The sequence below is a fragment of the Humibacillus sp. DSM 29435 genome, from assembly GCF_001758225.1.
Lineage (GTDB): Bacteria > Actinomycetota > Actinomycetes > Actinomycetales > Dermatophilaceae > DSM-29435.
Window position 1 is genome coordinate 340,949 of sequence record NZ_MAST01000012.1, and the last position, 115,343, is coordinate 456,291.

Here is a 115,343-nt window from a genome sequence, read left to right on the forward strand (position 1 = left end):
AGTAGATCGCACCGGGCGCCACTCCCAGCTCACGGGCCAGTCGGCGCATCGACAGGTCGCCCAGACCATAGCGGCGCAGCAGGTCGACCGCGGTCTCGACCACCTGCTCGCGGGTCAGGGCCATGCCACCTCCTTCCCCGTACCGCGCGGCCACGTTGACAGCGAAGGGCGGGCACTCGGCATACTGAACGCGGATGCAGTTGAACACCGTTCAGTGGTCGCGCGCAAGGAGCCCCATGACCCGCCGTTTCGATGACCTCGCCAGCGCCGTGCTGGCCGGCACCTCCGCCTCCCCCGCCGACGCGCTCGAGGTGCTGCGCGCGACCGACGACGAGCTGCTCGACCTGGTGACGGCGGCAGCCCGTCTGCGGCGCCGCTACTTCGGCAACACGGTGAAGGTCAACTATCTCGTCAACCTCAAGTCGGGTCTGTGTCCCGAGAACTGCAGCTACTGCTCGCAGCGTCTCGGCTCGCAGGCCGACATCCTCAAGTACACCTGGTTGAAGACCGACGAGGCGATCGCCCAGGCCACCGCCGGGCTGCGCGGCGGCGCCACGCGCGTCTGCATGGTCTCGAGCGGTCGGGGCCCCACCGACCGTGATGTCGAGCGGGTGGCCGGCATGGTCGGAGCCCTCAAGCAGGAGCACCCGCAGGTCGAGGTGTGTGCCTGTCTCGGACTGCTCAAGGACGGCCAGGCCGAACGGCTGCGCGAAGCCGGCGTCGACGCCTACAACCACAACCTCAACACGGCCGAGAGCCACCACGGCGAGATCGTCACCAGCCACACCTACGCCGACCGGGTCGATACGGTGACCAAGGCCAAGGGCGCCGGGCTATCCCCCTGCTCGGGCCTCATCGCCGGCCTGGGTGAGAGCGACGAGCAGCTCGTCGAGGCGCTCTTCGCCCTGGAGGCGCTCGGCTCCGACTCCATCCCGATCAACTTCCTCATGCCGTTCGACGGCACGCCCCTCGAGGGCACCTGGGACCTGACTCCCACCCGCTGCCTCAAGATCCTGGCCATGGCCCGGTTCGTGTGCCCCGACAAGGAGATCCGCATCGCGGGCGGCCGCGAGATGCACCTGAGGTCGCTGCAGGGCCAGGCCCTCCACGTGGCCAACTCGATCTTCCTGGGCGACTACCTCACGTCTGAGGGGCAGGCCGCCGAGACCGACCTTGAGATGATCCGTGACAACGGCTTCGTGGTGCTCGGGTCAGACGACGACACCAGTGGCCTTGGCAGAGCCCGCGTTCCGGCCGGCGCACTGGTCGGCGCCGATGTCGGCCTCGCGTCGCACGACCCGGCCAAACGCCGCCGCGGAGCAGGTACAGACGCCTCACCCAATGCGTGAGCATGCCTGACCTGCAAGCAGTCTCAGCGTCGTCGCTCAGCGAGCGTGACCGAGGGCTGGTCTGGCACCCCTACGCCCCCCTCGACGGGCCACCGCCGTATGCCGTGACGTCGGCGTCTGGGGTTCGGCTCGGTCTGACCGCTGCCGACGGTTCGACCTACGAGGCGATCGACGCGATGGCCTCGTGGTGGTGCGCCGTGCACGGCTACCGCCACCCGGCCCTCGACGCCGCCGCCCACGACCAGATCGACCGGTTCAGCCACGTCATGTTCGGGGGTCTCACCCACGAGCCGGCGGTGGCCCTCGCCGAACGGCTGACGGCCATCGCACCTGGTCCGATGGCGCACGTGTTCTTCGCCGACTCGGGGTCGGTATCGGTCGAGGTGGCCCTCAAGCTGGCCCTGCAGTACCAAGCGGCGCAGGCTCGCCCCCAGCGGCAGCGCTTCCTCACCGTGCGGGGCGGCTACCACGGCGACACGTTCGCCGCGATGAGCGTGTGCGACCCGGTCGACGGCATGCACTCGGCCTTTCCCGGCATCCTCGCGAACCACGTCTTCGCCCCCCGACCCCCACCCGCCCGCTTCACCCCCCCGCCACCCCCGCCTCCCCTACCTCCCGCGAACGACTCGTTCGAGGTCGAACGCACCGGCACACCAGCACGTTCGCTCACCAGCAGCGCGTTCGACGCGGGCTGGGAGGTCGACCAGGCTGCCCTGGCCGAGTGGACGGCATCCTTCCGACGTCTGGCGGCCGAGCACTCCCACGAGCTCGCAGCGGTCGTCGTCGAGCCGGTGCTCCAAGGGGCCGGAGGTATGTACGTCTACCACCCCGCCTGCCTTCGCACGATGCGCGAGGTCGCCGACGAGCACGGCCTGCTGCTGGTCGTCGACGAGATCGCCACCGGCTTCGGTCGCACCGGCCGGCTCTTCGCCACCGAGTGGGCCGATGTGTCACCCGACGTGATCTGCGTGGGCAAAGCTCTGACCGGCGGATACCTCACTCTCGCAGCGGTACTCACCACTCGGGCTGTGGGTGAGGCGATCACCCGCTCGCAGTTCCGCACGCTGTTGCACGGGCCGACGTTCATGGCCAACCCGCTGGCCTGTGCAGTGGCGGGGGCATCGCTCGGCCTGCTCGACCTGCACTGGGCCCACGACGTGCAACGCGTCGGCGCCGCCCTGGCAGCAGGGCTGGCCGGCGCCCGTCACCTACCGGTGGTGCGCGACGTGCGCACGCTGGGCGCGGTCGGCGTCGTACAGCTCAGCGAGCCCGTCGACGTGGTGGCACTCACCCGTGCCGCGCTCGACCGAGGGGTCTGGGTGCGCCCGTTCCGAGACCTCGTCTACACGATGCCGCCCTACCTGTGCACCGACGCCGAGATCGCCACCATCACCGCCGGCATCGTCGGCGCCGTCGAGCAGGTGCACGGCCGATGAGCACGAGCGGGTGGGACGCCTGGCTCACAGAGCGGGCCGAGCTGCGCTGCGCGCGCGGCACCGTGCGCACCGATCCGGTGCTGCGGTCGGGTGGCCTCCCCCTGCTCGACCTTGCCTCCAACGACTACCTGGGCCTCGCGTGCGACCCCCGGGTCGTCGCAGCGGCCCACGAGGCGCTCGACCGCTACGGCGCCTCCGCCAGCGCTTCTCGGCTCGTGACGGGCACCCTCCCCGTGCACCACGACCTCGAGGCGGCCCTGTGCGCCCTGACCGGTCAGCCGAGCGCCCTCGTGTTCTCGACCGGGTACGCGGCCAATCTCGGCGCCCTGACCGCGCTCAGCGGCCAGGGGGCACAGATCCTGCTCGACGCGCACGCCCATGCGTCACTGCACGACGCCGCTCGAATGTCGCGGATGCCGAACGACACCTTTGCGCACAACGACATTGCCGCCCTCGAGGTCGCGCTTCGTGAGCGGCGGGGTTACCGGGTGGTCGTGGGGGTGGAGTCGATCTACTCGGTGCTCGGTGACCATGCTCCGCTCGCCGACCTCGTCGAGGTCTGCGCACGCCATGGCGCGATGCTCGTCGTCGACGAGGCGCACGGCATCGGTGTGGCGGGCGGCGGGCGCGGCCTGCTGTTCGAGCTCGGCCTGGTAGGCGCGCCCGATGTCGTCGTGACAGCCACCTTGTCGAAGTCGCTCGGCTCGCAGGGCGGGGCGGTCTTGGGCGCCGAGCCGATCCGTGAGCATCTGCTCAACACGGCCCGGCCCTTCATCTTCGACACGGGGCTCGCTCCTGCGTCTGCCGGCGCCGCCCGCGCCGCCGCCGAGATCGTCTCTGCCGATGCTTCGCTCGCGGCCTCGGTGCGATCCAACGCCGCCACGATCAGTGAGGTCTGCGGCATCCGCGCGTCGGCCGGTGCCGTGCAGTCGATCCCGATGTCCACCCCGGATGCCGCTGTCGCCGCCTGTCTCGACCTGCGCGCCCGCGGTGTGCTCGTCGGCTGCTTCCGCCCGCCCAGCGTGCCCGACGGGGTGTCCCGCCTCCGGGTCACCGCCCGGGCCGACCTGTCTCCAGTCGAGGTGGCCGAGGCCGCCCACCTCGTGGCCGAGGTTTCCCGCCACTACCGCGGCGCCGCCGCATGACCACCGGGTGTACGAAAGTGGCCACTCGACTGGGCTTTCGGTCGAGTGGCCACTTACGCACGGCCCAGCCACCGCCTTCGTCGGCCCCTCGCACCGAACTGAACACGTGATGGGCGACCGTCTACCGCGCGTGATCGTCGTGTCCGGCACCGACACCGACGTCGGCAAGACGGTCGTGACCGCAGCCATCGTCGCCGTGCTTCTCCAGGCGGGGCGGCGCGTCGCCGCCTACAAGCCGACCCAGACCGGGGTAGGCCCCGACGAACCGGGTGACATGGCCGAGGTGACCCGACTGACGGGCGTGATCGGCCGGGACGGGGTGCGGCTGCGCGCTCCCATGGCGCCCCGCCCAGCGGCATCCCTTGAAGGCGCGGTGCTCCCCAGCCTCACCGCTCACCTCAGTGTGATCGGGGCGCTGGCCGAGCACCACGACCACGTCGTCGTCGAAGGTGCCGGCGGCCTGCTGGTCGAGCTGACCGAGGCTGGTGAGACCCTGGCCGACCTGGCCGCCGCCCGGCCCAGGTCGGGCGTTGTCGTCGTGGCCCGAAGCGGGCTGGGCACGCTCAACCACACGATGCTGACCCGAGAAGCCCTGGCACGACGGCAGATCCGCTCGCTCGGCATCGTCATCGGCGCCTGGCCCGAGCAGCCCACCGTGATCGAGCAGACCAACCGCGACTACCTCGGCGCACTCCCCGAGGGGCTGCTCGGCGCGGTGCCGTGGGGAGCGCCCGCCCTGGCCCCCGCCGTCTTCGCCGACGAGTCAGCAGCCTGGCTGCCGGGACTGCTTCAGCGCCTTGGCACGCCCTGACGGCGCAGGCCGTACACGATGCCGTCGGTGAGGGCCCGCCACGAGGCCGCCAGGATCGAGCCGGCCACCCCGATGGTGTTCCACGAGGTCTCGCCGTCGGAGGTCTCGATGAGCACGCGGGTGATGGCATCGGTGCCGTGCGAGGCGTCGAGGATGCGCACCCGGAAGTCGATGAGCTCGACCTTCTCAATCTCGGGGTAGGCCCGGGTCAGGGCTTCGCGCAGGGCATGGTCGAGGGCGTTGACGGGGCCGTTGCCCTCGCCGGTGGCGATGAGCCGAGAACCATTGGCTCGCAACTTGACCGTCGCCTCCGACGTGGCATCGCCCGCGCCGGACGAGTCGGTGATGACCCGCCACGACTCGACCTCGAAGTAGTCGGTGCAGCCGGGCTCGAGCGCCTCGTGCAGCATCAGCTCGACGGTCGCGTCGGCCGCGTCGAAGGTCCACCCCCGCATCTCGAGGGCCTTGACCTCGGCAAGCACGCTGGCCACGATGTCGGGTCGGTCAGACAGATCGAGGCCGGCCTCGCGCGCCTTGAGCTCGATGCTCGCCCGACCAGCCATGTCAGAGACGAGGGTGCGCATGCCGTTGCCGACTCGGGCGGGGTCCATGTGCTGGTAGAGGTCGGGGTCGACCTTGAGGGCGCTGGCGTGCAGGCCGGCCTTGTGCGCGAAGGCGCTGGCGCCGACGTAGGGCTGACGGCTGTAGGCCGGCACGTTCGTCACCTCGCTGATGGCGTGGGCGACGTGCATCGAGCGGGCCAGCGACTCCTCCGACATCGCGTCGAGGCCGAGCTTGAACTGCAGGTTGGCGGCGACCGTGAGCAGGTCGGCGTTGCCGGTGCGTTCGCCGTAGCCGTTGACCGTGCCCTGCACATGGGTCGCGCCCGCCCGTACCGCCGCCACGGTGTTCGCTGCGGCGCAGCCGGTGTCGTTGTGGCAGTGCGCGCCGATGCGGGCGCCGGTCGAGGCGATCACGTCGGCGACGATGGTCTCGACCTGGTGCGGCAGCATGCCGCCGTTGGTGTCGCAGAGCACCACGACCTCGGCGCCGGCGTCATGGGCGGTGCGCACGACCGAGAGCGCGTAGTCACGGTCGAGGTGCCATCCGTCGAAGAAGTGCTCGGCGTCGAGGAAGACCCGCCGACCGTGCCCGACGAGGTGGCTCACGGTGTCGTTCACCATGGCCAGGTTCTCGTCGAGCGTGGTCCGCAGGGCTTCCTCGACGTGCCGCACGTGTGACTTCGCCACCAGACACACGACCGATGCCCCGGAGTCGACCAGCGCCCGCACGAGCGGGTCGCTCTCGGCCGCGCCGCCGGCCCTGCGGGTCGCCCCGAAGGCGGCCAGCGTGGCCTGTCGGAGCGGCAGCTCGGTCTTGGCCCGCTCGAAGAACTCCGTGTCCTTCGGGTTGGCCCCGGGCCAGCCGCCCTCGATGAAGTCGACCCCCAGGTCGTCGAGCAGACCGGCAATGGCCAGCTTGTCAGACACCGAGAGGTTGAGCCCCTCCTGCTGGGCGCCGTCGCGCAGGGTGGTGTCGTAGACGTGCAGGGCTTCCATGGCCGTCCTTGTCGTGGAACTGGTTCGTGCGCGTCTCGCCGCGCTCGCTGCTCATTCTCTTGGATGCCGCTGGGCCGGGGGTGGTGGCTCCGTGGCGGTCTCCCGAAGGGGTGTCTCGGGAAACAAAAAGACCCCCCAGGGTTCGGGAGGTCTGCGCGACGAGTGGTACTCGTCGCGCTAGCTGATAATGAGCGTGGCGGTAGCCACGAGGTGCTTGATCACAGCCTCACCGTAGGGCTCGTGGAACGGCCGCGAAACCCGGGGTCCGAATGGTGGACCTGCCGTCTCACCTCCTACCGCCGGTTCGAGGTACTTCGGCGCGGTGGGTCGGGGCGGATCACCGCGAATGACGGGCTTCCTCCACCAAGGCGTCGAAGAGCCGGCCGTCGGTGTCGACCTCGGGGTGCCACTGCACGGCGACCCGGAACCGCGCGTCAGCGTCCTCCATGGCCTCCAGCGTGCCGTCCGGCGCCCACGCCGATGCAACGTAGCCCGGGTGAGTCAGCACCGACTGGTGGTGGTGGCTCGGCACCTCGGGCAGCGTCGCGCCGAGGATCGCGGCGATGCGGCTGCGCGGCACCGTCGACACCGGATGGTGCGAGTACTCCGGCCCGAGCGGCGAGTGCACGTCGTCGCCCGTGCGCTCCGGCACGTGCTGCTCGAGCCGTCCCCCGGCCGCGACGGCCATCACCTGCATCCCTCGGCAGATGCCCAGCACCGGCACGTCGAGCTCGCGCGTCACGGCGGCCAGGGCACCCTCGGTCGCGTCGCGGTCGGACCGCGACGCCTGCACGCTCGGATGCGGTGCCTCGCCGTAGAGCAGAGGGTCGACGTCGACTCCCCCGGCGATCACGACCCCGTCGAGGCGCTTGACGAGCTCGCGAGCCAGGGCCTGGTCGCCGTCGACTCGCGGAGGGATGAGCACGGCGATGCCACCGGCATCCTCAACGTGGCGCACGTAGGCGTGCGGCACCAGGGCGGCGGGCACGTCGGCCCACGACCCCCAGCTCGCGCGCTCGAGGTAGGCGGTGATGCCGATGACAGGCCGGTTCACGATCGGGGTCCTCTTGCTCAGGGTGGGTCAGAGCGGCGTCACGTAGGCACCGGAGATGCCGCCGTCGACGAGGAAGGTCGAGGCGGTGATGAAGCTCGACTCGTCGGAGGCCAGGAACAGCACGGCGTTGGCCATCTCCTCCGGCTCACCGAACCGCCCCATCGGCACGTGCACCAGACGACGGGCGGCACGCTCCTCGTCGGAGGCGAACAGCTCGCGCAGCAGTGGCGTGTTGACCGGCCCGGGGCAGAGGGCGTTGACCCGCACGCCCTGGCGGGCGAACTGCACCCCCAGCTCGCGTGACATCGAGAGCACCCCACCCTTGCTCGCGCTGTAGGAGATCTGCGAGGTGGCCGCCCCCATCACGGCGACGAACGAAGCCGTGTTGATGATCGAGCCCTTGCCCTGTTCGAGCATGTAGGGCAGGGCCGCCTTGCAGCACAGGTAGACCGAGGTGAGGTTGACCTCCTGTACCCGGCGCCACGCCTCGAGCTCGGTGTCGAGGATGGAGTCGTCGTCGGGCGGGCTGATGCCCGCGTTGTTGAACGCGATGTCAACCGAGCCGAACTCGGTCTTGGCGGTCTGGAACAAGGCGTCGACGTCAGCCTTGCTGACGACGTCGCAGCGCACGAAACGGCCTCCGACCTCCTCGGCGACGGTCGGCCCGTTCACCTCGTCGAGGTCACCGATGACGACCTTGGCCCCCTCCTGCGCGAAGCGCCGAACGGTGGCCAGACCGATGCCCGAGCATCCTCCGGTGACCACCGCCACCTTGCCCTCGAGCCTGCCCTCACGGTTACCTGCCATGCGAATCCCCTTTCAGGTCTGCGGAGCCCACCATCATTCGGTGGCGATGAACACGTTCTTGACGTCGGTGAACGAGTCGAGGGCATCGGGCCCCAGCTCGCGCCCGAGCCCGCTCTGCTTGAAGCCACCGAACGGGGTGGAGTAGCGCACGCTGCTGTGGCTGTTCACCGAGAGGTTGCCGGCCTCGACGCCACGCGCGACGCGCAGTGCGCGTCCGATGTCGCGCGTCCAGATCGATCCCGACAGACCGTACGCCGTGTCGTTGGCCTTCTCGATCGCGTCGGCCTCGTCGTCGAACGGCAGCACGGCGACCACTGGCCCGAACACCTCCTCGCGCCAGACGCGGTCGTTCGTCGACCGTGGTGTGACCACGGTCGCCGGGTACCAGTAGCCGGCCCCCTCCGGCGCCTCGCCGCGAAACGCCACCTCGACCGGTTCGTCGGCGTTCTCGACGAACGAGCGAACGGTCTCACGCTGACCCGCGCTGATGAGCGGACCCATCTGCGCGGCATCCTCGCTCGGGTCGGTCACGACGACCCCTCGCACGGCAGTCTCGAAGTGCTCCATGAACGTGTCGTAGGCGCTGCGCTCGACGAGGATGCGGCTGCGTGCGCAGCAGTCCTGGCCGGCGTTGTCGAAGACGGCGTAGGGCGCCTGCGCGGCCGCGAGCTCGAGGTCGCTGTCGGCGAAGATGATGTTCGCGCTCTTGCCTCCCAGCTCGAGCGTGACCCGCTTGACCTGGTCGGCCGCCCCACGCATGATCTGCTGGCCCACGGCTGTCGAGCCGGTGAAGCAGACCTTGCGCACTGCCGGATGGGTGACGAACCGCTCCCCCACGACCGTTCCTTTGCCCGGCACGACCGTGAAGACTCCATCGGGCAGGCCGGCCTCGAGCGCCAGCTCACCGAGCCGCATCGCGGTCAGCGGCGTGAGCTCGGCGGGCTTGAGCACGACGGTGTTGCCGGCCGCCAGCGCAGGAGCGAAACCCCAGCCGGCGATCGGCATCGGGAAGTTCCAGGGCACGATGATCCCGACGACTCCGAGCGGCTCCTTGAAGGTGACGTCGATGCCCCCGGCGACCGGGATCTGGCGGCCGAAGTTGCGCTCGGGCGCAGCGGAGAAGTAGCCGAGCACGTCGCGCACGTTGCCCGCCTCCCAGCGGGCGTTGCCGATCGTGTGGCCCGAGTTCTCGACCTCGAGCCGAGCCAGCTCTTCCTGGTGGTCACCGACGAGGTCGGAGAAACGGCGCAGCAGCAACCCTCGATCGGCCGGAGACACCGCCCTCCACCCGGATGCCGCTGTGCTGGCCCGCGCGATGGCCTCGTCGGTCTGTTCCACCGTCGCGAGCTCGACCGTGCGCACGACCTGCTCGGTCGCCGGGTTGACGACCTCGTGCACCATGCTCATCGTGCTCATCGCTCGCCCTGCCTATCCGTCCGCGGTTCGAGGTATTCCACCGCGGTGGGCCGGCGCGGAACACCTCGAACCCGGCAGGGAGGGGCGGGGGTGAGGTCAGAGGCGTTCGAAGCCACGGCGGCGCTCCCAGTCGGTGACGAAGGCGTCGAAGGCCGCGATCTCGACGTCGGCGGCGTTGACGTAGTGGTCGATCACCTCGTCACCCAGCAGGCGCCGGGCGAGGGTCGAGGCGTCGAGCAGGTCGCGCGCCTCGTGCAGGGTCTTGGGCACCCGCACCTTGTCGGAGGTGTAGGCGTTGCCCTCGAACGGGGGCTCGAGCTCGAGCTGTTCCTCGATGCCGTGCATGCCGCCGGCCATCATGGCCGCGACCGCCAGGTAGGGGTTCACGTCGCCACCACCGAGCCGGTTCTCGACGCGGATCCCGGCCCCATGGCCCACGACACGCAAGGCACAGGTGCGGTTGTCATGGCCCCAGGAGACCGCCGTCGGCGCGAACGAGCCATTCGCGAACCGCTTGTAGGAGTTGATGTTCGGTGCGTAGAAGTAGGTGAACTCACGCATCGTGGCCAGAATGCCCGCGATGAAGTGGTCGAACATCTCGCTGTGCCCGTGCTCTCGTGACGCGTCGGCGAACGAGGTCGACCCGTCGGCGCCCCGTAGCGAGAGATGGATGTGGCACGAGCTGCCCTCGCGCTCGTCGAACTTGGCCATGAAGGTGATGGACTGGCCGCGCCGGGCCGCGATCTCCTTGGCTGCGTTGCGGTAGACCACGTGGTTGTCGCAGGTGGGCACCACCTCGTCGAAGAGAAACCCGATCTCGTGCTGACCGAAGTTGCACTCGCCCTTGGCGCTCTCGACCACCATTCCGGCGGTGTACATCTCGTTGCGGATCTCACGCAGCAGCGGCTCCACCCGGTCGCCGCCCAGGATCGAGTAGTCGACGTTGTAGCGGTTGGCCGGCGTCAGCCCGACGTAGCCCCGGTCCCAGGCCGCGTCGAAGGAGTCCTCGAACACCATGAACTCCAGCTCGGTGCCGCAGTAGGCCACCTGACCCAGCTCGGCCGCCTTGGCCACCTGGGCCTTGAGCACCGCCCGGGGCGACTGCACGACCGGCCCCTTGTCGTCGGGCCAGATGAGGTCGCACTGGACGGTCGCCGAGTGCGCCGCCCCCGGTGTGCGCCGCAGCGTCGCCAGGTCCATCTCGAAGACCATGTCGCCGTAGCCGCGCTCCCAGGAGGTCATGGCGTAGCCGTCGACCGTGTTCATCTCGACGTCCACCGTGAGCAGGTAGTTGCAGCCCTCGGTGCCCTGACCGAGCGCGTGGTCGAGGAAGTAGTGGCCGTGCAGGCGTTTGCCCTGCAACCGGCCCTGCATGTCGGTGAAGGCGACGACGACGGTGTCGACCACGCCCGACTCGATGTCGGCGCGCAGCTGCTCGATGGTCAACCGTGGTGGTGGGGCCATGGTGGTCCTTTCCTAACCGATGAGTCCGCGAAGCAGGGCGGAGGTTGCGTCACAGTGCTCCTCCATGACGGTGCGAGCCCGTTCGGCGTCGCCGCCGAGGATCGCGGTGACGATCTGCTGGTGCTGCAGATCGGAGTGGTCGATGTTGGGCCGCAGCACCGGGATCGCCGTCAGCATGTCGTGCAGCGCGGCCTGCGACCGCGTCACCGCGTCGATGAGCATGGGTGATCCGGCGAGCGTGGCGATGGCGAGGTGGAGGCGTGAGTCGGCCACGCGGTGCGCGGCCGGGTCGGGCGCCCGGTCTACCTCCCGCAGGCTGTCGGAGAGCCAGGCCCGCTGGTCACCCGCCAGCGGCTGGGTGGCCGCCTGCCAGGCCGCCCCCGGCTCCACCACCCGGCGGAAGATGAGGGCATCGCTCAGCGAAGCCCCGCTGCGCGCCGTCGAACCGGCTGCCGGCGTCTGGCCGGTGTAGGTCACCCGGGTGCCACCACCGCGGCCGCGACGGGTAGACACCAGTCCGCTCTCACGCAGGGCCGCGATGGCCTCGCGGAGGGTGTTGCGGCTGACGCCGACCCGTTCGGCCAGCTCGCGTTCGGGCGGTAGCAGCTCACCGTCGGCCAACACCCCGAGCCGGACCGCCGTAGCGAGCTGTTCGACGGTGTTCTCGAAAGCGTTGCCCGGGGCGGGTCTGAGCACGGCCTCAGGCAGCGAGGTCACCCGGTTGACGGCTAGCACCCCTTGATCCAATACCCCGCCCGACGCCACGTCAATGGTACGTCTTTGAACCATTGTCAGCCCATGTCCTGGAGTCGGAGACGGAGCCCCGAGGGGTCGTACGGGGGCCGGGTCCCGACCGAGATCGCGTACCGTACGCCGGCCACGTCGATCGCCCAGGACCCCGAACGGGCCCACCCGAGGGAGGCGAGACCGGCCTCTCGGTCGCCGACGAGGGCCAGACCCACGACCGCACCGACGGTGGCTCCCCACGAGGCGCTCGTCACCTGCCCCACCGGTCGACCGTCGCGCAGCACCAGCTCGCCGCCCCAGGCGAAGTCGAGCGCGTCGTCGGCCACGAAGGAGAGGACGCGTCGAGCCGGCCCTGACGCCCGTACCCGTTCGACGGCATCCCGACCGAGAAAGTCAAGGCCGGAGTCGAGCTTGCACGCGAACGTCAGGCCCGCGGTGACGGGGTCGACATCGCTGGTCAGCTCGCGGCCGAAGGCCCGGTAGCCCTTCTCGAGTCGCAGCGCCTCGATCGTGTAGTAGCCGGCCGGCCGCACCCCGAGATCCTGTCCCGCCTCGAAGAGCAGGTCGTAGACCCCGCCGGCCAGCTCGGTGGGCACGTAGAGCTCCCAGCCGAGCTCGCCGACGTAGGTGATCCGGGTGGCCCGCACGCGCGCCTGCCCGAGCCGCACCTCGCGACTGGTCGCGAAGGGGAACGACACGTCGTCGAACGCATCGGGCGAGAGCCGGGTCAGCAGCTCCCGTGAACGCGGCCCCATCACCCCGAACACGGCGTACGAGCTCGTGAGGTCGACGACGCTGACCTGGTCTCGCGACGGCACGTGACGGCGAATCCAGTCGAGGTCACGCACCGTGGTCGCCGCGCCGCTGACGACCAGAAACTCATCGGCGCCCACCCGCGTCACCGTCACGTCGGCCTCGTAGGTGCCGCGCCGGTTCAGGATGCCGGTGTAGACGCAGGTGCCGACCGGCCCACCGACGTCGGCCGAACAGATCCACTGCAGGGCGTCTTCTGCTCCCGCCCCGACGACGAGGTACTTCGAGAACGAGGTCTGGTCGAAGACGGTGACCTCGTGTCGCGTCGCCCGCTGTTCGTCAGCCGACCAGGTGAGCCACCCGGGCCTCCCCCAGGTGTAGTCGATCCTGGGCGTAACACCCACGGGCGCAAAGACGTTCGCGCGCTCCCAGTGGTTGCGACTGCCCAGGCAGGCTCCCTGGGCCACGAGGCGGTCGTGCACCGGGGAGAGGCGCGACGGCCGGCCGGTCACGAGCTCACGGTTCGGATACGGCACCGCGTAGTGCTGCCCGAGCACCTCGCCGACCCTGGCCCGAAGCCAGGCGTGGTTGCCCGATAGCGGCGAGAAGCGCCGGATGTCAGCGCTCGCAAGGTCGGTGGTCGCCGCACCCTCCACGATCCACTCGGCCAGGGCGAGGCCGGCGCCCCCTGCCGAGGCGATCCCCACCGAGTTGAAACCCGCTCCCACGAAGAAGCCCGGCAGCTCGGGCGCCTCACCCACGATGAACTGGTTGTCGGGTGTGAAGCTCTCGGGGCCGTTGTAGAACTTTCGGATGCCGGTCTCACCGAGCACCGGGAGCCGGTGCACGGCGTTGTCCATGATGACCGAGAAGTGCTCCCAGTCCTCGTCCAACAGTGCGAACTCGAAGGGGTAGGGAATCGCGTCGGGTGACACCCACGGCTTGGCCTCCGGCTCGAACCCGCCGACAAGCAGGCCGCCCACCTCCTCCTTGACGTACGTGTAGCCGTCGGGGTCGCGCAGGATCGGCAGGTCGCGGTGGACGCCCTCGATCTGGTCGGTCACTACGTAGAAGTGCTCCGCCGAGTGCAGGGGCACGGTGACGCCCGCCATGGCCCCCACGGCATTGGCCCACTGCCCGGCACAGTTGACCACCACCTCGGCCTCGACGTCACCGGCATCCGTGCGCACTCCAGCTGCCCGGCCGTCGCGCACGAGCACGTCGGTCACTCGTACCCGCTCGAGCAGCCGCGCGCCGAGCTGACGGGCGCCGCGGGCCAACGACTGGGTGAGGTCGGTCGGGTTCGCCCGTCCGTCGCCCGGCAGCCAGATCGCGCCGAGAACATCGTCGACCTGCATCAGCGGAAAGCGTTCGTGGGCCTCGTCGGCGGTGAGCAGGCTGCACTCGAGGTCGTACGCGGCGGCGTTGGCCACGGTGCGCCGCAGCTGGGTCATCCGTTCCGGGGTGCGGGCCACGGTCAGACCGCCACAGACGCGGTAGCCCGTCGACAGCCCGGTCTCGGCCTCGAGCCTCGTGTAGAGATCGGTGGAGTACTGCACGAGACGCGTGCTGGCCTCGGTGGCCCGCAGCTGGCCGACGAGCCCCGCCGCGTGCCAGGTGGTGCCTCCCGAGAGCGAACCCTGCTCGAGCAGCAGCACATCGCGCTCGCCCAGGTGCATCAGGTGGTAGGCGACGCTGGCACCGATGACACCGCCACCGATGATGACGATGCGCGCTCGGTCGGGAAGAGCCCCTGTCTCGGTCACGGCCGGCACGGCCGCCCCGTCATGCCGGGTCCGCCGTCACGGCGCTCAAGAGCGCGTCGAGACGAGGGCTGGTCAGCAGGGCCGCGGCGGGTTCGAAACGCTCCATGGCGAAGGCCCAGAAGTCGTGCTCGACGTCGGAGACCGAGTGTTGGATGACGCCCCACAGCGTCCAGGCGTAGCGACCGACCATGCCCCACAGCTCGGCCCGCGCCACCAGCGCCGCTAACGCCTCGGTGTCCTCGGTGCCCTCGGTGGCCCGTCCGCTGTAGCTCGCGACGAGCTGGGTCAGCGCCCCGCGGTCGAGGTGGCTCTCACAGGCCAGGTTGCCCAGCTCGAACGACGGCTCGTTCATGCCGGAGTACTCGTAGTCGATGATGCGCAGGTCGCCACCGTCGTCGAGGATGTTGGCGGCCAGCAGGTCGTTGTGGCACGGCACCAAGGTCTCTGGTCGCAGCCGAAGGGCCTGCTCGACGCGGGCCACCGTCGAAGCGAGATCGTCGTAGCCGGCCGGCAACGGCATCCTGCGCGCGGCGACCACCTCGGCGTACCGGCGCTGCACGCCGAACATGTCGAAGCGGGAGGCGAAGGGCGGGCCCCCGTGCAGTCTCCTGAGCGTTGCCGCGAGTCGGGGCAGGTTGGCCTCGACGTCGTCGGCCGTGTAGGTGATGCCCGGCAGGAAGCCCACGACGAGTACGCCTTGGCCCGGCAGGTAGTCGACCACGGGGGCGCCCACCCCCGCGGTCGCCGCGGCGCGTGAGTTGACCCATTCGTGATCCCGGTCGACGCTCAGCAGGTCGGTCGTCGTCGACGACAGCCGCACCACGACGTCGTGGGACGCCGTTCGCACCCGGAAGTTGTGGTTGGTCAGTCCGCCGGGTAGCTCACGGATCTCGAGCGGCCGGCCCAGGTGGGGCAGCTGGGCGAGCGCGTCGTCGAGACGCCCCGTCGAGGACGAGATGGCGTCACTCGCCGAACGTCTCGACCACCACGGGGTCGATGGTGCTCTTCGGGCCCTTGAACCAGTGCCGCGCCGAGACCTGCCACCAGATGCCGAGCACGATCAGTGAGCCGATGGTGAGGATGGGTGCGTAGTTGACGAACTTCCAGTCGAAGTCCTCCGTGAACGGCACGCCCCCGGGAACGAAGGGGAGGATGAAGTAGACCGAGATGATGGCGATCTCGATGACCGCGACGAGGTTCATCCACTTGTACTTCTGGCCGTTGTTCCACGAGCCGGGCTCGAACGCGTCGCCCATCCTCCATCGCAGCCAGATCGGGATGAGGAACGCGAGGTAGAGCCCGATGACAGCCACCGACACCACTGCGTAGAAGGCGGTGGGAACGATGAGGGGTTCCGCCTCGGTGCCGATGTTGACCTCCACGAGCGCGGGCAGGGTGATGATGGCCGAGACGACGGCGACGAGCATCACGGCGTTGGCCGGCACCCGGGCCGGGGTGAGGGTGGCCCACAGCCGCGAACCGGGGATCGCACCGTCGCGACTGAAGGCGAACGTCATCCGCGACGAGCTGGTCATGCACGCGGTCGTGCAGAAGAACTGCCCCACAGCAGAGATGAGCAGGATGAGCGTGGCCCACTTGGTGTCCATGGCGTGAACGAAGATGTACGCGACGCCACCACCTCCGACACCGGCGTTGTCGGGCTTGCCGTCAGCACCGTTGGGCACTGCGAAGAGGAAGCACAGCAGCAGGATCCAACCGCCGATGGCCGAGTAGAAGATCGAGCGCCAGATGCCTTGTGCCGCAGCCTTGGAGGCGGTTGCGGTCTCTTCCGACAGGTGGGCTGAGGCGTCGTAGCCGGTGATCGTGTACTGCGTCAGCAGCAGCCCGAAGGGAACGATGAGCAGCCAGTACGTGATCGAGCTCGTCGACCCGTCGGCGTAGCCGGAGTTGTTGAACCGCTCTGTGAACACGTAGGAGAAGGTCTGGTGCTGGGCCGGAACGATGATGAGGATCGCGATGATGAGCGCGGCACCCACCACGTGCCACCAGACCGACACGTTGTTCATCACGGCCATCAGGTGACCGCTGAAGATGTTGAGCGCGGCGGCCAGCACGAGCACGACGACGAAGATCAGGAAGACGCGGGTCAGGGAGTACCCCGACGCGTACGACTCCGACCACGTGCTCAGGGTCAGGTCGATGAAGGTGGCGCAGCCGTAGGCGACTGATGCGGTGACGGCGATCAACCCGATCAGGTTGAGCCAGCCGGTGAAGAAGCCAGCCCGCGGGCCACCCATCTTGTTTGCCCACCAGTAGATTCCACCGGACGTCGGATAGGCGGAGACCAGCTCGCTCATGGTCAGACCGATGACGAGGATGAGAGCCGCCACGATCGGCCACCCCCACGAGATCGCGATCGGGCCGCCGTTGTTGAAGCCCTGACCGAACGTGGTGAAGCAGCCGGCCAGAATCGAGATGATCGAGAAGGAGATCGCGAAGTTGGAGAACCCCGACCACGACCGGTCGAGCTCTTGCTTGTAGCCCAGCTCTGCCAGGCGGCGTTCGTCGTCGGTGAGGTCGGTCTGCTCAGCCATGCGGGCTCCTCTTCGGTCTGAAGTTGAGCCAAATGGAACACCCGCACGACCAGCCCTGTCAATGGTTCGATCTTGCACCTATGGCGGTCAGTACCGTTCGGTCCGTACTGTCCGAGTCGTGCTGCGGTCAGCAGCCGTGCATTCGGCTCTGACTTCGACCGCTGTCGGTCCAAGCACCACCCACCAACACCAACCGCGCGACGCGCCGCGCGACGCGCAAACAGAGTCGGTTTCACGACACCAACCGCGCGACGCGCCGCGCGACGCGCAAACAGAGTCGGTTTCACGACACCAACCGCGCGACGCGCCGCGCGACGCGCAAACAGAGTCGGTTTCACGACACCAACCGCGCGACGCGCCGCGCGACGCGCAAACAGAGTCGGTTTCACGACACCAACCGCGCGACGCGCCGCGCGACGCGCAAGGTGGGGTGGTGGGGGGGCTCAGCAGAGCTGCTCGAGCACCTCGGCGACACCGTCATCGTCGTTGGATCGACACACCCGGTCGGCAGCGGCCAGTACGTCGGGATGGGCGTTCGCCACCGCGAAACCGACCCCCGCCCAGGCCAGCATCGGCAGGTCGTTGGGCATGTCGCCGAAGGCCCAGATCTCTCCGGGCCCGATGCCGTGGGCAGCACACCATCGCTGCAGCCCGGAGGCCTTCGTGACGCCGGCCGCCGAGATCTCGGCCAGGCCGCCGGTTCCGGAGTGCTGCACCAGGCCGCGGCCGCCGACGATCTCGGCGACCCGCGGGATCACCTCGTCGGTGGGTAGCGCCTCCGTGCGGGCGAGCAGCTTGCCCACGACCGCATCGCGCGGCAAGGACTCCATCGGCGAAGGCACGAGTCCCTCCGGCACCCACCGCGGATGCAGCTCGGGGTAGTTGGGCTCGATGTGCACCCCGTCGGCCAGCTCGGCCGAGAAGCCGATCCCCGGCAGCGCGGCCCGCAGGTCGGCCACCAGCTCGTCGACCAGGTCGCGACCCAGCGGGTACGACGCCGTGACCCGGCGTGTCACCACGTCGTAGTCGAAGGCCCCGTTCGCGGCGATGATGGTCCCGTGGCCGCCGACGGCATCCGCCAACGGGTAGAGCCACCGCGGCGGCCGGGCCGTGACGAACACGACGTGGATGCCGTCCTGCTCGGCTGCGACGAGAGCCGCTTGGGTGCGCTCCGACAGGGAACCGTCGGTGCGCAGCAGGGTGCCGTCGAGGTCGGTCGCGACCAGGCGTGGCCGCGAGAACCCGGCGAGCGGCATCCGGGAGCGGTCGAAGGTTGGGCGTGGCACGGTCGCGTCAGACGAGCCGCGTCATCCAGCCGTGCGCGTCGTCGGTTCGGCCGTACTGGATGTCGAGCAGCCTGGACCGGATCGCCTCGGCATAGCGGTCTGCGTGACCCTCACCGCGGTGGTCGACCGAGCCGCCCTCCCAGCGCAGCTCGCCGACCGGCGTGACCACGGCCGCCGTTCCGCAGGCGAAGATCTCGACGATCTCGCCGCTCGCTGCGCCGCTCTTCCACTCGTCGATCGGGATGCGCCGCTCCTCGGGTTCGAGGTCGAGCTCTTTGGCCAGCTCGAGAATCGACCGCCGCGTGACGCCCTCGAGAATGGTGCCGGTCAGCTCAGGTGTGACGATCTTGCCGTCCTTCGTCACGAAGAAGAGGTTCATGCCACCGAGCTCTTCGATGTAGGTGTGGGTCGAGCTGTCGAGGAAGACCGCCTGGTCGCACCCGTGCTCGATGCCCTCCAGCTGCCCGGCGAGAGAGCTGGCGTAGTTGCCACCGCACTTGGCCGCTCCGGTGCCACCCTCGCCGGCGCGCGCGTAGTCGGTGGAGATCCACAGGTTCACCGGCTTGAGCCCGCCCGTGAAGTAGGCGCCGGCGGGCGAGGCGATCACCGAGTAGGTGATGCGGCGCGCGGGGCGCACTCCGAGGAAGGCCTCGGAGGCGAACATGAACGGGCGCAGGTACAGGCTCTTCTCCCCCTCGTCACCGGCCGGGACCCACTGCTGGTCGACGCTGACGAGCTGGCGAAGGGACTCGATGAAGTCGCCCTCACTCATCTCGGGCAGCGCCAGCCGACGGGCCGATCGGGCGAAGCGGGCGGCGTTGACCTCGGGGCGGAAGGTCCAGATCGAACCGTCGGCGTGGCGGTACGCCTTCATGCCCTCGAAGATCTCCTGGGCGTAGTGCAGCACGGCCGCGGCGGGGTCGAGCGAGAACGGGCCGTAGGGCCGCACGCGCGCATCGTGCCAGCCGTTCTCGGGGGTCCACGTGGCAACGACCATGTGGTCGGTGAACGTCGAGCCGAAGCCGGGGTCGGCCAGCACCGACGCGATCTGCTCTGGCGGGGTCGGGTCGTCGCGACGGGCGACCTCGAACGACAGCGGTCCCGGCGAGGCCGAGGTGACGTCGGAACTCATGACACTCCTCCAAAGCGGTCAACAGTGTGCTTCAGGCTATCTCCCACATGCTGAGACGGCGAAGTCGGGAGGGACACCCGACGAGTCGACAGGATGCCGCCCGGCCCGCTCACCGGCATCCCACCGCAGGACGGTGGGCCGAGCACCGACCGTCGTGAGCGCGTCAGAGCCGCGCGGCGACGGCGTCACCGACGGCGCTGGTGCTGCGGACGGTACCGGCACGCTCGGCGAGGTCGGCCGCCACGGCCGTCTCGACGCGCGCAGCGTCGGTGGGTCGGCCCAGGTGCTCGAGCAGCATCGCGACCGACAGGATGGCGGCGGTCGGGTCGGCCTTGCCCTGGCCGGCGATGTCGGGCGCCGACCCGTGCACCGGCTCGAACATGCTCGGAGTCGTGCGGGCCGGGTTGATGTTGCCGGATGCCGCGAGCCCGATGCCGCCCGCGATGGCAGCAGCGATGTCGGTGATGATGTCGCCGAACAGGTTGTCGGTGACGATCACGTCGAAACGACCGGGGTCGGTGACCATGAAGATCGTCGCAGCGTCGACGTGCTGGTAGGCGGTCTCGACGTCGGGGAACTCAGCGCTGACCTCCTCGACGGTGCGACGCCAGAGGTGGCCGGCGTAGGTCAGCACGTTGTGCTTGTGCACCAGGGTCAGGTGCCGGCGGGGGCGGGCCTGCGCGCGGGCGAACGCGTCGCGCACGACGCGCTCGACCCCGTAGCGGGTGTTGACGCTGACCTCCGTGGCCACCTCGGCGGGGGTGCCCACGCGCAGGGCACCGCCGTTGCCGGTGTAGGGGCCCTCGGTGCCTTCGCGCACCACGACGAAGTCGATGCCGTCGGGCGCCACGCGGGCGACGTCGAGCGGGCTCGTGACGCCGGGAAACAGCTTGGCCGGGCGCAGGTTGACGTAGTGGTCAAGGGCGAAGCGCAGCGGCAGCAGCACGCCGCGTTCCAGCACCCCGCTCGGCACGCTCGGGTCACCGATGGCCCCCAGCAGGATGGCGTCGTGGGCACGGAGCTCGTCCAGCACGGAGGCGGGCAGGGTCTCCCCCGTCGCGTGCCAACGCCGTGCGCCGAGGTCGTAGCTGGTGGTGGTGAACGTGGGGCCGCCGTGACCCATGACGGCCTCGAGCACCTTCAGGCCCTCGCCCACGACCTCCGGACCGATGCCGTCGCCGCCGATGACCGCGACCGAGTAGGCGTCCTTGACCGGCTGATCTCCCATGGTCCCACCCTATGAACCGTCTTGTGATGCGGAATCCACGTCTCACGGTGCGAACGCAAAGGCCCCCACCGGCGTCCGATGGGGGCCTTGCACGTCGACCTCAGTCGTCGGTGTGGCCCTGGTCACGCAGGTCCATCGACTCCTGCAGGGCCTGTCGTGCGGCCTGGGCGTCTTCGCTCATCGTCATCAAATCCTTCATGCGTCATTGCCAGAAGAGGTCTCGGGCGGCTCGAGCCCGGGTGGGCGAACCAGTCAGCGGGTAGCGCGGGGTCTCCGCGGCGAGTTCGCTGACTAGAGAGACTCGCCGCGGCAAGGAATGAGGAGTACCAGACGCCGCGACATGTTCTTGACGGTACGCCTCGGAAATCGGGGGTAAAGGGGGTTCTCACACGCTGAGACGCGAGTCTCACGAAGCACCGGCCTGCGCAGCAGCACGGCACGGCACGCCCCGTCCCACAGACCCGTCCCACAGACCCGTCGAACCGACCCGGCCCCGCCGCTGGACCGGGGAGCCGATGTCGGTGATGCTCAGCAGGTGAGCAACGTTCGTGCCGGCGCCGAGAGCGGCGGCGCCGCCCTCGCGCTCGGCGCCCTCGGCGTCGTCTTCGGCGACATCGGCACCTCTCCCCTGTACGCCCTGCAGACCGTCTTCTCGATCGACGACGGGGTGGTGGCCCCGACCCATGACGACGTGCACAGCGTGATCTCGCTCGTCTTCTGGTCGGTCACCGTCGTCGTGTCGGTCAAGTACGTGGCGTTCGTGCTGCGCGCCGACAACGACGGGGAGGGCGGCATCATGGCGCTCGCCGCCCTCGCGCGCAGGATGGTGCGTCCTGGCGGTCGGCGCGCCGTGCTCGTGATGCTGCTGGGGGTGCTCGGAGCTTCGCTCTTCTACGGCGACAGCGTCATCACGCCCGCCATCTCGGTCATGTCGGCCATCGAGGGTCTCTCGGTGCCGGAACCGTCGTTGCGTCAGTTCGAGGTGCCGCTCGGTGCCGCCGTCATCACCGGCCTGTTTCTCGTGCAGCGGGCCGGAACCGCCCGGGTCGGTCGGCTCTTCGGGCCGGTCATGGTGGTCTGGTTCGTCGTGCTGGCCCTGCTCGGCCTACGTGGCATCGCCGCCGACCCCGAGATCCTCACCGCCCTGTCGCCGCACTGGGGCGTGCTGTTCATCGTGGAGCACCCCGGCATCGCCTTCGTGGCCATGGGTGCGGTCGTACTCTCCATCACCGGGGCGGAAGCGCTGTACGCCGACATGGGCCATTTCGGTCGTGACCCGATCCGGCGGGCCTGGTTCTTCCTGGTCTTCCCCTGCCTCACCCTGAACTACCTGGGCCAGGGTGGGCTGGTGGTGTCTGACCCCTCGAAGGTGTCGAACCCGTTCTATCTGCTGGCCCCCTCGTGGGCCGTCTTTCCCCTCGTGGTGCTCGCCACCGCTGCGACCGTCATCGCCTCTCAGGCCGTGATCTCGGGAGCCTTCTCGGTGTCGCGGCAGGCCGAGCGGCTCGGTTACCTACCGCGCCTCACCGTGCGGCACACGTCGCAGGTCGAGAGCGGCCAGATCTACGTGCCGGCCATCAACTGGATCCTCTACGCGGCGGTGCTGCTGCTGCTGCTCACCTTCCAGTCGTCAGAGAAGCTCGCTACGGCGTACGGTCTCGCGGTCACGGGAACGTTCCTGCTGACCACGACCCTCTTCCTCGTGCTCGCCGAGGCCGCGTGGGGCTGGTCGCGGCGCAGGCTGGTGGTCGTGGGGCTGCTCTTCGGGGGCCTCGAGCTCGTGTTCTTCGCCGCGAACCTCACGAAGATCGTGCACGGCGGGTGGCTGCCCGTTCTCATCGCGGTCAGCGTCGCCACCATCATGCTCACCTGGCAGCGGGGCGGAACGATCGTCACCGCCGAGCGCCGGCACAAAGAGGGCCCGATCCAGGGGTTCGTCCGCTGGGTTCGGCTGGAGCACCCCACCCGCGTTCCCGGCACGGCCGTGTTCGTGCACCCGAGCGACCAGACCACTCCGCTGGCCCTGCGCGAGAACACCCGCCTCAACCACGTCCTCCACGAGCACGTCGTCATCGTCTCGACCATCTCCGAGAACGTGCCGCACATGCCTGACGACGACAGCATCACCTGGCACGAGCTCGGCGAGGCCGGTGAGAACATCATCCACATCGCGCTGCACTACGGCTTCCAGGACGACCAGAACGTGCCGCTGGCCCTGACCAGAGCCCGCGACTCGGGGGTGCCGGTCGACCCCGACGGCGCCACCTACTTCCTCTCGCGCATCACCTTGCAACGAGGGCCCGACCGGTCGATGCCGGCCTGGCGCAAGCGACTCTTCATCGGGCTCGCGCACAACGCTGCATCACCGATCGACTACTTCCGGCTGCCGAACGACCGCACCGTCTCGATGGGGTCGGCCGTCCAGCTCTGAGGATGCCGCTGCGCCCGGGCCGAGTCCTGGGTCACTCGTGCTCAGTCCCGGGTCACTCCTGGAGGTCGACAGCAGTGAACGTGGTGGCGCTGACGAGGGTCGCGATCTCGGTGCCGAGGGCCGGCGGAAGCGAGCTGTCGACGTTGAGCACCCCGATGGCCTGGTCGCCCCGACGTGAGACCTGCATCGCGCCGATGTTGATGTTCGCCTCACCGAGGATCCGCCCGATGGAGCCGATGACGCCAGGGCGGTCGGAGTACTCGAAGACGAGCATGTGGTCGGTGAGCGGCACCTCGATGTCGTAGCCGTTGATGCCCACGAGCTTCTCGACCATCTTCGGGCCGGTCAGGGTGCCGGAGACGCTGACCACCGTGCCATCGCTGAGCGTTCCGCGCAGGGTGGTGACGTTGCGGAAGTCGCCAGCGTCGGGGTCGGTGACCAGGCGAACCACACAACCGTGCTGCTCGGCGAACACCGGTGCGTTCACGTACGTCACGGCATCCGAGACGACGTCGGTGAAGACGCCCTTGAGGGCCACGAGCTTCCAGACGCTGACGTCGTGCTGGGTGATCTCGCCGCGCACATCGACGTCGAGCTGGGCCGGCACCGTGCCGGCGACGGCGGTGAACACGCGACCGAGCTTCTCCACCAACGAGATCCCGGGCCGCACCTCTTCGGCGATGAAGCCACTGCTGACGTTGACGGCATCCGGCACGAGCTCACCGCCAAGCGCCAGCCGCACCGACTTCGCCACGGCGACTCCGGCCTTCTCCTGCGCCTCGTCGGTCGAGGCGCCCAGGTGGGGAGTGACCACGACCGACTCGTGCTCGAAGAGAGGTGACTCCGTGGTCGGTTCGGTGACGAACACGTCGATGCCGGCTCCGGCAACCCGGCCCTCGCTGATGGCCTTGGCGAGCGCCGCCTCGTCGACGATGCCTCCGCGGGCGGCGTTGATGATGCGCACCGACGGCTTGACCTTGCTCAGGGCGTCCTCGCCGATCAGGCCGAGGGTCTCCGGGGTCTTGGGCAGGTGCACGGTGATGAAGTCGGACTGGGCGAGCAGCTCGTCGAGACCCACCAGCTGGGCCCCGACCAACCCGGCCTTGGCGGGCGAGGCATAGGGGTCGTAGGCGATGACCTTCATGCCGAAGCCCTTGAGCCGCTCGGCGACGAGGCCGCCGATGCGTCCGAGACCCACGACACCGACCGTCTTGTCGAGCAGCTCCACACCCGAGTACTTGCTGCGCTTCCACGCCCCGGCCTTGAGGGCCTGGTTGGCGGGCGCGATGTTTCGGGCGGTCGCGAGCAGCAGGCCGATGGCGAGCTCGGCGGCCGAGGTGATGTTCGACGTGGGTGCGTTGACGACCATGACTCCCGCCTGGGTGGCCGACTGCACGTCGACGTTGTCGAGGCCGACGCCGGCGCGGGCGATCACCTTCAGCTGTTTGGCGGCCGCGATCGCCTCAGCGTTCATCTTCGTCGCCGACCGGATCAGCACGGCGTCGACGTCGGCGAGCGCCAGCAGCAGCTCGCTGCGGTTTGCCCCGTCGCACGAACGAACCTCGAAGTCGGGACCGAGGGCCTCGATGGTGGCGGGTGACAGCTCTTCGGCGATCAGGACGACGGGCTTGCTCACAGGGTTCCCTTCCGGAACGGGTGCACGACCCTGATCCGCAATGGACGCGGGGCCGTCGGGACGGCACCGCGGTGTGCCGCAGCCACTCTAGGCGTATCGCCGGGTGGTTGGCGGCAGTGCCGCCAACATGTGAGAGGCGCCACGGGCAACCGGGAGCCCTCGGCCCGGTTGTCAACCGGGCGGGATGCCGCCAAGGTGAGCAGGTGCGCATCATCGTCACAGGTGGGTTCGGTGACCTGGGCTCGCGGGTGGCCCGTGAGGCCGACCGGCGCGGGCACGACGTCGAGCCCGTCAGCAGACGAACCGGGGTCGACCTGGCCACTGGCGAGGGGCTCGTGGGCGCGCTCCGAGGGGCTGAGGTGGTGGTCAACTGCGCCGACGACCCCCGACGGGGTGATGTCGTGACCGTGGCCGGCACCCGTCGCCTGGCCGAGGCCGTTCAAGCCGTCGAAGCCGCCCAGGCCCCGATGCACCTCGTGCATATCTCCATCGTCGGCATCGATAACTTCCCGATGGCCTACTACCGCCGCAAGCTGGCTGCGGAAGCGGCCCTCGCGGCTTCCGGAGCCGCGGTGACCGTGCTGCGCGCCACGCAGTTCCACTCGCTGGCTGCCACCTTCGCCCGCAGCCTCACCCGCGGAGGTGTCACGTTCCAGGTCGCGGGCATGGCGTTCCAGCCCGTCGACATCGACTGGGTCGCCACGCAGCTGCTCGACCTCGCCGAAGCGCCCCGCCCGACGGGCTACCGCCGCGCACCCGACGTCGCTGGGCCCGAGGTGCTCACCGTGGCTCAGCTGGCCGACTGCCTTCGGCAGCACGACGGGCGAAAGGCCGCTCGCGTGGTGCGCTTGCCGGCACCGTTCGGTGCGCTGCGGGCCTTCGGGCGGCGGCAGAACATCCCCGCGGCCGGGCAGGGCCGCACCGGGGGTCGAACATTCGCTGACTGGCTGGCCGAGCAGCCCCGGGCTCACGACGGGCGCTGACCGGCTCTTCCGAGCGGCCTCGTCCACCAGCCGGCACCGCCGACAGGAAGATGCCGCCGGGCACGAACCCGGCGGCATCCACTGGTCGGACGACTCGGAGCGGGAGTCAGCGGGCTGCTGATCCTTCGACATAGTCGCTGTCGGTGTCCTTGACCCACGCCATCAGCTTGCGCAGCTCCTTGCCGGTGCCCTCGATGGGGTGCTGGGCCCCCTTCTCGCGCAGGGCGGTGAACTCCGGCCCGCCGGCGTCCTGGTCGTCGATGAACCGCTTGGCGAAGGCGCCGTTCTGGATGTCGGTGAGCACCGCCGCCATGTTCTCCTTGACGCGCTCGTCGATGACCCGTGGGCCCGACACGTAGTCGCCGTACTCGGCCGTGTCGCTGACCGACCAGCGCTGCTTGGCGATGCCGCCCTCGATCATGAGGTCGACGATGAGCTTCAGCTCGTGGAGGCACTCGAAGTAGGCGACCTCGGGCTGGTACCCCGCCTCGACGAGGGTCTCGAAGCCGTACATGACCAGCTGGGAGGCGCCGCCACAGAGCACCGCCTGCTCGCCGAACAGGTCGGTCTCGGTCTCCTCGGTGAAGGTCGTCTTGATGCCACCGGCCCGCAGGCCACCGATCGCCTTGGCGTAGCTCTTGGCCACGTCCCAAGCCGATCCGCTGGCGTCCTGCTCCACCGCCAGGAGCACCGGCACCCCACGGCCGTCGGCGAACTCGCGCCGAACGATGTGGCCCGGGCCCTTCGGGGCGACCATGATGACGTCCGAACCCGCCTCGGGCTTGATATAGCCGTAGCGGATGTTGAAGCCGTGCCCGAAGAGCAGACCGGCGCCCTGCTTGAGGTTGGGCGCGATGTGCTCGCTGTAGACCCCACGCTGCACCTGGTCGGGCGTGAGGATGACCACGAGGTCGGCCTGCTTGACCGCGTCGGCCACCGAGAGCACGGTCAGCCCCTCGGCCTCCGCCTTGGCCCGGCTCTTGCTGCCCTCAGCGAGACCGATACGAACATCGACCCCCGAGTCACGCAGGTTGAGCGCGTGGGCGTGGCCCTGGCTGCCGTATCCGATGACAGCGACCTTGCGCCCCTGGATGATCGACAGATCAGCGTCGTCGTCGTAGAACATCTCGGCCATCGTGGCCTCTCCTTCGGTTGGGTGTCGCGGCGGGTGTGCCGCTGTGCTTGAGCGGTTGTGGGGAGCGGGGAGCTGATTCGGGACTGATGCGGCGCAGGGCTCAGGCGCTGCGCAGGCTGCGGTCGGTGATCGAACGCGAACCACGTCCGACCGCGACCATGCCCGACTGCACGAGCTCTCTGACCCCGAAGGGGGCCAGCACGTCGAGCAACGCGTGCAGCTTCTCGCTGTCACCCGTGGCCTCGATCGTCAGGGCGTCGGTCGACACGTCGACGACCTTGGCCTTGAACAACGCGATGGTGTCGATCACTTGGCTGCGGGTGACCGCGTCGGCCCGCACCTTCACGAGCAGCAGCTCCCGCTGCACCGATGCGTGCTTGTCGAGCTCGACGACCTTGAGCACCTCGATCAGCTTGTTGAGCTGCTTGGTCACCTGCTCGAGGGCGCTGCCCTCGACCTCGACGACCACGGTCATCCGAGAGATCTCGGGGATCTCGGTCGGGCCGACCGCGAGGGAGTCGATGTTGAAGCCCCGGCGGGAGAAGAGGGCAGCGACGCGCGTCAGCACGCCGGGCTTGTTCTCGACGAGCACCGAAAGGGTGTGCTTGCTCATGTGTTCACTCCTCGCGTTCCCAGACCGGCGCTTCGTGACGCGCCGCCAGAATCATGTCGTTGCTCACGCCGGACGGCACCATCGGCCACACCATGGCGTCACGATGAACGATGAAGTCGATCACGACGGGCCGGTCGTTGATCTCGAGCGCGGTCTTGATCACCGCGTCGACCTCTTCCACCGTCTCGGCCCGCAACCCGACGCAGCCGTAGGCGTCGGCGAGCTTGACGAAGTCGGGCACGCGCGAGGCGGTCGGCTGGAGGTCGGTGTTGGAGTAGCGCTCGCCGTAGAACAGGGTCTGCCACTGCCGCACCATGCCCAGTGAGCTGTTGTTGATGATCGCCACCTTGATCGGGATGTGGTTGATGACGCAGGTCGCGAGCTCCTGGTTGGTCATCTGGAAGCAGCCGTCGCCGTCGATGGCCCACACCGTGCGCTCGGGCTCGGCGACCTTCGCTCCCATGGCCGCCGGCACCGAGAAGCCCATCGTGCCGAGCCCGCCGGAGTTGATCCAGGAGTTGGGCCGCTCGTAGCGCACGAACTGGGCCGCCCACATCTGGTGCTGACCGACCCCCGCCACGTAGGTCGCCTCCGGACCGCTCAGGGCACCGATCCGCTCGATGACGTACTGCGGTGACAGGGTTCCGTCGTCACTGGTCGTGTAGCCGAGCGGAAAGGTCTGCTTCCAGCCCGCGACCCGCTCACGCCACTCCGCGAAGTCCCACTCGCCCGAGTCAGCCGGTGCCGCAGCGCGATCCGCGGTGATCTGCTCAATCAGGTCGACGATCACCTCACCGACGTCACCGACGATCGGCACCTGGGCGGCGCGGTTCTTCGAGATCTCGGCCGGATCGATGTCGGCGTGGATCACCTTGGCGTCGGGCGCGAAGCTCGACAGCTGCCCCGTGACCCGGTCGTCGAAACGGGCGCCGAGAGCGATGATGAGGTCAGACTTCTGCAACCCGGTCACAGCAGCCACGGTGCCGTGCATGCCGGGCATGCCGAGGTTGAGCGGGTTGCTGTCGGGCACGGTGCCGCGCGCCATGAGGGTCGTGACGACGGGGATCTGCGTCAGCTCGACGAGCCGACGCAGCGCGTCGCTGGCGTGGCCCCGCACGACGCCCCCACCCACGTAGAGAACCGGGCGGGACGACGTCGCCATGAGCCGAGCAGCCTCACGGATCTGTTTGCCGTGCGGCCGGGTCACCGGTCGGTAGCCCGGCAGGTCGAACACCGGGGGCCAGCTGAAGGTGGTCTTGGCCTGCAGCGCGTCCTTGCTGATGTCGACCAGCACCGGGCCGGGGCGACCCGTGCTCGCGACGTGGAAGGCTTCGGCGATCGCCTGCGCGATCTTGCCGGCATCCGTCACCAGGTAGTTGTGCTTCGTGATCGGCATCGTGATGCCGCGGATGTCGGCCTCCTGGAAGGCGTCGGTGCCGATGGAGGCACTGGCCACCTGACCGGTGATGGCGACCATCGGCACGGAGTCCATGTAGGCGTTGGCGATCGGGGTGACGAGGTTGGTGGCTCCGGGGCCGGAGGTCGCGAGGCACACACCGACCTTGCCGGTGGCCGAGGCGTACCCCTCGGCCGCATGGCCGGCCCCCTGCTCGTGACGGACGAGGATGTGCCGCAGCTTCGTCGAGTCGAGCAACGGGTCGTAGGCGGGCAGGATCGCCCCGCCGGGGATGCCGAAGATGTTCTCGGCGCCGACCGCCTCGAGGGCGAGCACGAGCGCCTGGGCCCCGGTGACCTCCACCGCGACCGCTACCTCGGCCGGGCCGTCGGTCGCGACATTTGCCGCAGATGAGGCCGTTCGCGGCCGGGGCCGCGAGGCAACGTCTGCCGGCGATGGTGCCTGCTTCGTCGTGTCGGTCACGATCTCTTCCTTCGTCATCGATGGTGTCGTCGGCCGCACACCGGCCCTCCCCACTCACAAAAAAACCCTTCTGTCCGCAAGGGACGGAAGGGAGCGCGCTGACCGGTCGAATGGTCTGCGCGCTAGGGAAGTACGAGGAGCTGTGCCACGTCCCTACCGTCCTACGCCACCTCACCGGTGTCAATCACCCTCGTTGCGAGTCTCAGGATGTGGCCAAGCGGTCTCACCCATTGTCACGAGGTCGGGTCGGCCGGAAAGTGGGTTGTCGGCGGCAGGCTCGCTCGGGAGACTGCCTCCATGGCTCAGACCACCCGTCAAGCAGCAACCGAGCTTGCTCCGGCCGACGACGCCGTCAACGCGCTGGGCCTGACCGGCTATGCCGCCCGGCCGCTGACGACGGGCGACGCGCACGCCGTGTTCGAGCTGATGGCCGAGAGCGAGGTGGAGGCGGTCGGGGAGGTCATCATCGAGGAGGCCGACATCGTCGGCGACTGGCAACGGCCGAGCTTCGAGATCGCCCGCCACAGCATCGGCGTCTTCGACGGTAAGCGCCTCGTCGGTTACGCCGAGGTCTACCGAGGCCGCTGGGCCGATGCCGCGGTGGCGATCGGCCATCGCGGCCGGGGCATCGGCACGGCCCTGGCGCAGTGGACCCAGCGGTTGAGTCGCCGCGACGGCTCGGGGCTCGTCGGGATGCCGGTACCCGAGGGGTCGGTTGGCGAGCAGCTGCTCCAAGCCCTCGGCTACGAGGTGCTGTGGACCTCGTGGGTGCTCGCGATGCCGGCGGGCAAGCACATCGAGCCCCACCCGGTCACCGCGGGGTACTCGATCCGCGCGGCTGACGGAGACGCCGACCACCGGGCCGCGCACCACGTGATCGACGAGGCGTTTCTGGAGTGGTCGGAGCGCGAGCCGGAGAGCTTCGACGACTTTGCGGCCGGCAGTGTGCTGCGGCCCGGCTTCGAGCCGTGGCACCTGCGCCTGATGGTCGACCCGGGCGGGGCGGTCGTCGCGGTCTCCCTGCTCATGACGAACGGCGAGCTCGCTTACGTCGCCAAGCTGGCCGTACACCGTGACCAGCGCGGACGCGGGCTCGCCCGGGCCCTGCTCGTGGACTCCTTCGCGGTCGCGCGCGAGCACGGGGCGAGCCGGTCAGAGCTGTCGACCGACTCGCGCACCGGTGCCCTCGGGCTCTACCAGAAGGTCGGCATGGAGGTCACCTCGCTCTGGCGTCACTGGGCCATCGACACCTCCGGCCAGGCGTGACGACAGCAGCTGGACGACACGGGCCTCGCACCACGGGTCAGTCGCAGACGGCGCCGCGGCTCGCGCTCCCGACCAGCTTGCGGTACTTGGAGAGGACGCCCCGGGTGTACTTCGGCTCCGGGTGGGTGACGCCAGCGGTTCGACGACGCTCCATCTCGTCGTCGTCGACGAGCAGGTCGAGCAGGCCGTTCGCAACATCGAGGCGGATGCCGTCACCATCGTGCACGAACGCAATCGGACCGTCGTCGACGGCCTCGGGGGCGACGTGCCCGACGCAGAGCCCCGTGGTGCCACCGGAGAACCGGCCGTCGGTGAGCAGCAGCACCTCCTTGCCGAGGCCGGCGCCCTTGATGGCACCGGTGACGGCCAGCATCTCGCGCATCCCCGGCCCGCCCTTGGGGCCCTCGTAACGGATGACGACGACGTCGTTCGGCTTCAGCTCACCGTTCTCGACGGCATCCATCGCGGCGCGCTCGCCGTCGAAGACCCGCGCCGTGCCCTCGAACACGGAGTCGTCGAAGCCGGCCGACTTCACCACGGCGCCGTCGGGGGCGAGCGAGCCCTTGAGGATCGTCAGGCCACCGCTCTTGTGGATGGGCGCGCTCATGGCGCGCAGCACCTTGCCGTCGAGGTCGGGGGGCGCGATGTCGGCGAGGTTCTCGGCCATCGTCTTGCCGGTCACCGTGAGGCAGTCGCCGTGCAGCAGGCCGGCATCGAGCAGCGCGCGCATGACGACCGGCACCCCGCCGACCCGGTCGATGTCGGTCATGACGTACTCACCGAACGGCTTGACGTCGGCCAGGTGCGGCACCTTCGCGCCGACCCGGGAGAAGTCGTCGATGGTCAGGTCGACGTCGGCCTCGTGGGCCATGGCGAGCAGGTGCAGCACGGCGTTCGTCGACCCACCGAAGGCCATCACGACCGCGATGGCGTTCTCGAACGCCTCCTTCGTCATGATGTCGCGGGCGCGGATCCCCAGGCGCAGCAGGTTGACCACGGCCTCGCCCGACTTGCGGGCGTAGCCGTCACGGCGACGGTCGGTGGCCGGTGGCGCCGCCGAACCGGGCAGGGACATGCCGATGGCTTCGGCCACCGACGCCATGGTGTTGGCGGTGTACATGCCGCCGCAGGCCCCCTCACCGGGGCAGATGGCCCGCTCGATGGCGTCGACGTCGGCGCGTGACATCCGCCCCGCAGCGCACGCGCCCACCGCCTCGAAGGCATCGATGATCGTGACCGTCCGCTCACTGCCGTCGGACAGCTTCGCGATGCCCGGCAGGATCGAGCCGGCGTAGAGGAACACCGACGACAGGTTGAGCCGGGCCGCGGCCATGAGCATTCCCGGCAGCGACTTGTCGCAGCCGGCGAGCAGCACCGACCCGTCGAGCCGTTCGGCGTTCATGACGGTCTCGACGGAGTCTGCGATGACCTCTCGTGAGACGAGCGAGAAGTGCATGCCCTCGTGCCCCATCGAGATACCGTCGGACACCGAGATGGTGCCGAACTCCAACGGGTACCCACCGCCGGCGTGCACTCCCTCCTTCACCGCCTTCGCGAGCCGGTCGAGCGAGAGGTTGCACGGCGTGATCTCGTTCCACGAGCTGGCGACGCCGATCTGCGGCTTGGCGAAGTCGTCGTCGCCCATCCCCACGGCCCGCAGCATCCCCCGCGCGGCGGTCTTCTCCAGACCGTCGGTGACGTCGCGGCTGCGGGGCTTGATGTCAGGGGTCTGAGTCATGCTCGCCAGCATAGAACCGGCCCCGCCGACCCGACACGGCATCTCAGCCGACGATCAGGTGACGGGCCTGGATGCCGGTCAGCCCCTGCTCACGTGAAAGCGGAGCAACGAGCACGCGCCGAGGTCAAGGTCAGCCCACTCCCCGGCGTACTGCAGCACCGCCATCCCGCTCGTGACGAACCCGGCGGCAAGGGCGTCGTGGGCCTCGCGGGAGCCGTCGCCATCGCAAAGCAGGCTGGTCAGGTTGGCCATCGTCGGATTGTGCCCGACCACGAGCACCCCGACCATGTCACCGGCATCCTCGCGAATCGTCTCGAGGGTCTGCTCGACTCCCCCGAGGTACACGCTGCGGCGAAACTCGACGAACTCGGCGTTGGCCCCGCCATGACACGCCTGCTCCCACGTCTGGCGCGTGCGCACCGCCGTAGAGCAGATGACGAGGTCGGGAACGAGCCCCTCGTCTCGCAGCCAACGGCCGGCGGCCGACGCGTCGCGCCGACCCCGGGCGGCCAGCTCACGGTCGTGGTCGGGCTTGCCGAGCCCTTCCTCGGCCTTGGCGTGGCGCATCAGAACGAGGGTCTTCTCCCGCGCGGCGTTGCTCATGCTCAGAGCATGCTCCCTCGACCGATGCTTGTCAGCCTGGCGGCCGGCGAGCGGGAGTCTGCCGTGCTGACGGTGCTGCTGCGCCCCGCCCCCTGAAGGCGGGGCGGCTCAGCCCCCCGAGACCGCGTTGACGATGTGCACCCGGGCCCCGCTCGGCACCACGGTCTCCACTCCGCCGCTGCGAGTGGCGTCCTCGCCGTTGACGAACACCTTGACGTGGCGGCGGATCTCGCCCCGCTCGTCGCGCACCTTCCCGTCGAGGATGCGGTGCTCCGAGAAGGCGCGGTCGAGCAGCTCACGAACGGTCTGTGACTCTCCACCCCCGTCGACCTCGATCTCGGACACGCCACCCGCAAGGTCGCGCAGCATGCCCGGCAGGATGAGTCGAACAGGTGTGAGCGGCATCCGAGATCCTCGGTGTCTCAGGCTGTCTCGCGACAAGGGACCCGCGCCGCCCGCACCACGAGCACGTCAGGCAGCTGGGTGACGATGCGCTCGAACGACTCGCCCTCGTCGACCGAGGCGAAGACGTCGCCGTTGCGGGTACCGAGGTAGACCCCCACCGGCTCGTCGTCGTCGCCGGCATCGGTGCAGGCGGCGTCGCGCAGCACGCAGGTGAAGCTGTCGGTGGGCAGGCCATCGGCTTGCATCCGCCAGCTGCGGCCCGAGTCGTCGGAGCGCTGAACCTGCAGGTGCGCATCGGGTGGGATGCGCTCGCCGTCATCGGCAACCGGAACGTTCCAGACGACGCCCGGCCGACGGGGGTGGGCCAGGATCGTGAAGCCGAAGTCGGTGGGCAGCCCGTCGGCGATCGACTGCCAGCTCTGGCCGCGGTCACCAGAGCGGTAGACCCCCTTGTGGTTCTGGGCGAAGAGCTCGCCGTCGACGCCGCGAGCGACCTTGTGCACGCACTGGCCGAACTCGGGATACTCGTCGTCGGGCAGGAAGTACGCCCGGATACCAGGGTTGCTCGCCGACCAAGACGCCCCTGAATCGCTCGAGCGGTAGACCCCGCCGGCACTCATGGCCACGAGCAGCGCCTCCGGGTGCCCGGGCTCCGCCACGATGGTGTGCACCGCCCCGCCACCGAACCCCGGCTCCCAGCGAGGCCGGTGGGGATGGTTCCACAGACCCCTCACCAGGTCGTAGTGACGACCGCCGTCGGCGCTGCGGAACAAGGCGTGCGGCTCGACGCCGGCCCACACGACGTCATCGTCGTTGGGATCCGGCGTCAGCTGCCAGATGCGTTCGAGCGCGGTCTCGGTGTCGCTCGGAAACGCCACGGCACGGTCGGCGCTCTCGGTGAACGTGCGTCCGCCGTCGTCGCTCGTCTGCACCGTCGGGCCCCAGTGCCACGACTTGACGCCCGCGAGAACCGTCGAGCGCCCCGCCCGGGTGTCGATCGCCACGGAGGCGACCTCGCTCATGAGAAAGTGCGGGCCCTCGACCGACCACGTGCGGCGGTCGTCGCTGCGGGCGATCCACAGGCCCTTGCGAGTGCCGATGGCCACGATGGACTCCGTCGATCCGCTCATGTTCACAGTGTCCACTATCGCTCTGACACTGACAAGGGTCGAGCTACCGGTTCACGATGTTGACCAGCGGCTCACCGTCTCGCAGCGCCTCGGCCTGGCGTCGGATCAGGGCCAGCGCCCGTGGCCGCATGGCCGTCGTCGCTCCCCCCACGTGCGGCGTGACGAGCACCCCCGGAGTGGTCCAGGCCGGGTGGTCGGCGGGAAGCGGCTCGGGGTCGGTCACATCGAGAGCGGCGCGCAGTCGTCCCGAGGCGCACTCGGCCAGCAGGTCGGCCGTGACCACCACCGGCCCGCGCGCGACGTTCACCACCAGGGCCCGGTCGGGCAGGCGAGCCAGCAGCCCGGCATCCACGAGCCCCCGGGTCGCCTCGTTCAGCGGCACGATGACGACCAGCACGTCGGCGGCGGCGGCCAGCTCGGGCAGCTCGTCGATGCCGTGCACCCGGTCGACGAGGTCGTCTCCCGCTCGAGCCCGCGACGCCACGACGGTGATCTCGACCTCGAACGGCAGGAACCGTCTGACGATGGCGCGGCCGATGTGTCCGTAGCCGATGACGACCACCCGCTTGTCGGCCAGGGCCGGCCGAATCGAGGTGGGTAGCCATTCCGAGCGAGACTGCGCCTCGACCAGCTCCGGGATGCCGCGCAGCGAGGCGAGCGACAGGGTGAGCACGAGCTCGGCCGTGCTCGCGTCGTGCACGCCGGCGGCGTTGCACAGGGCGACGCCCGGCGGCACGTCGGCCACGTAGTGGTCGTAGCCGGCGCTCTGCAGCTGCAGCACCTCAAGGGCGGGCACCTGTGGCGTCAGATCGCGTAGAGAGACGCTGCCCAGGTAGGGCGTCACCGCCAGACGCACCTCGGCGGCCCGCGCGTGAGGGGAGGCCAGGTTCCAGACGACCACCTCGACGCCCTCGATGTCTGAGAGCGGCGCCAGGTAGGTGGGGTCGGGAACGGAGACGACGAGCGGCTGGCCGGCGTGCGCGGTGGTCATGTGGAGCACGCTAGCGGCCGGCCGTCGGCCGGACGCCAGAGGTGGGCCGCCGAGCTCGGAGTAATCTCCCCCTCGTGAACACGCACCCGCGAGTGCTCTCGCTCAACGTCGGTCGCGGTCAGCCCACGGGTCTCCCCGCCGCCCCGACCTCCGGTATCGACAAGCGCCCGGTGGCCCGCATCGAGATCCGCGACCCCGGGCCCAAGAGGGGCGGGCTGGGCAGCGGCGTGGTGGGCGACACCATCGGCGACCAGCGCCACCACGGCGGGGTGACCCAGGCCGTCTACGCCTACCCGCGGGAGGACCAGCAGTGGTGGGCCGAGCAGCTGCGACGGCCCATCGCCCCAGGCGGTTTCGGAGAGAACGTCACCACCGTCGGAGTCGACGCCACCCACGCGCTCGTAGGCGAGAGGTGGCGCATCGGCCCGGTCGTGCTGCGGGTCGAGGTGCCGCGCATCCCGTGTGCCACCTTCGCTCGACACATGAACGAGCGAGGCTGGGTCAAGCGGTTCGCCGCCCCGGGACGCACCGGCGCCTACCTCTCGGTCGTCAGCCCCGGGACGATCTCGACAGACGACGCTATCGACATCGAGCGCCCTGACCACGACATCGACCTGCTCAGTGTCTTCCGGGCCATCATGGGCGACCTGGAGGCGGCCCGTCGTGTGCTGTCGTCGGGCGTGCTCAGCCCGACCGAACACGACTATCTGGCAGGCACCTTCGCCCGACGCACCCACTGACCCTCACCCCGCCACCTGAACGCGGTGCCGGTCGTCGCACCGTCATGGGCGACAATGGGGCATGTCGAACGCCCGTCGCCCTCCGCGCCGTGCCATCGCCGCGGTCATCGTTCTTCCCGTCGTGCTGGTCGCCGGCTGCACCTCCTCGCCGCCGGCAGGGCCGCCACAGGGCGAGGCCGTGCCCCCGACGGTCAGCACGTCAACCTCCGGAAAGCCGACAGCGACGAGCACTGCCGGTTCAGGCTCAGGCACCTCGTCAGGACCCGCGAGCACCACGGCCACGACGTCGGCACCCGCCGTCACCACCCTCCTCGGCGGACTCGACCGCCCGTGGTCGATCGCCATGCTCCCCGACGGTTCCGGCCTCATCAGCGCGCGCAACACGGGCGAGGTTCACCACGTCGCGGCCCCAGGGGCCTCCAGCCCACCGGTGGTGGTCGGCCGGCTGCCCATCGGCCGCACCTCCGGCGAAGGCGGCCTGCTCGGGCTCGCCGTGCGGGCCGACTTCGAGACCGACCCGGTGGTCTATGCGTACTACTCCACCGAGAACGACAACCGCATCGCTGCCCTGCCCTGGGCCGACGGACGGCTCGGAGCGCCGAAGGTCATCTTCAGCGGCATCCCCCGTGGCACCAACCACAACGGGGGCCGCATCGCGTTCGGGCCCGACGGCTACCTCTACGTCGGCACCGGCGAGGCGGGCGACACCTCTCTGGCGCAGAACCTCGGCTCGCTCGGCGGCAAGATCCTGCGCCTCACCCCCGCCGGTGAGCCGGCACCCGGCAACCCGTTCGGCGGATCGCCCATCTGGTCGTACGGGCACCGCAACGTGCAGGGGCTGGCGTGGGACAGCCAGAAGCGGCTCTGGGCCAGCGAGTTCGGCGCTGACACGCACGACGAGCTCAACCTCATAGAGCCCGGCCGCAACTACGGCTGGCCCGAGGTCGAGGGCCGGGCCACAGACAAGAACTTCGTCGACCCCGTCGCGCAGTGGTCACCGTCAGAGATGTCTCCGAGCGGTATCACGATCGGGCCTGACGGTGCGGTCTACATCGCCGCGCTCCGGGGGCAGTCGGTCTGGCGGGTGCCGATCAACGACGACGGAACGGCCGGAACCCCCAGTCGCCACCTCGAGGGCACCTACGGCCGTCTCCGTGACCTGCATTTCGTCAGCGCCGACCGGGTGTGGATCCTCACGAACAACGGCACCGACGACCGGCTCCTGTCGCTGCCCGCCGCTTCGCTGGGCGTCAGCTGAGCGCAGCTGGCCACAGCTAAGGTGTGACGAGGTCGCACGGCGCGGCCGCCCCGACGAGGAGGCAACCATGTCCGAGCTCGACGAGATCCTCCGCCAGGTGCCGATCAGCCAGCTCGCGAGCCAGTGGGGGGTCGACGAGAGCGAGATCACCGCCGCCACCCAGCACGCCCTACCGGCGCTGCTCGGGGGCCTGCAGGCGAACGCCCAGGACCCGAAGGCGGCCGACTCCATCGTCTCGGCTCTGTCGAACCACGGCGGCGCGGTGCGAGGCCTCGACGACATCGACGAGCACGACGGCCAGAAGATCGTCGGAAACATCTTCGGTGGGAACCAGGACCAGGTCGTGAGCCAGCTCGGTGGTCTCGGCGGTTCATCGGGCTTGATCGTCTCCAAGCTCATGCCGATCCTCGCGCCCATCGTCATGTCGTGGCTGGCCAACAAGATGAGCGGGTCAGGGGGCCTCGGCGGCGTGCTCGGGGGGATGCTCGGAGGCGGCACCGCAGCGCCGACCACCACTGACGCTGCCGCCACCACCGACGCCGACTCCGGCGCGCTCTTCCCCGGTGGCGCGGGCAGCACGAGCGCCCCGACCCAGAGCCCGACAGACAGCGCTCCAGCCGCCGGTGCGACCGGTGCGACCAGTTCGCTTCAGGACATCCTCGGCTCCGTGCTCGGCGGCGGGGCCTCGTCAGGCGGCGGCAGCGACATCCTCGGCGGGCTGCTGGGCGGCCTGCTCGGCGGCGGCAAGCGCTGAGCCCGCCGCGGTCAGCCGGCTACTGCAGCTTGGCGAGGATCAGCTCGCGGGCCTTGCCGGCGTCGGCCTGACCCTTCATGGCCTTCATGACCTGACCGATGAGCGCCCCGGCGGCCGCGACCTTGCCGTCGCTGATCTTGGCCGCCACGTCGGGGTTGGCGGCGATCACGACGTCGACCGCGGCCTCGAGAGCGCCGTCGTCCTGCTTCAGCTCGAGCCCCTTGGCGTCGGCGACGGCGGTAGGCCCGCCTTCGCCGGCCAGCACGCCGCTCAGCACCTCGCGCGCCATCGAGTCGTTGAGCCGGCCGGATCTGACGAGTGAGTCGAGCTCAGCCACGGTCGCCGGAGTGAAGCCGATACCGGCCGCGTACGACACGAGGTCGGTGGCCTCTTCGTTGGCGCGCCGAGAGGGCTCGCCGAGCCACCACTTGCGCGCCGCAGCCGGGCTCGCGCCCGCTGCCACCGTCTGCTCGATCAGCTCGGCAGCACCGGCGTTGTAGACGTCGCGCATCTCGAGATCGCTGTAGCCCCAGTCGTTCTGGAGGCGCTTGCGGCGCTCGGCCGGCGGCTCGGGCAGGGTGGCAGCCAGAGCCTCGACCAGCTCTCGCGACGGGGCGACCGGCACGAGGTCGGGCTCGGGGAAGTAGCGGTAGTCGTCGGCGTCCGACTTCACGCGGCCCGACGTGGTGACCCCGGTGTCCTCGTGCCAGTGCCTGGTCTCCTGCAGGATCGAGCGGCCGGAGTCGAGCACGGCGGCGTGCCGCGAGATCTCGTAGCGGATGGCCCGCTCGACCGATCGCAGCGAGTTGACGTTCTTCGTCTCGGTGCGGGTGCCGAGCGGCACCGCCAGCTGTTCGGCGCTGGTCGGCTCCCCTGTCTTGGCGCGCAACGAGACGTTCGCGTCGCAGCGCATCGAGCCCTGCTCCATCTTGACGTCGCTGACGTCGAGGGCGCGCAGCAGCTCGCGCAGGGCCGCCACGTAGGCCTTCGCCACCTCCGGCGCCCGCGCCCCAGCGCCGACCAGCGGCTTGGTCACGATCTCGATCAGCGGGATGCCGGCCCGGTTGTAGTCGACGAGCGAGTGGTCAGCCCCGTGTATCCGACCGGTGGCGCCGCCGATGTGCAGGGACTTGCCGGTGTCCTCCTCCATGTGGGCCCGCTCGATCTCGACGCGGAAGACCTCTGTGCCGCCGGACCCATCGTCAACGTCGACATCGAGGTAGCCCTCGAAGGCGATCGGCTCGTCGTACTGCGAGGTCTGGAAGTTCTTCGGCATGTCGGGGTAGAAGTAGTTCTTCCGCGCGAACCGGCACCACGACGCGATCTCGCAGTTGAGGGCCAGCCCGATGCGGATGGCCGACTCGACGGCCTTCTCGTTGACCACGGGCAGGGCGCCCGGCAGGCCGAGGCAGACCGGGCACACCTGCGAGTTGGGCTCGGCGCCGAACTCGGTGGGGCACCCGCAGAACATCTTCGTGTTGGTGTGCAGCTCGACGTGCACCTCGAGGCCCATGACCGGGTCGAACCGCGAGAGGGCCTCGTCATAGTCCACAACGGCATCCGCCTGGTGGGTGGTGGTCATGTCACGCTCCCTTGGCGTTGGAGGAACCGGCCGCACCGGCAGAGGGCAGGTCGGGGATGCCGTCGAGGATCGGGCCGCCCCACCGGTCGGTGAGCGCGCCCTCGAGGGCCGCGCCCACGGCGTACAGGCGGTCGTCCTGCATGGCCGGAGCGAGGATCTGGAAGCCGACGGGCAGCCCGTCCTCCTCCGCGAGACCGGAGGGCAGTGACATGCCCGGCACACCGGCGAGGTTGGCCGGGATCGTCGCGATGTCGTTGAGGTACATGGCCATCGGGTCGTCGAGCTTGTCGCCGAGCTTGAACGCCGTGGTCGGTGCCGTGGGGCTGACGAGCACGTCGACCTGGCCGAAGGCGGCGTCGAAGTCCTGGGCGATGAGCGTGCGAACCTTCTGGGCCGAGCCGTAGTAGGCGTCGTAGTAGCCCGAGCTGAGGGCGTAGGTGCCCAGGATGATGCGGCGCTTGACCTCGGGACCGAACCCGGCGTCGCGGGTGGCACTCATGACCTGCTCGGCCGACGGGGCGTCGACGCCCTCGGGCAGCACCCTCATGCCGTAGCGCATGGCATCGAACTTGGCCAGGTTGCTGCTCGCCTCGCTCGGCAGGATCAGGTAGTACGCCGCGAGGGCGTACTCGAAGTTCGGGCAGCTCACCTCGACGACCTCGGCGCCGAGGTCGACGAGCAGCTGCACCGACTCCTCGAACCGGGAACGCACGCCGGCCTGGTAGCCCTCGCCGCCCAGCTCCTTGACGACACCGATGCGCAGACCCTTGACGTCGGCCCGCCGGGCGGCCTCCACGACCGCCGGCACGGGGGCGTCGATCGAGGTCGAGTCCATCGGGTCGTGCCCGCCCATCACGGCGTGGAGCAGGGCCGTGTCGAGCACGGTTCGCCCACAGGGCCCGGCCTGGTCGAGTGAGCTCGCGAGAGCCACCAGGCCGTAGCGCGACACCCCTCCATAGGTCGGCTTGGTGCCGACGGTCGCGGTGACGGCGGCCGGCTGGCGGATCGAGCCGCCGGTGTCGGTCCCGGTGGCGAGCGGAGACTGGAAGGAGGCGAGCACCGAGCTCGACCCGCCGCCGGACCCGCCGGGGATCCGCTCGAGGTCCCACGGGTTGTGCGACGGGCCGTAGGCCGAGTGCTCGGTCGAGCTGCCCATCGCGAACTCGTCCATGTTGGTCTTGCCGAGGATCGGCAGGCCGGCCTCGCGCAGCTTGGTGACCACCGTGGCGTCGTACGGCGGGATCCAGCCCTCGAGCATCTTGCTGCCGCAGGTGGTGGGCAGTCCGCGGGTGGCCATGACGTCCTTGACGGCGATGGGCACCCCGGCCAGCACCCCGAGCGCCTCCCTGCTCGACCGGCGGTCGTCGATGCCGCGGGCCGCCGCAAGGGCCCCTTCGTGGTCGACGTGCAGATAGGCGTGCACTGCGCCGTCGACCGCCTCGATGCGGTCGAGGTGGGCCTGGGTCAGCTCGACCGAGCTGATCGTCTTGCTGGCGAGCGCCTCGGCGAGCACGGCAGCAGTCGCGCGGGTGAGGTCAGTGGGGAGGTCTGTCACCTGAGTACCTTCGGTTCGGTTGTGCACTGGCGAAGCTCGTCAAGCACGGGTGGATGCCGCTGGGCCCGCTGAGCGGCATCCGCCCAGGTGCTGGCAGTGGGCGCGGCGCCGCATCGGGCTACTCCTCGTCGAGGATGCGCGGCACCGAGAAGCGTTGCTGGTCACTCGCGGGGGCGCCCGAGAGGGCCTGCGCCGGGGTGAGGCTCGGACGCACCACGTCGGGCCGGGTGACGTTGGTCAGGGGCAGCGGGTGCGACATCGGCGCCACCTCGCCGATAGGCGCCTGCTGCACCTTGGCCACCGACTCGATGATCACGCCCAGCTCGCCGACCATCTGGTCGAGCTCGGCGTCGGACAGCTCGATGCGCGCGAGGCCCGCGAGGTGGGACACATCGGCGCGAGTGAGGGAGGACATGACGGCCAGTCTATGGCTCCCCTGCGAACGACTCGTTCGAGGTCGAACACGTCGGTACACCCCGTCGTTCGACCTCGAACGAGTCGTTCGCGGGGGGCAGCCCCGCTCAGGCGCGCTCTTCGCCCTCTCGCACACCTTCCCGCTCGAACACCACGTCGACCTCGATCTCGAGGTACCGCCCGACGATGAACGACGGCACGCGCATCCCCAGCCCCGACCGGTCGAGGGTGCCCGCGACCGTGGCGCGCACCCTGGTGGCGCTGACCTCGGTGGGCAGCGCGAGCAGGGTCACCGGCGCGCTCCTGCCGCGGGCCGACAGGGTCGCCTCGATCGACCAGCCGGCGGTCGAGCGCAGGGCGGGGCCTCCCTCGACCACCACGAGGGGGTGATCGACCGCGTCGAGGAACGGCCGGCCGAGCAGGCTCTGGTCCCGTCGGCGGTTACCGGTGGCGACCCCCGCCGCGTCAAGCTCGATGTGGGCCCGCTCGAGGCCCCCGTCTGCCGACGCGTGCACCGAGCCGCCCACGACCGGAAGGCTGCCGTGCACGGTGGTGACGAGCTTGTCGCGAACGCTGAAGTGAGCCGTGCAGTCGGAGGCGACGAGCCGCCACTCCCCCGCGGCGATGGCCGGCGTTTGGCTGCCGGCGACCTGATTCGGCGTCATGACGACACCCCCGGCCCCATCACGTCGAACACGGTGTACCGCTCCACCTGGGTGGGCCCCGGCAGCAGTATCGGATCCTCGCCCGGCAGCAGCTCCGAGGTCATCACGAGCTCGGTGGCGAGATCCAGGGTGGCTTCGTGCCCCACCACGACGAGCACCGCCTCACCACCGTCGGGCTGCCGAAGGATGTAGCGGGCAACGAGGTCGTCCTTGATCGCAGGGTGCGACATCATCAGCGGTTCGATCCGTTCGGATCCTGCTCGTTCGCCGGCGGCGACGAGCTCGGGCGAACGGGGCCCGGAGAAGACGGTGAGCTGCGCGTACATGGGTAGACCTCCTGGTCGGCGGTTCTGCACCGTCACGACGCTCGTGACGCGATGGGTCAACGGTCCGCCGGTCGTAGCCTCGGCGCCTCAGTACGTCCACTGCACCGGGCACTGACTTCGGGCACTGACTTCGGGCACTGACTTCGGGCACTGACTCCGCCCGCGCCCGTACTGCGCGCGCGCCATACTGGGCTGGTGGTCGCCGTCCATGGCCGGGAGAGGCAGCTCGCCGTCGTCGAGAGAGCCCTCGGCGAGGTGACCGCTGAGCGTGGTCAGCTGCTGCTGATCACCGGCGAGGCGGGGATCGGCAAGAGCCGGGTTGCGCAGGTCGCCCTCGACCGCGCCGAGTCGGCCGGACTCACGGCCGCGCGTGGCTACGCCGTCGACGAGCCCGGCGCCCCCGCTCTGTGGCCGTGGCTGCGGCTGGGCCGCGACGTGCCCACGCTCGCAGCGGCGCTCGCCGACGTCGCCTCGGCCTCTGGCGCGAGCGCCGCCGACGCTGGTGACGCCGCCGCTGGTGACGCCGCCGCTCGCTTCGCCCTGTGCGACACCGCGTGCGTGGCGCTGGCCCGCGGTGCGCCGCCCGGTGGGCTGGCCGTGCTGCTGGAGGACTTCCACTGGGCAGATGCCCTCTCGGTCGCGGTGCTCCGACATCTTGTGCATGACCTCGCGACGACCCGGCTGCTCGTCGTCGTCACCGCGAGGGACGCTCCTGGTTCACCCTTCGGGCGGACCGTTCCCGACCTCGTACGCAGTCCGGTCACCCACCAGCTGCGCCTCGCCGGTCTGGACGCCGAGGCGGTCGCCCGGTGGTTGGGGGCCGATGCCGACACCGAGGCCTGGGCGCCGTTCGCCGGCGAGCTGGTGCGGCGCACGAGCGGCAACCCGCTCTACATCGCGACTCTCACGAGTGGGTCACCACCCGCCCCTACGGTCACCAGCCGCCAGACCGAGGCGCTCGAAGGAGTGCTGGCCGACCGGGTCGACCTCAGGGCGGTGCTGGTCGCTCCCTTTCACGGCCTGTCGACCCCGCCCCGCCGCACCGTCGCCGTCGCGGCCCTGCTGGCGGAGCGGCTCACCCCGAGCCTCATCGCCGACGCCGCCACCCTCCCGACCTCGGAGGTGAGCGACCACCTCGCCGGCGCCGTGTCGGCGGGCCTGCTGCGCTTCGGCCCGACCGGCCTGGCCTTCAGCCACGCCCTCGTGCGCGACGCCGTCGTGGCCGACCTGGGTGACGCCGAACGGATCTCGCTCCACACCGACATCGCCCTGGCCATGGAGCGTTCGGGTGACGACCTGCTCGTCGGGCCGAGTGCAGTTCATTGGGATCACGCGAGCGGCCCGGAGGCGGCCCGGCACTGTCGCGACCAGGCCCGTCGCGCCGCTGCGCTCGCAGCGAGGTCGTTGGCGCCCGAGCTCGCGGCGGCCTTCGCACGGCTGGCTCTGCGCCAGGCTCGTGAGCTGAACGGACCGAGCGCTGACCTCACCGAGCTGCTCGTCGAGGTCGCCCGCCACCAGTGGGCAGCGGGCGAGCTGCACGACACCCTGAGCTTGTGCGCCGAAGCCGTCGGCCTCGCCGAGGCCTGCGAGCGGCCCGACCTGATGGCCCAGGCCGCGCTCGTGCCGCAGGGTGTCGGCTCGATCGACGTGTCGAGGATCGTCGACGAGCTCTGCGGGCGGGCCCTGACACGCCTGCCCCCGGCGTCGACGGCGCTACGCGCCCGGTTGCTCGGCCTGCGGGCGATCGCCGCCTCCGAAGAAGGCGTCGACGGCTCGGCTGACCTGCTCTCGGCCGAGGCGCTCGCGTTGGCCGTGCGTTCGGGCGACGTCGATGCCGAGCTGGAGACGGTGGCGGCCCGGCACTTCGTGCTCTCCTACCCGCAGGCCATCGAGCAGCGCACCGCCCTGGCCCAGAGAGCGGTCGAGCTCGCTCGGCCCGCTCGCACGCCGATGGGCCACCTCTGGGGGCTGCTGTGGTGGGCCGACATCGCGTTGCAGGTCGGAGACCTCGACCGTCTCCAGCGAGTGGTCGGTGACATCGAGCGGGTGGAGCGGGGGCGGTCGTCGACCGTGGCTCGGTGGCACCGGCTCCGCCTCCTGGCCCTGCGCGACGCGCTGCTCGGAGACTACGACGCCGCCCGTGGTCACGCCGAGCAGGGCCGCGACATGGCTGAGCGGGTCGGTGACGTGTCGATGCTGGGGATGTATTTCGCCTTCCGCGTCCAGCTGGCCTACGTGCGCGGCGATCCCAGTGACCTGCCCGACGGCGCCGACCAAGTACTGGCGAACGCCCCGAAGATTGCGTTGGTGCAGGTGGCTCGGCCGGTGTTGCTCGCGCTGCGCGGCGACCGCGAGGCGGCCGTCGACGCCTTTGCGCCTCTTCGCGACGTGCCCGACCGGATGCCGCTCGGGCCCCGCTGGTACGCCACCGTGGCTCAGGTCGGGCAGGTCGCGGTTTCGCTGTGCGACATAGAGGTCGCGGCCGCCTGCCACCGGCTGCTGCTGCCGACGGCACGCTGGTACGGCGCCGACGGAGGCGGCTCGCCGTTCAGCTCCGGGTCGAACGAGCACCTGCTCGGCCTGCTGGCGCAGTGCACCGGCGACCTCGAGTCGGCGGCTCGGCACTTCGAGCGCGCGGTCGTCGCGAACGAGCTCATCGGAGCCCGGCCCTACGTGGCCCTCTCGCGCCTGGGTTGGGCGCAGTGCCTGGCGACGGACCCGAAGGCGACGGGGGCATCCCGGGCCCTGGCCGAGTCGGCCGCCGCCGAGCTGAGGCGGCTGGACCTGCCCGGTCCGAGCCGACGCGCGAGCGATCTGCTCGCCGCGCTCCCAGGGCCGACGACCGGCTCGGGGCTCACGGCCCGGGAGGTCGAGGTGGCCGGGCTCGTCGCCCAGGGGCTCACCAACCAGCAGATCGCGGCGCAGCTGTTTCTCTCGGTGCGCACGGTGGAGTCACACGTGCGCGCGGCACTGGCCAAGGCAGGGCGAACGAGCCGCACCGAGCTGGCCGTATGGATGGTGCACGGCTCGCCCGGTCGCCGGGGCTGAGCGGAGGGCCGAACACGGACGAGCGGTGTCAGCGTGCGGCTTCTGGGTCTGACACGAGCTGGAGACCGGCGGGCTCGGCCAGCAGCGGCCGCAGTTCGGGGCGAGACGCCAGCAGGGCGATGGCCGCGGCTACCTGCTCGGGGTCGACGCCCAGCGTGTTCGCGTCGCAGAGGGTCAGGCCCCGCTTGGGCAGCTTGGCGGACAGGGCTGCGGCGAAACGGCTCTCGGTGATCTCGGTGACGTCGGCGTCGTTGCGCAGCGTGACTCCGAGATAGTGCGACGAACGCGGGCGGATGCGGCTCGGGTACTGAACACTGCGTCGCCTCACGGTCACGATGTCGTCCCAACGCACGGTGAGGTTGGTGGTGATGAGGGCATCGGGCGTGAGCAGCCACCGGCGACCGGGCTGCATCGACCTCACCGTCGCCGGGATGGCACCGACCATGAACGCCCCCAGGGCCCCGAACAGTGACAGCGGAAGCAGCCCCAGCCAGGCCCACGGGCGCGCGTGGCCGGTGACGACGGCGACAGCCGCCGCCACGAAGCCCCCGACCAGGGCCAGCCCCACGACGGCGAGCAACGGCACGGCGTACCAGGCCGCTTGTCGCAGGGGAACCACGACCCCGTGGGCGCCGTCGTCGTTGCTGGTGCTCGGCTCTCCCTTGGCGAAGCGGCGAGCGCCCTTCCACTCCCCCACGACCGGCACCGAGCCGGGCGCCGCCTCACTCACCCCGTTCACCGTCAGGCGTTTCGTCGGCTTCGTCGTCGGGCCCCGTCTCTTCTGTTTCTGGCCCGGTCTCGAGCAGTCGGCGAAAGCCGTCTTCGTCGAGGATGGTCAGACCCAGCTCCTCGGCCTTGGCGGCCTTCGTGCCGGCGTTGGCGCCGACGACGACGTAGTCGGTCTTCTTCGACACCGAGCCCGATGCCTTGCCGCCGCGACTGAGGATGGCCTCTTTCGCCTCATCGCGCGAGTACCCCTCGAGGGAACCGGTGACGACCACCGTCAGGCCTTCGAGCGTTCGGGTGACCGACGTGTCCACCTCGTCCGCCATCCGCACACCCGCCTCGGTCCACTTGGCCACGATGTCCTGGTGCCAGTCGACGTCGAACCAGGCCGTCACCGCCTCGGCGATGATGCCGCCGACCCCTCCGGCCTCGGCCAGCTGCTCGGTGCTGGCCTCGCGGATCGCTGTCATCGACCCGAAGTGGCCCGCGAGAGCCCTCGCGGCCGTGGGGCCGACGTGCCGGATCGACAGCGCGACCAGCACCCGCCACAGCGGCTGGGTCTTGGCCTTCTCGAGCTCGGCGACGAGCTTCTCGCCCCCCGCCGACAGCACGCGACCGTCGACGATGTCGGCGGCGGCATCCGCCTTCTTGGCGGTTCGGGTGTAGAGCGGTACCCGCGCAAGGGCCTCACGGGTCACGGCGAACAGGTCGCCCTCGTCGGTGATCACGCCCGACTCCAGCAGGGCGGAGGAGCCCTCCCAGCCGAGCGCCTCGATGTCGAGGCCGCTGCGGGAGGCCAGGGCGAAGACCCGCTCGCGCAGCTGGCTCGGGCAGGTGCGGGTGTTCGGGCAGCGGATGTCCTTGTCGCCCTCCTTCTCGGGGCCGAGCGTCGTGCCGCACGAGGGGCACTCGGTCGGCATGACGAAGGCACGCTCACTGCCGTCGCGCAGGTCGACGACCGGCCCGACGATCTCGGGGATGACGTCGCCGGCCTTGCGAAGCACGACCGTGTCGCCGATCAGTACGCCCTTGCGCTCGACCTCGGTGGCGTTGTGCAGCGTGGCCTGCTCGACGGTCGAGCCGGCCACCACCACCGGCTCCATCACGCCATAGGGGGTGACCCGCCCGGTGCGACCGACGTTGACGCGGATGTCGAGCAGCTTGGTGTTGACCTCCTCTGGCGGGTACTTGAACGCGATCGCCCACCGCGGTGCGCGCGAGGTGTTGCCGAGCTGACGTTGGGCGGCCACCTCGTCGACCTTCACCACGATGCCGTCGATGTCGTGCGCGCGGTCGTGGCGGTGCCGACCGTGGTGCTCGACGAACGCCTCGACCGCCGCGATGTCTCCCAACACCCGAAACTCGTCGGAGGTGGGCAGACCCCAGGCGTGCAGGGCGGCATACGCCTCGCTCTGCCTCGCCATCTCGAACCCGCGCCGCGCACCGATACCGTGCACGAGCATGCGCAGGGGCCGGGATGCCGTGACGCGGGGGTCCTTCTGTCGCAGCGACCCGGCCGCGGCGTTGCGCGGGTTCGCGAACGGCGCCTTGCCCGCCTCGACCAGACCCGCGTTGAGGTCGGCGAAGGCCGCCGTGGGAAAGAAGATCTCGCCGCGCACCTCGATCAGCTCGGGCACGTCGCCGCCGGCGAGCCGAGACGGGATGCCGCTGATGGTGCGCACGTTGTGGGTGACGTCCTCACCGGTGCGGCCGTCACCCCGGGTCAGCGCGCGCACGAGCCGGCCCTGCTCGTACAGCAGGTTGATGGCGAGGCCGTCGATCTTCAGCTCGGTCAGGAAGTGCGTGTCGGTGCCGACCTCGCGCTCGACCCGAGCCGCCCAGGTCGCTAGCTCCTCGAACGAGAAGCAGTTGTCGAGGCTCAGCATCCTCTCGAGGTGGTCGACCGTCTCGAAACCGGTCGCGAAGGAGGCGCCGCCGACGTTCTGAGTGGGGCTCTGGGGCGTGCGGAGCGACGGGTAGGCGCCCTCCATCTCGTTGAGAGACCGGATCAGGGCGTCGTAGTCGCCGTCGCTGATCGTCGGTGCGTCCTTGACGTGGTAGGCGAACTGGGCGGCCCCGGCCCGCTCGGCCAGCTCGTTCCACTCGTGGTGAACGGTGGCGGGCACCTCGTCGACACGAGGCTCGGCGAGAGGCTCGACGAGTGGTTCGACGAGTGGCTCGACGACAGGATCGACGCTGGAGGAGGCTGCGACATCCGACGTCTGGGGACTGCTCGCGGTCTGCTTGCTCACCGGTTCATCCTGCCAGCCACCCCCGACGTCGAGCGCCGCCACGCTGCGTCGTACGGTCAGCCTGACCGTAAACCGGTGCAGGGGCCGACCGACGGGTAACAATGAAGCGCCACGCCCCGCTGCAAAGGAGCAGAGATGACCAACCTCGCCGCCACCCTCGTCGACACCGCCGCCCGGATCCCCGACAAGGTCGGGATCAAGCTCGACCAGGCCGAGGTGTCGTGGTCGGCGCTGCACCGTGCGGCTGCCAAGGTGGCCGGGCAGCTGAAGGCGGCCGGGCTGCAGACCGGAGACCGGGTCTCGCTCATCCTGCCGAACGTGCCGGCCTACCCGACGGTCTTCTACGGCGTGCTGCTCGCCGGGGGCATCGTGGTGCCGATGAACCCATTGCTCAAGTCGGGCGAGATCTCCTACTTCTTCAGCGACTCCGGTGCCACCTTCAGCTTCGTGTGGCCCGACTTCGCCGACGAGGCGCGCAAGGGCGCCGAAGAGACCGGCACGAGGATCGTGCTCTGCGGGCCGATGGGCCCTGCCGATGGCCAGCTGCCCGACGGGACAGACGGCGGCGAGCCCGTCGTGCCAGTCACCGAGCCCGTCGAGCGCGACGACGACGACACGGCGGTGATCCTCTACACGAGCGGCACGACCGGCAAGCCGAAGGGCGCCGAGCTGACCCACTTCAACCTGCGCCGCAACGCCGAACGCTCGGCCACCGACATCATGGAGATCACCGAGAACGACGTGATCATGGGCTGCCTGCCGCTGTTCCACGTCTTCGGCCTCACGTGTGGCCTCAGCACCTCGGTGATGCGGGGTTCCACCCTGACCCTGATCCCTCGCTTCGACCCCGCCAAGGCCATCGAGGTCTTCGGCCGCGACGGCGTGACGATCTTCCAGGGCGTCCCGACGATGTACGCAGCGATCCTCAACCACCCGAACGCCGGGCAGGCCGACACGAGTACCCTGCGCACGTGCGCCTCCGGTGGGTCGGCCATGCCCGCCCAGGTGATGACCGAGTTCGAGGCGAAGTTCGGTTGTCAGATCCTGGAGGGTTACGGCCTGTCGGAGACCTCACCGGTCGCGTCCTTCAACATGCCGGACGCGCCCACGAAGCCGGGCACCATCGGCCGGGCCATCCCTGGCTGTGAGATGAAGCTCGTCGACCTCGAAGGCAACGACACGCCCGCCGGAGAGATCGGCGAGATCGCGATTCGCGGCGAGAACATCATGAAGGGCTACTGGAACCGGCCGGAGGCCACGGCCGAGGCAATTCCCGACGGCTGGTTCCGCTCGGGCGACCTCGCCACGGTCGACGACGACGGTTACTACACGATCGTCGACCGCAAGAAGGACATGATCCTGCGGGGCGGCCTCAACGTGTATCCCCGCGAGGTCGAGGAGGTGCTCTACACCCACCCCGACGTGCTGGAGGCTGCGGTGGTGGGCGTGCCCGACGACCTGTTGGGTGAGGAGGTCGCGGCGGCCGTGGCCCTGCGACCGGGGTCGACGGCCACCCTCGAGGAGGTCCAGCAGTTCGTCAAGGACCGGATCGCCGCGTACAAGTACCCGCGTCACATCTGGCAGGTGAACGAGCTCCCCAAGGGACCCACCGGCAAGATCCTGCGGCGTGAGGTGCGTCCCCAGGCCTAAGACGTCTGGGCCGTCGACGACGCCGTCGACCGAGCCGACCCGCCCACCGGGCCGAACTTCGGGCCGAACTTCGGTCGGATGTGCTCTCGCGCGTCGTTTTGGACTATGGCAGGTCATCGGTGACACTGGAAACACGGGCCACCGCGGTGACCCGTGTGCGCTTCGTCCCGACCCGGGGCCCGGCGCTACCGGGTTTCGAGGGGATTGCACGTGAAGTTCAGCAGTCGTAAAGCCGTTGTCGCAGCACTGGCCTCCATGTCTGTGCTGGCCGCTTCGGCCTGCACCTCGCAGGCCACCGCCGACAACGGCAAGCCCAGCGCGAGTGCGAGTGCGTCACAGACCGGCTCGCCGTCCGAGTCCCCCTCGCCCTCCCCCACGGTCGACCCCGTGGTGTGGAAGTCGAACGTCTCCGAGGACGCCACCGGTGTCGCCGTCAACACCCGGGTCACCGCGGCTGCCGACGCGGGCGACCTCACCCAGGCCGCCCTGTCCTACGTCAGCAAGAAGGGCAACACGGTCGAGGTGAAGGGCAAGCTCGAGGCCGGCACCTGGACCGCCGGCGACCTGCTCGAGCCGGGCGTGAAGTACGCCTTGGCCCTGTCGGCGAAGAACTCGAGCGGTGAGACCGAGAAGGTCACCCGCACGTTCCGCACCGCGAACCTGACTCTCGACGACCAGATCTACGTCGCGGTCTCACCCGGCGACGGCGCCGACGTGGGCATCGGCATGCCGGTGATCGTTCGCTTCGACCTCCCCGTCACCGACAAGGCCGCGTTCGAGAAGCACATGGCGGTCACCTCGAGTCCTGCCCAGGCCGGATCCTGGTACTGGCTCAGCTCACGCGAGGCCCACTGGCGACCGAAGTCGTACTGGAAGCCCGGCACCAAGGTCAACGTCACGGCTGAGCTGAACGGCGTGCAGTCGGGAAGGCTCTACGGCGAGATGAGCCGCACGAGCAGCTTCACGATCGGTCGCTCGGTCATCGCCAAGGTCAACCTCAAGACGCACGAGATGAACGTCGCCATCAACGGCAAGAACGTCAAGACCATCCCGGTCACCGGCGGCATGCCCGGCTTCACGACTCGCTCGGGCGTCAAGGTCATCACCGACAAGGTCACGAACATCACGATGAAGGCTGAGACGATCGGTCTCAAGAAGGGCGAGAAGGGCTACTACCCAGACACGCCCGTCAAGTGGGCCCTGCGACTGACCAACTCGGGAGAGTTCCTGCACTCCGCTCCATGGTCGGTGGGCGACCAGGGCCGGCGCAACGTGAGCCACGGCTGCACCGGTATCAGCAACACCAACGGCGCCTGGGTCTACGAGAACTTCAAGATCGGCGACATCGTCGACACCACCGGTACCGACCGTCCGATGACCATGGGCAACGGCATCGCCGACTGGAACCTCAGCTGGGCGGCGTGGCAGAAGGGCTCTGCCCTCTGATCTGGCTCTGATCCGCACGAGTCGCTGAGCTCGTGCGGGCGCCGTCAGTCCTGGCTGCGCTCGTCGAGCTCGGACGCGGTCTCCCGTGCCGACCGCTGGATCGCAGCCGCCTGTTGCGGGCTCGCCCCCGACAGACCGCAGGCCGGCGTCACCACGACGTCGGCCAAGCGCGACAGCGGCATCCCGATGCGTCGCCACTGGTCGACGAGCCGACCGGCGACGTCCTGCGCCCGGGTGAGCGAGCCGTCGGTGGGCACCGCACCCGCGTAGAGGCGGATGCCGTCCTCGACCGCCACGGCCATGCCCTCCCACGCGCGAGGGCGCAAGAGCGAGGTGTCGACCGACAGGCCACCCGGGCCGGCCGCCCTCAGCAGCGGCAGAGGCGGGTCGGCGGCGCAGCAGTGCACCACCGTCTCACCGTCGTGAGCCCCCAGCACCGTCGCCAGCCCGGCCGCTGCGACCTGAGGGTCGAGGGACGGCAGCCGCCCGAAGCCCGATGCCGTCGGCAGGCGGCCCGCGAGCACCGTGGGCAGCGACGGCTCGTCGACCTGCAACACGATCTCGGCTCCGGGCACCAGGGAGCGCACCGCAGCGACGTGGGTGCGAACCCCCTCCGCGAGCGACTCGACGAGGTCGCGGCAGGCGCCCTCGTCGACGATGACCCGCTCGCCCCGGTTCAGCCAGACGCTGGCCGCGAGGCTCCACGGCCCGACAATCTGCAGCTTCAGCCGGCCCGTGTGGCCGTCGAAGGCCTCGGCGAGCTCGTCGAGATCCTCGCGGAGCAGGGCGGCGGTGCGACCGGCATCCTTGCCCGGCCGGTCGACGAACCGCCAACCGACGGGTTGGAGGTCGACGTGCAGGTCGACGAGCAGCCCCGCCGTTCGGCCGATCATGTCGGCGCCGGGTCCCCGGTCGGGCAGCTCGGGCAGGTAGGGCAGGTGGTCACCGAGCAGATCCCGCACCACGTGGAGCGCTGATCGCACCGACGTGCCGGGCCACGATCCGATACCGCTGGCGAGAGTCACCCGCTCAGCCTATGCGCGGCCGCGAGCCCACTAACCTGTGGCCGGTGAGGCGACATTCGTTCAGCGGCCCCGACGATCTGCGGGCGATGCAGTCGATGGCCACCCGACTCTGGGAGCCGTCGAGCCGGTTCCATCCGGGACAGCTCGCCTGGAACCGCCATCACCACGAGGTGCCCTCTGATCGAGCGCACCAGGGCGAGGCCGTCTCGCTCTGGTCTGACGACTCGCGCGTCGTCGGGTTCGGCTGGGCCGAGGCCCCCGACTGGCTCGAGCTGCAGGTCGACCCCGGCTACCCCGAGGTCGCCGACGAGGTCATCGAGTGGTTCGAAGAGTGGAGCGACGCCGAGACGCAATCGGCCCTGGTGATGGAAGGTGACGTCGCCGAACCTGCTCTGGCGGCTGCCGGTTTCGCGCCCGAGGTCGACCAGCCCTTCTTTTGCCACCACCTGCTCGACCTCACCCTGCTCAACATCTCACCGAGCCGGTCGGGCTACACCTTTCGTCACGTGGAGCTCTCAGAGGCCGCGGCGCGGTCGGCCTGCCACCGAGCGGCCTGGTCACAGTTCGGGCCGTCGCCGGTATCGGCCGGCGCCTATGCCGCGCTGATGGCGGCCTGGCCCTACCGTGCCGACCTCGACTGGGTCGCCGTCGACGGTGACGGCGCGATGGTGGCATCGTGCCTCGTGTGGTTCGACCCGGGCACGGGGGTGGGGCTCGTGGAGCCGGTCGGCTGCGTGCCCGACCACCGCGGCAGGGGCCTCGCCGCGGCCGTGACCGTGGCCGCGTTGACACACCTGCGCGAGCTCGGTGCCGGCTGGGCCCAGGTCACCTCGCGCGGTGACGAGGCCTACCCGGCGCCGCAGCGGCTCTTCCGGTCGTTGGGCTTTCGCCCGACCGCCCGCACCGTGACCTGGACCCGGTCGCTCACCTGAGCCTGGCCATCGCCGACTGATCCGCCGCTTGATCCGACGCGAGTAGGCCCCGTGCGATCAAGCGACAGATCAGACTGCACCTGAGGCTGTTGGGACAGCACCAAACGCCGACTGATCCGCAGTCAGATCGACGAGCGGAGTCGGGTGGCGGATCAGACGGCATCCTTCGTAGTAGTAGTCGTGGTCGTTGCGGAGGGCGTCGTGACGCGTTCGAGGCGGGAGGCGGCGATCGTCGCCGAGCCGACGACCCGGGATCCGTCGTAGAGCACCACAGACTGCCCGGGCGCGACGCCCCGGATGCGCTCGTCGAGGCGTACCTCGAGGCGGTCACCGACGGCCCACGCGGTGGCCGGAAACTCCTCGCCGTGAGCCCGCACCTGCGCGCCGACCCGCACCGTGCCGGTCGGAGCCGGCCCGCACCACCGGGCGTGGTCGCCCGTGATCGCGTTGACCCCGAGCAGCTCGGCCGTGCCGACCACGACCTGGTTGGTCTCGGGGCGCACCTCGACGACATAGCGCGGCTGCCCGTCGGCCGCGGGGCGCGAGAGCGCGAGCCCCCGTCGCTGACCGACGGTGTAGGCGAAGGCTCCGTCGTGCTGCCCGAGCACCGCCCCGTCGCTGTCGACGATCTCTCCTCGCGCGGCGCCGAGCTCTCGGGTCAGCCAGCCCTTCGTGTCACCATCGGCGATGAAGCAGATGTCATGACTGTCAGGCTTGCTCGCGACGTAGAACCCGCGCTCCGCGGCCTCCTCACGAATGCGCGGCTTGACCGTGTCACCGAGGGGGAAGAACGAACGCGCGAGCTGGTCCTCGTCGAGAACGCCCAGTACGTAGCTCTGGTCCTTGGCCATGTCGACGGCGCGGTGCAGCTCGCGGCGACCGTCGACGCCCTCGACGATCTGGGCGTAGTGCCCGGTGGCCACGGCATCGAAGCCGAGGGCCAGCGCCTTGTCGAGCAGGGCCGCGAACTTGATCTTCTCGTTGCACCGCAGGCACGGGTTGGGGGTGCGACCCGCGGCGTACTCACGGGTGAAGTCGTCGACGACGTCGCGCTTGAAGCGGGCCGCCATGTCCCACACGTAGAAGGGGATGCCGAGCCGGTCGGCCACGCGCCGTGCGTCACCGGCATCCTCGATGGTGCAGCAGCCACGCGCCGACTCGCGCAGGGTGGCGGCGCTCTGGCTCAGGGCGAGGTGCACCCCCACCACCTCGTGGCCGGCGTCGAGCATCCGGGCGGCCGCAACCGCCGAGTCGACACCGCCGCTCATCGCGGCCACGACTCTCATGCGATCGCCCGTGCGCGGCGGGCGCGGTCGATCGCCGCCGGCAGGGCCGCGATCAACGCGTCGACGTCGGATGCCGTTGAGGTGTGTCCGAGGGTCAGCCGCAGGGCGCCGCGGGCGTCGCTCTCCGACACCCCGAGGGCGAGCAGCACGTGACTGGGGCGCGGCACTCCGGCCTGGCACGCCGACCCGGTCGAGCACGAGATGCCGGCCGCATCGAGCAGGTAGAGCAGGGAGTCGCCGTCGCACCCCGGCACGATGAGATGGGCGTTGCCCGGCAGGCGACGGGTACCGTCACCGCGCAGCCAGAACCCGCTCGGGCGGATATCGGCAGAGAGGGCCATCGCCCGGTCGATGAGGTCGTCGCGCAGGGCCACCAGTCGGGCCGTCTCATGCTCGAGGCCGGCAACACATTCTGCGAGGGCCACGGAGAAGGCGGCGATGCCGGCGGTGTCGAGCGTTCCCGAGCGCACCTGGCGCTCCTGCCCCCCGCCGTGCACGAGCGGCACCATCTTCGCCTCTCGCCGAGCCACCAGAGCCCCGACCCCCACCGGCCCGCCGAGCTTGTGCGCCGTGATAGCCATCAGGTCGGCGCCGCTCGCGGCGAAGTCGACGGGAACGTGCCCCGCCGCCTGCACGGCATCGGTGTGGAACGGGATGCCGTGCTCGCGCGTCACCGCTGAGATCGCCGTCACGTTCTGCACGGTGCCCACCTCGTTGTTGGCCCACATCGCCGACACGAGCGCGACCGATCCGGGGTCGGTCTCGATGGCGGCACGCACCGTCTCGGCGTCGATCACCCCGTCGGCATCGCACTCGAGCCAGGTGACCGTCGCGCCCTCGTGCTCGACGAGGAACTCCACACAGTCGAGCACCGCGTGGTGCTCGGCGGTACTGACGAGCAGCCGGTTGCGGGCGGGGTCGGCGTCGCGCCGGGCCCAGTAGGTGCCCTTGAGCGCGAGGTTGTCGGACTCGGTGCCACCCGAGGTGAACACGACCTCCGACGGGCGGGCGCCGACCTCCCGCGCGATGCGCTCGCGCGACTCCTCGACGACTCGACGCGCGGCCCGGCCGGTGCGGTGCAACGACGACGGGTTGCCCACGATCGCCAGCTGCTCTGCCATCGCCGCGAGAGCGGCGGGCAGCATCGGCGTCGTGGCCGCGTGGTCGAGGTAGGCGTTCACCGTAAGAGTCTAGGTCGATCCTGCCGCGGGCCGCGCCGTGGTGGCACCGGCTGGGTATGGCTGACCTCCCTCACGGCATGGTTGCCTATGATCGGGGCCATGAGCGCTCCGCAGGCCCTGCGCGCCCCCGTGCCGCATCGCGTCGTGGCCGCAACCGCGTGTCCCGTGGTGGCGTACTTCGTGGCTCGACTGCTGCTGCGGCTCACCGGGCTGCCTTCGGGAGTGACGTATGCGGTATGCCTCGCGGTGGGCGTACTCGTCGGCTATCGGGCGCTCGCGACCCGGGTCGAGCTGGCACCCGACGCGATTCGGGTGCACAACAGCCTGGCCAGCTCGACGATCTCACGTGCGACGGTCAGGCGGGTGAACGACAGCGGGCGCATCGAGTGCCGAGACGCCGGGTCGCCACGCACCAGCCACCTGCCCGCTGACGCCCTCCACCAGCCGTGGTGGGCCTTCGGCTCCGGCAAGGCTACGTATGCGGTCAACCAGGAGCAGGTGCGCAGCTGGATCCGGGTCGCACCGGCTCGCGCTGAAGATGGCGACTCCCTGGGCGACAGCGCCGCCTGACCACCGGCCACCACACCACCCGCGCGACGCGCCGCGCGACGCGCAACAAGCGCTGGATTCGCGACACCACCTGCGCGACGCGCCGCGCGACGCGCAACAAGCGCTGGATTCACGACACCACCTGCGCGACGCGCCGCGCGACGCGCGGGAAGGGTCAGCCCTTCGAGGCGTTGATGGCCTCCGTCGCCTGGGGCAGCACGGCAAACAGGTCGCCGACCACACCGAAGTCGACGAGCTCGAAGATCGGGGCCTCGTTGTCCTTGTTGACCGCGATGATCGTCTTGGAGGTCTGCATGCCGGCCCGGTGCTGGATGGCGCCGGAGATGCCGCACGCCACGTAGAGCTGCGGGCTCACCTGCTTGCCGGTCTGACCGACCTGCGACGCATGCGGGTACCAACCGGCATCCACGGCCGCCCGGGAGGCCCCGACGGCAGCGCCGAGCGAGTCGGCGAAGTTCTCGACCTTGCTGAAGTCACCGGCGGTGCCACGCCCTCCGGACACCACGATGGCGGCCTCGCTCAGCTCTGGTCGCCCGGAGGCCTCCTTGGGCTTCGACGAGGCGATCCTGGCGCCCTTGGCCGCGTCGGAGGGGGTGAAGTCGACGACCTCGTCAACCGCGGCGCCCGCGACCTCCTCGGGCGTCGCCGAGTTCGGCTTGACCGTGATGATGGGGGTGCCCTTGATCACCGTGGCAGCGACCGTGTAGGCCCCGGCGAACACCGACTGGGTGGTGGCCACGCCGCCGCCCTCACCGGCCTGCACGTCGACGGCGTCGGTGATCAGGCCCGACTCCGTCTTGACGGCCAGCCGGGCCGCGATCTCCTTGCCCTCGGGCGAGCTCGGCACCAGCACCGCCGCCGGCGAGGTCGACGCGACCAGCTGGGCCAACAGCTCGGCCTGCGGCACGACGAGGTAGTCGAGCACCTCGCCCTCGACGCGGTAGATCTTCTCGGCGCCGTACTTCGCCAGCGACTCCTTGGCGTCGTCGAAACCGGCACCGATGAACACCGCCGACGGTTCGCCGAGCCGGCGCGCGATCGTCAGCAGCTCAGCGGTGGTCTTGCGAACCTTGCCCTCGACGTGGTCGACGAGCACGAGTACTTCAGCCATTGAGTTCTCTCCTGCGTATCCGGGGATGCCCGGGGATGTCCGGGGTGATCGGGAAGTCTGGGGCGGGGGTCGGCCGGCGGCCGGGTCAGACGAACTTGTGCTCGCCCAGGAACGCCGCGAGCTTCTGCCCACCGTCGCCCTCGTCGTTGACGATCTCGCCCTGCGACCGCGGGGGCCGGGCGGTGAAGGTCTCGACCCGCGTCCAGGCCGCGTCGAGCCCGACCTGGCTCGCGTCGACGCCCAGGTCAGCGAGGCTCCAGTGCTCGACCGGCTTCTTCTTGGCGGCCATGATGCCCTTGAACGAGGGGTAGCGCGGCTCGTTGATCTGGTCGGTGACCGACACGAGGGCAGGCAGCGTGGCGGTGATGCTCTGGGTGGAGGTGTCACCGTCACGACGGATCGTGGCGCTGCCGCCGTCGACCTCGAGCTCGGACGCGAGCGTGACCGCCGGCAGCCCGAGCCGTTCGGCGAGCATCGTCGGAACGACGCCCATCGCGCCGTCGGTGCTCGCCATCCCCGTCACCACGAGGTCGACCGGGTTGTCGGCCCCGATCTTCTTGATCGCCTCGGCGAGCACGAGCGAGGTTGCGATGGCGTCGGAGCCGTGGATCGCGTCGTCGTCGACGTGCACGCCCCGGTGGGCGCCCATCTGCAACGACTTCTTGATGGCGTCGGCGGCAGAAGCGGGGCCGACCGTCAGCACGGTCACCTCGCCCTCGCCGGCCTCGACGATCTGGAGGGCCTCCTCGACCGCGTACTCGTCGAGCTCGGACAACAGGCCGTCGACGTTGGCGCGGTCGGTCGTGTTGTCAGAGCTGTCGAACGTGCGCTCGGCCTGGGCGTCGGGCACGTACTTGACACAGACGACGATGTTCATGGGCGAACGTCCTCTTCCGGTGGTTGGGGGCCGCCGGAGGTCGCTCCGGCGCACTGACCATCCTCGCACCCAGCCGAGGGTCAGGCCCACCAAGGGGGCGTGACGCTCACCACGACCTCTCCGGATGCCGCAGAGCCGCCCCCTCGTCTCAAGCGGGGTTGATCGCCGTGGTCCAAATCCAGTTGCAGCGCGGCGCAACCGCCCTCACGATGGCGCCATGGCCAACCACGTCAAGGTCGCGCTCGTCACCGGCGTCGGGAGGGCGCGCTCGATCGGGGCGGGGCTCGCCCTCGGGCTGGCGGCCGACGGCTGGAACCTGGCGCTCAGCCATTGGCAGCCCTACGACGACCGGCTCGGCTACGAGCAGGGTCAGAACGATCCCACGTTTGTCGCCGACCGGTGCCGAGCGATGGGCAGCACAGTGGTGCTGCTCCCAGGCGACCTGGCCGACGCGGCGACCCCTGAGCGCCTGGTCGATGAGGCCACCCGCCGCCTCGGGCCGGTCTCTGGTCTGGTGCTGTCGCACTGCGAGGGCGTGAACAGCTCGATCCTCACGACCTCCCTCGAGAGCTGGGAACGGCACTTCGACGTCAACGCCCGCGCGGTCTGGCTGCTCATCCGGGCGGTCGCCCAGCGGCTGCCTGAGAGCCCGCCCGGTTCCACTCCTGCGTGCCGGATCGTGGCGCTGACCAGCGACCACACGGCCGACAACCTCCCGTACGGCGCCAGCAAGGGCGCCCTCGACCGCATCGTCATCGCCGCTGCCGTGGAGCTGGCCGCCCGCGGGGTGAGGGCCAACGTCATCAACCCCGGGCCGATCGACACCGGGTGGATGAACGACGAGATCCGAAGGCTCGGTACACAGGAGACGCCGGCGGGCCGCCTTGGCACACCCACCGATACGGCCGATCTCGTGCGCTTCCTGCTCTCGGAGCACGGTGGCTGGATCAACGGTCAGGTGCTGTACAGCAACGGCGGGTTCCGAACGGGGTGAGCTCTGTCTGGCCGAAACGGGTTCTCGGCCAGCCGATGTCACGCCTGCGTCAGGCGTCGGGGTCGGGGTCGGCGTCGGGGTCGGGGTCGGGGTCGGCCAGCTCGATCACGTCGAGCCGATGCCGCCCAGCAGCATCCGACCCGAGGCTGGTCACCGACCCTCGAACTGGGCCTTACCGGGGCCGTGCTCGACGAACGAGCTCATCCCGATCGCACGGTCACGCGTGGCGAAGAGCCCGGCGAACAGCATCCGCTCGATCTGCAGGCCGGTCTCGAGGTCGACCTCGAGACCGCGGTCGACCGCCTCCTTGGCCGCGCGGACCGCGTAGGAGGCTGCCCCCACGAAAGTGGCGGCCCACTCGCAAGCCACGGCGTAGACCTCGTCGGCGGGCGCGACCTTGTCGGCGAGCCCGATGGCCAGGGCCTCCTGCGCGTCGAGAAAACGCCCGCTGAAGATGATCTCCTTGGCCTTGGCCGGGCCGACCAGGCGGGCCAGGCGCTGAGTGCCGCCGGCGCCGGGAATGATGCCGAGCAGGATCTCGGGCTGACCCAGCTTGGCGTCGTCGGCGACGACGCGGAAGTCGCAGGCCAGCGCCAGCTCGCAACCCCCGCCGAGGGCGTAACCCGTGATCGCGGCGATCACCGGTTTGGGGATGCGCGAGACGGCGGTCAGCGACTCCTGCAGGGCCCCGGACCGGTCGACCATGTCGGTGTAGCTCATGGTCTCCATCTGCTTGATGTCGGCTCCCGCGGCGAAGACGCGCTCGCCGCCGTAGACGACGACCGCCTTGACGTCGGTCCGCGTGCCGGCCTCCTCGGCCGCCACGCGGATCTCGTCCTGCACCTGCACGTTGAGGGCGTTCATCTTCGGCCGGTCGAGCCGGATGGTGCCGACGCCGTTCTCGACCTCGAGCCGGACGAACTCGCCCATCACTGCTCGCCCGCGGGAACGTCCTCGATCGGGGCCCAGGACTGGTAGAAGAAGCCGACCCCCTGGAGGATGTGGTTGATCGACAGCGGCACGAGCACGTCGAGGTCAGACCCCGGCAGGATGACGTGCTCCACCGAGACCACGAGGCTCTCCTGCACCAACGACAGCTTGACGAGGTTGAGCTGGAGGGTCAGGTCGTTGCAGCGGGCGATGCGGTCGTTCCGATCGGGCGACACCGGCTCCTGCAGCTGCCACTGACCGAAGAAGCGCACCAGCGCGAGCGGCACCTCCATCTCGGGCTGCGCCTCGGCGACCCGTGCGAAGAGCGTGGTCGCGACGCCGTCGTCGTCGACGATCTTGTACTCCAGGTCTCCGTCGGCATCGACCTGGGCATCGATACCGATACCGGTGAGCACGGCCAGCACGGAGTCGCGTGCGGGGGTCTGGCTCTGCGCGGCACCGTTCGGGGTGCCGGCCGGGTCGTACGGCGTGAAGTTCGGAAGGGCTGTCGGATCGGTCATGTCCCCAACCGTAACGACCACCCCCCTCTCACGTCACTTCGCCTCACGTCACCTCTCCCTCTGTCCGGATCGTCCTCACTCGTCCGCCGAGCGGTCGATACGGCCTCGGTTCAGCGGTGACGACCCCGCGGGTCGGGGGCCGCGAGCGCAGGCCACTCCCCCTACGCTCGGTGTCATGTCTCGGCCGCGCCTGCACCCCGACCTGCCTCCCGAGCTCGGAGTTCGCACGACAGCCGATGGTGCGCAGTTCTGCGTCTACGCGGGTCACGCCGGTTCGGTGGAGGTGTGTCTCTTCGAGCGCCTGCCAGACGGCACGGAGGTCGAGCGGCGGGTGCCACTCACCCAGCGCGCTCACGGCGCGTGGTTCGACACGGTTCCCGGCGTCGGTGTCGGGCAGCGCTACGGTCTGCGCGTCGGCGGCGAATGGAGCCCGAACGAGTCGCTGCTGCACAACAGCGCCAAGCTGCTCCTCGACCCCTACGCCCGGGCCATCGAGGGCGAGGTAGAGCTCGACCCGGCCCTCTACGGGCACCACGTGCTGCCTGACCTGCGCGGCGACCGCAGCGTGCGCGACGAGCGGGACTCGGCCCCCCACATGCCTCGCTGCGTCATCGTCGATGACGAGTTCGACTGGGGCACAGACAAACCCCCACGTCACTCGCTCACCGAGACCCTCATCTACGAGGTGCACGTCAAGAACGCCACGATGCGCCACCCCGGCGTTCCGGAGCACCTTCGTGGCACCTACGCCGGGCTGGCCCATCCGGCGTTCGTCGAGCACCTGCTCGGGCTCGGGGTGACCGCAGTGGAGCTGCTGCCGGTGCACTCCTTCACCCACGAGCCCGAGCTCGTGGTGCGAGGCCTGACCAACCACTGGGGCTACAACACCCTGGGGTTCTTCGCTCCTCACGCCGCGTACGCCTCGGTCGCCGACCCCCAGGGCGTGCTCGACGAGTTCAAGACGATGGTGCGCGACCTGCACTCCGCGGGCATCGAGGTGCTGCTCGACGTCGTCTACAACCACACCGCCGAGCAGCATCGTGACGGAATGACCCTGTCGTGGCGAGGGCTCGACCAGCGTGCCTACTACCGCCTCGACGGTCGAGGAGCCGACATCGACGTGACCGGATGCGGTAACACCCTCGATCTCACCCATCCCGTCGTGGCCCGACTCGTGCTCGACTCCCTGCGCTACTGGGTGCAGGAGTGCCACATCGACGGCTTCCGCTTCGACCTCGCCGTGGCCCTGGCGCGAGGTCGCGACGACGGCTACGACCGCGACCACTCCTTTCACGTCGCGTTGCGCACCGACCCGGTGCTGTCTCGGGTCAAGCTGGTGGCCGAGCCGTGGGACCTCGGAATTCACGGCTGGCGCACCGGCCAGTTCCCGCCACCGTTCTCCGAGTGGAACGACCGTTTTCGCGACACCGCTCGCACCTTCTGGCTGCGTGACCTCGCGGCGGCCTCCTCCGGGTCGACCGGGCACGGGGTGCGCGAGCTGGCGACCCGGGTGGCCGGCTCGGCCGACATGTTCGACCGCAGCGACCGAGGCACGATCGCCTCAATCAACTTCGTGACCGCCCACGACGGTTTCACCCTCGCCGACCTCACGACCTATGACGTCAAGCACAACGGCGTGAACGGTGAAGGCGGCAACGACGGAACGAACGACAACCGGTCGTGGAACCACGGAGTCGAGGGCAGGGGTGCGGATGCCGGTGTCTGGGTGGCGCGACGCCGGTCGATGCGCAACCTGCTCGGCACGCTGCTGGTCTCGTCAGGGGTGCCCATGCTGGCCGGCGGTGACGAGTTCGGCCGCGGCCAGAGAGGAAACAACAACCCCTACAGCCAGGACAACGAGATCAGCTGGAACGACTGGGATCTCGAGCCGTGGCAGCTCGACCTGCTCGCCACCACCGCGCACCTCACGGCGCTGCGGCGCGACCATCCCGTGCTGCGCCAGCGCTCCTTCTTCACCGGGCGCCAGGTCGACGCCAACGGGTCGACCGACCTCGCCTGGTTCGGCGGTGACGGCGGCCCGATGGAGTCGCGCTTCGACCGGGCCGACACCGTCGTGGTCCAGGCCCTGTTCGACGGTGCCTGGCTGGGTCATCGCTCGTTGCTGCTGACCTTCAACGGCGGGTTGTGGCCGGCGGGGGCCTCCCTTCCGGAAGCGCCGGGGGTCACGGCGTACGAGCTGCTCTGGAACAGCACGGACGAGCGGCCGGTGGCGGTCACCGGGCGTGTGTCCGCCGGCGAAACCGTCACGGTGGGCGAGGCGTCGATGCGCATCTGGCGCGCTCTGTGAAGCCGTCGACTCGCCCGGCACACCCGTTCCAGCACTCCTGAGGCGGCCGACCACCACGACACGGTGACCACCTGAGCCCCCCAAACCTCTCCAGTCGAGTGGCCACTTTCGTACCGGGTCGAGTGGCCACTTTCGTGTCGTGCGGTTGGCACCTTCTAGGGCTCAGAGGTGCCAGACGCACAGCCCAGCGTGCGGTTGGCACCTCTGGAGCTCGGCAGGTGCCGACCGCGCAGCGCCGAGCCAGAGTCACCCAGTCGAGTGGCCAGTTTCGTTCATCGTCAGTGGGTTTCGTAGGTGGGGCAGTGTCAGTGGTGGCCTCTAGAGTTTGAGTCATGAACAACGAGGGTTCGCTTCTCGAGAGGCTCCGGCAGCAGCTGGCCGACCTCGAGTCGAGCCAGCGCCGAAACGGAGGAACAGCGACAGCCGGGTTCTGGTCGACCCCCATCCCGGATGCCGCAGGGCCGGCTCCGTCGGATGCCGCAGGGCTGGCTCCGGCGGATGTCGCTGAGCCCGCACCCGGGGCCGCAGAGCCCGCACCCTGTGCCGCTGACCCAATGTCGTTGGAGGCTGCCTCGTCGGGTTCGGCCGGTGAGGAGCGGCCGGTGCGGGAGTTCCCGGCGCCGTTGACGGTGCATTGGGCGAACTGGGCGAACGTGTCCGGCGCGTATGCGTCGGGGTTCGCGTTCGCGGCCGCGAGCCTGGACCGGCCTCAGATGGAACCGGTCCAGATGAGTGAGACCGACCTGCTGGAGTCGGTGACCCAGCTCGGCGCGGTGGAACACCACAAGGAGGTCAACCTGGTGCGGTTGGTCACTCAGCTCGAGGCCCGTGGGGTGGCTTCCCCGGGCGGGTTGTGCCGGGTCGACTGGTTGCGCACGGTCGACCCCACCCTGACCGCCAGCGCCGCGAAGGCGGTCGTGACCTGTGGGGGCGCGTTCAACGAGCCCCGCTGGGCCCAGTTGCGTGACGCCGTGACCGGTGGAACCGCCGGCAACACCGGCACCGCGGCTAGGGCCAGTCAGGCCGAGCGGGTGACGGTGGGTAAGGCCGCGCAGGTCATCGACTTCTTCCACCGCCTCAAGCCGGTCGCTGACCCCGACGACCTCGAGCAGGCCGTCACCCACCTCACCGACCAAGCACCCGGGTTGCGGTGGGAACAGCTCGCGAAACTCGCCCGGGAGCTCGCCGACCAGGTCAGGCCCCCGAAGAACGCGGACGAACACGACCAGAAACGCCGCGACGGCCGCGGCCTATGGTTCACCAGCCCCAACGCGGCCGGGATGGTCGGGATGACCGGCACCCTCGACCCCGAAGGCGCCGCGACCCTCAAAGCCGCCATCGACCCCCTCGCCGCGCCACGCCCCCTCACCGATGAAGACGGGGCCAAGATCGAGGACGACCCACGCCCACCCCACCAACGCCGGATGGACGCCCTGCTCGACCTCGTCGCCCGCGGCGTCACCGCGCCCGGTCAGGCACCGAGCACGGACAAGGCCAAGATCGTCGTCACGATGGGCTTCGAGGCCCTGCGCGACTGGGCCGCGAACGGCTGCCCACCCGACTGGGCCAACCGCGGCGGCGGCAAGGGCTCGGCCGGCCGGAACGGCGCGGCGGGCAAGAACGGCGTGGCGGGCAAGGGCGGGAGCGGGTCGTGCCTGAGCGGTGACGTGCTCAGCGCGGCCATCGTGCGCCGGCTGGCGTGCGACGCCGCCATCATCCCCGTCGTCCTCGGCTCCGACTCCCAACCACTCGATGTGGGTCGGGAAGAACGCCTCGTCACCCGAGCCATGCGCACCGCCCTATGGCTCCGCGACGGCGGCTGCTCCTTCCCGGGCTGCTCCACCCCCGCCCAGTGGACCGACGCCCACCACGTCAAACACTGGCTCCACGGCGGCACCACCTGCCTGGGCAACCTCGCCCTGCTGTGCCGACGACACCACGGCTACGTCCACGAGAAGAACCTCACCGCGACCATCACCGCCACGAGTGTCACCTGGCACACCTGGCAACACTGGCGCACCACCTTCACCACCGGGCCCCCCGACCCTGGCCCGTGACCGGGCGGTTGCCCATCCGACTGGCGGCGAGCTAACGGTCCTGACGATGTCCGAAACCTCGTGAGGCTCACGGCCTGCGGTAGTCAGTCCCACCAGAAGTACCACTCCGGTGACGCCACCATCGCGACGTAGGTCTCGATGTCCCCGGCCCCTTGGTCGATGTTGTCTGGACAGACTGCGTAGTGCTCCCGGGCCAGCAGGTTCGCGGCGTGGTCGTCGGCCGGGGGTGAGGCGACAGCAAGCTCAAGGGTGTCGAAGCCCAGGGAGGTGAGCACTGCGCCGAAACGGCCCTCCCAGCTGCGGAGTACCGCCGACAGCTCCCCACCGCCAAGGTCGTGGTTGGTCGGGCCCCACCAACCGATGGCGGCCGGCACATCGGCCGGCCGCATCGTCGGCACGAGCGCCAAGCCGAACGGTTCTGCCGGGCAACGCAGCTCAACCGATGAGGCCACGACCCCACCGGGAGCGAGACCGGCCCACTCGCTCTTCCAGGCCTCCTCTGGTTCGGGCACGCCGTAGTCCTGCTGGAGCTCGGCTGTGTCTTCGATGCGCTGCCTGAGCACACCTTCGACATCGGGGGCAGGCTGCTCGGGGCCTCCCAGCTCACCGTCGAACCACGGTCGTCTCAGCTGACCCTCCATCCCGGAGGCGATGACCGGCCAGAGGCCCGTCTCGGGGAAGGCCCGAACCAGTCGTGCCCACAGCTCGACGTGGTCGGCGACGTCCTCGGTCACCCACGCGACCGGGGCGGCCTCCGGGTCGCCGTCGGGCCGCACCACCCGGCCGGCCGGCAGGTTGAGAGCGGCAAGGTCGTGGAGGTCGCCGGGCCGCTCCGGACGAGCGGCCAGCGCCACGCCGACCACCCGCCTTTCATCCCGCGGGGCACCCGTACCGCCCCGAGCTGCTCCGGAGCCGTTCGCAGCATCGGGAGGAGACACGAGAGGGGCGCCGTGAACGGCGCCGTCGTCACGCTTGCGCAAGAAGTCGAAGATGCCCACTGCGCTGACCCTGCCAGAGCACAGGGGTCACCGTCGAGCTTACGGCCGGCGCCAGGCTCCCCTGCCGTCTGAGACGCCCCTGCGACGATCGAGCGACCTGCCGCCCAGCCCTCACCCGCCGGGCGGTTGCGCGAAGGGACGAGCGTGCGGCATCCGTCGACCAGCACACGATCTTCGCCCACCCGACCCTCGCCTGCAGTCCATCCCCGTTCGCCTCGACTGCGTCACGTCAGCCCGCTCCCGGCCGAGAAACGGCTGCTCGCCCAGCGGCAGCCGAAGGCCACCCACTACTTCACCACGGGCCCCGGCCTCGCCTACTGGAGCAGCCACGTCGCCGCCCAGATGCGCTGGCTGGCCGACCCGTGACACCGCACCCGCCCCCGCTCACTCGAGGGCGGCAATGGCCTCCGCCGTGGCGATCACCTGACGGGCCGTGTCGACGTGGAGGTTCTCGATGAGACGACCGTTCAGCGTCGCGACACCTCGCCCTTGCGCCATCGCAGCCTCGAACGCGGCGATCACCGCGCGCGACTGCTCGACCTGCTCGGCGCTCGGCGCGAACACCTCGTTGCACGCCTGCACCTGCCCGGGGTGGATGAGGGTCTTGCCGTCGAAGCCCAGCTCACGACCCTGCTGGCACTCGAGCCGGAACCCCTCGGCATCCGTCACGTCGTTGAACACCCCGTCAACGACGGCGATCCCCGCGCTGCGGGCCGCGAGCAGCACCAGCTGGAGGCTGGTCGACACTGCGGCTCGACCGGCCGCGTAGGTCGCGCCGAGCTCCTTGTAGAGGTCGTTCGTGCCGAGCACGAAGCAGGTCAGGCGGGCCGACGCGCGGGCGATCTGCTCGGCGTGCAGCACGGCGACCGGGGTCTCGATCATGGCCCACAGAGCAGTCGTCGCAAACGCCCCTGCAGCCTCCATCGCCGCCACGAGATCTCGCACCTCCGCGGCCGTGTTCACCTTCGGCACGACGATGGCATCCGGGCCGGCGGCGGCCACCGCGGCCAGGTCGGCCTCGTGCCACGGTGACCCGATCCCGTTGACCCGGATCGTCAGCTCGCGGCCGCCGTACGTACCCGATCGCGCTGCCGCACAGGCATTCTCACGAGCAACGTCCTTGGCATCAGGTGCCACCGCATCCTCGAGGTCGAGGATGAGGGCATCGACGGGCAGCGTCTTCGCCTTCTCCAGCGCGCGCTCGTTCGAGCTGGGCAGGTAGAGCACCGAACGACGAGGTCGGAAGGTCTCGGATGCCGTTGAGCCGGTCGTCATCGCGCGTCAGCCTTTCTGTGCCGGGGTCGCGGCCGAGGCGGCCGGCGCAGCGTCGTCACACCGCGCAGCGTCGTCGGCGTACAGCTCAGCGAGCGCTGGGTCGGTGCGCGCCAGTCGTTCGGCCAGCTCGACGATGACCAGGCACTGCTTGAGGCTGGCGTCGTCCTCCATCTTGCCGTCGAGCATCACCGCAGCCGCACCGTCTGACATCGCCGCGACCACGCGCCGAGCATGGGCGACATCGTCGACCGAGGGGCTGAACACCCGTTTGGCGATCTCGATCTGCACCGGGTGCAGCGACCACGCGCCCACGCACCCGAGCAGGAAGGCGTTGCGGAACTGGTCTTCGCACGCGACGACGTCGGCGATGTCACCGAACGGCCCGTAGTAGGGGTAGAGGCCGTGCATGACGCAGGCGTCGACCATCCGCGCGACGGTGTAGTGCCAGAGATCCTGCTGATAGGTGGGGCGCTCCCCGTCGATGTCCCCGCCGACGGGGTCTCGACGCACCAGGTAGCCCGGGTGCCCGCCCCCGACCCGGGTCGTCTTCATCCGACGGTCGGCGGCCAGGTCGGCCGGGCCGAGCGAGAGGCCCTGCATGCGCGGCGAGGCGCCACAGATCTCCTCGACGTTGACCATGCCCCGAGCCGTCTCGAGGATGGCGTGCACGAGGATCGGTCGCGTCAGGCCCGCCTTCGCCTCGAGCTGAGCCAGCAGCCGGTCGACGTAGTGGATGTCCTCCGGGCCTTGCACCTTGGGCACCATGACGACGTCGAGCCGGTCGCCGATCTCGGTGACGAGCGTGGTCAGGTCGTCGAGCGCCCACGGGCTGTCGAGCGCGTTGACCCTCGCCCAGAGCTGGGTGTGCTCGCCGAAGTCGGTGGCTCGCGCGATGGCCACCAGCCCGTCTCGGGCCGCCTCCTTGCGATCGGCCCTCACGGCATCCTCGAGGTTGCCCAGGAGCACGTCGACGGCGCCCACCATCGCCGGTACCTTGGCGGCCATCTTCTCGTTGCTGGGGTCGAAGAAGTGGATGACCCGCGACGGACGAGCCGGCACCTGGGTCACCGGGGCGGGGGCACCGACCGCGAGGGGCCGGTAGAAGTCCTTGGCGCTGCGCATGGTGGTGAACGTAGCAATCAGGGCGGCAGGGGCGTTATGACCGCAGTCACCTCCCGGTCGGTCGGTCGGTCGGTCGGTCCGCCGGTCTTCCGGTCTGCCGGTCCGCCGGTCAGTCAGCCATCCGCGCAGGAGGCGACTCACTAGGCTGGGGGCGTGAGCGACCAGCCACCCGCCAACGTCACCGCCCTGCTCAGCGAGGCGATGAACAAGACCGGTGTGCTCTGGGTCGACGCCGAGGGCGACCGCCCCTGGCCCGTGTGGCACGTGTGGGACGACGGAGCGGCCTACGTGGTGAGCGGGCCCGGTGAGCAGCCGCTCCCCTGGCTCCCCAAGGACGTGCGGCTCGTGCTGAAGAGCAAGGACACCGGCGGGCGACTGTTGACCGTGCCGGCTCGCACCTACGTGCTTTCGCCGGAGTCCGACATGTGGGTGCGAGCCGCCGACCTACTCAAGGCGTCCCGGCTCAACGCTGTCGACGACTGCTTCACCCGATGGGCGAACCACTGCACCATCACGGCCTTCCTGCCGTACGGCTCTCCGCTCGAGGGGCCCGGCTCCTACGACACCGGGTCTGGTCGCGACCAGCCGGCCCGAACCGCCGCCACGACCACGTCGTGGCGGCCGTGGCACTGGCACGGTCGCGCTGGTCGGTCGGCCGCCAAGGCCCGACGACGCGCGACCCACGACGCGAAGCAGGCAGCCGGCGTTGAGTCCGCCCGGCTGGAGCAGGAACAGCACCAGCAGGAGACCGACCGCAGGAGGGCGCAGAAGGCGGCCGAGAAGGCGGCTCGCCGCCGTCGAGGCTGAGGGCTCCCGCACGCAACGGCACTGACGCAATAACCTTGGCCGCATGAGTGCGAACCCCCGCGTCTTCGTGGCGCGACTGACGGGCCTGAGCGTCTTCGACCCGCTCGGTGACCAGGTCGGCCGGGTGCGCGACGTCGTGGTGATGTTCTCGGTCAACCGGCCCCAGCCCCGGGTCATCGGGCTCGTCGTCGAGGTGCCCGGCCGGCGTCGGGTGTTCGTGCCGATGACCCGCGTCACCTCGATCGACGCCGGCGCCGTCATCACCACCGGCCTGGTGAACATGCGCCGCTTCGAGCAACGCACCAACGAGGTGCTCGTGGCGGCCGAGCTGTTCGACCGCGCCGTGCGCGTCACCGCCCCGGATGCCGTCGCCGCCGGCTTCGGCAACGCGCTCGTGGAAGACCTCGCCATCGAGCAGGGCCAGCGCCGCGACTGGATGGGCGTCAAGGTGTTCGTGCGCCAGGCCGCCTCCGGCGTGTCCCCGGCCTCGAAGGCGATGTCGCGCCTGGCGCGACGACGCTCGGGAAAGACGATGCTCGTCGACATCCGCGACGTGTCGGGTCTGCACGAGCAGTCCGGCGCCCAGAGCGCCGAGCGCCTGCTCGAGACCTACGACGACCTCAAGGTCGCCGACCTCGCCGAGGTCATCCACGACCTCAACACCAAGCGCCGGGCGGAGGTCGCAGCCGCCCTCGACGACGAGAAGCTCGCCGACGTGCTCGCCGAGCTGCCCGAGGACGACCAGGTCGAGATCATGGGCGGCCTCGACAACGACCGCGCGGCTGACGTGCTCGAGGCGATGGAGCCCGACGACGCCGCCGACCTCCTCGCCGACCTGCCGCCCGAGCAGGCCGAGGCGTTGCTCCAGCTGATGGAGCCCGACGAGGCCGAACCACTGCGCCGGCTGCTGACCTACGACGAGAACACCGCCGGCGGCATGATGACCACCGAGCCGGTGGTGCTCGGCCCCGAGGCGACGATCGCTGAGGCCCTGGCCACCGTGCGTCGGGAGGAGTACGCCCCGGCCCTCGCGTCGATGGTCTTCGTGTGTCGGCCACCCCTGGAGGCACCCACCGGTCGCTACCTCGGGCTCGTGCACATCCAGCGCCTGCTGCGCGAGCCCCCCCACGGGGCGGTCGGCTCGATCATCGACAAGGAGATCGAGCCGGTCCCGGCCTCGGCCTCGCTCGAGACGATCACGCGCACCCTGGCGACCTACAATCTCGTGTCGCTGCCTGTCGTCGACGCCGACAACCGCCTCATCGGGGCGGTCACGGTCGACGACGTGCTCGACCACATCCTCCCGGAGGACTGGCGTGAGGAGCGGCACGACCTGGAGGTGAAGCCATGAACGAACGGAGTGAGCGTCGCGCGTCGCGCGTCGCGCGGATGGACAAGCTCGACCAGCCCCAGGAGAAGCGCGCGAGCGTACTGCCGCGAATCACGCTCTCGCAGGAGGCCTTCGGGGTGCTGTCGGAGCAGTTCGCCCGCTTCATGGGAACGGCCCAGTTTCTCATCGGGATGACGGTCTTCGTCGTCGCGTGGCTCAGCTGGAACACTCTTGCGCCGACCCGCCTCATCTTCGACGAGTTTCCCTTCATCTTCCTGACCCTCATGCTCAGCCTGCAGGCCTCGTACGCAGCGCCGCTCATCCTGCTCGCCCAGAACCGGCAGGCCGACCGCGACCGGGTCGGGCTCGAGCAGGACCGGGCGCGCGACGAGCGCAACCTGGCCGACACCGAGTTCCTCACCCGGGAGGTGGCCTCTCTGCGCTTGGCCCTGCGCGAGCAGGCCACCCGAGACTTTGTCAGGTCAGAGCTGCGGGCCCTGCTCGACGAGCTCGACGACCGCTCGCTGATCCGTCGCGACGACGGCAGCCCGCCGGAGAGACGCTGACACCCACCGCTGGCCAAATGCCGTGACGTGACGCTTCGCACGCCGCGTGCGGTCGGGGTCGGTCGGCACCCTCGCGGCGGCGACATACGATGAGGGCATGTCTGTTCCCTCTCATGACGCCATGCTGACCGCCCTGTCGAAGGTCAACGACCCGGAGATCCGCAAGCCGATCACCGAGCTGGGGATGGTCAAGTCGGTGGAGGTCGACGAGGCGGGTGCGGTGTCGCTCGCGATCTTCCTCACCGTCTCAGGCTGCCCGATGAAGGAGACGCTGACCAGAGACACCAGCAACGCGCTGCTGGCTCTGCCGGGGGTGACCTCCGTCGAGGTCGAGCTCGACGTGATGAGCGAGGAGCAGCGGGCCACCCTGCGCTCTCACCTGCGCGGCGGTGCGCCTGAGAAGGAGATCCCGTTCGCCCAGCCCAACTCGCTGACCCGGGTGTACGCCGTGGCCTCCGGCAAGGGCGGCGTCGGCAAGTCGTCGGTCACCGTGAACCTGGCGGTGGCGATGGCCGAGCAGGGCCTGCGCGTCGGGGTCGTCGACGCTGACGTCTACGGCTTCTCGGTGCCCCGGATGCTCGGGGTCGAGCAGCGTCCGACCCAGGTCGACGACATGATCCTGCCGCCCATCGCCCACGAGGTGAAGGTCATCTCGATCGGCATGTTCGTGCCGGGCAACCAGCCGGTGGTCTGGCGCGGCCCCATGCTGCACCGAGCCCTTCAGCAGTTCCTGGGCGATGTGTTCTGGGGCGACCTCGACGTACTGCTGCTCGACCTGCCGCCGGGCACCGGTGACATCGCCATCTCGACGGCCCAGCTCGTGCCGAGCGCCGAGATCCTCGTCGTGACCACCCCGCAACAGGCAGCCGCGGAGGTGGCCGAGCGGGCGGGTTCCATCGCCCTGCAGACCCACCAGCGAGTGGCCGGCGTGATCGAGAACATGTCGTGGCTCGAGATGCCCGACGGCTCGCGGCAGGAGATCTTCGGTTCCGGCGGCGGCCAGCGGGTCGCCGACTCGCTCACCATCAGCATCGGCGCCCCCGTGGCGCTGCTCGGCCAGATCCCGCTCGACCCCCGTGTTCGCGAGGGCGGCGACAACGGCATCCCGGTCGTCATCGGCGAACCCGACACCGCGGCCGCTGTCGCCCTGCGCGGTATCGCCAAGGGTCTCTCGACCCGAGCCCGCGGCCTCGCCGGCCGCTCCCTCGGTCTCACCCCGGCAGGCCGCTGAGCCCACCGATCATCGGTCGGAAGCACGATTCAGGCTGATCGGATCGTGCTCTCTACGGTTGGCGGCGGGGCCGTCGTTGCCGCGTGCCGGCCGTCGCTGCCGCGCGGGCCGTCACTGCTGCGCGGGCCGGCTCAGGCGAGCGACTCGACCCAGGCCCGGTGCAGATCGGCGAACCGCCCGGCGTCGGCCGCGATGAGATCGGCGGGGGCGCCGTCTTCGACGATGCGCCCGTGCTCCATCACCAGCACGCGGTCGGCGATCTCGACGGTCGAGAGACGGTGCGCGATCACCACAGCGGTGCGACCCGCGAGGATGGTCTGGAGGGCGCGCTGGACGAGGCGCTCCGAGGGCACGTCGAGTGATGAGGTGGCCTCGTCGAGGATGAGCACCGCCGGGTCGGCCAGGAACGCGCGGGCGAACGCCACCAGCTGGCGCTGACCGGCGCTCACCAGGCCACCGCGGTTGGACACCTGGGTGTCGTAGCCCTGGGGCAGCGCCTCGATGAAGCCGTGGGCGCCGATCGCGTGCGCTGCAGCCTGCACGTCGGCGTCGGTGGCCTCGGGCCGACCGAACCGGATGTTGTCGGAGATGCTGCCCGAGAAGAGGTAGTTCTCCTGGGTCACCAGCACCACGGCCCGCCGCAGGTCGGAGTCGCGCAGGCGGCGCACGTCGATCCCGTCGAGCAGCACGACCCCGTCGGTGGGGTCGTAGAACCGGGTGGCCAGCTTCGCCACCGTCGTCTTGCCCGCACCCGTGGTGCCGACGAGCGCGACGGTCTGCCCGGCCGGGATGCACAGGTCGAGGTCGGGCAGCACCGGCACGCCGGCCGCGTACTCGAACCGGACGTGGTCGAAGCGAATCTCACCGTGGGGTGAGACCAGCGGCACCGGGTCGGTCGGCTCGGGCAGGTCGGGCTCCTCGTCGAGCACGCCCGAGAGCTTCTCGAGGGCGGCCGAGGCCGACTGGAAGGTGTTGTAGAACTGCGAGATCTCGGTCATCGGCTCGAAGAACTGCCGAAGGTAGAGCAGAAAGGCGGCCAGCACCCCGACCGTGACCTCGCCCTGGTAGGCGAGGTAGCCACCGTAGAGCAGCACCACGCCGATCGTGAGGTTGCCGATGAGGCGGATGCCGGGCATGAACCACGCGACGAGGCGAAAGGCTCGGAGGTTGGCGGCGCGGTACTGCTCGTTGACATCGTCGAAGATCTGCTGGTTGCGCGGCTCGCGGCGGAAGGCCTGAACGGCCCGGATGCCGTTCATCGACTCGACGAAGTGGACGATGACGAGCGCCACCTTCTCGCGAGTCGCCCGGTAGGTCTGGGCCGACTCCTTGCGGAACCAGTTCGTCAGCCAGGCCAGGGCCGGGCCGCAGAGCAGGGCCACCAGCCCCAGCTTGACGTCGAGCACGAGCAGCAGGGTCGCGGTGCCCACGAGCGTGAGGGCGGCGGTCACCAAGCCGTCGAAGCCGCTCTCGAGCATCTCGTAGATGGCGTCGACGTCGGAGGTCTGCCGCGAGATGACCCGGCCCGAGGTGTAGCGGTCGTGGAACGCGGGGCTGAGATGCTGGAAGTGCCGGAACACCCGCTGGCGGATCGTGAGCAGGATGTCTTGGCCGAGCCGTCCGGACCGGACGAGGAAGAGGTTGCGCGAGATGGCCTGGGTGATGGTCGCCACGAGCACGAGACCGACGACCAGCAGCAGCGGTTTGAGGTCGTCGGACTCGCGGATCGGCGGGATGCCGGTGTCGATGCCCTCTTTGACGAGGTAGGGGATCGAGAGACGGGCCACGTTCTCGACGAGCACGATGAGCACGAGCCAGCGCAGGTCGCGCCGCCAGGGGCGCAGCAGGTCACCGAGCAGGCGACGCGATCGAGCGGCGAGCCCGGCGCTCGTCTCGGCGCTCAGCTCGCCCTCGATCTCGTCAGCCGCCACACCGCGCCAGTTCTGTTCGGCCGCCGAGGTCGGACTGTTCGTCGGCGGCGGGGTGCTCATGCGCGCACCTGCGCTCTGTCGACATCAGTGTCGGCATCGGTGTTGGGGTCGGGGTCGGTGTCGGGGTCGGTGGTGGCGTCACCGTCGGCCGCAGGCCCGTCACCCCCCGCGACGTCGGCCGCCAACAGCTCGCGGTAGGCCGGAACGGTGTCGAGCAGCTCGCGGTGCGTGCCCACGTGGGTCACGGTGCCGCCCTGCAGCAGGGCCACCTGGTCGGCGAGCATCACGGTCGACGCACGATGGGCCACGATCAGGCCCGTCGTCTCGGAGAGCACCCGCGAGAGCGCTTCCTCGACGAGCGCCTCCGTGTGCACGTCGAGAGCCGAGAGCGTGTCGTCGAGCACGAGCACCTTCGGCCTGGCCAGCACGGCCCGGGCGAGCGCGAGGCGCTGGCGTTGGCCGCCCGACAACGACAGGCCCTGCTCGCCGATGCGGGTGTCGAGGCCCCAGGGCAGCTCGTGCACGAACCCCGCCTGGGCGAGTTCGAGCGCCGACAGCACCTCGTCGGTGGCGGCATCCGGCCGACCCAGGGTGACGTTCTCGTGGGCGCTCATCGAGAAGAGGGTGGGCTCCTCGAAGGCCGTGGCCACCAAGGAGCGCAGCTCGCGCAGGTCGAGGTCACGGATGTCGACATCGTCGATCGTGATGCGCCCACCCGTGACGTCGAAGAGGCGGGCCACGAGCGCGGTCAGCGAGGTCTTGCCCGACCCTGTCGCGCCGACCAGCGCGAGCGTCTGGCCGGGCGCCACGTCGAGGTTGACGTCGCGCAGCACCAGCTGGTCGGGAGCATCGGGGAAGGCGAAGTCGACGTGCTCGAAGCGCAGGTGCCCGCGAGCCTGGCCGACACGGCGTTCCCCCGTGACGATGTCGGGCTCGGTGTCGAAGATCTCGAGCACGCGCGCCGCAGCGGTCATGGCCTCCTGAGACATCGCGAGGATGACCCCGAGCGACGACACGGGCCAGACGAGGCTGAGCATGAGGGTGATGAAGGCGACCAGCTCGCCGGGGGTCAGCAGCCCGCGGCCGACCCCGATGGCGCCGAGCAGCAGCACGACGACGACGGCCAGGTTGGGGATCATCTCGAGGAAGGTCCAGAACTTGGCCGCCAGCCTGACCTTGTCGAGGCTGGTGAGGCGCTGCTCGCGGGCGGCCTCGTCGTACTGCTCGCAGACGTGGCGGCTGCGGCCGAACGACTTGATGACGCGGATGCCGACCGCGCCCTCCTGCGCCAGGGTGGCGAGGTCGCCCTGCTGGTCCTGCACCCGACGCGAGACGACGACGTAGGCCTTCTCGAAGCGCATGGAGAGCCAGATGATCGGGACGGCTGCGGTGGCGACCACGAGGCCGAGCGGCCAGTACATCATCAGCAGCACCACGGTGACCGTCAGCAGCTGCACGATGTTGATGAGCAGAAAGAGCAGGCCGAAGCCGCTGAACCGCCGGATGGCGGACAGGTCGGTGGTGACGCGTGACAGCAGCTGGCCAGACTGCCAGCGGGTGTGGAAGCTCATCGGCAGGTGCTGGAGCCGGTCGTAGAGATCGCGTCTCAGGCTCGTCTCGAGGCCGAGCACGGCATTGGACTGCACCCACCGCCGCCAGAAGATGAAGACTGCCTCGAGCACCCCCAGCCCGATGGCGAGCAGACCCAGGGGCAGCACCGGCCCCAGCTCGTGGCGGGTGATCGGCCCGTCGATCAGGGCCTTGGTGACGAGCGGGATGGCGATCGAGAGGGCCACGCCTCCCAGCGATGCGACCAGCATGGCCAGCAGGGCCCAGCGGTGCGGTTTGAGGTAGCCGCGCAGGCGCCAGAGGGAGGAGGCACTGGCGGCGGCGGGGGGCTGGGCGACAGAGAGAGGCATCGTCTACCGACGATAGTCGGCGCCGCCGACAGCCGCTGAGCCGCTGAGCCGCCGACAGCCGCTGAGCCGCCGACAGCCGCTGAGCCGCCGACAGCCGTTGAGCCGTCAGCGGATACTCAGGTGGCCTCGCTGTCCCAGGGGGTGGGGACCAACGGGTCGTACCCCTTCGGGGTGCTCAACGCCTTGTCGGCGTTGCGGTCGAGCTCGTCATCGTCATCGTCGCTGGTACCGGTCAGCGCGTCGCGCACGATCTTGCGGGGGTCGTACTGCCGCGGGTCGTACGCCTTCCAGTCGACGTCGGAGAACTCGGGGCCCATCTCGTCTTTGAGCTGTTGCCGGGCCCGGTCTGCGAAGCCTCTGGCCTCTCGGACGAACTTGCCGAACTTCGCGGCGTACTCCGGGAGCCGCTCGGGGCCGAGCACGACGATGGCGAGGACGCCGAGCAGCAACAGCTCCCACCCGTTGATGTCGAACACTGTGCCTGCCTTCTGCTCATTACGGCCAGGGCCACCCGACGGGCGGCCGTTGGGGTCACTTGTCGGTCGCGGCCTCGAGCGTCATCTTGAGGTCGATCTGCTTACTGTCGCGCGTGACCTTCAGGGTGACGGTCTCACCGACCGCGCGGGCCCGGATCGAGACGATGAGCTGGTCGGGGGTGCGCACCCGCTTGCCCTCGAACCCGATGATGATGTCACCCGGCTGCACCCCGGCCTTCGCCGCCGGCCCGTTCGCCGTGACGGCGTTGCCGGTGTCGACGACCTGGGCGCCTTCGCCACTGTAGGTGCGGTCGAGCGAGACCCCGATCACGGGGTGGGTGGCCTTGCCCGTGGCGATGAGCTGGTCTGCGGTGCGCCTGGCCTGGTCGCTCGGGATCGCGAACCCGAGCCCGATGTTGCCCCCGGAGGAGCTGGTGGTGCCGGGCACGCGCGCGATGGCCGAGTTGACCCCGATCACCTTGCCCGAGCTGTCGAGCAGCGGCCCACCGGAGTTTCCGGGGTTGATCGCAGCATCGGTCTGGATCGCGTTGATGAAGGAGGCCTCGTCACCGGTGCCGGGGGTGACGGGGCGGTTAAGTGCGCTGACGATGCCGGTGGTCACCGTCTGCTCGAGGCCAAGAGGTGCACCGACCGCGATCACCTGGTCGCCGACGACGACCTGGTCGGACTCACCGAGCACCAACGGTGTCAGGTCGGTGCGGGCGAGCTTGAGCACGGCGAGGTCGTAGCTGACGTCGCGGCCCACGATGGTGGCCTTCTCGGTGTCACCGTTGCTGAGCACGATCTCGATGTCGCCGCCCTTGGCGGCAGCACCGACGACATGGTTGTTGGTCAGCACATGGCCCCGGTTGTCGATCACGAAGCCCGAACCAGTGCCCGAGCCCTCGGCGCCGGCATCGACCTTGATCGTGACGACACTCGGTAGCGCGACCGCGGCGATGCTCGCGACCGATCCCGGCGGCCGAACCGTGGCCCCCGGGCCGGGCTCAGGCAGGCTCGAACCGCCGATCTGGACCCGGTCGCTGAGCAGCTGGCCCCCGACACCGCCGACGACACCGGCGACCAGCGCGACCGCAGCGATGAGGGCCACCAGCGGGCCCCGTCGGTTGCGGGTCGGGTCGGGCGGGGGTGAGGCGAAGGGAACACCTTGCGGTGCGGCATCCGGGATCGGCCAGGCCGACCCCCCTGATGGCGCGGCCATCGCAGGCCCGGCCGCTGAAGATGGAGCAGACCCCGACGCAACGGCCGACATGGGCGAGACGCTGGCGCCGTCGCTGGCCGCGGCCGGCGCCTGTGGCGGCGCGTAGCGGGCGAAGTGGGCGGCCTCGGCCACCGCGTCAGCGCGGTCGCTACCCCAGGCGGAGTCGGCGCGGGTGGGCACCGAAGGGCCTTCAGAGGGGTGCTGGGCCGCGAAGGTGTCGAACCAGTCGTCGTGGGCCGCGCCTGCCGGAGCCGGACCGCCTGACCCGGCGGCCTGGCTGGTGGATGGGTTGAGCGGCGGCGCCGACGGGATGGCCTGGGTGCTCGCGACGTCGATCACTCCGGTGTGCTCCGGAGCAGGAGGGGTGGCGCGCGGAGCCGGTTCGGGGTCGCCCGGCCCCGATGGCTCATCGGCGCGGGGCGTGACCTGCTCGCTCATGGAGTTGATTGTGCCGAAGGACCGAGCGACATACGAACCGGGGCGACCGCGTTGCGGTCGTAGCCGGCGTAGACCTGGGGCGACACCACCCAGTAGGAGGCGGTCGTGCCGGAAGACGGGCCACGCCCGGTGGTACGCGCCTTCGGCGTGGAGGCCGAGAAGCGCGACGACGACCCGACCATGAACCCCGTCGCTGCCAGGCTGCTGATGCCGAAGGCGACGGAACCCATGCTGGCCACGCCTGCGGGCGCCTGCGCCTCCACCGGTCTCGTCGAGCCCTGCAGGGGAGCCACGGCCAGACCCCAGGCGGCCGCGACCGAAGCGCCGGCCGCGATGGAGGCCACCACGGCAGCCCGAACCGGCGAGCGGTGCAGGGCGGGAGCCGTCGGGCGCACGGTGGGCAGACGGTCGTGCAGGGCCTCGTGCATCCGATGGCTCGACACGAGCGAACCCGGCGGCGCCTCCGGCACGGGCGGAACCTCCGGCCCGGCGGCGGCTCGCGGAGGTTGCCCCAGACCCGTCGTCGGCATCGCAGGCGTCGAGACGGCCAGACCCATCAGGGAAGAGCGCAGGCTGGTGGGAATGTCGGTGTGGCTGCGCAGCGCGAGCACGATCCGTCGCTCCTGGTCGGCAGCCGACTGGCACACCCGGCAGTACACCAGGTGCCGGTCGTAGACGTGCAGCAGGGCAGGCGGCAGGGCTCGGTCGACGTAGGCGCGGACGTGTCCGCGCAGGTGCGGCGTCATCGCCGCGTCACCGAGCAGGGGCTCATCAGCGCGTTCCCGTCGCCACGCGACGACCCGGCATCCGCAGCCCGGAACGAACCCGACCCTCGCGGGCGGCCACGACCTCGGGCGCACGGTGGGCCAGGGCCTCGCGCAGCTGGGCGCGGCCCCGGTGGATGCGAGAGCGCACGGTGCCCAGCTTCACGCCGAGCGTGGCACTGATCTCCTCGTACGAGAGGCCCTCGATGTCGCACAGCACCACGGCTGCCCGGAACTCAGGCGTGAGAGCGTCGAGAGCCCGCTGCACGTCGTCGTCGAACCGGCTGTCGTGGTAGGTCTGCTCGGGGCCCTTCTCGCGGCTCGGTAGGCGACCCGCCGCGTCGTCGGGAAGGGAGTCGAAGCGGATCCGCTGCTTACGACGCATCTTGTCGAGAAACACGTTCGTGGTGATGCGGTGCAGCCAACCCTCGAAGGTTCCGGGCTGATAAGAGCTGAGCGAGCGGAACACGCGCACGAACACGTCGTGGGTCAGGTCTTCGGCGTCATGCGGGTTGCCGGTGAGGCGGTAGGCCAGCCGGTACACGCGCGCGGAGTGCTGCTCGACGATCTCTTCCCAGCTGGGCGGGGTCCAGGGGGTCTCGGGGGCGACCGAACCGGTCACCGGGTCGACCACCGAGTCCGACGTCGGGACGGAGTGAGCGGGCCCCCCGTACTGGGGGCTCGTCGCACTGGTGGTTGCACTCGTCGTCACGCGGAACAGCGCCTTTCGCTGGGACTGGTTGCCGAGGTCAACGCCCTCTGCGCCTGATTCGTTCCCCCTCAGTATTTCGGATTGCCCCTGTGTCGTTCATGTTTCTGCTGTGAACCACCTGTGGATGCGGCCTGGCTCGAACCGTCGTCGGGCGCGGCCTCGTGGTGGCGTCGGCCCTGCGTTCGGCGGTGCTGCTTCATCTCTGCCTCGAAGAGATGCCGCCGGCCGCCGGCCAGCGTCTGGCGGGCCTGCTCCTCGAGGCCCTTGAAGGCGTCGTAGTAGCCGTCGTCGTACTCCTCGACGAGCTGGAAGGTCCACCGTCCCTCGATGATGTTGCGACCCACCAGCTCGGTGTCGACACGGTCGGCCAGCTCGTCGCGGCCCGCCTCGCGCAACAGGTCGACGGCCTCACCGAGAGCGAGGTCGGCCATTCCCGTCAGGCGGTGGAACCCGTAGAGGTGGCCTCTGGCGTGCTCGACCACCTCCAGTGCCTCGGACAGCTTGCCGAGCGCCTCGACGGTCTGGTCGGTGACGCCCTCGGGGCGACGGTGCTCACGTGCCGGTTGCTCTCCCATGCCCTGACCTTAGGTCGTTACGCTGACCCCCATGAGTACGCAGAAGGTGGCCGCATGGTCGCACGCCGAGAGTTTCGTGTCGCCCAACGAGCACGTCGACGAGGCGGTGCGGCGTGGTGAGGAGCTCGGGGCCCCCTCCGTCGGCAACGGGGTCGGCGCGCTGCTTCGGGTGCTCGCCGCCTCGATCGGGGCCAAGGCGGTCATGGAGGTCGGCACCGGAGCGGGTGCGTCGGGGCTGTGGCTGCTCGGCGGGATGCCGGCTGACGGCATCCTCACCACCATCGACCTGGAGACCGAGCACCAGCGGGCCGCCCGCGAGGCGTTCGCCTCCGCCGGGGTGGCCCACCAGCGAACCCGGGTCATCGCCGGCCGGGCGCTCGACGTGCTCTCGCGGATGACCGACGGCGCCTACGACCTCGTCGTGGTCGACGCCGACCGGCAGGAGTACCCCGACTACGTCGAGCAGGCGAGCCGGCTGCTGCGGGTCGGGGGCACCCTGGTCATGACCTGGAGCGACAAGGAGTGCGACCCTGCCAACCGCGACGCCGAGACCCGCACCCTGCGCGAGGTCGGCAAGTCGTTGCGCGACCACGACGGGTTCACCGTGGCGCTGCTGCCCGTCGGTGAGGGTGTCATGGTCGCGGTCAAGCGCTGATCAGGCCGACCTGAACGACAGCAGGCCTGAACAACGGCAAGCCGGAACGACAGCAGGCCTGAACAACAGCAGGCCCGAACGACAGCAGGCCCCCGACCATCGGTCGGGGGCCTGTCGGCTGTCAGGTGAGCCGGGTGGAGACGTCAGTTGACGCCGTCACACCCCTGGATCGCGTTGCGCAGAGCCGCAGCCTCGTCGGGGGTCATCTCGACGACAAGACGTCCGCCGCCTTCAAGGGGCATCCGCAGCACGATGCCACGGCCCTCCTTGACGACCTCGAGCGGCCCGTCACCGGTCCTCGGCTTCATTGCTGCCATGGTTCCCCTTCCATAGGAATCCTGGTTCTGTTGATCACCATTATTCCAATGGAGGTGAGTCACACCTAATCCGGGTACCCGTTCGGACAGGTCAGGGGGTGTTGCTTTCCTGGGGGCACCGGATGGGAGAGAGTGTCGACATGACCTCTGCCGCGCCCACAGACCCCGCCGCCGACCCCGTTCCCGTCGAGCGCGAGGCCTCGGTCGTCGTCGAGACGGCCGACGGCATCACCCGGGTTCGGCTGAACCGTCCCGACGCCATGAACAGCCTCGACCTCGAGCTCAAGACGGCCCTGCTGGCGGCGTTGCGCGACGCGGCACAGGATCCGGCCGTCCGCTGCGTCGTGCTCACCGGCACCGGGCGCGCCTTCTGCGTCGGGCAGGACCTCAAGGAGCACGTGCGGGGCCTCGCTCGGGCCGACCACACGCTGGGCACGACCGTGATGGAGCACTACAACCCGATCGTGCTGCTGCTCGCCACCATGAACAAGCCCGTGATCGCCGCCCTGGGTGGGGTGGCGGCCGGAGCGGGGCTCAGCTTCGCCCTCGCCTGCGACTTCCGCATCGCCGTCGAAGGCGCTGGCCTCAACACCTCGTTCGCCGGTATCGCCCTCTCCTGCGACTCAGGAGCGTCCTGGTCACTGCCGAGGCTGGTCGGCACGGCCAAGGCCAAGGAGCTGCTGCTCCTGCCGCGCACGGTTCCCGCCGACGAGGCCCTCGCGCTCGGGCTGCTGACGAAGGTCGTGCCCGCTGACGAGTTCGAGGCCGCGGTCGACGACCTCGCCCACCGGTTGGCCAACGGGCCGACGCTGGCCTACGGGTCGATCCGCCGTGCTGTCGCCTTCAGCGCAGCCGCGCCGCTCGCCGACGCCCTGGCCCACGAGGCCGAGCTGATGGCCTCCACCGGGGCGAGCGCCGACCACCGGGCCGCCGTCGACGCGTTCCTGGCCAAGCAGCAGCCCACCTACACCGGCACCTGAGCCTCCCCTCCCACCCGAAACCACACGGCATCCCGGATGCCGCTCACCTCCTTCCCCCGCGTGCCCGTGACCGACACGGGACCGTTACGGGGGGTAGTCGCTCGGCGGCACGAACCGCCAGAGCTCATCGGTCCACCAGTACTGGCCGATGACGAAGAGCACAAGCAGCGGAACAGCCCGCACGAGCAGGCGGGTCCAGCCGTTGCCGCGCCGGTCGGCCCAGCCGGCGCCGAGCACGACCACCAGCAACGGGAAGAGCGGTACGAGATAGCGGAAGATGCTGGTGAAGGGGTCGAGCACCGCACCGAGATAGGCCGGATAGGCGATCGACCACGTGCGCAGGTCGGCCCCCAGGTTCTTGGCCCACGGGCCGGCCACCATCGCGACCAGCACCAGCGGCACAACGACGAGCAGTAGCCGCCCGAGCTGCCCCCCGAAGTAGAGCTCCGCCTTGTCGAGCCACGGGGTGAAGGGCTTGACGGAGGCGTATCCGCGCCACGCCGCCATGGTGTCGGTGTAGGCCGTTGTGCTGCCGGTGCGAGCCCAGGCGACCGCCGGCCACAGCAGGCCCGCCACCCCGCACCCGACCAGGGAGGCCAGCATCGCCCCGTACTCGCGCCGCGCGATCGGCCGTTCGGCCCGTCGACGCCACCGAATCACGACCACGACCAGCGTGACCACCCCGAGCGGAACCCCGATCGGTCGGGACAGACCGAGCAGCACGGCGACGACCGTGGCCACGAGCCAGCGCTCCCGCGACAGGGCGTAGAGGTAGCCCACGAGTACCAGCATCGCGAGCGACTCGGAGTAGGCCAGCTGCAGCGTGACCGAGGCCGGGAAGCTGGCCCACAGCACGAGCACACAGTAGGTGGCCGCGTCGCCGATGCGCGGGCGGAGCAGCAACGCCATGAGCACGGCCGCCCCGAACCCGCAGAGCAGGGCGACCATGGAGCCCGCGACGGGGAACGAGACGCCGGTGACCGACATGACGAGCCGGGCGAGAGCCGGGAACAGCGGATAGAAGGCCCACGGGTTCTCGCCGACCTGGCCGGTGTCGTTGACGGGCAGCACGCTGGGGTAGCCGCCCTCTGCGATGCGCTGGTACCACTGGCCGTCCCAGAGGGCCGTGAAGTTCCAGTAGGTGACGGGGAGGTCGTCGCCCCCCGTCATGCCCGTGGGCACCTGATGCTGCATCACGACGAAGAGGATCGTCGTCGTGATGATGCGACAGAGGGCATACAGCCCGACCACCCAGACGATGAACACCCTCGGCGATACCGGTAGGCGGCCGGCGGGGCCTGCCCTGACGTCAGTGTTCGCCGTGCTGGTCATGTTGCTCGTCACGGCGCGCTCACGCGGAGGGTTCGGAGCGGTGCCGCTGCTCGGTTTGCCCGTCGCTCGGCAGCGCTTCTCTTGGCTGCCCGTCGCTCGGCAGCGCTTCACTCGGCTGCTCGACGACCAACTGCTCGACGACCAGCTCGACCGGGCCCTCGGCATCCGTCTGCGTCGTCTCTGCCGACCGGCCGGGATGCGACTCGGTACCGGCCGGGGCCGGGGCCACGTCACCGGGCGTCAGCGGTCGGGGGTCACCCCGCAGCACGGCGATCTGTTCGTCCTTCTCGCGCAGCTCGCGACGCAGCCGGTCGACGACCCCGTCGACCTGGCTCATCCGGTAGCCGCGCAGTCCCACGTCGAAGCGCAGCTCGTCGAGGTCGGGGTCGCGTAGCTCGTCGTCGGGCAACGGTTCGTGGCTCAGGCTCGAGGTGGCCCGGCCCATGCCTCCGCCGACGAGCCCCAGCACCAGGGCCACGACGAAGCAGACGACGACGACCCCGACCAGCAGCACGAACCACTTCACGACCGGCGTCCGTTCGTGCGGGCGTGGCTGATCAGCGCGACGGCCTCCGCCACGTCGTCGGTCAGCACGAGACGTTCGAGATCGTCAGGGCTGATCATGCCGGCCGCCATGACCGTGTCGCGTAGCCAGTCGATCATCCCGCCCCAGTACTCCGTGCCCAGCAGCACGACGGGAAAGCGGGTCACCTTCTGGGTCTGGGCCAGTGTGACGGCCTCGAACAGCTCGTCCAGGGTGCCGAACCCACCCGGCAGCACGATGAAGCCCTGCGAGTACTTGACGAACATCGTCTTGCGGGCGAAGAAGTAGCGAAAGTTCACACCGAGGTCGACGTACTCGTTGAGACCGGTCTCGAAGGGCAGCTCGATACCGAGGCCGACCGAGACGCCTCTCGCCTCGAGGGCTCCCTTGTTCGCCGCCTCCATGGCGCCTGGTCCGCCTCCGGTGATGACGGCATAACCCGCCTCGACCAGCAGCTGGGCCACTTCGAACCCACGCTGGTAGTTCGGGTCATCGCGCTTCGTGCGCGCGGAGCCGAACACGGCAACGGCCGGCCCGAGGTCGGCCAGGGCACCGAAACCCTCGACGAACTCGGACTGGATGCGCATCACCCGCCACGGGTCGGTGTGCACCCAGTCGGCGTCGGAGGAGTTGGCCAGCAGGCGTTGGTCGGTCGTGGTGGCCGGCACCTGGCCCCGGCGCAGGGTGACCGGACCGGTCTGACGCCGGTTCGTGTTCACCTTGCCGGCTGGCATGTCGTCGCTCACACGGCCACCTTAGGTCGCAGCGGGCCCGAGCCAGCGCAGCAGTGCGGCTTCGGCGTCGGAGTACTGCTGCACGGGGCAGCGCTCATCGTCCATGTGGGCCAGGTTGGGGTCGCCGGGCCCGTAGTTGACGGCCGGGATGCCGAGAGCCGAGAACCGGGCCACATCGGTCCAGCCCTCCTTCGGCCCCACCTCGACCCCGAGGGCCTCGACGAAATGCTGCGCCGCCGGCAGGTTGAGGCCGGGGCGAGCGCCGTCGGCCGCGTCGGCGAGCGTGACCTCGAAGCCCTCGAAGACGTCCTGCACGTGGGCCAGCGCCTCCGCGGTGTTCTTGTCGGGCGCGTAGCGGTAGTTCACGGTGACGACGCACCGGTCGGGGATGACGTTGCCGGCGATGCCACCGCTGATGCCGACCGCCTGCAGAGCCTCGTGGTATTCGAGCCCGTCGACGTGCACGGTCTTCTGGTCGTAGGCGGCGAGCCTGGTGAGCACCTCGGCGGCATCGTGGATGGCGTTGTGCCCCTTCCACGGGCGAGCCGAGTGCGAGGCCACACCCGTGGTGACGACCTCGACCCGCATCGTGCCCTTGCACCCCCCCTCCACCGCGCCGTTGGTCGGCTCGAGCAGCACCGCGAAGTCACCGGCGAGCAGCTCGGGGCTGGTCTCACCGATGCGGGCGAGCCCGTTGAACTCGCCGTCGATCTCCTCGCACTCGTAGAAGAGGAAGGTGACGTCGCGCCGCGGCTCCGGCTGCCGGGACACCTCGGCGGCGAGGCGCAGCATCACCGCGACGCCCCCCTTCATGTCGACCGTGCCACGGCCCCACAGCTGCCCGTCGGAGAGGCGGGTCGGCAGGTTGGGCCCGGTCGGCGCTGACGTCAACGGAACCGTGTCGATGTGCCCGGCCAGCACGACCCGCTCGTCTCGACCCAGGTCGGTGCGTGCGATGACCGTGTCGCCGTCGCGTAGCACCTCGAGTCGGGGAAGCGCTCGCAGCGCCGCCTCGATGGCGTCGGCCAGGGCGGCCTCGTTACGGCTCACCGACTCGATGTCGCAGATCGTGGCCGTCAACGTGACGACATCAGCCGCGAGGTCGAGAGCTCGGTCGGATGAAGCGGCGGCGGAGACGTCTGGGGCGGCATCGCTGGAGGGCATACCGCGAAGGCTATCGGCCGCCCACCCCAGTCGAGTGGCCACTTCCGTACAGACGAGTGGCCACTTCCGTACACACGAGCGGCCATACCGAGGCCGACCAAGCGCGCCGAGCCGCGGCCCCATGGACGTGAGTTCGCTCCTCGCGCGTCCGCCTCTAGCCTTGTCACCATGTCGGAGCAGCGCAGAGCCTGGGGATACGGACTGACCACCGTCGCGACGAGCGGCCAGGTGCTCGACACCTGGTTTCCCGCGCCGCTGCTCGGCGAGCGGCCGGGGCACGCCGCTCCCCCGAGTGGGCTCGCGGCGCTCGCGACCCCCGATGAGCTGCGGGGGGTCACCGCCGAGGTGCGACTGGTCGAGATCGACCTGGGTGCCGCCCCCGCCGACGCGCCTGACGCCTACCTGCGCCTGCACCTGCTGTCGCACTGCCTCGTGGTGCCGAACTCGATCAACCTCGACGGCCTTTTCGGCACGCTCCCGAACGTCGTGTGGACCAGCGCCGGTGCCTGCCCCGTCGAGGGCTTCGAGACGACCCGCCTGCGGCTACGCGCTCGGGGCCACGTCGCGGTCTACGGGGTCGACAAGTTCCCGCGGATGACCGACTTCGTCGTGCCGGCCGGCGTGCGCATCGCCGACGCCGACCGAGTGCGGCTCGGCGCGCACCTGTCTCCCGGTACCACCGTGATGCACGAGGGCTTCTGCAACTTCAACGCCGGCACGCTGGGCACCTCGATGGTCGAAGGACGCATCGTGCAGGGTGTCGTGGTGGGCGACGGCTCCGACATCGGGGCGGGGGCCTCGATCATGGGCACCCTCTCTGGCGGGGGAACGGAACGCGTCGTCATCGGCGAGCGTTGTCTGGTCGGAGCCAACGGTGGCATCGGTATCGCTCTGGGCGATGACTGCGTCGTCGAGGCAGGGCTCTACGTCACGGCGGGCACGAAGGTGACGCTGCCCGACGGTCGCGTCGTCAAGGCGCGGTCGCTCTCGGGGTCGAGCAACATCCTGTTCATCCGCAACAGCGTGACCGGTGCTGTCGAGGCTCGCGACCGGGCGGGTACGGGCATCACCCTCAACGCTGACCTCCACGCCAACGACTGAAACCCCGACCAGCTAGGAACCGATGAGCGACGCAGGACCCGGCCCGACCCTTGCGGAGTCACGCCGGCCCACCTCACGCCGTGCCATTCGGCGACGACGGGCCCTGCTCGCGGGCACCCTGGTGCTCGTGGCGCTCGTCGTGGCGATCGTCTACGGCGTCACGTCGCTGACGGCCTCGCTGCGCAGCCCGGAGTGCACCATCAACGCGGCCGGCATCACCGAGACCTTCGACCCCGACCAGACCGCCAACGCGGCCCTCATCGCGGCGATCTCGGTGAAACGAGGCCTCCCGTCGCGAGCGGCCACCATCGCGCTCACCACCGCCTTTCAGGAGTCGAAGATCCGCAACCTCAACTACGGCGACCGCGACTCCCTGGGCCTGTTCCAGCAACGGCCCAGCCAGGGCTGGGGCACCGCCGAGCAGATCCTCGACCCGGTGCACGCGACGAACGCGTTCTACGACGCGCTCGTGAAGTTCAAGGGCTACGAGAGCGCCGACATCACCACCATCGCGCAGAAGGTGCAACGGAGCGGGTACCCGGAGGCCTACCGCGACCACGAGGGCCAGGGCCGCGTGCTGGCCTCGACGCTCACGGGCTACTCCCCCGCCGGGCTCACCTGCCGACTCGACCCGGCGACCACCCACGCCACCTCCGCCGTGGTCAAGGCTGACCTGGCCGAGCAGATGGGGGTGACGTCCGCCGGCGCAGCAGACGGCATCCTCACGGTGACGGCAGGCGACGAACGCCGAGCCTGGGCGGTAGCGCACTGGGCGGTGGCGCGGGCCCAGGCCTACGGGGCCAGCAAGGTCACCATCGGCGCACGAGCCTGGGACCGCGGCGCCGGTGACGACGGGTGGTCGACCGGTCAGACCTCGCGAACCGTCACGATCACCCTGACCTGAGCAGGCGATCGTCCCGCACCACTGGCACCACTCCGCACCCTCGCGGGTGGGTGCCGGTGCGCCCAGTCGGTCGGAGTCGCATCGAGGTGCTGCGGCAGGTCGTGGCCCACCGACGCTTTCGGCACCGAACGAGTCGTTCGGTGCCGAAGGTCGCGGAGCGGGCCGGACTACGTCAGCTGGGGTAGTTGCGCTCGGGGGCGCCGGTGTAGATCTGCCGCGGACGACCGATCTTCGTCTCGGGGTCGGCCATCATCTCGCGCCACTGGGCGATCCAACCCGGCAGGCGCCCGATGGCGAACAGCACCGTGAACATCTTCGACTCGAAGCCCATGGCCTTGTAGATCAGGCCGGTGTAGAAGTCGACGTTCGGGTAGAGCTTGCGTTCGACGAAGTAGTCGTCGGCGAGAGCGATCTCCTCGAGGCCCTTGGCGATCTCGAGCAGCGGGTCGTTCTGACCGAGCTTCTCGAGGATGTCGTCGGCCGCCTTCTTGACGATCGCCGCGCGGGGGTCGTAGTTCTTGTAGACGCGGTGGCCGAAGCCCATGAGGCGAACACCGGCCTCCTTGTTCTTGATCTTCTCCATGAACTTCTTCGGGTCATCGCCCGACTCGCGCAGATCGCCCAGCATCTCGAGCACGGCCTGGTTGGCGCCGCCGTGCAGGGGCCCGGACAGGGCGTGGATGCCGGCCGAGACCGAGTTGAAGAGGTTCGCCTGGGCCGAGCCGACGAGCCGCACCGTCGAGGTCGAGCAGTTCTGCTCGTGGTCGGCGTGCAGGATGAAGAGCAGGTCGAGAGCCTTGGCGACCGTCGGGTCGACCTGGTACGACTCGGCCGGGTAGCCGAACGTCATCCGCATGAAGTTCTCGACGAGCGAGAGCGAGTTGTCGGGGTACATGTACGGCTGGCCGATGCTCTTCTTGTGGGCCATCGCGGCAATGGTCGGCACCTTGGCCAGCAGCCGAACGGTCGACATCTCGACCTGCTCGGCGTCGAAGGGGTCGAGGCTGTCCTGGTAGAAGGTGCCGAGCGCTGAGACCGCCGAGCTGAGCACCGGCATCGGGTGTGCGTCGCGCGGGAAGCCGTTGAAGAAGGTGCGCAGGTCTTCGTGCAGCATCGTGTGTCGGCGGATCCGCTCCTCGAACGCAGACAGCTCGTCAGCGGTCGGCAGCTCGCCGTAGATCAGCAGGTAGGAGACCTCGGTGAAGGTCGACTTCTCGGCCAGCTGCTCGATCGGGTAACCGCGGTAGCGCAGGATGCCGGCGTCACCGTCGATGTAGGTGATGTCGCTCTTGCACGCGGCCGTGTTCACGAAGCCCGCGTCGTAGGTGACCAGCCCGGTCTCCTTGAGCAGTGAGCCCACGGACAGTCCGTTGTTGCCGTCGACGGCCTCGACACCCTTGAAGGTGATCTCCTGGTCGGCGACCTTGACGGTCGCATCCACTGCCTTGGTCACTGGTTTCGCCTCCTCCGGCCCGGCACTGAGCGCCCGACCTTGTCGCGTGCGACGTTACCCCAGCACGGGGTCTCCCCGGAACGTGGGCCGCGTGTGGGACCCGTGTGCTCAGCCTGTGGACCGGCCCGCCTCGAACACCACGGTCTGGACGGCTGGTGTCTCAGCGCAGAACGGCGATCCGGCCTGCCACCGCGACCCTGCTGTCACGGGGCCAGCCGCCCACAGGCGGTGGCGATGCGCTCGTCGGTGGCGGTCAGGGCGATCCGCACGTGCCGCGTGCCGGCCCAACCGTAGAAGCTGCCCGGCGCTACGAGGATGCCGCGATCGGCCAGATCGGCGACGGTGTTCCAGCACTCCTCGTCGCGGGTCGCCCAGAGGTAGAGGCCCGCCTCGGAGTGCTCGACCCGCAGGCCGAACGCCTCGACGGCGGGGAGCAGCTGCTCACGCCGGCGACGGTAGGTCGCCCGCGAGACCTCGACGTGGGCGTCGTCACGCAGCGCCACGGCCATCGCCCGCTGAACCGGCGCGGGCATGATCATTCCGGCGTGCTTGCGCAGCTCGAGGATGCGGCCCACGAGCATGCGGTCGCCGGCGACGAGAGCGGCTCGGTAGCCGGCCAGGTTCGACTGCTTCGACAGGGAGTACACGGCCAACAGCCCGTCGTGACTGTCGCCACACACGTCGGGGTGCAGGATGCTCGGGGTGGCGGGCCCCCCGAGGTCGCCTGTCTCGTCCGGACGCCAGTCGAGCTCGGCGTAGCACTCGTCGCTCGCAACGACGACCCGGTGGCGGCGGGCCCATTCGACGACCTTGCGCAGGTGCGGCACGCCAAGCACCTGACCGTTGGGGTTGCCGGGGCTGTTGAGCCACAAGAGCTTTGGTGTGGTGGTGGCGGTCAGCGGGCCGAGGCTCGTCAACGACTGGGCCACGACCGACGAGGCCCCGGCCAGGCGAGCGCCGATGTCGTAGGTGGGGTAGGCGACGGCCGGGATGCCGACCAGGTCACCCGCTCCGAGGCCGAGCAGGGTGGGCAGCCACGCGACGAGCTCTTTGCTGCCGATCGTCGGCAGCACGGCGTCGGGGTGCAGACCGGGCACTGCCCGTCGTCGGGCGAACCACTCGCAGATGGCGGCGCGCAGATCGGCGGTGCCCGAGGTCAGCGGGTACCCGGGCGCATCAGCCGCGTCGACCAGCGCCCGTTGCACGACGTCGGGAGTCGGGTCGACCGGCGTTCCGACCGACAGGTCGACGATCCCCCCCGGGTGGGCACCCGCCCGCGCCTTGTAGGGGGCGAGGGAGTCCCAGGGAAAGTCGGGCAGCTCGAGAGGAGTCAGCCGAGAGGTCGCCGGGGAGGTCAGGGCAGTCTCACTCGTCGTGTTCCTGCGGCGGCAGAGCGAGGATGACGGCGTGGTCCTTGTCGATGATGCCGAGCTTGGCCGCGCCACCGGGGCTGCCGAGGTCGTTGAAGAACTCGACATTCGCGGTGTAGTAGTCGGCCCACTGCTCGGGCACGTCGTCTTCGTAGTAGATCGCCTCGACGGGGCAGACCGGCTCACAGGCACCACAGTCGACGCACTCGTCGGGGTGTATGTAGAGCGAGCGGTTGCCCTCGTAGATGCAGTCGACGGGACACTCTTCGATGCAGGCCCGGTCCTTGAGGTCGACGCACGGCTGGGCGATGACGTAGGTCATGAAGTACGGACCTCCTGCAGTGGCACTGCGGACGAGTGATGCTGGTGAATGATGGTGACGACGGTCGGGCCCCGCACACGAGTACGAGAGCGCCGTGGCGCACCACTTAGTATGCCGGACATGACCGGTGACCCCGTGCCCCACCCCACCGATGAGACGCCGAACGAGACGCCCGACAAGACGACGAGCGACCCGACACCCGGCCACCGGCTCTCGGCCGATCTCACTGTCGGCAGGCGGGTCGTCGTGCGCTACCGGCTCGCGGAGGGTTCGGCCGCGGGAGCGACCGACTTCGTCGGGGCGCTGGTCGCCCGCAACCACGACTTCCTCATCGTCGACACGAAGGCCGAGCGGGTGAAGCTGATCCGCTCCGAGGTCATCGCCGCCCGCGACGTGCCGCCGGCTGCGACGCGGTCGGGGCCGGCTCACCTCAGGGTCTCCGTCGACGACCTCGAGCGGGTGATGGCGACCGGGTGGCCGGCGGTCGACCGTGGCGGGCTCGGTGACTGGCAGCTGCGCTCGGCCGGTGGCTTTACCGGGCGGGCCAACTCGGTGCTGACCGTTGGCGATCCGAGCCTGCCCGTTGAGAAGGCCATCGACTTCTGCGAGAAGTGGTACGCCGACCGTGACTCGCCTGCCCTGTTCCAGGTCTCTGGTGAGGCGGGTTTCAGGGTTGCCGACCACATGGTCGGGTCGGCCCTGCTCGGGCGCGGTTACGTGGCCGGCGGTGGTCACCCCGACTGGGAGCGCATCCTGGTCATGACCGCCTCCGCCAAGAACGTGCCGCCCCTCACGACCGAGTCGGTGCCCGTGAACGCGGATGCCGTGCTGCGCCCCGACTGGCTGATGACCTACGGCGAGCAGCGTTCAGTGGTGCCGGGTGTCACCGAGTCGGTGCTCACCGGCAGCGCCGGCCAGCTCTTCCTCTCGGTGCGCGACGAGGCCAGCAACCGCATCGTCGGCGTCTCGCGGATGTCGATCAGCCCGGGCTGGGCCGGCATCTTCGCCGTCTGGGTGCATCCGGACCATCAGCGCCAGGGCATCGCCACCGCCATGACCTCCTCGATCGCCCTGGTGGCCAAGGAGAACAACATGGCGGCCATCTTCTTGCAGGTCGCGGCCGACAACCCCGGTGCCATCGCCTTCTACGAGCGCCTCGGCTTCGTCGTGCACCACGAGTACAGCTACCTGGGTCGAACCGACGGCTGACCCGGTAGCTGTCGTCAGGGTCTCAGTCGAGCAGGCCGCCGCGCTCGGTGGCGGGCGCACCCAGCGGCATCCAGCTGCGCGGTTCGACCCGGCGGTAGCCCTCGCGGTCGCTGCTGCGCGCGGCGATGAGGTTTGACAGGGCGTAGACGTCGTCACTGACGACGAGCACCTGGGTGGCGTGCGCACGCAACGCGTCGTTCTTGGCGGCGAGCGCGGCGCCGTCGTGCACCGCGTGGGTCACCTGCTCGTCGGCGACGACCGACCGCGGGAAGGGATCGTCAACGGCAGGGAGGGTGAGTGGCATCCCGGGCAGCCCGGATGCCGAAGGCGCAAGCGAGCGCACGAACGCGCGGTCTTCGCGCGCCCACGACACTGGGGTCAGGATCTCGAAGGTGCGACCCGGCAGGTCGGTGTCGGCGAGAGAGGCGAGCGCCGTTCGGGTCACCCGGTGGGTCTGCACGTGGTCGGGGTGCTCGTAGCCGCCGAAACGGTCGTAGGTCACCACGACGTCGGGGCGCAGGTCGCGCACGACGGTGGCCACCAGCTCGCCGGCCTCGTCGAGATCGGCATTGACGAAGGCCTCCAGGCGGGCCGCCGCGGCCGAGCCCACCATGCCCGAGTCGCGGTAGCGCGAGAGACGACCGCCACCGGCCCCGAGCACCCGTCCGGTGACCCCCAGCCGACGCAGCGCCTCGGTCAGCTCACCGTGCCGGTAGGGCCCGAGCGGGTCTCCGACCGCGCCCTCGAGGTGGCGCAGGTCGGGCGGGATGACCTCGCCCTCCTCACCGAGGGTGCAGGTGAGCACGTGCACGTCATCGCCACGGGCCACGTGGTGGGCCATGGCGATGCCGCACGTCAGCGTCTCGTCGTCGGGGTGGGCGTGGACGAAGAGAAGTTGGGACACGCGTCGATCCTCTCAGCCGCCCGCCCCGTGACGGGCCGGCTCAGCTTCCCGACTTGGCCGCCGACTTCGCTCGTGAGGCGGTGCGGCCGCGCACGGTGCCGTCGAGCACCAGCTTGCGGATGCGCACTGCCTCGGGCGTCACCTCGACACACTCGTCCTCGCGGCAGAACTCGAGGCTCTGCTCGAGGCTGAGCTTGCGCGGGGGCACGATCTTCTCGAAGTTGTCAGAGGAGGAGGCGCGCACGTTGGTGAGCTTCTTCTCCTTGGTGATGTTGACGTCCATGTCGTCGGCGCGCGAGTTCTCGCCGACGATCATGCCTTCGTAGACCTCGGTGGTCGGGTCGGTGAAGAGGGTGCCGCGCTCCTGCAGGTTGACCATCGCGTAGGCCGTGACGACGCCGCTGCGGTCGGAGACGAGCGAGCCGCTGGTGCGCGTCGTGATCGCGCCGTACCAGGGCTCGTAGCCTTCGAACACGTGGTGGGCGATGCCGGTGCCGCGGGTCTCGGTGAGGAACTCGGTACGGAAGCCGATCAGGCCTCGGCTCGGCACGAGGAACTCCATCCGGATCCAGCCGGTGCCGTGGTTGGTCATCTGCTCCATGCGGCCCTTGCGGGCGGCCATGATCTGGGTGATCGGGCCGAGGTACTCCTCCGGGGTGTCGATGGTCAGGCGCTCGACGGGCTCCTGCACCTTGCCATCGACCTCACGCGTCACGACCTGCGGCTTGCCGACGGTCAGCTCGTGACCCTCGCGGCGCATCTGCTCGACGAGGATGGCCAGGGCCAGCTCACCGCGGCCCTGCACCTCCCACGCGTCGGGGCGCTCGGTCGGCAGGATGCGCAGCGACACGTTGCCGACGAGCTCCTTGTCGAGGCGGTCCTTGACCATGCGGGCGGTGACCTTCGACCCGCGCACGCGGCCGACCATCGGGCTGGTGTTGGTGCCGATGGTCATCGAGATGGCCGGCTCGTCGACCGTGATGAGCGGCAGCGGGATCGGGTTCTCAGCGTCGGCGAGGGTCTCGCCGATCGTGATCTCGGGGATGCCGGCCACGGCGATGATGTCGCCCGGGCCGGCGCTTTCGGCGGGCTTGCGCTCGAGGGCCTCGGTCATGAGGAGCTCGGTGATCTTCACCCGCTGCTGGGTGCCGTCGTGGCGGCACCACATGACCTGCTGGCCCTTCTTGATCGTGCCGTTGAAGACGCGCAGCAGCGCGAGACGGCCGAGGAAGTTCGAGGCGTCGAGGTTGGTGACGTGGGCCTGCAGCGGCGCCTCGTCGTCGTAGGTCGGAGCCGGAATCGTCTCGAGGATGGTGGCAAACAGGGCCTCGAGGTCGTCTCCGTCGGGCATCCCACCGTCGTCGGGGCGCGTCATCGAGGCGCGGCCGGCTTTGGCCGACGCGTAGACGATCGGGAAGTCGATCTGCTCCTCGGTGGCGTCGAGGTCGAGGAAGAGCTCGTAGGCCTCGTCGACGACCTCGGCGATGCGCGAGTCGGGGCGGTCGACCTTGTTGATGCACAGGATGACCGGCAGGTGGGCGGCGAGCGCCTTGCGCAGCACGAAGCGGGTCTGGGGCAGCGGTCCCTCGGAGGCGTCGACGAGCAGCACCACCCCGTCGACCATCGACAGGCCGCGCTCGACCTCACCGCCGAAGTCGGCGTGACCGGGGGTGTCGATGATGTTGATGGTGACGCCGTTGGTGAGCCCACGGTCGGCAGCGGCCTTGCCCGTGTAGTGCACAGCGGTGTTCTTCGCGAGGATGGTGATGCCCTTCTCGCGCTCGAGGTCGCCGGAGTCCATCGCCCGTTCGTCGACGTGCTGGTGTTCGCCGAAGGCGCCGCTCTGCCAGAGCATCTTGTCGACGAGGGTGGTCTTGCCATGGTCGACGTGGGCGACGATGGCGACGTTGCGGATGTCCGCGCGGGTCTTCATGGGCATGAGATCCAGTGTCTCAGGCTTTTCGGGGGTGTTCGTACCACCGGGTCGGCACTCGACCGTGTGGAAGTGGCCACTCGACTGGGTGGGGAAGTCCACTCAAGCGTACGGAAGTGGCCACTCGACGGGGTGGGTGAGTGGCTGGTCAGGGCAGCGGAAGGATGTCGACGGACCGAAGGGCGCCGTCGTCGATCTGGAGCACACCGAGCGTGCGGCGGGGCTGACGTCGCTTGTCGGTGGGCGAGCCGGGGTTGAAGATGCGCACGCCCGCCTCGGTCAGGTCCATCGGGATGTGGGAGTGGCCGAACACGACGAGCTCGGCGGTCGGGAACCGCTTTCGCAGCCTCGCGGCCCGCCCTGGCGCCGGTCCGCTGTCGTGGACCATCGCGACCCGTAGCCCGGCCAGCTCGACCTCGAGCGTCTCCGTCGCGCCCCACTGCGCCACCTCGGGCAGGTCGTTGTTGCCCATGACGACTCGCACCGGAGCCCACTGCTCCAGGGCCGTCAGCACCGGGGCTGTGCACACGTCGCCGGCGTGCAGGATGAGGTCGGCCCCCTCGAGATGGGTCGCCACGGCATCCGGCACCCCCTTCCAGAAGCGAGGGCTGTGGGTGTCTGACAGCACGACCACCCTCATCCGCGGCGGCACTGCTCGACGAGGCGGCTCATCGTGGCATCGATGGTGGCGTCGACCTGCCGTCGGGCGGGGTCGGCGTCGAACCAGTCGACGATCTCGCTGGCGCCCCGGTGGAAGGGAACGGATGCCGTCCACCCCGGAACGAGGGCCTTGACCTTGCCGTTGTCGAAGACCATCGAATGCGACTTGTCGCCGAGCAGCCCTGCGCCCCAGTCGGGGTCGGCTTCGGCGATCGCATCGGAGGTCACGTGCACGAGTCGCGGTTCGACTCCGGCGGCCTGGGCCACAGCCTCGTAGACCTGGTTCCAGCTGAGCCACTCGTCGGAGGTGATGTGGAAGGCCTCGCCGATCGCCGCCGGGTGCCCGAGCAGGCCGACGAACGCGCGGGCGAAGTCGGTGTGGTGGGTCAGGGTCCACAGTGACGTGCCGTCGCCGTGCACGACGACCTCCGCGCCACGCCGCATCCGGTCGACGACGGTCCAACCACCGTCGAACGGAGGCGACGTGTGGTCGTAGGTGTGTGAGGGGCGCACGATCGTGACCGGCAGACCCTCGTCGCGGTAGAGACCCATGAGCAGGCCCTCGGCCGCGATCTTGCCCCTCGAGTAGGCCCAGAACGGGTTGCGCAGCGGGGTCGACTCGAGCACCGGCTGCCGTGCCGGGGGCGTCTGGTAGGCCGAGGCCGAGCTGATGAAGACGTACTGGCCCATCCGCCCCCGCAGCAGGTCGAGCCGGCCCTGCACGTCGCCCGGCCCGAAGGCGCGGAAGTCGGCCACGACGTCGAACTCGCGGTCGCCCACCGCCGCCGCGAACGAGGCCGGGTCATCGAGGTCCCCGGTCAGCAGCCGACATCCCTCGGGTGCCGGGCGGGTCTTCGAGAGGCCGCGCCCGAGCACGAAGACCTCCCAGCCCTGCTCGAGGGCGCGGGCCGTGCAGGCCGAGCTGATGATCCCGGTGCCGCCGAGGAACAGGACGGAGGGTGCGGGCATGGGATCTCCTCGTGGTGGTGGGGGTTCCGACGAGCCTGACACAGGCCGGATGCCGCCCGGGCGTCACTCGCCGGCGCGTAGCCGCACGCCCAGGGCGCGCACGACGGGCCCGTCGGCCGGCAGCCAACGAACGCTCTCGAGCTCGTCGAGCGGCAGCCAGCGCAGCTGGTCGTGGTCTTCGATCGGCGCAGGAACGCCCGCCGTGACCTCGGCGATCCAGACGATCATCTCGAAGCGGTCGCTGAGCGGCCAGGTGGCCCCGGGCAGCGGGCCGGGCAGCAGGGCGCCCACGCTGATCGACACCCCGAGCTCTTCGGCGACCTCCCGGTGCAACGCCGAGAGCGGGGACTCGCCCGGCTCGACCTTGCCGCCGGGAAGCTCCCAGCCGCCGGCGAGCGCGGGCGGCTCGGTGCGCCGGGCGGCGAGCAGCCGAGCCGGGCGGGCCAGGTCGTCGACGATGGCCGCTCCGACCACGAGGCGCACGGCATCCGTCAGCGACGGGTTCGGCGGCACTGACGGCGGCTCGGGTGCGGAGGCATCGTTGTCGGTCATCGGGAACGGATCGTGTCACACCCGCCCCGCGACGAGTCGAACGGCCAACGGCCGGCTACGGCCGCGGGGCGAGACGGCACACGCACCAGGAACCTGGCTGGCCGTCTGGGTCTCCAGACGGGACGGGGCGGCCGAGGCGGGGCATGCTGGAGGCATGACACGACTGCTGACCGAAGAGGAGATCGAGCGCCAGCTCGCCGACCTGCCCGACTGGAGGCGAGACCCGAACGCCTCCGACACCATCCGGGCCACGTTCACCGCCCCCGACTTCCCGGCCGGCATCCGCCTCGTGTCGGGGGTCGCCGACGCTGCCGAGCAGATGCAGCACCACCCCGACATCGACATCCGCTGGACGGCGGTGAGCTTCGCCCTCTCGACCCACTCGGAGGGCGGGCTGACCCAGAAGGACATCGAGCTGGCGCACCAGATCTCCCAGGAGGCACGGCGCCTGCGTGCTGAGCCCGGCCCGGCATCCGGCGGCTGACGTGCGCCGGTACAGCACGAGGCGCCGACGAGCACGATCGCCGAATGCGGTCGGCAGGTGAGCGTCCCCTAACATTGGCCCATGAGACCTGCCTGCCGTTCCGACTCCCCGGAGGGCCATAGTCCCGAGCCGGGCTGCCCCTGTGGCGCCCGGCTCCCCCAGCCTCGTCCCTGTCGCCGGGTACCAGCGGTGGGTCACGCGTGAGCATCGCCCTCGGAGTGCTGCTGATCCTGGCCCTGACGGCCGCCACCGGCTACTTCGTGGCGATGGAGTTCGCCTACGTGGCGGTCGACCGCAACGCCCTGGGCCAGCTGGCCGCCGGTGGTGACGAACCGGCCCGGCGAGCCCTCAAGGTCACCTCCTCCCTGTCGTTCACGCTGTCGGCCGCCCAGTTCGGCATCACCGTCACCGCGCTGCTCGTCGGCTACATCTCCGAGCCGCTCGTCGGGGTGGGCCTGGCCGAGCTGCTCGACCCGTCGCTGTCGTACGCCGCGCGGCTCAGCCTCTCGGTCACGCTCGTGCTGGTCTTCTCGACGGTCGTGCAGATGGTCTTCGGCGAGCTCGCGCCCAAGAACCTCGCGATCGCGCGCACGGTGCCCCTCGCCCGGGCCCTCAGCCGCTCGACCCTGATCTACCTGACGCTGTCCGGGCCGGTCGTGCGCCTGTTCGACCGGGCGTCGACGAGCCTGCTGCGCCGGGTCGGCATCGAACCCGTCGAGGAGCTCGAACAGGGCGCCACGGCTGACGACCTGACCCGCATCATCGGCGAGTCGCGCGGTCGGGGCCTGCTCGACGACGACCTCTCGGAGGCCCTCGAGGGCGGGCTGCGCTTTCGTGAGCTCGACGCCGGCGACGTCATGACCCCCCGGGTTCGAGTCACGACAGTGCGGGCCGACGAACCGCTCAGCCGCATCGTCGAGCTGCTCGACACCGGGTGGTCGCGCTTCCCCGTCACCGGAACCGACGGCGACGACATCGTCGGTGTGGCCGGGATCGCCGACGTGCTGAAGGTCGATCCCGACGAGCGGGCGAGCACGACCATCGGCTCGGTGATGCCGGAACCGACCGTCGTGCCGACCAGCGCCCCATTGACGCGTGTCCTCGACCAGATCCGGGCCGACCACCGGCAGCTGGCCGTCGTCGTCGACGAGCACGGTGGTTTCGCCGGCATCGTCACGTTCGAGGACATCGCCGAGGAGGTCGTCGGCGACATCCTCGACGAGGACGACAATGATGTGCCCACCGTCACGCCCGTCTCCGGCGATGCCTGGCTCGTGCTCGGACAGATGCGCCTCGACGAGCTCGAGACGGCCACGAGGGTGCGCCTCACCGCCGACGACGAGTTCTCCACGGTCAGCGGGCTCATCCTCGAGCTGCTCGGACGGGTCGTGCGGGCCGGAGACGTCGCACTGGCGCCCGGACACCGCGCGGTCGACGAGGGCGCGAGCACCTCGGTGGACGCCACGTCAGAGCCCCCGTCGCCTGCCAGCGCCTCTTCGCGCGAGCCCACCCGTCGCACACCGGTATCGGTGCGGCTCACCGTGGCCGAGGTCGACCGACACGTGCCCTCGTCGGTGCACGTCGAGGTGCTGAGTTCGTCGGCTGAGTCGAGCGATGCGTCGAGGATGAGCGCGCCGGCCGGTACCGACGACGAGGTGCGCCGATGATCGTCGCGCTGACCCTCTCCGTCGTGCTGCTCGTGCTCAACGCCTTCTTCGTGGCGGCCGAGTTCGCCCTCATCGCCAGCAAACGACACCGCCTCGAGGTGCTCGCCGAGGGAGGCAGCCGGGCCGCCGCCGCTGCCGTCAACGGCAGCCGCGAGCTATCGCTCATGCTCGCCGGCGCCCAGCTCGGCATCACCTTGTGCACGCTCGGTCTCGGCTCGGTCGCCAAGCCGGCCGTGGCCGACCTGTTGGATCCGGTGCTGACCTTCCTCCGGTTGCCCGAGGCTGCGGCCTCCGTGGTGGCCATCGCGCTGGCCGTGGGCATCGTGGTGTTCCTGCACATGGTCGTCGGCGAGATGGCCCCGAAGTCGTGGGCCATCTCTCACCCCGAACGGTCGGCGGTGCTGCTCGCGCTGCCCTTCCGTGGGTTCGCTCAGGTGGCCCGCCCGGTGCTCAGCCTGCTCAACGCGATGGCCAACGGCTGTCTGCGCCTGGTGGGCGTCGAGCCCCAGAACGAGCTCGCGCAGGTGCACGGACCCAAGGAGCTCGCGCTGCTCATCGGCAGCGCCCGTGACCACGGCATGCTCGCCGAGCCCGAGCACCGCGTGCTCGCGGGCGCGATCGACCTCGACACCCTGACCCTGCGCACCGTCATGGTGCCGCTCGACCGGGCCGTCGGGCTGTCCGGCACCGCCACGTGCAGCGAGGCGGAGGCCCTCTCGCGTGACTCGGGTCGCTCGCGACTCGTCGTCGGTGACGCAGGCCGCCTGATCGGCATCGCCCACGTGCGCGACGTGGTGCGCACGTCTCGCTCGGCGCCGGTGTCCTCTGTCGCGTCGCCTGCCCTTCGCCTCGACGTCGACCTCTCGCTGCTCGACGCCCTGAGCGTCATGCGGGCCGAACGGGCCCAGCTCGCGCTCGTGGTCGATGCCGGCGGCGAGGTCGGTCTGGTCTCGATGGAGGACCTCCTCGAGCGGGTGCTCGGCCAGTTCGACGACGAGACCGACGCCTGAGACGCCACCGCGCGGCATCCAGCGGCATCCAGCGGCATCCAGCGGCGTTCACGGGCGGAACCGGGCCACGGCGCGGTGCCGTCGGGCCGGCCGTGCGGCCCGCTTTCGGATGCCGTCACTCGCGGGACGACACGCCGAACCCGGACGACCTCCCGCGATCAGGGCCACCTGACCGGAAAATCTCCTCCGAGTCACGATTTGGCCAAAGAGGTTGCCCACGGCCCCTGTGCACTGAAAGATGGGGCAGCACCGTCGCGGGGGGCGGCAAGGCGGTGTTGCTCAGGTTGTCGCCAGCCCGTGCAGCACCAGCCACCACAGCCCGTCAGAGGGCCAGCCCCACCGCACATCATCCGGAGGTGACCCAACGTGAGCGTTCCACCGGAGATGGACACCTCCACGATGGCGCCACCGGAGGCGGTGCTCGAGGGGGCCGGGCGCATCCAGGGCCGTTCGCTCGGGCAGATCGCGTGGATGCGCCTCAAGCGCGACAAGGTGGCACTGGCCGGGGGGTTGTTCGTCATCTTCCTCGTGCTCTGTGCCGTCTTCGCACCGTTCATCGTGGGCGTGCTGGGCCACGACCCGAACGAGTTCCACCAAGACCTCGTCGACGCCGACCTGGGCGTCCCGACCGCGCCGTTCGGTGGTGTGTCCCGGGACTTTCTCTTCGGACTGGAGCCGGTCAACGGCCGTGACCTGTTCAGCCGGGTGCTCTACGGCTCACAGATCTCGCTGCTCATCGCCTTTCTCGCCACCCTGCTCTCGGTGGCCATCGGCACCACCATGGGTGTCATCGCCGGGTACTTCGGCGGGGCGGTCGACACCCTGATCAGCCGCACGATGGACATCTTCCTCGCCTTCCCGCTGCTCGTCTTCGCGCTCGCCCTGGCCGGCGTCATTCCCGACTCGGCCTTCGGGCTGCAAGGCGATGCCCTGCGAATCGCCGTCATCATCTTCATCATCGGCTTCTTCAACTGGCCCTACGTCGGCCGCATCGTGCGCGGCCAGACCCTGTCGTTGCGCGAGCGCGAGTTCGTCGATGCGGCCCGCAGCCTCGGTGCGCGCACGCCCTACATCCTGTCCAAAGAGCTCTTGCCCAACCTCATCGCGCCGATCCTGGTCTACGCCACCCTGCTCATCCCCTCGAACATCCTCTTCGAGGCGGCCCTGTCGTTCCTCGGCGTGGGGGTGCAACCGCCCCGGGCCTCATGGGGTGGCATGCTCGCCGACGCCGCGAAGTGGTACCAGACCGACCCGTGGTTCATGCTGCCGCCGGGCCTGGCCATCTTCTTCACCGTGCTGGCCTTCAACCTCTTCGGGGACGGCCTACGTGACGCCCTCGACCCCCGGTCTCGGTAACCTCCGCGACCAGCACCACCGCACCACCCGAATGCAAGGAGCGCAACCACCCATGAAGAACACCCGCATCCTGGCGCTGGCCGCGGCCACCGCCCTGGCCCTGGGGCTGTCCGCCTGCGCGAACAACACCGGCTCCCCCGGTGGCACCGGCACGGGCGGTGGCGGAGGCGGTGGCAGCAACGCTGCCGCGCCGGTCGCCGACGCGGCCATCGGCAAGATCTTCAACGCCTCCGACGCCAAGGGCGGCACACTGCGGTTCGGAATGGCCGGTGACTACGACTCCGTCGACCCCGGTGACACCTACTACGGCCTCTCGTGGAACTTCCTGCGCAACTACGCCCGCACCCTGGTCGTCTTCAAGGCGGGCCCCGGCGCCGAGGGCACCAAGCTCGTGCCCGACCTCGCGACCTCCCTCGGCAAGCCGAGCGACAACAACAAGACGTGGACCTACACGCTGCGCGACGGCATCAAGTTCGAGGACGGCTCACCGATCACGAGCAAGGACATCAAGTACGCCGTCGCCCGCTCGCTCGACAAGGACACCTTCCCGAACGGGCCCACCTACTTCAACGACTTCCTCGCCGACGTCCCCACGGGCTACTCGGTCTACAAGGACAAGAACCTCGATGACCTCAAGTCGATCGAGACCCCTGACGCCAAGACGATCGTCTTCAAGCTGAAGACGGGCTTCTCGGGCTTCGACTACTTCGCGCAGCTGCCGCAGACGGCGCCGGTCCCGGTCGCCAAGGACACCGGCACGAAGTACAAGGAGACCGTCGTCTCGAGCGGCCCGTACAAGTTCACCAAGTACCAGTCGGGCAAGCGCTACGAGCTCGACCGCAACCCCAACTACGACCCGGCCACCGACCCCGATTCGGGCCGCAAGGCGCTACCGAACAACATCACGGTCGAGCTCGGCCTCAACGCCGCCGACGTCGACCAGCGACTGCAGGCCGGCGACCTCGACGTCGACCTGGCCGGCACTGGGGTGCAGGCCGAGTCGCAGGGCAAGATCCTCGGCGACCCGACCCTGAAGGCGAAGACCGACAACGCCTCCGCCGCTCGCACCTGGTTCACGGTGATCAACTCCGACGTGCCCCCGCTCGACAACGTCGACTGTCGCAAGGCCGTGGTGATGGCCTACGACAAGACGGGCTACCAGCGGGCCTACGGCGGCAAGACCGGTGGCGACATCGCCACCTCGCTCATGCCGCCCATCATTCCCGGTCACGTCGACATGGACCTCTACAACTTCAAGGCCAACCCGCAGGGTGACGTGGCGGGCGCCAAGGCCGAGCTGACCAAGTGTGGCCAGCCGAACGGTTTCGCCATGAACGTCTCCTACCGGGCTGAGCGGCCCAAGGAGAAGGCGACGGCGGAGTCGCTGCAGCAGGCGCTGGCCAAGGTCGGCATCACGTTGACCATCAAGCCGTACCCGACCGCCGACTACACCAAGCTCTACGCCGGCAAGCCCGACTACGCCAAGGCCAACAAGCTCGGCCTCATCGTCTACGGCTGGGGCGCCGACTGGCCCGACGGTTTCGGCTTCCTCAGCCAGATCGTCGACAGCCGCGTCATCCGCCCGTCCGGCAACACCAACCTCGGCATCAAGATCCCCGCGGTCGACAAGCTCATCGACCAGGCGCTGGCCGAGAACGACGCGGCCAAGCGTGACGCCATCTGGGGCAACGTCGACAAGACCGTGATGGAGAACGCCGCCGTCATCCCGGGTGTCTGGAGCAAGGGGCTGCTGTTCCGCCCCGAGAACCTGACCAACGTGTTCGTCAACGACGGCTTCGGGCAGTACGACTACGCCGCCATGGGAACGTCGAGGAAGTAGCGCTCCCGACGCCCTGACCGTTCCCGCCCACCTGAGAGAAGGTGAACGCGCGGGAGGGGCGGTGGCCGATCGACCGGCAGTGGATGCCGGTGGGCTCGGTCGCCGCCCCTCCCCGGACACCGCATGCTGACGTACCTGATCCGCCGCCTCGTGGCGGCTGTCGTGCTGCTCTTCATCGTGAGCGCGGCCACCTTCGCGATCTTCTTCCTGGTGCCCCGTATCGGCGGCGCCTCCGCCGACGACCTCGCCTCGCGCTACGTGGGCAAGAGCGCCGGGCCTGCGCAGATTCACGAGGCTGCCGTGCGGCTCGGCTTCACCGACCCGATCTGGCTGCAGTACGGCCGGTTCGCCAAAGGCATCGTGGCGGGCTCGGAGTACAACACCGGGGCCAGCATCGAGCAGTGCCCGGCCCCGTGTCTCGGCTACTCCTTCCTGACCCAGAACCCCGTGCTTCCCGACCTGATCGACCGCCTGCCCGTCACCTTGTCGCTCGCCTCGGGAGCCGCGGTGCTGTGGCTGTTCGGCGGGGTGGCGACCGGTGTCGTGTCGGCCCTCAAACGCGGTAGCCCGCTCGACCGAGGGGCGATGGGCATCGCTCTGGCCGGAGTCTCGCTGCCGATCTTCTTCACCGGGCTGCTCTCACTGACGATCTTCAGCTACGGCCTGGGCTGGACAGCCGGCGGAGGCAGCTACACCCCCCTCACCCAGAACCCCGCCGAGTGGGCCTACGACCTGCTGCTGCCGTGGATCACCCTGTCGTTCCTCTACGCCGCCGCCTACGCCCGACTCACCCGCGCCGGCATGCTCGAGACGATGAACGAGGACTACATCCGCACGGCCCGCGCCAAGGGCCTGCGAGAACGGGACGTCGTGATCAAGCACGGTCTGCGCGCCGCCCTCACCCCCATCCTGACGATCTTCGGGCTCGACCTGGGGCTGCTGCTCGGCGGCGCGATCCTCACCGAGACGACCTTCTCCCTGCCCGGCATCGGCAAGTACGCCGTCGACGCCATCAACAACAACGACCTGCCCAAGGTGCTTGGGGTGACGCTGCTCGGGGCGAGCTTCATCATTGTGGCCAACCTCGTCGTCGACCTGCTCTACGCCGTCGTCGACCCGAGAGTGCGGGTCTCATGACCGAGACCCGGATGACCGACGCCGCCGCCGAGCCAGCCACTCGCGCTGGAGAACGGCCGGACCAGCAGGGCAGGTCGGGCCGCTTCCGCCGAGGCGGCAGGCAGCGTGGCCGCGCCGAGCAGACCCGTGAGCTCGACGGCATCGGGGGCATGGGCGCCCCGGCGCCCGACGCCTTCCTGTCGGTGCGCGACCTGCGGGTGCACTTCCCCACCGACGACGGCATCGTCAAGTCGGTCGACGGCATGTCGTTCGACCTCGCCCGCGGCAAGACCCTCGGAATCGTCGGTGAGTCGGGGTCGGGCAAGAGCGTGACGAGCATGTCGGTCATGGGCCTGCACAAGCCCGGCACCGTGCACACCCAGGGCTCGATCCGCCTCGACGGGCAGGAGCTCATCGGGGCCCCCGGCGAGACGATCCGCGGCCTGCGCGGCAAGCGGATGGCGATGATCTTCCAGGACCCGCTCTCGGCGATGCACCCTTTCTACACGGTGGGCCACCAGATCATCGAGGCCTACAAGGTGCACAACTCGGTGAGCACCTCGGTGGCCCGGGCCCACGCCATCGACATGCTCGAACGGGTGGGCATCCCCCAGCCGAAGTCACGCGTCGACGACTACCCGCACCAGTTCTCGGGCGGGATGCGACAGCGTGCCATGATCGCCATGGCCCTCTCGTGCGACCCCGACCTGCTGATCGCCGACGAGCCGACTACGGCGCTCGACGTGACCGTGCAGGCGCAGATCCTCGACCTCATCCGAGACCTGCAGAGCGAGTTCAACTCGGCCGTCATGATCATCACCCACGACCTCGGCGTCGTGGCCGAGCTCTCCGACGACATCATGGTCATGTACGCCGGACGCGCCGTCGAGTACGCGCCGGCCGAGGAGATCTTCCAGCGACCCCAGCACCCCTACACCTGGGGGCTGCTCAGCTCGATGCCTCGGCTCGACCGGGTCCGCACCGAGCGCCTGCGCCCCATCCCGGGCGCGCCGCCCAGCCTCATCAACGTGCCGTCCGGGTGCCCCTTCCATCCCCGGTGCGCCTTCGCCGACCGCACCGGTGGCCTCAGCCAGACCCAGCGTCCGCCCTTCGCCGAGGTGAGCCCCGGCCACTTCGCCGCCTGTCACCTCACCCACGAAGAGCGAACCACCATCTGGGAGAACGACATCCGGCCGACCCTGTGAAGACCTCCGCCGTATCACCAGCACTCACCCCCGGAGCGATCTCATGACCACCCCCACCGCCGCCACCCCCAGCCGCGATACCAACAGCGGTGATGCCAACAGCGGCGATGCGCTGCTCGAAGTGTCGGGGCTGACCAAGCACTTCCCGATTCGGCGCGGACTGCTTCAGCGCCAGGTCGGCGCCGTGCAGGCGGTCGACGGGCTCACCTTCGACGTCATACGCGGCGAGACCCTCTCCCTCGTGGGCGAGTCGGGCTGTGGCAAGACGACCACCGGCCGCATGCTGACCCGGCTGATCGAGCCCACGGCCGGCACGCTCCGCTTCGACGGCCAGGACATCACGCACTGGTCGGTCGGCAAGATGCGGCCGCTGCGACGCGACGTGCAGATGATCTTCCAGGACCCCTACGGCTCGCTCAACCCCCGACACACGGTGGGCACCATTGTCGGAGCGCCGTTCCACCTGCAGGGCATCAAGACCGAGAAGGGCCAGAAGGCCACGGTTCAAGACCTGCTCGAGCTCGTCGGACTCAACCCCGAGCACTACAACCGCTACCCCCACGAGTTCTCGGGCGGCCAGCGTCAGCGCATCGGCATCGCCAGGTCGCTCGCGCTGCGACCGAAGCTGATCGTGGCCGACGAGCCGGTCTCGGCCCTCGATGTGTCGATCCAGGCCCAGGTCATCAACCTGCTCGAAGACCTCCAGGACGAGTTCGGCCTGACCTACGTCGTGATCGCCCACGACCTGTCGGTGGTGCGGCACATGTCTGACCGGGTGGCGGTGATGTATCTCGGGAAGCTCGTCGAGCTCGCCGACCGCGACGAGCTCTACACCCGGCCGATGCACCCGTACACGACCGCCCTCATGTCGGCGGTTCCCCTGCCCGACACCTCGCGCCGCAAAGGCCGGGAGCGCATCCGGCTCGAGGGCGACGTACCCAGCCCGATCAACCCTCCGACCGCGTGCCGGTTCCATACCCGCTGCTGGAAGGCGCAGGAGATCTGCCGCACGGTCGAGCCGCCGCTGGTCGACCTCGCTCCGCGTCACCAGGTCGCCTGCCACTTCCCCGAGAACGCCGACCCACCAGCATCCGACCAGGGCGCCGGTCAGGCGGCCGGCCAGCCGTCCGGCTGACCGCGCCCAGCGGGGTCACGACGTCGGGTCGCCCCGGTGGGCCGACCACTCTGAGCGAAGCACCGAGTAGAGCAGACCGTCACGGTAGGCACCGTCGCGCCACTGGGCCCCACGGATCACGCCCTCCTGGGTGAAACCGGCCTTCTCCAGGGCGCGTTGTTCGGCGTGGTTGCGCACGTCGGTGTGAGCCTCGACCCGGTTGGTGACCGTATGCCGGAAGACGAGGTCGACGAGCAGCCGCTGCGCCTGGGTGCCGGCTCCGTGCCCCCGGGCCAAGCTCTCCAGCCAGATGCCGATCATCGGGTTGCGAGAGCCCGCACTCGGCCCCCAGCGCATCCAGCGCCAGCCGACGCTCCCCACGACCCGGTCGCCGCGCACCACGGCCAGGGAGCCGAAGTCGTCGTCGAGACGGCACGACGGTGGCTGGCTGTACCCCGGACGAGGCCCGAAGTCGTCGAACTCCGAGGCAGGGTCACGAGCCTCGGACAGCTCGCCCTGGCGCAGCGGCCGGAGGATCACGCGAGGAGCAGCCTCGGAGGTCGTCATGGAGCCAGCGTATGACCGGGAACTGGGCTCGACCACGCAGTCGACCTGCTACGCCCGCCTGACGGGCGCGGCCGGTTCTGCGTGATTGGCCCCCTGCGGGATGGACTGGTCTTAACCTGTCTCCATGCGAAGAGGTGTCGTGGTCGCGGTCATCGCGCTCCTGCTGACCATCGCCACGGGCGCCGGCGCGTTGGCTACGGTGCATCTCACGCACCCCCGTGATGAGACGGCCTTCCTCGACTACCTGAGAACCTACGGCTCAACCTCCGACACGGGAGGGACGTTGGCTCTGCCGCCTACAGACCAGCTGCTGGCCGAGGGTGATCGCGCGTGCGACTGGCTCAACGGGCAACCGTGGGCGCTGTGGCGCAACGACGGGGAGTTCGGCTACAACAAGCGGATGCAGAGATACCTCGACAGTGTCAGCGAGCCCGTCGCCTGGGCCCCGGCCGGCCCGATCAGGTCTTACGTTCTGGCCGGAGCCTGGACCAGGCTGTGCCCCGCCAGTGTCGAGCTGCACATGCCGCACGCGCTCGGCCGTTCGTCAACCGACTGACGTCTCTGTGGCGATGGCCTCGAGCGCGCGTCGTGCACCGGGTCGGTCAAGCAACGCGAAGCCCAGAGCATCGAGTCGCTCGCGCGGGTCACCATCGAGGGCGAGCAGCCGGCCGGCCGCAGCACGGATCTCGCTCGGCGTGGCCGCGTTGGGGTCGAGGGCCTCACCGAAGCCGGCCTGCTCGAGGGCCGCCGCTCCGGCGAACTGGTCGGTCGACAGGGGCAGCAGCACAAGCGGCACGCCGGAGGTGAGGGCCTCCGTCACGCTGTTGTTTCCCCCGTGCGACACCGCGAGAACCGACCGCTGAAGCAGCCGAACCTGAGGCAGCTCGGGCCGTACCAGCCAGCCGTTCGGCACGGGACCCAGCTCGCTGCGGGGGCTCGAGCCGCTGGCCAGAGCCACTCGCACCTCGAGTCGGCGCAGCGCATCGACGACGCGCGACAACACGTCGGAACGTACCGACAGGAAGCTGCCCAGGCTGACGTAGACGACTGGTCGGTCGTCGGCGGCAAGCCACCGCTCGACCTCCTCGTCAGGCGCCTCCTCGCGCACCGCCGAGCCGAGGAACGCGTGGGCCGGCAGGAGGGCCGTTCGAGCCGCCGGGTGCAGCTCAGCCGGGTAGTTGAGCAGCAGCACGTCGCCGGTCTCGGCGAAGGCGTCGTCACTCTGCGGCGCCGTCGGGTCGAGCGTGCGCAGAGCGTCGTTCCACTCGGTCGTGAAGGTGTCTCGCACCTGGTCGCAGAGCCGCCGCAGCGACGCGAGCGAGGCGGCATCCGGCCTGATCGCGCTCGGGAAGGCCGGCGGATAGCCGTACACCTCGTCGCCGACCGTGAGGGCCGACGGGTGGCCCAGCACGACGTCGGCGTGCCGGGTGCCTGTCGCGGTGAGCGCGAGGCGCGCGCCGAAGGCCAGGTGGTCGACGATGACCTCGTCGGGGCGAACCTGGTCGATCACGTTCTGAACGGAACGGGCCACGCCTACCGGGTTCCACAACAGGTCGGCGCCGCGAGCGCGCGCCTGGAACTCGAGGGTGGCCACGGCGCCCCGGCGGGTGGCGGCGAAGAAGCCGCGCAGGGCGTCGTCCTCGCCCCGGGGCTGGGCCTCGGCCCGGATGACGCCGGGGTTGGACCCACGCCCGAGCTGCAACCCGACCCGTTCGAAGCCGAAGGCGTTCACAATGGTGTCGGTGGCCGGGCCGGTCGCGACGACCACGCGCTCACCGGCATCGCGCCACGCGGTCGCCAAGGTGGCGAGCGGGTAGAGGTGAGAGGCGTAGTCGGGGCTGATGACCAGCAGGGTCACGAGGCCGCCACCGCCGACTCCCGGTGCTGGGCCCCGCTCGTGGCGACCCGGTGGTAGACCTCGGCCAGGGCCCCGGCCATCGTCTCGATCCCGAACCGCTCACGCACCATGTTCTGGGCCTCGGCCGCGCGCTCGGCGGCACCAGGCGCAACGGCCAGCTCGAGCGCGGCAGAGATCGCCTCGCCGAGCCGGTCGCGCGATCCGGTGTCGGCGAGGATGCCGGTCACCCCGTCGGTCACGTACGTGGCCGGGCCACCGCTGCCCGGCGCCACGACGACGAGACCGGTGGCTATGGCCTCGAGGATGGCGATGCCGAACTCCTCCTTGAGACTGGCCGACACGTACACCCCTCCGGGCGCGGCGCCGTCGGGGCGGCCGTCACGAACGGCGCGCAGCCAGGCCGCGACGGTCGCGTTGGGCCGGTGCCCCGGCAGCAGCAGCCCTCGGGAGGCCGCGATGTCGAGAGGGAGCACAGCATCGATGGCCGCGAGCTGCTGGCGCTCGTCGTCGGTGGGCGTTCTGACGTCACCGCCCACGACGAGCAGGTTGCAGCGCGCATGCAGGTCGCCCTCGTTGGCCCAGGCGTCGACGAGGGTGACCATCCCCTTGACACCGGTCAACCGGCCCACAGAGACGGCCAGGGGTAGGCCGCGCCGCTCGGGCGGCAGCTGAGCCAACAGGTCGTCGAGCTCGCTCAGGGCTCGCGAGGCCCGGGAGGTGCCCACTTCATCGGTGGCGGTGGCAGTGGCGGTGGCAGTGGCGGCGTCGATGGCGGCCATGCTCACACCCTCCGCGACGACGGAGACCCGGTCGGCCTCGGCGTTGATGTCGAGATCCATGAGGGCGCGCATGTCGTGGTCGAGGGCGGGCCGCGGAAAGAGCACGAGATGCGCCGAGGTGGACTGCAGCTCGCGCAGCAGACGCTCGCGAAAGAGCAGGTGCTCGATCGCGTCGGTACCCGCGAAGTTGGCCCGGGTCAGCGTGCCTGCCCGGTCGCGCGCGGCGACGAGCGCGTTCGGATCAGGGGCCAACGTGAACACGATCGGCAGTCCGGCCTCAGCCGCTACCTCGGCCGCCACCATCGTGGCCACGTCACCCATGCGCAGGTGGAGCACGTCGACGTCGCCGGCGGCCCGCAGAACACGGCGCAGCCCCCGAGCCGTCGCGATACGCAACGGCCAGGCCTGCGCCGCAGGGACATTCGGCCCCCACAGTGGGATCGACAGGTAATGGTGACCGGAATCGTGCAGGGAGGCCAGATCGCCGACGCCATCTGCCGGCCGGCCCCTCGAGATCGTCAGCACCCGCCTCACGTCGGGCCGCGCCTCCAACAACGCGTCGCCGAGCTGCACGAGCAGGGTGGCGATACCGCCGGTGTCGCCCTGACCGGCGTGCGAGAGGTCGCCGTCGACGTCGGCGTGCAGAAAGAGCTGGCCCACGGTGAGGCCGGAGCCGTCTGACCTCTGGCGTCGTCGACGGGCGGCTTGCCACGAACCGTTGGCTAGGCCGTCAAGGTCGTCGAGGGCGATCGCCGCCACCGGTGCGAGCGGACCCGGTTCGTTCGCGATCTCACTTAACACCCGCCGAGTGAGATCGGAGGGGCGCGACCGCCCCTCGCGGCCTTCTCGGTCTGCTGGGTCTGCGAGGGCAGCCACCGCGGCAGCCCTGGCCGCCGGATGCTCGTCGCTGTCGGTAGCCACGATGCGCAGGATCTCCTGGGTGGCTGCTCCGGGCACCAGGGCGAGTGTCTCGACGAGAGTGGAGCGGCCCACAGCGGTGGGGCACACCGCCAAGGCGTTCTCGAGCGCCGACCTCACGGCATCCGGATGCCGCGGCGACCAGCGCTGCAGGGTGCGCTGAGCGAGCATGCCGCTGAAGCCGCCCGACGCGACGGTCTGCGCGAGCGGGGACAGGGCGGAGGGCACGAGCGGGCCCCGGCCCAGCGCCCAGACGACGTGCTCTCTCAGGTGATCGGAGGAAGTGTCGAGCATCCTGGCCAGCTCGCGGGCGCTCCCTTCGGTGGCCGTCGAGCCCAGGGCCACCGTGGCGATGGCGGCCGTGAGCTGGTCGTGAGGGTCGGCGATGGCCTCCCCCAGCACGGTCAAGACGGCGCGCTCACCCTCGGCGCCGGTCGCGGCGTCGGAGGCCGCTGCCGCGTCGAGCCCCGGACCGCGGTGCATGGCCTCGAGCAGGGTGGGCGCCGAACGCACTGCACCGAGGGCATGGCGGGTCGCTTCTGCGGTCATTGGCCCGCTCCCGTCGTGGCGCGGGCCGAGGCTGGGCGTGCGCCATGGCACGAGGTGTTGATCGGCATACATCAAGGGTAGGTCGAAGCGGCCAACCGCGTCGGATCGCCGAAACCGGCCCGGGACTGCGGCAGTCGTTCGGCGCCAAGGCGGGCCCTTGAACTGCGGCTCTACACGTTGAAGCGGAACTCCACCACGTCGCCGTCGGCCATGACGTACTCCTTGCCCTCGATGCGCACCTTGCCGGCCGCTTTCGCCGCGGCCATCGAACCCGCCGCGACCAGGTCGTCGAAGCCCACGACCTCGGCCTTGATGAACCCGCGCTGGAAGTCGGTGTGGATGACGCCGGCGGCCTGCGGAGCCGTCCAGCCCTTGCCGATCGTCCAGGCCCGCGACTCCTTGGGCCCGGCCGTCAGGTAGGTCTGCAGCCCGAGGGTGTGAAAGCCCTGCCGGGCCAGCTGGTCAAGGCCCGACTCCTCGGCGCCGAAGCTCTGCAGCAGCTCGAGCGCCTCGTCAGGCTCCATCTCCATGAGGTCCATCTCGAGCTTGGCGTTGAGAAAGACCGCGTCGGCAGGCGCGGCGAGCTCGCGCAGGCTCGCCTGCAGAGCGGCATCCGCCAGCTGGTCCTCGTCGAGGTTGAACACGTAGATGAACGGCTTGGTCGTGAGCAGCCCGAACCCCTTGGCCTCGGCGAGGTCGATGCCGGCGGCCGGCCCGGCTGCGTAGAGGGTGTGACCCTCTTCCAGCACCTTCTGGGCGGCCAACGCCAGCTCGAGCGCGGGCTTCCGGTCCTTGTTGATCCGCGCCTCCTTCTCGAGGCGCGGCACCGCCTTCTCGAGGGTCTGCAGGTCGGCGAGGATCAGCTCGGTATGGATCGTCTCGATGTCAGACTCAGGGCTGACCTTGCCGTCGACGTGCACGACGTCGCCGTCCTCGAAGGCGCGCACGACCTGGCAGATCGCGTCGGCCTCGCGGATGGTGGCGAGGAACTTGTTGCCCAGCCCCTCCCCCACGCTGGCGCCACGCACGATGCCGGCGATGTCGACGAAGCTCACGGTCGCGGGCAGGATCTTCTGCGAGCCGTGGATCTTGGCGAGCGCCTCCAGCCGGGAGTCGGGCAGCGGCACCACCCCAACATTGGGCTCGATCGTCGCGAACGGGTAGTTCGCGGCGAGCACGTTGTTCTTGGTCAGCGCGTTGAACAGGGTCGACTTGCCGACGTTGGGGAGACCGACGATTCCGATGGTGAGTGCCACGGTTGCAAGAGTCTAGTTGCGATCGCGCGTGAGCCGAACCACTCGCCCGGATGCCGCTGCCCCCTTCGCGGTGACCGAACGCGTTGCTGGTGGGCGAACGCGTCGGTCTACCGCGCCGTTCGACCTCGAACGAGTCGTTCGCGTCGGAAGGGTGGGTCGGAGGGGTGGGTTGGAAGGGTGGGGGCTACGAGAGGGTCCAGTGCCAGCCGGGCTGCCAGTCGAAGGGCGCGTCGACGAGGTCTTCGAGAGGGATGCCGTCGAGCAGGTGCCGCAGGGCCCATCGGTTGGCCGAGTGGGCGACGAGCAGAACCCGTTCGCCGTCGTGGTCGCGGTGCAGGTCATCGAGCAGCGACTGCGTGCTCTCGACGACGTCGCGGTAGCTCTGTCCGCCCGGGAAGGGCACGTCGATGTGGGCCGCCCGTTGACCGAACGCGTCCCGCGGACACCCGTTGAGATCCCCGTAGTCGCACTCTCGCAGCCGGGCGTCGAGGTGAACCGGGATGCCGCAGCCGCCCAGACCGATCGTCGCCGTCTCCACGGCCCGCGCGAGATCGGAGGTATAGACCGCCGCCAACCCGGTGCCGCGACGCCGCTCCCCCAGCTCTGCTGCCTCAGCACGTCCGCGGGCCGAGAGCAGGCCGGGCAGCCAGCCGGTGGCGACCCCCTGCTCGTTGTCGACCGTGGTGGCGTGCGTCTCGTAGACGAGCTCGAGGGTCATGGTCAGCCGTGGGCGGGGCGCGAGGTGGACGGCATCCGGTAGCCGCACAGCTGGCGCGACTGAGCCACGAGATGGCCGGCGCTGTCCCAGATCTTCGCGTCCTCCTCCATGAGACCGCCGCCGACGTTCTCGCTCGCGAGCGACACGAGCAGCCAGCCCGGGGCGGGGCGGCGCCGGATATGGCCGGTGAACTCGAGCGTCGGGGTCCAACCGAGCATGCCGAGGTCGAAGGCCACCGGCGGCAGCGCGTCGAGCGCCATCATCAGCATCGTCGTGTCGGGGTCGCGCCCGTCCGCCAGGCGCAACCAGCCCCGGATGACGCCCTGCTTCGACGGCCGGCCCACCGCCCACCCGGCCGTGGCAGGGTCGATGCGCAGGTCAAGTCGCTCGAGGAAGCGCATGTTGGCCAGGAACGACGGGGGTGCTTCGGCGGCCGACACACATCCCTCAGGTGGCGGCAGGTCGGGCGGGCTCGACTGGGTGACGCTGTCGACCTGCTCGAGGTTGCCGAACGACCCGATCGCGCGCATCCGTTCGACGGGCCGGCCGTCGTCACCCTGCTGCACCAGGCTGACCTGGCCCGTCGAGAGCTTCCGCCCGGTGCGAATCACCTCGGTCGTCACGGTGAAGGGGCCTGGCTGCGAGGCAGTCATGAAGTAGGCCGAGAGCACCACGGGGTCGACATGAGGGGTGCTCTCGTCGGGGTCGAGCGCCAGGTGCTGACCGAGGGCGGTCAACCCGGTCGCCATCACGAGCCCGCCGTTGACGGCGTTGCCGATCATCCAGCCGTCGTCGAAGGTGCCGTGTCGCTCGTGCTCAGCGGGCCCCGGTTCGAGGCTGGTCACGTCGTCATAGCTGCTCACGGCACAGGTGTAGCAGAACGTCGACGATCCCGGCTCAAGAGGTGCCCG

General features: G+C 70.0%; 103 protein-coding genes (2 of these 103 running past the window's edge). 37 read left to right on the forward strand and 66 right to left on the reverse strand.

The annotated features are described in order from the left end of the window. Nucleotides 1-124: the 5' end (the start) of a TetR/AcrR family transcriptional regulator gene (locus BA895_RS10795; RefSeq protein WP_070191867.1), read on the reverse strand. It extends 452 nt beyond the left edge of the window; the window shows 124 of its 576 coding nt (coding positions 1-124); the start codon lies at nt 122-124; the stop codon falls past the left edge of the window. A 112-nt stretch (nt 125-236) separates the two neighbouring features. Here BA895_RS10795 and bioB point away from each other — a divergent pair, with 112 nt between their 5' ends. The 4 genes from bioB to bioD all read left to right on the forward strand — a co-directional run bounded on the left by bioB (nt 237) and on the right by bioD (nt 4,741). After that, nucleotides 237-1,349, forward strand: coding sequence for a biotin synthase BioB (bioB, locus tag BA895_RS10800; protein WP_070191868.1), 1,113 nt, complete (start codon nt 237-239; stop codon nt 1,347-1,349). A gap of 2 nt (nt 1,350-1,351) precedes the next feature. After that, a complete protein-coding gene (locus BA895_RS10805) occupies nt 1,352-2,785 on the forward strand; it encodes an aspartate aminotransferase family protein (RefSeq protein ID WP_070191869.1) in 1,434 nt (477 codons plus the stop codon). After that, nucleotides 2,782-3,930: an 8-amino-7-oxononanoate synthase gene (locus BA895_RS10810; RefSeq protein WP_070191870.1), complete on the forward strand. Its 1,149-nt coding sequence runs from the start codon at nt 2,782-2,784 to the stop codon at nt 3,928-3,930. The genes BA895_RS10805 and BA895_RS10810 overlap by 4 nt, the downstream gene beginning before the upstream one ends. Nucleotides 3,931-4,060: 130 nt before the next feature. Next, nucleotides 4,061-4,741 carry a dethiobiotin synthase gene (gene bioD / locus BA895_RS10815; RefSeq protein ID WP_371327706.1) on the forward strand — a complete coding sequence of 227 codons (681 nt, stop codon included), beginning with the start codon at nt 4,061-4,063 and terminating at the stop codon, nt 4,739-4,741. Here bioD and cimA read toward each other — a convergent pair. From cimA to BA895_RS10880, 13 genes are all read right to left on the reverse strand, one after another. Then, entirely contained in the window at nt 4,720-6,300 is a 1,581-nt protein-coding gene (gene cimA / locus BA895_RS10820; protein WP_070191872.1) for a citramalate synthase, read from the reverse strand. The two genes, bioD and cimA, sit on opposite strands and share 22 nt — an antisense overlap. Before the next feature lie 337 nt (nt 6,301-6,637). Continuing rightward, nucleotides 6,638-7,354: a gamma-glutamyl-gamma-aminobutyrate hydrolase family protein gene (locus tag BA895_RS10825; RefSeq protein ID WP_083283209.1), complete on the reverse strand. Its 717-nt coding sequence runs from the start codon at nt 7,352-7,354 to the stop codon at nt 6,638-6,640. A gap of 27 nt (nt 7,355-7,381) precedes the next feature. Beyond that, nucleotides 7,382-8,161 carry a 3-oxoacyl-ACP reductase gene (locus BA895_RS10830; protein ID WP_070191874.1) on the reverse strand — a complete coding sequence of 260 codons (780 nt, stop codon included), beginning with the start codon at nt 8,159-8,161 and terminating at the stop codon, nt 7,382-7,384. Nucleotides 8,162-8,194: 33 nt separating this feature from the next. After that, nucleotides 8,195-9,568: an aldehyde dehydrogenase gene (locus BA895_RS10835; protein ID WP_070192014.1), complete on the reverse strand. Its 1,374-nt coding sequence runs from the start codon at nt 9,566-9,568 to the stop codon at nt 8,195-8,197. Nucleotides 9,569-9,673: 105 nt separating this feature from the next. After that, complete coding sequence (locus BA895_RS10840; RefSeq protein WP_070191875.1) at nt 9,674-11,041, reverse strand: glutamine synthetase family protein; 1,368 nt, start codon at nt 11,039-11,041, stop codon at nt 9,674-9,676. 12 nt (nt 11,042-11,053) lie between these two features. Continuing rightward, nucleotides 11,054-11,776, reverse strand: a complete 723-nt coding sequence (locus tag BA895_RS10845) for a FadR/GntR family transcriptional regulator (RefSeq protein ID WP_070191876.1) — start codon at nt 11,774-11,776, stop codon at nt 11,054-11,056. A gap of 56 nt (nt 11,777-11,832) precedes the next feature. Further along, entirely contained in the window at nt 11,833-14,316 is a 2,484-nt protein-coding gene (locus BA895_RS10850) for an FAD-dependent oxidoreductase (protein ID WP_254666419.1), read from the reverse strand. 10 nt (nt 14,317-14,326) lie between these two features. Then, nucleotides 14,327-15,265, reverse strand: a complete 939-nt coding sequence (locus BA895_RS10855) for a phosphotransferase (RefSeq protein ID WP_070191877.1) — start codon at nt 15,263-15,265, stop codon at nt 14,327-14,329. Between the two features lie 4 nt (nt 15,266-15,269). Next, the gene (locus BA895_RS10860) at nt 15,270-16,862 is read right to left on the reverse strand and encodes an amino acid permease (RefSeq protein WP_070191878.1); all 1,593 of its coding nucleotides are present in this window, start codon (nt 16,860-16,862) and stop codon (nt 15,270-15,272) included. A gap of 443 nt (nt 16,863-17,305) precedes the next feature. After that, a complete protein-coding gene (locus tag BA895_RS10865) occupies nt 17,306-18,118 on the reverse strand; it encodes an HAD family hydrolase (RefSeq protein WP_070191879.1) in 813 nt (270 codons plus the stop codon). Nucleotides 18,119-18,155: 37 nt separating this feature from the next. Beyond that, on the reverse strand, nt 18,156-19,280 hold the full coding sequence (locus BA895_RS10870) for a branched-chain amino acid aminotransferase (protein ID WP_070191880.1): 1,125 nt from the start codon (nt 19,278-19,280) through the stop codon (nt 18,156-18,158). A gap of 163 nt (nt 19,281-19,443) precedes the next feature. Further along, a complete protein-coding gene (locus BA895_RS10875) occupies nt 19,444-20,508 on the reverse strand; it encodes a 3-isopropylmalate dehydrogenase (RefSeq protein WP_070191881.1) in 1,065 nt (354 codons plus the stop codon). 100 nt (nt 20,509-20,608) lie between these two features. Beyond that, nucleotides 20,609-20,707 carry a 3-isopropylmalate dehydrogenase gene (locus tag BA895_RS10880; protein WP_254666421.1) on the reverse strand — a complete coding sequence of 33 codons (99 nt, stop codon included), beginning with the start codon at nt 20,705-20,707 and terminating at the stop codon, nt 20,609-20,611. Nucleotides 20,708-21,043: 336 nt separating this feature from the next. Here BA895_RS10880 and BA895_RS10885 point away from each other — a divergent pair, with 336 nt between their 5' ends. Beyond that, entirely contained in the window at nt 21,044-22,939 is a 1,896-nt protein-coding gene (locus tag BA895_RS10885) for a potassium transporter Kup (RefSeq protein ID WP_070191882.1), read from the forward strand. Nucleotides 22,940-22,991: 52 nt separating this feature from the next. On the opposite strand, the gene serA is transcribed toward BA895_RS10885, so the two are convergent. After that, entirely contained in the window at nt 22,992-24,575 is a 1,584-nt protein-coding gene (serA, locus tag BA895_RS10890) for a phosphoglycerate dehydrogenase (RefSeq protein ID WP_070191883.1), read from the reverse strand. Between the two features lie 203 nt (nt 24,576-24,778). On the opposite strand from serA, the gene BA895_RS10895 reads away from it, so the two are divergent. Further along, nucleotides 24,779-25,558, forward strand: a complete 780-nt coding sequence (locus tag BA895_RS10895) for an SDR family oxidoreductase (protein WP_070191884.1) — start codon at nt 24,779-24,781, stop codon at nt 25,556-25,558. 106 nt (nt 25,559-25,664) lie between these two features. Here BA895_RS10895 and ilvC read toward each other — a convergent pair whose 3' ends face one another. The 3 genes from ilvC to BA895_RS10910 form a co-directional block, all read right to left on the reverse strand. Then, complete coding sequence (ilvC, locus tag BA895_RS10900; protein WP_070191885.1) at nt 25,665-26,693, reverse strand: ketol-acid reductoisomerase; 1,029 nt, start codon at nt 26,691-26,693, stop codon at nt 25,665-25,667. Nucleotides 26,694-26,793: 100 nt separating this feature from the next. Beyond that, a complete protein-coding gene (gene ilvN, locus BA895_RS10905) occupies nt 26,794-27,306 on the reverse strand; it encodes an acetolactate synthase small subunit (RefSeq protein WP_070191886.1) in 513 nt (170 codons plus the stop codon). A 4-nt stretch (nt 27,307-27,310) separates the two neighbouring features. Then, nucleotides 27,311-29,185, reverse strand: coding sequence for an acetolactate synthase large subunit (locus BA895_RS10910; RefSeq protein ID WP_070192017.1), 1,875 nt, complete (start codon nt 29,183-29,185; stop codon nt 27,311-27,313). A 297-nt stretch (nt 29,186-29,482) separates the two neighbouring features. Here BA895_RS10910 and BA895_RS10915 point away from each other — a divergent pair, with 297 nt between their 5' ends. Then, nucleotides 29,483-30,451 carry a GNAT family N-acetyltransferase gene (locus BA895_RS10915; protein WP_083283213.1) on the forward strand — a complete coding sequence of 323 codons (969 nt, stop codon included), beginning with the start codon at nt 29,483-29,485 and terminating at the stop codon, nt 30,449-30,451. A 37-nt stretch (nt 30,452-30,488) separates the two neighbouring features. On the opposite strand, the gene ilvD is transcribed toward BA895_RS10915, so the two are convergent. The 5 genes from ilvD to BA895_RS10940 form a co-directional block, all read right to left on the reverse strand. Next, nucleotides 30,489-32,189 (reverse strand): dihydroxy-acid dehydratase, encoded by a 1,701-nt coding sequence (gene ilvD, locus BA895_RS10920; protein ID WP_070192019.1) that lies wholly within the window; start codon nt 32,187-32,189, stop codon nt 30,489-30,491. Between the two features lie 78 nt (nt 32,190-32,267). Continuing rightward, complete coding sequence (locus BA895_RS10925; RefSeq protein WP_070191887.1) at nt 32,268-32,792, reverse strand: histidine phosphatase family protein; 525 nt, start codon at nt 32,790-32,792, stop codon at nt 32,268-32,270. 108 nt (nt 32,793-32,900) lie between these two features. Next, nucleotides 32,901-33,197 carry a MoaD/ThiS family protein gene (locus BA895_RS10930; RefSeq protein WP_070191888.1) on the reverse strand — a complete coding sequence of 99 codons (297 nt, stop codon included), beginning with the start codon at nt 33,195-33,197 and terminating at the stop codon, nt 32,901-32,903. Nucleotides 33,198-33,214: 17 nt separating this feature from the next. Continuing rightward, nucleotides 33,215-34,327 carry a sialidase family protein gene (locus BA895_RS10935; RefSeq protein ID WP_070192020.1) on the reverse strand — a complete coding sequence of 371 codons (1,113 nt, stop codon included), beginning with the start codon at nt 34,325-34,327 and terminating at the stop codon, nt 33,215-33,217. 43 nt (nt 34,328-34,370) lie between these two features. Continuing rightward, on the reverse strand, nt 34,371-35,318 hold the full coding sequence (locus BA895_RS10940; protein WP_070191889.1) for a 2-hydroxyacid dehydrogenase: 948 nt from the start codon (nt 35,316-35,318) through the stop codon (nt 34,371-34,373). Nucleotides 35,319-35,392: 74 nt separating this feature from the next. On the opposite strand from BA895_RS10940, the gene BA895_RS10945 reads away from it, so the two are divergent. The 3 genes from BA895_RS10945 (at nt 35,393) to BA895_RS10955 (ending at nt 38,070) form a co-directional block, all read left to right on the forward strand. Further along, a complete protein-coding gene (locus BA895_RS10945) occupies nt 35,393-36,058 on the forward strand; it encodes an MOSC domain-containing protein (RefSeq protein WP_070191890.1) in 666 nt (221 codons plus the stop codon). A gap of 61 nt (nt 36,059-36,119) precedes the next feature. Further along, on the forward strand, nt 36,120-37,316 hold the full coding sequence (locus tag BA895_RS10950; RefSeq protein ID WP_070191891.1) for a sorbosone dehydrogenase family protein: 1,197 nt from the start codon (nt 36,120-36,122) through the stop codon (nt 37,314-37,316). Nucleotides 37,317-37,383: 67 nt separating this feature from the next. Next, entirely contained in the window at nt 37,384-38,070 is a 687-nt protein-coding gene (locus tag BA895_RS10955; RefSeq protein ID WP_070191892.1) for a DUF937 domain-containing protein, read from the forward strand. 19 nt (nt 38,071-38,089) lie between these two features. Here BA895_RS10955 and gatB read toward each other — a convergent pair whose 3' ends face one another. The 5 genes from gatB to BA895_RS10980 all read right to left on the reverse strand — a co-directional run bounded on the left by gatB (nt 38,090) and on the right by BA895_RS10980 (nt 42,612). Next, nucleotides 38,090-39,652: an Asp-tRNA(Asn)/Glu-tRNA(Gln) amidotransferase subunit GatB gene (gene gatB / locus BA895_RS10960; protein WP_070191893.1), complete on the reverse strand. Its 1,563-nt coding sequence runs from the start codon at nt 39,650-39,652 to the stop codon at nt 38,090-38,092. Nucleotide 39,653: 1 nt separating this feature from the next. After that, entirely contained in the window at nt 39,654-41,207 is a 1,554-nt protein-coding gene (gene gatA / locus BA895_RS10965) for an Asp-tRNA(Asn)/Glu-tRNA(Gln) amidotransferase subunit GatA (RefSeq protein ID WP_070192021.1), read from the reverse strand. 118 nt (nt 41,208-41,325) lie between these two features. Next, complete coding sequence (gene gatC, locus BA895_RS10970; RefSeq protein WP_070191894.1) at nt 41,326-41,622, reverse strand: Asp-tRNA(Asn)/Glu-tRNA(Gln) amidotransferase subunit GatC; 297 nt, start codon at nt 41,620-41,622, stop codon at nt 41,326-41,328. Nucleotides 41,623-41,728: 106 nt separating this feature from the next. Continuing rightward, entirely contained in the window at nt 41,729-42,286 is a 558-nt protein-coding gene (locus tag BA895_RS10975; RefSeq protein WP_070191895.1) for a YceI family protein, read from the reverse strand. Next, the gene (locus BA895_RS10980; protein WP_070191896.1) at nt 42,283-42,612 is read right to left on the reverse strand and encodes a hypothetical protein; all 330 of its coding nucleotides are present in this window, start codon (nt 42,610-42,612) and stop codon (nt 42,283-42,285) included. Before BA895_RS10980 ends, BA895_RS10975 begins: the two co-directional genes overlap by 4 nt. A 195-nt stretch (nt 42,613-42,807) precedes the next feature. Between BA895_RS10980 and BA895_RS10985 the strand changes: the two genes are divergently transcribed. Then, nucleotides 42,808-45,660 (forward strand): AAA family ATPase, encoded by a 2,853-nt coding sequence (locus BA895_RS10985; RefSeq protein ID WP_070191897.1) that lies wholly within the window; start codon nt 42,808-42,810, stop codon nt 45,658-45,660. 28 nt (nt 45,661-45,688) lie between these two features. Here the strand turns inward: BA895_RS10985 and BA895_RS10990 are convergent, their stop codons facing one another. Together BA895_RS10990 and ligA are read right to left on the reverse strand one after the other, a co-directional pair. Next, nucleotides 45,689-46,390, reverse strand: a complete 702-nt coding sequence (locus BA895_RS10990; RefSeq protein WP_070191898.1) for a hypothetical protein — start codon at nt 46,388-46,390, stop codon at nt 45,689-45,691. Further along, the gene (gene ligA, locus BA895_RS10995) at nt 46,383-48,638 is read right to left on the reverse strand and encodes an NAD-dependent DNA ligase LigA (RefSeq protein WP_371327707.1); all 2,256 of its coding nucleotides are present in this window, start codon (nt 48,636-48,638) and stop codon (nt 46,383-46,385) included. Before ligA ends, BA895_RS10990 begins: the two co-directional genes overlap by 8 nt. A 135-nt stretch (nt 48,639-48,773) precedes the next feature. On the opposite strand from ligA, the gene BA895_RS11005 reads away from it, so the two are divergent. Continuing rightward, nucleotides 48,774-50,288 carry a long-chain fatty acid--CoA ligase gene (locus BA895_RS11005; RefSeq protein ID WP_070191901.1) on the forward strand — a complete coding sequence of 505 codons (1,515 nt, stop codon included), beginning with the start codon at nt 48,774-48,776 and terminating at the stop codon, nt 50,286-50,288. A 210-nt stretch (nt 50,289-50,498) separates the two neighbouring features. Further along, a complete protein-coding gene (locus BA895_RS11010) occupies nt 50,499-51,734 on the forward strand; it encodes an Ig-like domain-containing protein (RefSeq protein ID WP_254666422.1) in 1,236 nt (411 codons plus the stop codon). Nucleotides 51,735-51,778: 44 nt separating this feature from the next. Here BA895_RS11010 and BA895_RS11015 read toward each other — a convergent pair whose 3' ends face one another. Beyond that, nucleotides 51,779-52,759 (reverse strand): methionine synthase, encoded by a 981-nt coding sequence (locus tag BA895_RS11015; protein ID WP_070191903.1) that lies wholly within the window; start codon nt 52,757-52,759, stop codon nt 51,779-51,781. 44 nt (nt 52,760-52,803) lie between these two features. Between BA895_RS11015 and BA895_RS11020 the strand changes: the two genes are divergently transcribed. Further along, nucleotides 52,804-53,691, forward strand: coding sequence for a GNAT family N-acetyltransferase (locus tag BA895_RS11020; protein WP_254666423.1), 888 nt, complete (start codon nt 52,804-52,806; stop codon nt 53,689-53,691). Between the two features lie 152 nt (nt 53,692-53,843). Here the strand turns inward: BA895_RS11020 and mnmA are convergent, their stop codons facing one another. Next, nucleotides 53,844-54,977, reverse strand: coding sequence for a tRNA 2-thiouridine(34) synthase MnmA (mnmA, locus tag BA895_RS11025; RefSeq protein WP_070191904.1), 1,134 nt, complete (start codon nt 54,975-54,977; stop codon nt 53,844-53,846). Continuing rightward, entirely contained in the window at nt 54,974-56,158 is a 1,185-nt protein-coding gene (locus tag BA895_RS11030) for a cysteine desulfurase family protein (RefSeq protein WP_083283215.1), read from the reverse strand. Before BA895_RS11030 ends, mnmA begins: the two co-directional genes overlap by 4 nt. Nucleotides 56,159-56,257: 99 nt before the next feature. Here BA895_RS11030 and BA895_RS11035 point away from each other — a divergent pair, with 99 nt between their 5' ends. Beyond that, entirely contained in the window at nt 56,258-56,728 is a 471-nt protein-coding gene (locus tag BA895_RS11035; protein ID WP_254666424.1) for a hypothetical protein, read from the forward strand. Between the two features lie 154 nt (nt 56,729-56,882). Here BA895_RS11035 and BA895_RS11040 read toward each other — a convergent pair whose 3' ends face one another. Then, nucleotides 56,883-57,839: an electron transfer flavoprotein subunit alpha/FixB family protein gene (locus BA895_RS11040; RefSeq protein ID WP_070191906.1), complete on the reverse strand. Its 957-nt coding sequence runs from the start codon at nt 57,837-57,839 to the stop codon at nt 56,883-56,885. 85 nt (nt 57,840-57,924) lie between these two features. Further along, a complete protein-coding gene (locus BA895_RS11045; protein ID WP_070191907.1) occupies nt 57,925-58,716 on the reverse strand; it encodes an electron transfer flavoprotein subunit beta/FixA family protein in 792 nt (263 codons plus the stop codon). Nucleotides 58,717-58,933: 217 nt separating this feature from the next. Between BA895_RS11045 and BA895_RS11050 the strand changes: the two genes are divergently transcribed. Then, entirely contained in the window at nt 58,934-59,710 is a 777-nt protein-coding gene (locus BA895_RS11050) for an SDR family oxidoreductase (RefSeq protein ID WP_070191908.1), read from the forward strand. 150 nt (nt 59,711-59,860) lie between these two features. Here BA895_RS11050 and BA895_RS11055 read toward each other — a convergent pair whose 3' ends face one another. After that, nucleotides 59,861-60,640, reverse strand: a complete 780-nt coding sequence (locus BA895_RS11055; protein ID WP_070191909.1) for an enoyl-CoA hydratase/isomerase family protein — start codon at nt 60,638-60,640, stop codon at nt 59,861-59,863. Continuing rightward, entirely contained in the window at nt 60,640-61,161 is a 522-nt protein-coding gene (locus BA895_RS11060) for a hypothetical protein (RefSeq protein WP_070191910.1), read from the reverse strand. Before BA895_RS11060 ends, BA895_RS11055 begins: the two co-directional genes overlap by 1 nt. 175 nt (nt 61,162-61,336) lie before the next feature. Here BA895_RS11060 and glgX point away from each other — a divergent pair, with 175 nt between their 5' ends. Both glgX and BA895_RS11070 read left to right on the forward strand, forming a co-directional pair. After that, the gene (gene glgX / locus BA895_RS11065) at nt 61,337-63,469 is read left to right on the forward strand and encodes a glycogen debranching protein GlgX (RefSeq protein WP_070191911.1); all 2,133 of its coding nucleotides are present in this window, start codon (nt 61,337-61,339) and stop codon (nt 63,467-63,469) included. Between the two features lie 332 nt (nt 63,470-63,801). After that, nucleotides 63,802-65,526: an HNH endonuclease signature motif containing protein gene (locus tag BA895_RS11070; RefSeq protein ID WP_070191912.1), complete on the forward strand. Its 1,725-nt coding sequence runs from the start codon at nt 63,802-63,804 to the stop codon at nt 65,524-65,526. 83 nt (nt 65,527-65,609) lie between these two features. On the opposite strand, the gene BA895_RS11075 is transcribed toward BA895_RS11070, so the two are convergent. Then, the gene (locus tag BA895_RS11075) at nt 65,610-66,524 is read right to left on the reverse strand and encodes a DUF4253 domain-containing protein (protein WP_070191913.1); all 915 of its coding nucleotides are present in this window, start codon (nt 66,522-66,524) and stop codon (nt 65,610-65,612) included. Nucleotides 66,525-66,668: 144 nt separating this feature from the next. On the opposite strand from BA895_RS11075, the gene BA895_RS11080 reads away from it, so the two are divergent. Next, nucleotides 66,669-66,890, forward strand: coding sequence for a hypothetical protein (locus BA895_RS11080; RefSeq protein ID WP_070191914.1), 222 nt, complete (start codon nt 66,669-66,671; stop codon nt 66,888-66,890). 18 nt (nt 66,891-66,908) lie between these two features. Here BA895_RS11080 and BA895_RS11085 read toward each other — a convergent pair whose 3' ends face one another. Then, nucleotides 66,909-67,799: a CoA ester lyase gene (locus BA895_RS11085; RefSeq protein ID WP_070191915.1), complete on the reverse strand. Its 891-nt coding sequence runs from the start codon at nt 67,797-67,799 to the stop codon at nt 66,909-66,911. Nucleotides 67,800-67,805: 6 nt separating this feature from the next. Then, entirely contained in the window at nt 67,806-68,921 is a 1,116-nt protein-coding gene (locus BA895_RS11090; RefSeq protein WP_070191916.1) for a CoA ester lyase, read from the reverse strand. A 153-nt stretch (nt 68,922-69,074) separates the two neighbouring features. Here BA895_RS11090 and BA895_RS11095 point away from each other — a divergent pair, with 153 nt between their 5' ends. From BA895_RS11095 to BA895_RS11110, 4 genes are all read left to right on the forward strand, one after another. Next, nucleotides 69,075-69,728 (forward strand): hypothetical protein, encoded by a 654-nt coding sequence (locus BA895_RS11095; RefSeq protein ID WP_070191917.1) that lies wholly within the window; start codon nt 69,075-69,077, stop codon nt 69,726-69,728. A gap of 43 nt (nt 69,729-69,771) precedes the next feature. Then, the gene (locus tag BA895_RS11100) at nt 69,772-71,079 is read left to right on the forward strand and encodes a magnesium transporter MgtE N-terminal domain-containing protein (protein ID WP_070191918.1); all 1,308 of its coding nucleotides are present in this window, start codon (nt 69,772-69,774) and stop codon (nt 71,077-71,079) included. Beyond that, on the forward strand, nt 71,076-71,624 hold the full coding sequence (locus BA895_RS11105; protein WP_070191919.1) for a DUF1003 domain-containing protein: 549 nt from the start codon (nt 71,076-71,078) through the stop codon (nt 71,622-71,624). Before BA895_RS11100 ends, BA895_RS11105 begins: the two co-directional genes overlap by 4 nt. 97 nt (nt 71,625-71,721) lie before the next feature. Further along, nucleotides 71,722-72,855 (forward strand): Mrp/NBP35 family ATP-binding protein, encoded by a 1,134-nt coding sequence (locus BA895_RS11110; RefSeq protein ID WP_070192024.1) that lies wholly within the window; start codon nt 71,722-71,724, stop codon nt 72,853-72,855. A 131-nt stretch (nt 72,856-72,986) separates the two neighbouring features. Here the strand turns inward: BA895_RS11110 and BA895_RS11115 are convergent, their stop codons facing one another. The 7 genes from BA895_RS11115 to BA895_RS11145 form a co-directional block, all read right to left on the reverse strand. Further along, nucleotides 72,987-74,846 carry an ABC transporter ATP-binding protein gene (locus BA895_RS11115; protein ID WP_070191920.1) on the reverse strand — a complete coding sequence of 620 codons (1,860 nt, stop codon included), beginning with the start codon at nt 74,844-74,846 and terminating at the stop codon, nt 72,987-72,989. Then, nucleotides 74,843-76,705, reverse strand: coding sequence for an ABC transporter ATP-binding protein (locus BA895_RS11120; RefSeq protein ID WP_070191921.1), 1,863 nt, complete (start codon nt 76,703-76,705; stop codon nt 74,843-74,845). Before BA895_RS11120 ends, BA895_RS11115 begins: the two co-directional genes overlap by 4 nt. A gap of 116 nt (nt 76,706-76,821) precedes the next feature. Then, nucleotides 76,822-77,181: a Sec-independent protein translocase protein TatB gene (gene tatB, locus BA895_RS11125; protein ID WP_070191922.1), complete on the reverse strand. Its 360-nt coding sequence runs from the start codon at nt 77,179-77,181 to the stop codon at nt 76,822-76,824. A 55-nt stretch (nt 77,182-77,236) separates the two neighbouring features. Then, nucleotides 77,237-78,841 carry a trypsin-like peptidase domain-containing protein gene (locus BA895_RS11130; protein WP_070191923.1) on the reverse strand — a complete coding sequence of 535 codons (1,605 nt, stop codon included), beginning with the start codon at nt 78,839-78,841 and terminating at the stop codon, nt 77,237-77,239. Then, nucleotides 78,838-79,587, reverse strand: coding sequence for a hypothetical protein (locus BA895_RS11135; protein WP_070191924.1), 750 nt, complete (start codon nt 79,585-79,587; stop codon nt 78,838-78,840). Before BA895_RS11135 ends, BA895_RS11130 begins: the two co-directional genes overlap by 4 nt. A gap of 25 nt (nt 79,588-79,612) precedes the next feature. Continuing rightward, a complete protein-coding gene (gene sigE / locus BA895_RS11140; protein WP_070191925.1) occupies nt 79,613-80,239 on the reverse strand; it encodes an RNA polymerase sigma factor SigE in 627 nt (208 codons plus the stop codon). A gap of 146 nt (nt 80,240-80,385) precedes the next feature. Continuing rightward, on the reverse strand, nt 80,386-80,892 hold the full coding sequence (locus BA895_RS11145) for a hypothetical protein (protein WP_070191926.1): 507 nt from the start codon (nt 80,890-80,892) through the stop codon (nt 80,386-80,388). Between the two features lie 31 nt (nt 80,893-80,923). Here BA895_RS11145 and BA895_RS11150 point away from each other — a divergent pair, with 31 nt between their 5' ends. Next, nucleotides 80,924-81,547 (forward strand): O-methyltransferase, encoded by a 624-nt coding sequence (locus BA895_RS11150; protein WP_070191927.1) that lies wholly within the window; start codon nt 80,924-80,926, stop codon nt 81,545-81,547. A 143-nt stretch (nt 81,548-81,690) separates the two neighbouring features. Here BA895_RS11150 and BA895_RS11155 read toward each other — a convergent pair whose 3' ends face one another. Further along, the gene (locus tag BA895_RS11155; RefSeq protein ID WP_070191928.1) at nt 81,691-81,864 is read right to left on the reverse strand and encodes a DUF3117 domain-containing protein; all 174 of its coding nucleotides are present in this window, start codon (nt 81,862-81,864) and stop codon (nt 81,691-81,693) included. A gap of 140 nt (nt 81,865-82,004) precedes the next feature. On the opposite strand from BA895_RS11155, the gene BA895_RS11160 reads away from it, so the two are divergent. Next, nucleotides 82,005-82,844 carry an enoyl-CoA hydratase/isomerase family protein gene (locus tag BA895_RS11160; protein ID WP_070192025.1) on the forward strand — a complete coding sequence of 280 codons (840 nt, stop codon included), beginning with the start codon at nt 82,005-82,007 and terminating at the stop codon, nt 82,842-82,844. Between the two features lie 84 nt (nt 82,845-82,928). Here the strand turns inward: BA895_RS11160 and BA895_RS11165 are convergent, their stop codons facing one another. Genes BA895_RS11165 through dapE form a run of 4 tightly spaced genes read right to left on the reverse strand, consistent with a single transcriptional unit; the run spans nt 82,929 to nt 86,618 of the window. After that, nucleotides 82,929-84,176: a hypothetical protein gene (locus BA895_RS11165; protein ID WP_254666425.1), complete on the reverse strand. Its 1,248-nt coding sequence runs from the start codon at nt 84,174-84,176 to the stop codon at nt 82,929-82,931. A 19-nt stretch (nt 84,177-84,195) separates the two neighbouring features. Then, the gene (locus BA895_RS24445; RefSeq protein WP_254666426.1) at nt 84,196-84,702 is read right to left on the reverse strand and encodes a DivIVA domain-containing protein; all 507 of its coding nucleotides are present in this window, start codon (nt 84,700-84,702) and stop codon (nt 84,196-84,198) included. After that, nucleotides 84,699-85,454, reverse strand: coding sequence for a TIGR00730 family Rossman fold protein (locus BA895_RS11175; protein ID WP_070192026.1), 756 nt, complete (start codon nt 85,452-85,454; stop codon nt 84,699-84,701). Before BA895_RS11175 ends, BA895_RS24445 begins: the two co-directional genes overlap by 4 nt. A gap of 21 nt (nt 85,455-85,475) precedes the next feature. Then, nucleotides 85,476-86,618 carry a succinyl-diaminopimelate desuccinylase gene (gene dapE, locus BA895_RS11180; RefSeq protein ID WP_070191930.1) on the reverse strand — a complete coding sequence of 381 codons (1,143 nt, stop codon included), beginning with the start codon at nt 86,616-86,618 and terminating at the stop codon, nt 85,476-85,478. Nucleotides 86,619-86,786: 168 nt separating this feature from the next. Between dapE and dapD the strand changes: the two genes are divergently transcribed. Together dapD and BA895_RS11190 are read left to right on the forward strand one after the other, a co-directional pair. Then, nucleotides 86,787-87,719, forward strand: a complete 933-nt coding sequence (dapD, locus tag BA895_RS11185; protein ID WP_070191931.1) for a 2,3,4,5-tetrahydropyridine-2,6-dicarboxylate N-succinyltransferase — start codon at nt 86,787-86,789, stop codon at nt 87,717-87,719. Between the two features lie 22 nt (nt 87,720-87,741). Then, complete coding sequence (locus BA895_RS11190) at nt 87,742-88,623, forward strand: hypothetical protein (protein ID WP_254666427.1); 882 nt, start codon at nt 87,742-87,744, stop codon at nt 88,621-88,623. 172 nt (nt 88,624-88,795) lie between these two features. Here the strand turns inward: BA895_RS11190 and BA895_RS11195 are convergent, their stop codons facing one another. The 3 genes from BA895_RS11195 to fdxA all read right to left on the reverse strand — a co-directional run bounded on the left by BA895_RS11195 (nt 88,796) and on the right by fdxA (nt 91,768). After that, nucleotides 88,796-90,064: a citrate synthase gene (locus tag BA895_RS11195; RefSeq protein ID WP_070192028.1), complete on the reverse strand. Its 1,269-nt coding sequence runs from the start codon at nt 90,062-90,064 to the stop codon at nt 88,796-88,798. A 215-nt stretch (nt 90,065-90,279) separates the two neighbouring features. After that, nucleotides 90,280-91,410 (reverse strand): succinyldiaminopimelate transaminase, encoded by a 1,131-nt coding sequence (dapC, locus tag BA895_RS11200; protein WP_254666436.1) that lies wholly within the window; start codon nt 91,408-91,410, stop codon nt 90,280-90,282. A gap of 31 nt (nt 91,411-91,441) precedes the next feature. After that, complete coding sequence (fdxA, locus tag BA895_RS11205) at nt 91,442-91,768, reverse strand: ferredoxin (RefSeq protein WP_070191932.1); 327 nt, start codon at nt 91,766-91,768, stop codon at nt 91,442-91,444. Nucleotides 91,769-91,888: 120 nt separating this feature from the next. Here fdxA and BA895_RS11210 point away from each other — a divergent pair, with 120 nt between their 5' ends. After that, nucleotides 91,889-92,977 (forward strand): GNAT family N-acetyltransferase, encoded by a 1,089-nt coding sequence (locus BA895_RS11210; protein WP_254666428.1) that lies wholly within the window; start codon nt 91,889-91,891, stop codon nt 92,975-92,977. Nucleotides 92,978-92,999: 22 nt separating this feature from the next. Here BA895_RS11210 and mshB read toward each other — a convergent pair whose 3' ends face one another. From mshB to BA895_RS11235, 5 genes are all read right to left on the reverse strand, one after another. Continuing rightward, nucleotides 93,000-93,881, reverse strand: a complete 882-nt coding sequence (gene mshB, locus BA895_RS11215) for an N-acetyl-1-D-myo-inositol-2-amino-2-deoxy-alpha-D-glucopyranoside deacetylase (RefSeq protein WP_070191934.1) — start codon at nt 93,879-93,881, stop codon at nt 93,000-93,002. Nucleotides 93,882-93,921: 40 nt separating this feature from the next. Beyond that, nucleotides 93,922-95,820, reverse strand: coding sequence for a translational GTPase TypA (gene typA / locus BA895_RS11220; RefSeq protein ID WP_070192030.1), 1,899 nt, complete (start codon nt 95,818-95,820; stop codon nt 93,922-93,924). A gap of 142 nt (nt 95,821-95,962) precedes the next feature. Then, nucleotides 95,963-96,442: a metallophosphoesterase family protein gene (locus BA895_RS11225; protein ID WP_254666429.1), complete on the reverse strand. Its 480-nt coding sequence runs from the start codon at nt 96,440-96,442 to the stop codon at nt 95,963-95,965. Between the two features lie 8 nt (nt 96,443-96,450). Next, the gene (locus tag BA895_RS11230; RefSeq protein ID WP_070191936.1) at nt 96,451-97,443 is read right to left on the reverse strand and encodes an NAD-dependent epimerase/dehydratase family protein; all 993 of its coding nucleotides are present in this window, start codon (nt 97,441-97,443) and stop codon (nt 96,451-96,453) included. 63 nt (nt 97,444-97,506) lie between these two features. Continuing rightward, a complete protein-coding gene (locus BA895_RS11235) occupies nt 97,507-97,995 on the reverse strand; it encodes a (deoxy)nucleoside triphosphate pyrophosphohydrolase (RefSeq protein WP_083283220.1) in 489 nt (162 codons plus the stop codon). Nucleotides 97,996-98,149: 154 nt separating this feature from the next. Between BA895_RS11235 and BA895_RS11240 the strand changes: the two genes are divergently transcribed. From BA895_RS11240 to BA895_RS11275, 8 genes are all read left to right on the forward strand, one after another. After that, complete coding sequence (locus tag BA895_RS11240; protein WP_070191937.1) at nt 98,150-98,479, forward strand: 4a-hydroxytetrahydrobiopterin dehydratase; 330 nt, start codon at nt 98,150-98,152, stop codon at nt 98,477-98,479. A gap of 200 nt (nt 98,480-98,679) precedes the next feature. Continuing rightward, nucleotides 98,680-100,146: a hemolysin family protein gene (locus BA895_RS11245; protein WP_083283221.1), complete on the forward strand. Its 1,467-nt coding sequence runs from the start codon at nt 98,680-98,682 to the stop codon at nt 100,144-100,146. Then, on the forward strand, nt 100,143-101,156 hold the full coding sequence (locus BA895_RS11250) for a hemolysin family protein (RefSeq protein WP_070191938.1): 1,014 nt from the start codon (nt 100,143-100,145) through the stop codon (nt 101,154-101,156). Before BA895_RS11245 ends, BA895_RS11250 begins: the two co-directional genes overlap by 4 nt. A gap of 366 nt (nt 101,157-101,522) precedes the next feature. Beyond that, nucleotides 101,523-102,512 carry an ABC transporter permease gene (locus BA895_RS11255; RefSeq protein WP_070191939.1) on the forward strand — a complete coding sequence of 330 codons (990 nt, stop codon included), beginning with the start codon at nt 101,523-101,525 and terminating at the stop codon, nt 102,510-102,512. A 52-nt stretch (nt 102,513-102,564) separates the two neighbouring features. After that, nucleotides 102,565-104,352, forward strand: a complete 1,788-nt coding sequence (locus BA895_RS11260; protein WP_070192032.1) for an ABC transporter substrate-binding protein — start codon at nt 102,565-102,567, stop codon at nt 104,350-104,352. A gap of 123 nt (nt 104,353-104,475) precedes the next feature. Beyond that, nucleotides 104,476-105,489 (forward strand): ABC transporter permease, encoded by a 1,014-nt coding sequence (locus tag BA895_RS11265; RefSeq protein WP_070191940.1) that lies wholly within the window; start codon nt 104,476-104,478, stop codon nt 105,487-105,489. Beyond that, a complete protein-coding gene (locus tag BA895_RS11270; RefSeq protein ID WP_371327708.1) occupies nt 105,486-106,673 on the forward strand; it encodes an ABC transporter ATP-binding protein in 1,188 nt (395 codons plus the stop codon). The genes BA895_RS11265 and BA895_RS11270 overlap by 4 nt, the downstream gene beginning before the upstream one ends. 43 nt (nt 106,674-106,716) lie before the next feature. Next, a complete protein-coding gene (locus BA895_RS11275) occupies nt 106,717-107,808 on the forward strand; it encodes an ABC transporter ATP-binding protein (RefSeq protein WP_070191941.1) in 1,092 nt (363 codons plus the stop codon). 15 nt (nt 107,809-107,823) lie between these two features. Here the strand turns inward: BA895_RS11275 and BA895_RS11280 are convergent, their stop codons facing one another. Further along, nucleotides 107,824-108,354 (reverse strand): GNAT family N-acetyltransferase, encoded by a 531-nt coding sequence (locus tag BA895_RS11280; protein WP_070191942.1) that lies wholly within the window; start codon nt 108,352-108,354, stop codon nt 107,824-107,826. Nucleotides 108,355-108,478: 124 nt separating this feature from the next. Between BA895_RS11280 and BA895_RS11285 the strand changes: the two genes are divergently transcribed. Next, the gene (locus tag BA895_RS11285; RefSeq protein WP_070191943.1) at nt 108,479-108,910 is read left to right on the forward strand and encodes a hypothetical protein; all 432 of its coding nucleotides are present in this window, start codon (nt 108,479-108,481) and stop codon (nt 108,908-108,910) included. On the opposite strand, the gene BA895_RS11290 is transcribed toward BA895_RS11285, so the two are convergent. The 5 genes from BA895_RS11290 to BA895_RS24450 form a co-directional block, all read right to left on the reverse strand. Further along, nucleotides 108,899-110,212 carry a glycosyltransferase gene (locus tag BA895_RS11290; RefSeq protein ID WP_070191944.1) on the reverse strand — a complete coding sequence of 438 codons (1,314 nt, stop codon included), beginning with the start codon at nt 110,210-110,212 and terminating at the stop codon, nt 108,899-108,901. The genes BA895_RS11285 and BA895_RS11290 overlap by 12 nt on opposite strands. Next, nucleotides 110,209-112,458: a glycosyltransferase family 4 protein gene (locus BA895_RS11295; RefSeq protein WP_070191945.1), complete on the reverse strand. Its 2,250-nt coding sequence runs from the start codon at nt 112,456-112,458 to the stop codon at nt 110,209-110,211. The genes BA895_RS11290 and BA895_RS11295 overlap by 4 nt, the downstream gene beginning before the upstream one ends. A gap of 170 nt (nt 112,459-112,628) precedes the next feature. Then, on the reverse strand, nt 112,629-113,714 hold the full coding sequence (gene ychF, locus BA895_RS11300; RefSeq protein ID WP_070191946.1) for a redox-regulated ATPase YchF: 1,086 nt from the start codon (nt 113,712-113,714) through the stop codon (nt 112,629-112,631). Nucleotides 113,715-113,898: 184 nt separating this feature from the next. Next, entirely contained in the window at nt 113,899-114,432 is a 534-nt protein-coding gene (locus tag BA895_RS11305; protein ID WP_070191947.1) for a histidine phosphatase family protein, read from the reverse strand. A 2-nt stretch (nt 114,433-114,434) separates the two neighbouring features. Beyond that, a protein-coding gene (locus tag BA895_RS24450; protein WP_254666430.1) for a thioesterase family protein crosses the window boundary here: on the reverse strand, nt 114,435-115,343 show its 3' portion. 456 nt of this gene lie beyond the right edge of the window; the window shows 909 of its 1,365 coding nt (coding positions 457-1,365); its start codon lies off the right edge, out of view — the gene reads right to left on this strand; the stop codon is at nt 114,435-114,437.

Bases quoted from the DNA above. Each gene is read 5' to 3' on its own strand.
- BA895_RS10865 (WP_070191879.1), bottom strand. From the start codon at position 18,118: ATGCCGCTCGCCGGGTTCTCGCGGCCACGCCTGGTCGCGACCGACCTC.
- BA895_RS10880 (WP_254666421.1), bottom strand. From the start codon at position 20,707: ATGAAGGATTTGATGACGATGAGCGAAGACGCCCAGGCCGCACGACAG.
- BA895_RS11110 (WP_070192024.1), top strand. From the start codon at position 71,722: ATGTCTGTTCCCTCTCATGACGCCATGCTGACCGCCCTGTCGAAGGTC.
- typA (WP_070192030.1), bottom strand. From the start codon at position 95,820: ATGCCCATGAAGACCCGCGCGGACATCCGCAACGTCGCCATCGTCGCC.
- BA895_RS11155 (WP_070191928.1), bottom strand. From the start codon at position 81,864: ATGGCAGCAATGAAGCCGAGGACCGGTGACGGGCCGCTCGAGGTCGTC.
- BA895_RS11275 (WP_070191941.1), top strand. From the start codon at position 106,717: ATGACCACCCCCACCGCCGCCACCCCCAGCCGCGATACCAACAGCGGT.
- BA895_RS11240 (WP_070191937.1), top strand. From the start codon at position 98,150: ATGACACGACTGCTGACCGAAGAGGAGATCGAGCGCCAGCTCGCCGAC.
- BA895_RS10950 (WP_070191891.1), top strand. From the start codon at position 36,120: ATGTCGAACGCCCGTCGCCCTCCGCGCCGTGCCATCGCCGCGGTCATC.
- BA895_RS10935 (WP_070192020.1), bottom strand. From the start codon at position 34,327: ATGAGCGGATCGACGGAGTCCATCGTGGCCATCGGCACTCGCAAGGGC.
- dapD (WP_070191931.1), top strand. From the start codon at position 86,787: ATGTCGGAGCAGCGCAGAGCCTGGGGATACGGACTGACCACCGTCGCG.
- BA895_RS11165 (WP_254666425.1), bottom strand. From the start codon at position 84,176: ATGACCAGCACGGCGAACACTGACGTCAGGGCAGGCCCCGCCGGCCGC.
- BA895_RS11055 (WP_070191909.1), bottom strand. From the start codon at position 60,640: ATGGGCGAGTTCGTCCGGCTCGAGGTCGAGAACGGCGTCGGCACCATC.
- gatB (WP_070191893.1), bottom strand. From the start codon at position 39,652: ATGACCACCACCCACCAGGCGGATGCCGTTGTGGACTATGACGAGGCC.
- mnmA (WP_070191904.1), bottom strand. From the start codon at position 54,977: ATGAGAGTCGTGGCCGCGATGAGCGGCGGTGTCGACTCGGCGGTTGCG.
- BA895_RS10835 (WP_070192014.1), bottom strand. From the start codon at position 9,568: ATGAGCATGGTGCACGAGGTCGTCAACCCGGCGACCGAGCAGGTCGTG.
- BA895_RS10925 (WP_070191887.1), bottom strand. From the start codon at position 32,792: ATGAGCAACGCCGCGCGGGAGAAGACCCTCGTTCTGATGCGCCACGCC.
- BA895_RS11145 (WP_070191926.1), bottom strand. From the start codon at position 80,892: ATGGGAGAGCAACCGGCACGTGAGCACCGTCGCCCCGAGGGCGTCACC.
- BA895_RS11160 (WP_070192025.1), top strand. From the start codon at position 82,005: ATGACCTCTGCCGCGCCCACAGACCCCGCCGCCGACCCCGTTCCCGTC.
- BA895_RS10940 (WP_070191889.1), bottom strand. From the start codon at position 35,318: ATGACCACCGCGCACGCCGGCCAGCCGCTCGTCGTCTCCGTTCCCGAC.
- BA895_RS11135 (WP_070191924.1), bottom strand. From the start codon at position 79,587: ATGACGCCGCACCTGCGCGGACACGTCCGCGCCTACGTCGACCGAGCC.
- BA895_RS11100 (WP_070191918.1), top strand. From the start codon at position 69,772: ATGAGTGCGAACCCCCGCGTCTTCGTGGCGCGACTGACGGGCCTGAGC.
- BA895_RS10955 (WP_070191892.1), top strand. From the start codon at position 37,384: ATGTCCGAGCTCGACGAGATCCTCCGCCAGGTGCCGATCAGCCAGCTC.
- BA895_RS11060 (WP_070191910.1), bottom strand. From the start codon at position 61,161: ATGACCGATCCGACAGCCCTTCCGAACTTCACGCCGTACGACCCGGCC.
- BA895_RS10875 (WP_070191881.1), bottom strand. From the start codon at position 20,508: ATGGGAGATCAGCCGGTCAAGGACGCCTACTCGGTCGCGGTCATCGGC.
- BA895_RS11235 (WP_083283220.1), bottom strand. From the start codon at position 97,995: ATGACCGACAACGATGCCTCCGCACCCGAGCCGCCGTCAGTGCCGCCG.
- ilvN (WP_070191886.1), bottom strand. From the start codon at position 27,306: ATGAGCAAGCACACCCTTTCGGTGCTCGTCGAGAACAAGCCCGGCGTG.
- BA895_RS11260 (WP_070192032.1), top strand. From the start codon at position 102,565: ATGAAGAACACCCGCATCCTGGCGCTGGCCGCGGCCACCGCCCTGGCC.
- ilvD (WP_070192019.1), bottom strand. From the start codon at position 32,189: ATGACTCAGACCCCTGACATCAAGCCCCGCAGCCGCGACGTCACCGAC.
- BA895_RS11230 (WP_070191936.1), bottom strand. From the start codon at position 97,443: ATGCCCGCACCCTCCGTCCTGTTCCTCGGCGGCACCGGGATCATCAGC.
- BA895_RS11285 (WP_070191943.1), top strand. From the start codon at position 108,479: ATGCGAAGAGGTGTCGTGGTCGCGGTCATCGCGCTCCTGCTGACCATC.
- BA895_RS10840 (WP_070191875.1), bottom strand. From the start codon at position 11,041: ATGGCCCCACCACCACGGTTGACCATCGAGCAGCTGCGCGCCGACATC.
- BA895_RS10930 (WP_070191888.1), bottom strand. From the start codon at position 33,197: ATGCCGCTCACACCTGTTCGACTCATCCTGCCGGGCATGCTGCGCGAC.
- BA895_RS11175 (WP_070192026.1), bottom strand. From the start codon at position 85,454: ATGCCAGCCGGCAAGGTGAACACGAACCGGCGTCAGACCGGTCCGGTC.
- BA895_RS11105 (WP_070191919.1), top strand. From the start codon at position 71,076: ATGAACGAACGGAGTGAGCGTCGCGCGTCGCGCGTCGCGCGGATGGAC.
- dapE (WP_070191930.1), bottom strand. From the start codon at position 86,618: ATGCCCTCCAGCGATGCCGCCCCAGACGTCTCCGCCGCCGCTTCATCC.
- BA895_RS11265 (WP_070191940.1), top strand. From the start codon at position 104,476: ATGCTGACGTACCTGATCCGCCGCCTCGTGGCGGCTGTCGTGCTGCTC.
- BA895_RS10805 (WP_070191869.1), top strand. From the start codon at position 1,352: ATGCCTGACCTGCAAGCAGTCTCAGCGTCGTCGCTCAGCGAGCGTGAC.
- BA895_RS11045 (WP_070191907.1), bottom strand. From the start codon at position 58,716: ATGAACATCGTCGTCTGTGTCAAGTACGTGCCCGACGCCCAGGCCGAG.
- BA895_RS11035 (WP_254666424.1), top strand. From the start codon at position 56,258: ATGAGCGCTCCGCAGGCCCTGCGCGCCCCCGTGCCGCATCGCGTCGTG.
- BA895_RS11305 (WP_070191947.1), bottom strand. From the start codon at position 114,432: ATGACCCTCGAGCTCGTCTACGAGACGCACGCCACCACGGTCGACAAC.
- bioB (WP_070191868.1), top strand. From the start codon at position 237: ATGACCCGCCGTTTCGATGACCTCGCCAGCGCCGTGCTGGCCGGCACC.
- BA895_RS11130 (WP_070191923.1), bottom strand. From the start codon at position 78,841: ATGAGCGAGCAGGTCACGCCCCGCGCCGATGAGCCATCGGGGCCGGGC.
- BA895_RS10870 (WP_070191880.1), bottom strand. From the start codon at position 19,280: ATGAGTTCCGACGTCACCTCGGCCTCGCCGGGACCGCTGTCGTTCGAG.
- BA895_RS10915 (WP_083283213.1), top strand. From the start codon at position 29,483: ATGGCTCAGACCACCCGTCAAGCAGCAACCGAGCTTGCTCCGGCCGAC.
- BA895_RS11190 (WP_254666427.1), top strand. From the start codon at position 87,742: ATGAGCGACGCAGGACCCGGCCCGACCCTTGCGGAGTCACGCCGGCCC.
- BA895_RS11150 (WP_070191927.1), top strand. From the start codon at position 80,924: ATGAGTACGCAGAAGGTGGCCGCATGGTCGCACGCCGAGAGTTTCGTG.
- BA895_RS11210 (WP_254666428.1), top strand. From the start codon at position 91,889: ATGACCGGTGACCCCGTGCCCCACCCCACCGATGAGACGCCGAACGAG.
- gatC (WP_070191894.1), bottom strand. From the start codon at position 41,622: ATGTCCTCCCTCACTCGCGCCGATGTGTCCCACCTCGCGGGCCTCGCG.
- BA895_RS11270 (WP_371327708.1), top strand. From the start codon at position 105,486: ATGACCGAGACCCGGATGACCGACGCCGCCGCCGAGCCAGCCACTCGC.
- BA895_RS11090 (WP_070191916.1), bottom strand. From the start codon at position 68,921: ATGCGCAGCGCCAAGGACTTCTACCGGCCCCTCGCGGTCGGTGCCCCC.
- BA895_RS10975 (WP_070191895.1), bottom strand. From the start codon at position 42,286: ATGACGCCGAATCAGGTCGCCGGCAGCCAAACGCCGGCCATCGCCGCG.
- BA895_RS11120 (WP_070191921.1), bottom strand. From the start codon at position 76,705: ATGCCTCTCTCTGTCGCCCAGCCCCCCGCCGCCGCCAGTGCCTCCTCC.
- BA895_RS11280 (WP_070191942.1), bottom strand. From the start codon at position 108,354: ATGACGACCTCCGAGGCTGCTCCTCGCGTGATCCTCCGGCCGCTGCGC.
- cimA (WP_070191872.1), bottom strand. From the start codon at position 6,300: ATGGAAGCCCTGCACGTCTACGACACCACCCTGCGCGACGGCGCCCAG.
- BA895_RS11070 (WP_070191912.1), top strand. From the start codon at position 63,802: ATGAACAACGAGGGTTCGCTTCTCGAGAGGCTCCGGCAGCAGCTGGCC.
- BA895_RS11115 (WP_070191920.1), bottom strand. From the start codon at position 74,846: ATGAGCACCCCGCCGCCGACGAACAGTCCGACCTCGGCGGCCGAACAG.
- fdxA (WP_070191932.1), bottom strand. From the start codon at position 91,768: ATGACCTACGTCATCGCCCAGCCGTGCGTCGACCTCAAGGACCGGGCC.
- BA895_RS11050 (WP_070191908.1), top strand. From the start codon at position 58,934: ATGGCCAACCACGTCAAGGTCGCGCTCGTCACCGGCGTCGGGAGGGCG.
- glgX (WP_070191911.1), top strand. From the start codon at position 61,337: ATGTCTCGGCCGCGCCTGCACCCCGACCTGCCTCCCGAGCTCGGAGTT.
- BA895_RS10810 (WP_070191870.1), top strand. From the start codon at position 2,782: ATGAGCACGAGCGGGTGGGACGCCTGGCTCACAGAGCGGGCCGAGCTG.
- BA895_RS11085 (WP_070191915.1), bottom strand. From the start codon at position 67,799: ATGACGACCGGCTCAACGGCATCCGAGACCTTCCGACCTCGTCGTTCG.
- BA895_RS11005 (WP_070191901.1), top strand. From the start codon at position 48,774: ATGACCAACCTCGCCGCCACCCTCGTCGACACCGCCGCCCGGATCCCC.
- BA895_RS11040 (WP_070191906.1), bottom strand. From the start codon at position 57,839: ATGGCTGAAGTACTCGTGCTCGTCGACCACGTCGAGGGCAAGGTTCGC.
- BA895_RS11295 (WP_070191945.1), bottom strand. From the start codon at position 112,458: ATGACCGCAGAAGCGACCCGCCATGCCCTCGGTGCAGTGCGTTCGGCG.
- BA895_RS10980 (WP_070191896.1), bottom strand. From the start codon at position 42,612: ATGTACGCGCAGCTCACCGTCTTCTCCGGGCCCCGTTCGCCCGAGCTC.
- ilvC (WP_070191885.1), bottom strand. From the start codon at position 26,693: ATGGCCGAGATGTTCTACGACGACGACGCTGATCTGTCGATCATCCAG.
- BA895_RS10830 (WP_070191874.1), bottom strand. From the start codon at position 8,161: ATGGCAGGTAACCGTGAGGGCAGGCTCGAGGGCAAGGTGGCGGTGGTC.
- BA895_RS11250 (WP_070191938.1), top strand. From the start codon at position 100,143: ATGATCGTCGCGCTGACCCTCTCCGTCGTGCTGCTCGTGCTCAACGCC.
- BA895_RS10860 (WP_070191878.1), bottom strand. From the start codon at position 16,862: ATGGCTGAGCAGACCGACCTCACCGACGACGAACGCCGCCTGGCAGAG.